The organism is Pseudomonas sp. JV449 (assembly GCF_032424295.1).
GTDB classification, from domain to species: Bacteria; Pseudomonadota; Gammaproteobacteria; order Pseudomonadales; family Pseudomonadaceae; genus Aquipseudomonas; species Aquipseudomonas marginalis.
Genome location: NZ_VYKD01000019.1, coordinates 1 through 110,789 on the forward strand (window position 1 = coordinate 1; position 110,789 = coordinate 110,789).

Consider the following 110,789-nt stretch of genomic DNA (forward strand, 5'->3'; position numbering starts at 1 on the left):
ACGCGCGGCAGATAGGGCTGTTGTGGTGAGCGGGCTTGTCCCGCGCTGGGCTGCGTAGCAGCCCAAGTCCAGAAGAATGCGGTGTATCAGACACTCTGTAGACACTGGTTTTGGGGCTGCTACGCAGCCCAGCGCGGGACAAGCCCGCTCACCACAGGGAGATTTGTCTGGGTCTGAAAAGTTGTGTAGAGACTTATGGACTTCGGGGGCAAGCCTCCTCCCACATTGTTTACACAAGCCCCGCAAGAGGTACCCCCACAGAGGCATATCAACCCCGCCCCAAGCCCTCTACGCTAGCCCATTGCGGAGGCCCAACCATGCTCACCCATCCCCACATCGTGCTCACCCTGCGTCGCCATCACCTGTTCAGCCAGCTCCCGGAAAAAACCTTCCAGGACGTCTGCACTCTGGCCAATCTCAAGCGCCTGCCCGGCCATGCGCCCTTGATGCATCAGGGCGACGCGGCCGAGCGTTTTTTCCTGCTGGTCAGCGGCCAGATCAAGCTGCACCGGGTCACGGGTGAAGGCCAGGAACATCTGGTGGAAGTCATCCAGCCCGGCCAGACCTTTGCCGAAGCGCTGCTGTTCACCCAGGCCAAGGCCTATCCGGTGAGCGCCACCGCGCTCAAGGACAGCGTGCTGGTCAGCATCGAAGGCCAGCACTACCGCCGGGCCCTGGAAGACCAGCCGAAAATCTGCCTGGCGATCCTGGCCAGCATGAGCATCCACCTGCATCAGCGCCTCAAGGACATCGACACCCTGACCCTGGCCAACGCCAGCCGTCGGGTGATCAACTTCCTGTTCCAGGAGCGCGATGCGCTGAGTGGCGAGGTGGTGCTGCAAGTGCCCAAGCGCCTGGTGGCGTCGAAGCTGGGGATCCAGCCGGAGACCTTTTCAAGGATCCTGCACCGGCTGGTGGAAGGCGGGTTGATCGAGGTGCAGCGGCGCACCATTCGAATCCTCTGCGAAGAACAGTTGATGGGCTATCAGGCCGGCTGATCAGTGCCCGCTATGGCCCGCTGACGCCCGCCCCGCCCGCTCCAGATTCCGCCACAACCAAGGCGGCAACACATCCGGGTCCAAACTGTCGATCAGATTCTTCAACCCCAACCCCAATTCCGTATCCCCCTCAATCACCAACCGGCGGCGAAAGAACAGCGTATCCGGATCTTCCTGGCGGCTGGCCAGCAACAGAAACTCCCGCCAATTACCACTGATGCTGACCTGCGCCTCAGCCTTTTGCGCAATCCGCAACCCATCCCGCCCCAGGGTCAGGTACCAGCACAACCCCAGGTCAGGAATACGCAAACACAGCCAACGCCCGCGTAGCAGGTCAAACCCGCCGTCGCGCAGGGGTTCGGCCAGGCAGCGGTTGAGGGCCTGCTGCAAGACCAGGCGCTGTACGCCAAACGGAACACGGCGAATCAATGGCAACAACCGGTCGGCACCCTTGAGCAGCCATGGTTTACGACTCAGCACAGGCCCACCTCCTCAACCCGCAACATGCCCGCCTGGCCGTGCCAGTAGCCGTTGCAGCCTTCGACATACAGCGGCGGCGTAGCGCCCTGGCGTACCTGGTCGTAGGCACGCACCACCTCGACCATGCCCTCGGCCCGTGGGCTCAGGCGCAACAGATCGGCACCGCTGGACACCAGGCCGGGGTAATCGGCCAGCAGGTTGGTAACGTCGGCGGACATGGTCTGGATGCCATTCAAGGTGAACAGCGCCTGCCCTTCCTGGCTGGTCAGTGGCATGCCGTCGGGGTAGTTGATGCAGCAGAACTGGCAATCGTCCTTGGGGCGGTTTTCCGCGCGGGCGGTGAAGCAACGCGCCGAGTAGGCCAGGGGCAAATGGCCGTAGGCGAAGATTTCCACCTCGGGTAACGGCCGGCCCAATTCGCGCACCTGTTCCAGCACGTCGGCGATCAAGCCCTGGGAGCACTCCACCGGCGGCACCCAGCGCTGCATGCCGGCGTCGAGCAGTTGCACCAGGGCTTGACCGTTGTAGAGGTTGAGCGCCGGGCCGCCGACAAAGGGCAATTTGCGTTCGATCAGCATCTGCACCGCGCCCATGTCGTTGGCCTCCACCAGCCACTCGCTGTTGTCGCACAGGCGGCGCAGGCTCGACAGTTCGGAGGCGGCTTCGATCAAGGTCAGGCTCGACAACACGATCTGCGCCGGGCTGCAGGTCTGCAGCTCCCGCCCCAGGCCCAACCAACGGTCCAGGGAAAACGCGCGGCGCTTGGCACACACGGTTTCGCCCAGGTAAATCACGTCCAGGGGCAAGCCGGCCATGTCCGAGTAGAAGCGCCCCAGGTGTTCCTTATCCCAATAAAACAGCACCGGTCCCAGGCTGAGTTTCATCTGTGTCTCCTCACTGCCATGCACGATGGTAGGCGCCGAGTGTGGTCTGGCTGCCTTCGGATAACCCGGCCAGCACCTGGCGCCATTGGTCCTTGACCACAAAGCTGGCCGGTGCGCTGCGGTGGGCGTCGAGCGCGGCGCGCCAGACCCGGGTGACTTGTTCCACATACGCCGGGCTGCGTTGGCGGCCTTCGATCTTGACCGCTTCGACGCCGATGGCGCTGAGCTCCGGCAGCAGGTCGAGGGTGTCGAGGCTGGTGGGTTCTTCGAGGGCATGGAAGCGTTTGCCGCCGACCAGGAAGCGGCCCTTGCACAGGGTCGGGTAACCGGCGGGTTCGTCGGCGGTATAGCGGTCGATCAGTACTTCGCTCAGGCGCGCACTCAAGCCCTCGGCATCTTCGCTCCAGCGCACCGCCTTGGCCGGCGAGCACACGCCGCACAGGTTCGGCGACTCGCCGGTGATATAGGAAGACAGGTGGCAACGCCCCTCGGCCATGATGCACAGGCTGCCAAACCCGAACACTTCGATGGGCACCGGGCTGCTCGCAGCCACCTGCTTGACCTGGGCCAGGGACAGCACACGGGGCAATACCGCGCGGCGAATGCCATAGCGTTCGGCATAGAACTTCAGCGCCGCCGCGTGGGTGGCCGAGCCCTGTACCGACAGGTGCAAGGCCATGTGCGGATGCTGGCGGCTGGCGTAGTCGAGCACGCCGGGGTCGGCGGCGATCAGGGCGTCCACGCCGTGGTCCGCCGCGCGGTCGACGGCGCGTTGCCAGCGCGCCCAGATCTTCGGTTGCGGGTAGGTGTTGACCGCCACGTACAGCTTGCGCTGGTGCTGGCGAATAAAGGCGACGGCACCGTCGAACTGTTTGTCGTCCATGTTCAACCCGGCAAAGTGCCGGGCATTGGTGTCATCGCGAAAACCGACATACACCGCATCGGCGCCTTGACGCACAGCGGCTTTAAGCGCAGGCAGGTTGCCTGCCGGGCAGACCAGTTGCATGGGGGCTCCTCAGAGAAATTCAGCGAAAGACACAAACGGCACCGGTTCATCCTTGAGCACCTGACGCTCACGCTCGACGATCACCAGGCCATCGGCCCAACAGGCGGCGGTGAGCATCGCCGAGCTTTGCTGGGGATGCAGCACGGCGCGCAATTGCCCGTCCTCGCCAGGGCTCAGGCGTGCACGCAGGTACTGGCGGCGCTTGTTGGGCTTGAGCCATTCGAACGCGGCCGGCACCTGGATCGGCACCGGCAGCACCCGCTCCACCCCTTGGGCGCGCAGCAGGAACGGGCGCACCACCACCAGCGCGGTGATCAGCGCCGCCGACGGGTTACCGGGCAGGCCCAGCCACGGCTTGCCCGCCACTTCGCCAAATGCCAGGGGTTTGCCGGGCTGGATCGCCAGGCGCCAGAAGTCCACGCGACCGAGCGCTTCGATGGCCTGCTTGAGATGGTCCTCCTCCCCCACCGACACCCCCGCCGAGGTCAGCAACAGGTCGCATTCGGACGAGGCCAGGGCCAGGGCATCACGGCTGGCGGCCAACTCATCGGCCATCACCCCGTAGTCGTGCACGTCCACGCCCCAGCCACGCAACAACGCGGCCAGGGCATAGCGGTTGCTGTTGTAGATCTGCCCCGGCACCAGCGCCTCGCCCGGATCACGCAACTCGTTGCCGCTGCTGAGCAGGCACACCCGCAACGGGCGATAGACTTTCAACCGAGGGATGCCTGCCGAGGCGAGCAAGCCGATATCCTGGGCGCGCAGGCGCTTGCCGACGGCGATCAGGGTCTGCCCGCGCTGCAGCTCTTCACCCTGCTTGCGCACGTGCTCGCCGAGACGTACCGGCGGGCACCAGATGCGCTGGCCGTACAGGCGGCAACGCTCCTGGGCCACCACCGTGTCAGCGCCAGGCGGTAGCGGCGCACCGGTAAAGATGCGCACGGCCTGCCCGGCCTGCACGCTCACCTTGCTGTGCTGCCCCGCCGCAATGCGCCCGGCGAGCATCAGGTAGCCGCCTTCGGCCGGCACGTCCTCGGCGCGCAGGGCGTAGCCGTCCATGGCGCTGTTGTCGAAACCGGGCAAATCCAGGGGCGAGAACAGCTCTTCAGCGACCACCCGCCCCAGCGCCTGCTCCAGGCCAATCACCTGGGTGCTCGGCGGCGGCGGCGCCTGGGCCAGCAGCGTAGCGATGGCTTCGTCCACCGGCATCAGGTGGCCGCTGTCACACACCGAGACACTCATGAACGCGACTCGCAGGCTTGCAGGGTTTGCTCAGGCTGGGGCTTGAGGTGCGGCACGAAGTTGCACGGGCCGGTGCGGCTGTCCAACTGCCCCGCCAGGATCTGGTCCCAGCCGGTGCGACACGCCCCCGGCGAGCCCGGCATGCAGCACACCAGCACGCCGTTGCTGATGCCGGCCAACGCGCGGGACTGCACGGTGGAAGTGCCGATCTCGGCCAGGGACACCTGGCGGAACAACTCACCGAAGCCTTCGACATGTTTGTCCAGCAACGGCAACACCGCCTGGGGCGTGTTGTCACGGGCGGTGAAACCGGTGCCGCCGGTCATCAGCACCACTTGCACCTCGGGGTCCGCGATCCACAGGGAGACTTGCGCACGAATCTGGTAGATATCGTCGATCACCAGGCCACGGTCGATGAGCACATGCCCGGCACTTTCGAGGCGGTCCACCAGGGTCTGGCCGGAGGTGTCGGTGTCGAGGGTACGGGTGTCACTGATGGTCAGCACGGCGATGTTCAGGGGCACGAAATTGCGTTGTTTCAAATGGGCCATGATCAAGGCTCCAGGCGTCAAGAAAGTTGCCGTCAGCCTGCGCCGCAACGGGCGCAGGGCCTATTCCTCCAAGGAGGTATCTCGTTCAGGGGGCCAGGCGCGTGCGCTGCCAAATGCCCGCGTGCAGGCGGTAGTCAAGACGGTCATGCAGACGGTCGGGCCGGCCCTGCCAGAACTCGATGCGCTGCGGCTGCAGGCGGTAGCCGCCCCAATGCTCGGGGCGTGGCGGTTGCTGCCCGGCGAAACGCTCGGTGACCTCACGCAGGCGGCTTTCCAGCTCGCTGCGATGGCCAAGGGGCTGGCTTTGCGGCGACGCCCAGGCGCCCAACTGGCTGGCGGCCGGGCGCGCATCGAAATAATCGTCCGACAGCTGCGCATCCGCCCGCACCACCGGGCCTTCGATACGCACCTGACGCTCCAGCCCCGGCCAGAAAAACGTCATGGCCGCATGGGGATTGCTCGCCAACTCCTGGCCCTTGGCACTCTGGTAATGGCCGAAAAAGAAAAAACCCTCGGCGCTGAAACCCTTGAGCAGCAAGATGCGGCAATGCGCATGGCCCTGGCTGTCCACGGTGGCCAGCGCCATGCTATTGGCCTCCGCCGGAGGCACCTCGGTTTTGCGCGCCTGATCCAGCCACTGACCGAACAGCACCAGGGGATCGTCCTGCGCCAAGTCATCACGCAAACCATAAAGGGTGTAGTTACGGCGCAATTGCGCAAGAGACAAGGGCATGACACGGTCCTCCAGAAAGTTCGCCACAGTGTGGGAACTACCGCGCCGTTATCCCTTGACCACGATCAACATTCACCCGTGGCATGACGCCGCATGTGATTGCTTGAGGTGTGGGGCTCTACAGAACGGATCGCGTTGTTGCTGTTGCTGTTGCTGTTGCTGTTGCTCTGGCTCTGGCTCTGGCTCTGGCTTTTGATCTTGATCCTAGGCGCCCCGTCAAACACGCTGGCCGAACGCAGGCTTGAATCCGTGGGTAACCCGGCAGGACGCCGGGTTAGCCGTCCTGGGCCAAGGATGGCCCATGACGGCGGCCCACGGATTCAAGCCTGCGTTCGGGCACACCGAGCCTAGGCGAGGTGCCGAGTGTTGGGGCAAGAGCCCTTTTGGTTACTTTTGGGGCTCTTTTCCAAAAGTGACCCGCTGTAAGAGCGGAACCCTAAGTGGCCGTTACCGCAGCAACGGATATGTACTCATTCCAACCCCAGCAAATGGTCGGTCCAGAGGACCCATCGGGAGCAAGTCGAATCGTCGCACCGCCCCTCCCACATTTGATCTCTATACATCAGGTACCTATCAGCCTGCCTGATCAGCGCAACATCAACTTGGCCAGAATCACGATCACGACCATATGCCCCAGGATGCTGCGACGAATCCACGTCGCACGCCTCGGGCTCAAGCGCTGATGGCCCAGCAGGTACGCCAGCCACAGGTAATGGCCGATGATGCTCAGGGCCAGCAAAATTTTCAGGCTCAGCAGCGCCCCGAAATGGCTGGCCCAGGGCACCGCCAACAGCCCGCGATAGTGCCAGGCCAGGCCGATGCCGGCGCCGTACAGCAACACCACCACGCCGTGCAGTACCTGGCGCGAACGCCGTGCAATGGCGTGGTCGGAGGTGAACTGCGCCGACCAGGCCAATTCCTCACGGGCGCTGTGCCAGATCACTACTTCGAAAAACAGCGTGCCGATAAACGCAATCGCCGCCAGCAGATGCACGATCAACAAGGTGGAATAGAGCATGACGTCCCCCTAGCCTGGATGCCCATCGACCCGCGCCTGCCACAGCATCGGGCCATACCGCCACAGGTACAGGCCGAGCCCGAGGGTCCAGCACACCCCCGCCAGCCACAACGCGGCCATCGGCAACAGCAGGACCAGCACCACCCGGCACACACACGCCAGGTTCAGCAGCCCAAAGGCCAGGGTCATCCCTGCGGGCGGCTGCAACGGGCGGCCGGTGTGGCCCAAGCTGACGCGGGCGATCATGGCCAGGATCAGCCCGGCCATGGCGCCGATGGTCAATGCATGCACGGCCAGGCTGGGATTGAGCGGCGCGCCGCAGTGCCACAGCGCCATGCCCAGGCAGGCCACGGCCAGCCAGGCATACGCCAGGTGCAATGACCACAGCAACGGCACGCGCCACAGGCCACGATCATGCCAGCGGACCAGGCGCACCAGGTGCCCCAGCCCGAGTGCGGCGAACAGCAGGCCGATCCACAGGTTGGCGCCCAACGCGGGCCCTGCGGCATACAGCACGGCGATCAGCAGCGAGCCGCCAAGCAATATAAGGTCCAGCCACACCCAGGGTTTGACCGCTTCGACCCGGCCCAAACCGCGCTGGGTGAAAAACGGAATCACCCGTCCGCCGATCAGGCCCATCATCGCCGCCACCAGCCACAGGCCGGTGAGCACCGCCTGGCGTTGCAGGCCGGGGTCATTGCGCAGCAAGCCATACAGCGACAGCGCATCGGCCACGGTCAGCAGCGCCAGCACCAGCACAATCGGGTAATTACGCTTCTGTCTTACCTGCCAGAGGGTCCAGCCCATCACCGCGGCGACGGCCAGGGGAAAGGTCAGCTCCAGCACCGCCAACAGCGGCCAGTGCAGGTTGAACAACCACCCCAGGCGCGCCGCCAGCCACACGCCGGCAAGCAGCGCCAGGGCGTTGCCGCTGATGCCCGGACGGCCGGTCCAGGTCTGCACTGCCGTGAGCAGGAAGCCGGCGATAATCGCCAGGCCAAAGCCGAACAGCAGCTCATGGCGATGCCAGGCCAGCCAGCCGCCCGCCGGCTGCCAGCTGCCGAGGTGACCGCCCAGGGCCAGCAGCCACAGGGGGATTGCCAGCGTCGCCAATACACAGGCGCCGAGGAAGAATGGCCGGAAGGCCAGGCGAAACAACGGGGTAATCGACATGGCCTTGCGCCGATCGAGCACTTGCATGACACGGTCTCCCTTCAGGACTGCGGCAATCTTGCGCCGATACCTGCGCGTTGCCCTTGTCGTAGATCAAGTCGCAAACCCACTTCAACGCTTACGCTTGCGCTCACTGTAGGAGCGAGCTTGCTCGCGAAGAACGTTAACGATGACGCGGGCATCCTGATTAAACGCGGTGTCTGTGGGTTTTTCGCGAGCAAGCTCGCTCCTACAACACCCTTAGCATGCTTTGGAGCCATGATGAAAAACGCCTATGTCCCCCTCGCCTGGTTTGTGATCCTCGGCTCCATGCTGGCCGCCGCCAGCGGGCTTTCGCTGGTGCTGGTGTGAACGCGCCGCTGCTGTTCAAGGAACCGGGCATGGTGCTGCATCGCGTGCACCACCAGATCCTGCGCAGCCATCACCTGTTCGAACCGCTGAACGACGAAGAACTCAACGAGCTGATGGGCAACAGCCAGTTGCTGAGTATCGACAAAGGCGAGCCGCTGTTCCGCCAGGGCGAACCGGCCGATGCGTTTTACTTCGTGATTGCCGGTGCGGTGAAGATCTACCGTTTGACCCCCGACGGCCAGGAGAAGGTCTTCGAAGTGATCGGCGAGCGCCAGACCTTCGCCGAGGCCATGATGCTGATGGACACCCCCAACTACGTGGCCTGCGCCGAAGCGGTGTGCCCCACCCAATTGTACCGTTTGTCCAACGCCACCTACATGCGCCTGCTGCACAGCAACAGCCGCCTGACCTTCGCCCTGCTCGGCACGTTGTGCGTGCGCCTGCACCAGCGGGTCAACGAGATCGAGACCCTGTCGCTGAAAAACGCCACCCACCGCGTGGTGCGCTACCTGCTGACCCAACTGATGCGCCTGCACAGCACCGACGCCACCTTCGAACTGCCCATGGCCAAGCAGTTGATTGCCGGGCATCTGTCGATCCAGCCGGAAACCTTTTCGCGGATTATCCGGCGCCTGATCGATGAAAAGATCATCACCCAGGACGGACGTCAGATCGCCATTCTGGACCGGCTGCGCCTGGAGCAATTCGAGTGAAAACCTGTCTGTACTGCCAGCAGCGCAATGCCGACAAGCATCAGCAGTGCACGGATTGCGGTATGGCCCTGCCCGCCTCGGACGCCGGCATACAGGCCCTTCGCTTGCGGCGTTTCCAGTGGTTCTGCCTGAGCCTGACGCTGTTTTGCATCGCGATGTTCTTCTGGTTGCCGCGCGACTTCTACTGACCCTCGGTCAGTTGCCGGTACAGCTGGGGCAACCGCAGCGGCAGCTGCTCCGGCTGGCGGATCAGGGTGTAGCCATGGGCACCGAACATATAGGGCAAATAATCCCCGGCCTGTCTGTCGATGGTGATGCAGAACGGAATCAGGCCCTGGCGCCGCGCCTCGACCACTGCCTGGCGGGTGTCTTCGACCCCGTAGCGGCCCTCATACAGATCCAGGTCATTGGGTTTGCCATCGGTCAGTAGCAACAACAACTTGCGCCGCTGTTTGCACGCGCCCAGCAACTGGGTGGCCTGGCGAATCGCGGCGCCCATGCGCGTGTAGTACCCCGGTTTGAGGGCCTGGATGCAGCCGCGCGTGCGGTCGTCATAGACTTGCTCGAAGGTCTTGAGCTGGTGCAGGCGCACCTGATGGCGGCGCAGGGACGAGAAGCCATACAACGCAAACGCATCCCCCAGCCCGTCCAGGCTTTCGCCGAACAGCAACAGGCTGTCGCGGATCACGTCGATGACCTTTTGCTCGTCGTTCAAATGCGCGTCGGTGGACATCGACAGGTCCGCCAGCAGCAGGCATGCCAGGTCGCGTCGGGTGTGACGTTGCTCCTGGTACAAGCCGCGTTCGGTGCAGGCGCCGTGTTGGCGTTGCACGTAAAAATCCACCCAGGCTTGCAGGTCCAGCTCCGCGCCCTGGGGTTGCTGGCGCAGCCATTGGCGGTCGGTGCGCAGTTGCTGGAACTGGCGGCGCAGGCGCTGGGCCGGGCCGAGTAATCGGGCTGGTAACGGTTGCGGTGCATCGGCACGTGGCTGCATCCGTTGCAGATTGACGAAACCGGGTTGCAGGCATTGTTGACGGTAATCCCACTCGGGCAGCTTGATGCCCTCGCCGAGGGGGATGTCATCCACTTCGGCGGGAGGCAGGTCGAGGTGCAGCTTCAAGCCGCCACTCTTGCGCACGCGCTGGCGCGACAGGCTCAACTGGTCGAGGTCTTCGGCGACGCGGGCGGCGTCCGGGTCCTCACTGTCGTCGGCCCAGCGATCGAGGTCGACGTGCTCGGTCCAGCTGAACAGGTTTTCCAGGCGCACCACCAGCAGGCCGCCATCACGGCTGTGATCATCCACACGGCAGGCACGTTTGGGCGCGCCCTGCTGCTCCCCGGACGGGGTGGCGAGGTCGTCGCCGTCGTCTTCAAGGTCGAGGGCCTGGGGCGTGTCCAGGTGCAACGGCGGGTAAAGCCATAAGGGCAACGGCCAGGCGGCGCGTTCGCTGCGGGGTAAATGGCGCACGCTGCCGGGCTCGCGCAGGGCCTTGCGCAAGGCTTTTTCCAGGGCAGCTTCAGCGGGGCTCAGGCTGGCCGGGTCGGGGCGCAGCGTAATATGGGCGTCCACCAGGCGCTGGTAACTGGGCAACAGCGCCGGGTAGCGTTGCAGCAGCAGCCAGGTCCAGCGCTGGTTGTCCCGGGCCCAATGGGCCATGGGGCCTGCATGGGCGGCCAGCAGCGCCAGCCAGCGGTACAGCTCCCGGTTCAAGGCGACGGTGGGGTACACCGCCAGGCTCGACGGCAGGCGCAGGCGGTTGCCATCGCAGGAGGCCAGCGGCGCATGCCGGCAGGTGCCGGCGATGCGCATCAACAGGTTGCGGCGCAGCAGCAGGTCGCGTTCGCTGGCGGCTTCGAGGGCGATCCCGCTGGCACCGCCCAAGGCGCGAAACAATACGGCGAGGCTGCGCTGGCGGTCGACCAGCTCGACCCGCGCCGCCGGGAAATCGGCGCTGGCGCGGCGGGTGATAAAGCGGTGCCAGGCACTGCCGACCCATTCTTCCAATTCAAGGGTAAAGGCCATGGGATGGGCTCCAACTGTTTGATATTTGACAGGCACACTGCAGTCAAAATGTGGGAGGGGCGGTGCGACAATTCGACTTGCCCCCGATAGCGCCGGGTCAGTTAAAAAATAAGTGACTGACACTCCCTCATCGGGGGCAAGCCCCACACATTTACCGAGTACACCAGCCCCAACTCCGGTCGGCTCTAAGGCCGCCGCGCTTTGGCTCTTGATCTCAAATCGCCCCGTCAAACACGCTGGCCGAACGCAGGCTTTGGAGCGTGGGTAACCCGGCAGGACGCCGGGTTAGCCGCACTGGGCCATGGATGGCCCATTGCGGCGGCCCACGCTCCAAAGCCTTCGTTCGGGCACACCGAGCCTAGGCGAGGTGCCGAGTGTTGGGGCGAAGCGTTTTTGGTTACTTTTGGCGCTCTTCCAAAAGTGACCCGCTGTAAGAGCGGAACCCTAAGCAGCCGTTACCGCAGCAACGGATATGTACTCACCCCCCAAAAAGCGGTCGGCCCAGAGGCCGCCATCGGGGGCAAGTCGAATCGTCGCACCGCCCCTCCCACATTTGGACCGCGTTACTTCAGTAGACGATCGGCACCGGTGCTCCAGCCATCCGAGCACGTTGCCGGAAGCTGAGCAGGTAGCAGAGCAACCCCATCAGAAAGCCCACCCCACTGACCAACCGCGCCCAGAACAGTCCCTGCAAATGCTCCACCGTGGCCATGAACGGCAAGGCCACCCCGTCCACCTGCCAGCGTTGCAGCCAGACCTGCACGGCCCCGGCGGCGGTGAGGAACAGCGTGATCATCACCATCGACAGCACCATCATCCAGAAGCCCCAGATTTCGAGGGTCTGCGAACGCGCGTCCGGCGCTTCACCGATACCGCGCAGGCGGGGCATGGCGTAGCTGATCAGGGTCATCACGATCATTGCGTAGGCACCGAAGAACGCCAGGTGCCCGTGGGCGGCGGTGAGTTGGGTGCCGTGGGTGTAGAAGTTGACTGGTGCCAGGGTGTGCAGGAACCCCCACACGCCTGCGCCGAAGAACGCCGTGACCGTGGTGCCCTTAGCCCACAACGTCGCCGCGCGATTCGGGTGCTGGCGCCGACGTTGCTTCACCATGGTGAAGGCGAACATCACCATCGCCAGGAACGGCAGCGGCTCCAGGGCCGAGAAGATCGAACCAACCCACAGCCACACCTCAGGCGCACCGATCCAGAAAAAGTGGTGACCGGTGCCGATGATCCCGGTGATCAAGGCCATGGCGATGATCACGTAAAGCCATTTCTCCACCACTTCGCGGTCGACGCCGGTGACCTTGATCAGCACGAAAGCCAGCATCGAGCCCATGATCAGTTCCCACACGCCTTCGACCCACAGATGCACCACCCACCACCAGTAGAACTTGTCACGCGCCAGGTTGCCGGGGTTGTAGAAAGAGAACAGGAAGAACACCGCGAGACCAATCAACCCGGTCATCATCACCATGCTGACGGTGGTCTTGCGGCCCTTGAGCAGGGTCATGCCGATGTTGTACAGAAAGCCCAGGCACACCACGACGATGCCCATTTTGGTAATGGTCGGTTGCTCCAGGAACTCACGACCCATGGTCGGCAGCAGCTCGTTGTGGGTCAGCCTGGCCAGCGCCGCATACGGCACCATCAGGTAGCCGAGGATGGTCAACACCCCGGCGGCGGCGAACACCCAGAACAGGATGATCGCCAGTTTCGGGCTGTGCAGCTCGCGTTCGGCCTCCTCGGGTATCAGGTAGTAAGCCGCGCCCATAAAGCCGAACAGCAGCCACACGATCAGCAGGTTGGTGTGGACCATCCGTGCCACGTTGAAGGGGATCAACGGGAACAGAAAGTCGCCGATGACGTATTGCAGGCCCATGATCAAACCGAACAGCACCTGACCGAGAAACAGGATCAGGGCGAACACAAAGTAGGGTTTGGCCACGGCCTGGGATTGGAATTTCAAGTATGGATTGGCACTGCGCATGGCTCAGCCCTCCTTGTTCGGTGGCCAGTTATTGGTATTGATCTTCGAGCTCCATTTGAGGAACTCGGCCATATCGTCCACCTCCTGGTCACTGAGATTGAATTGCGGCATGGCCCGCCGCCCCGGTACACCCAGGGGCTGCATTTTCATCCAGGCTTGCAGGAACGGCTTGAACCCTTCTTCGCCGCCCCGGCGCTTGAACACATTGCCCAGCTCCGGCGCGAAATAAGCGCCCTCGCCCAGCAAGGTGTGGCAGCCGACGCAGTTGTTGCGCTCCCAGACGCCCTTGCCGCGAACGACGGATTCGCTGAGTTGGTCGACGTTGCTGCGGGCGGGAAAGGTTTGTTCGGTGTGGTAGGTCAGGGCCAGGAAAATCAGGAAGAAGAACACGCTTCCTCCGAAGTAGATATTCCTGGCCATGCCCTTGGTGAAGGTCTCTGACATGGTCGCTTCCTCATTGCTTGGCCAGGGAATGATAGGGAGGTGGGGGGTGGAAACTGCTTGATGGCGATCAAGAATTGTTGATGGTTTTGGTGGGGTATTTTTTTTGGGGGGGGGTTGGGTACATATCCGTTATTAAGGTAACGGCGGCCTATGGTTCCGCTCTTACAGCGGGTCACTTTTGGAAGAGCGCCAAAAGTAACCAAAAACGCTTCGCCCCAACACTCGGCACCTCGCCTAGGCTCGGTGTGCCCGAACGAAGGCTTTGGAGCGTGGGCCGCCGCGATGGGCCATCCTTGGCCCATGACGGCGGCCCACGGATTCAAGCCGGAGTGAGGGTATGCCGAGCCTAGGCGAGGCACCGAGTGTTGGGGCAAGAGCCCTTTGGTTACTTTGGGCTGGGCCGGCATTCCGGCTCTTTTCCAAAGTGACCCGCTGTAAGAGCGGAACCATAGGCCGCCGTTACCGAAAAAACGGATATGTACTCAGCCCAACCAACGCGATCAACACCCCCACCCACCCCACCATCACAAACCGCCACAACCACGGCCCACGCCGCAATTCCATAAACCCATCCACAATCACCCACCCCTTGACCACCGCCAGCAACAACACCCCCCACCACAACCCGGACGCCCCCGTCAGTACAGTGCCAACGCTCAGCACCACCAACATCAGCCAACACAGGATCAGCGTCTGGGAATCCGTCATACCCACCTCAGTGAATCACATAGACCAACGGAAACAGCACCACCCACACCAGATCCACCATGTGCCAATACAGCACCCCGGACTCCAGCCCGCCGACTGACAGCCCGCCGCACCAGCAGCCCAGCGCCAGCCACCCGAGAATCACCATCCCCAGTAGCACATGCAGGAAATGAAACCCCGTGAGTATCCAGTACAAGGTAAAAAACGTGCTGTGCTCCAGGCCCAGTCCGGCAGCGCCCAGGTGGGCGTACTCGGTGAGTTTGATCGCCACATACACCAGCGCCACCAACAACGCCCCCCACAACAAGCAAGCGCCCCGACGCGAGTGTCCCAAACGCACCTGCTGCACCGCCAACGCTGCCAACAAGCCTGCGGTCAGCAGGCTCAAGGTCATCGCCAACCCGGTCGAGGTATCCAGCTGTGCGCGCCCGGCGGCAAACAGCTCGGGCTTGAGCACCTGGGTCACGGCAAACGTGAGGATCAGAAGCGCGAACACCGACAGCTCGGCGAGGATAAAAAACCACATCGCCAGGTCGCCTGGCAGCCGGCGCGGTTCAGGCAAAGTGCACATCCACCACGTCCATCAGCGCGGCGACGGTCTGCGGGTCGTCGCTCAGCGGTTCGGCCAGGCACGCAAGGCAGGCTGCGCGTGGGCTCATGCCGGCGCCGATCAGGCGGGCGGTGAAGATCAGCAGCCGGGTGGAGGCCACCTCCTCCAGGTCATGCTGGTCAAGCCGACGCAACGCCTGGCCCAGGCGCACGACCTGGGCGGCCAGCGCCACATCCACACCGGCCTCGCGGGCGACGATGCGTTCTTCGTCGGCCACCGGCGGGTAGGCAAACCGCATCGCCACGAAGCGCTGGCGGGTGCTGGGTTTCATGCCCTTGAGCAGGTTCTGGTAGCCGGGGTTGTACGACACCACCAGCATGAACGACGACGGCGCCTTGAGCACTTCGCCGGTGCGTTCCAGGAACAGTTCACGGCGTTCATCGGCAATCGGGTGCAGCACCACGGCGGTGTCCTGGCGTGCTTCGACAACTTCGTCGAGGTAGCAGATCCCGCCTTCGCGCACGGCGCGGGTCAGTGGGCCGTCCTGCCACCAGGTGCCGTCGGTGCCGATCAGGTGGCGGCCGAGCAGGTCGGCGGCGCTGAGGTCGTCGTGGCAGGCCACGGTGTACAGCGGCAGGTTCAGGCGATGCGCCATGTGCTGCACGAAGCGCGTCTTGCCACAGCCGGTGGGGCCTTTGATCAGCACCGGCAGATGGTGGCGCCAGGCGTGTTCGAACAGTTGCTGTTCGTTATCCAGCGGTTGGTAGAAGGGCTCGGTCATTACGCGTACTCGCAACGGGTTCGGCCCCCACGCTAAGGGCCCCTGCGACAACCTGGCAAGCACGTACAACGGCAAACTTGATCGCCGTCAAGCGAGCCTTGCGCCACTGCAACATAGTCTTGCCTGGCACTAAGAACCTGCGCTCTACCCCGCCTTCGCCGGGCATCGCAAAGGTCTTGCCTGAGGAGATATGGAATGCTGACTCGCAACAGAAAACCCTGGGTCCTGAGTCTTGCCAGCCTGAGCTGCGCCCTGGCCCTCGCATTGCCCATCAACGCCCATGGCGACGCGCCGACCGGGATGGTGAAAAGCCCCGGCGCGCCGGATATGAGCCAGGCGGAGTTCGACGCCTCCAAGCAGATTTACTTCGAACGCTGCGCAGGCTGCCACGGCGTGTTGCGCAAGGGCGCCACCGGCAAGCCGCTGACCCCGGACATCACCCAGGCCCGTGGCCAGGCGTATCTGGAAGCGCTGATCACCTACGGTTCCCCGGCCGGCATGCCCAACTGGGGCACGTCCAATGCGCTGACCAAGGCGCAGATCACCAGCATGGCCACCTTCATCCAGCACACCGCGCCCACCCCGCCTGAATGGGGCATGGCCGAAACCCTCAAGACCTGGAAAGTGCTGGTCAAGCCCGAAGACCGGCCGAAAAAACAACTGAACACCCTCAACCTGCAAAACCTGTTCTCGGTCACCCTGCGCGACGACGGCAAGATCGCCCTGGTGGACGGTGACACCAAGCAGATCATCAAGCTGATCGACACCGGTTACGCCGTGCATATCTCGCGTATCTCCGCGTCTGGCCGCTACCTGCTGGTGATCGGCCGCGATGCCAAGATCGACATGATCGACCTGTGGCCCCTGGAGCCGACCAAAGTCGCCGAGATCAAGGTGGGTATCGAAGCGCGCTCGGTGGAGACTTCGAAGTTCAAGGGCTATGAAGACAAGTACGCGATTGCCGGCTCCTACTGGCCGCCGCAGTTCACCATCATGGATGGCGAAACCCTGGAGCCCAGGCAGATCGTGTCCACCCGGGGCATGACCGTCGATAAGCAGGAATACCACCCCGAACCCCGCGTGGCGGCGATCATCGCCTCCCACGAGTGGCCGGAGTTCATCGTCAATATCAAGGAAACCGGCAAGGTGATGCTGGTCAATTACCAGGACATCAAGAACCTCACCATCACCACCATCGACGCCGCGCCGTTCCTGCATGACGGCGGCTGGGACAGCACCCACCGCTACTTCATGACCGCCGCGAATAACTCCAACAAGGTCGCGGTGATCGACTCCAAGGAGCGCAAGCTCACCGCGTTGGTAGAGGTCGGCAAGACCCCGCACCCTGGCCGTGGCGCCAACTTCATTCACCCCAAATACGGCCCGGTGTGGGCTACCAGCCACCTGGGCGACGGCGGTATTTCGGTGATCGGCACCGACCCGGTCAAGCACCCGCAATACGCCTGGAAGCAGGTGGAATCCCTCAAGGGCCAGGGCGGCGGTTCGCTGTTTATCAAGACCCACCCCAACTCCCATCACCTGTATGTCGACACCACCCTCAACCCCGACGCCAAGCTCAGCCAGTCGGTGGCGGTGTTCGACATCAACCAGCTGGACAAGGGCTACACCGTGCTGCCGATTGCCGAGTATTCGGGCATCAAGCAAGGCGCGCTGCGGGTGGTGCAACCGGAATACAACAAGGCCGGTGACGAGGTGTGGTTCTCGGTGTGGAACGGCCAGACCGAAGAGTCGGCGCTGGTGGTGATCGATGACAAGACCTTGAAGCTCAAGCAGGTGATCCGCGACAAGCGCCTGATCACGCCGACCGGAAAATTCAACGTCTACAACACCCAACACGACATTTATTGAGCCCCATCAACACGAGGTCACCGAATGAAAAATATTCTCCTCGCACTGCTGGCATCCGCCGCTGCGCTCAGCCTGCAACCGGTGTTGGCACAAGACGGGCCGGGGTTGTTCAACAGCAAACCCTGTGTGGGCTGCCACATGATTGACAGCAAACTGGTGGGGCCGGCCTTGAAGGACGTCGCCGCCAAGAATGCCGGTGTGAAAGACGCAGCCACCACCCTGGCCAGCCACATCAAGAACGGCAGCCAGGGCAACTGGGGGCCGGTGCCGATGCCGCCGAACCAGGTCACCGATGATGAAGCCAAGGTGTTGGCCGATTGGGTCCTGACCTTGAAATAAGCACAAGGAGCACGCCATGCAAGCATCGATGATCGGTACGGCCATGGCGCTGCTCCTGCTGATTCCCGCGCGGGCAGCGGCCACCCCGGACGCTGCCCGCCTTGAACACCTGTTGACCCAGGATTGCGGGGCCTGCCATGGCCTGCACCTCACCGGCGGCCTGGGTCCGGCCCTCACACCGCAAGCCCTCGCCCACCACAGCCGCGACAGCCTGATCGCCACCGTGACCTACGGCCGTCCTGCCCGCGCCATGCCCGGTTGGGGCCCGCTGCTGAGTGCCGGCGATATTGCCTGGCTGGTCGACCGCCTATTGCAAGGAAGCCCCCCACCATGATGCGTCCTACCCTGTTATCCCTGTGCCTGTTGCTGGGTGCCTGCGCCCAACCTGCCTTGCGCGGCAGCGGCGACCTGGGCCTGGTGATCGAACGCGCCAGTGGCAGCGTGCAGATTATCGAGAGCACCGGCATGACCGAACTGGCCCGTATCGAGGGGCTGGGCGACCTGTCCCACGCCTCGGCGGTGTTTTCCCGCGACCAGCGCTATGCCTACGTGTTTGCCCGCGATGGCGGCCTGACCAAGATCGACCTGCTGCGCCAACGCATCGAGCGGCGCATCGTCCAGGGCGGCAACAGCATCGGCGGCGCCATCAGCCAGGATGGGCGCTTGATCGCCGTATCCAATTACGTGCCGGGCGGGGTCAAGGTGTTCGATGCCGAGAACCTGGCACTCATTGCCGACATCCCCTCGACGGAAATGGCCGATGGCAAACGCTCGCGGGTGGTCGGCCTGGTGGATGCGCCCGGGCAGCGCTTTGTGTTCAGCCTGTTCGACACCGGCGAGATCTGGAGCGCCGACTTCAGCCACGGCAACCCGCCGCTCATCACCCGCTTCAAGGACGTCGGCGAGCAACCCTATGACGCGCTGATCACCGCCGACGGCCGCTACTACATGGCCGGGCTGTTCGGTGAAGACGGCATGGCCCAGCTCGACCTGTGGCACCCGGAGCGCGGCGTGGTGCGCGTGCTCAAGGACTATGGCCGGGGCCAGGCCAAGCTGCCGGTGTACAAGATGCCCCACCTGGAGGGCTGGGCCGTCGCCGATGACCAGGCGTTCGTGCCGGCGGTGGGACGCCACCAGGTGCTGGTGATGGACGCGCGCACCTGGCAGCAGACGGCGGCGATCCCGGTGGCCGGGCAGCCGATCTTTGTCACTGCGCGGCCCGACGGGCGCCAGTTGTGGGTCAACTTCGCCTACCCGGACAACGACCGGGTGCAGGTACTCGACACCGAAACCCACCAAGTGGTCGCCGACCTGCGCCCCGGCCCCGGTGTGCTGCACATGGAATTCAGCGGGCGTGGCGAGCAACTGTGGCTGTCGGTGCGCGATGGCGAACAGCTGCAAGTGTGGGACCCGTACCGCCTGACCCTGCTGAAAAGCCTGCCGGCCCAGAGTCCCAGCGGGATTTTCTTCAGCCTGCGCGCGCAAAAAATGGGGTATTGAAATGGACCTTGATTCGCTCAGCCAGCAATTGATCGAACGCTTCCAGCACGGCATGCCGCTGTGCGCCGAGCCCTACCGCGAAATGGCCCAGGTGCTGGGTTGCAGCGCGGCCGAGGTGATGGCCTGCCTGCAACGCCTGGAACTGGCCGGCGCCTTGTCGCGCATCGGCCCGGTGTTCGAACACACCCGCGCCGGCGCCAGCACCCTGGCCGCCCTGGCGGTGCCGATCGAGCGCCTGGAACAAGTGGCGGCGCGGGTCAGCCAGTACCCGGAGGTCAATCACAACTATGCCCGCGAGCACCGTTACAACCTGTGGTTCGTGCTCACCGGTCCCCACCGCCAGCACCTGCAGCAAATCCTCGATGAGCTGGAGCAAGACACCGGCCTCACGCCCCTGGACCTGCCGATGCTCACCGCCTATCGCATCGACCTCGGTTTCCCCCTCGAAGCGGGAGAAGCCCCGCGCGTAGCAGCTGCCGAGCCTTGGCGAGGCTGCGTCAGCGGTGGGTCAGACACACCGCAAACGCAGCCTTGCCAAGGCTCGGCAGCTGCTACGGGAGATTTTTTTGAGGTGGGTAGTTTGGGAGAGCAGCCGTGATCGCGCCACTGAACCACGAGCAGATGCTCGATCTGCGCCAGTGCCTGGAACGCGGTTTGCCCATCGTGCCACGGCCCTACGACGAGCTCGCCGAGCAGATTGGTGCCCACCACGATCAGGTGCTGCAACAGATGCAGCAATGGCACGACCAGGGCCTGTTCCGTCGTGTCGGCCTGGTGCTCAATCACCGCGCCCTGGGCTATGTGGCCAACGCCATGCTGGTGCTGGATGTGCCGGATGCGCTGGTCGATGAAGTCGGTGCGCGCCTGGGCCGCGCGCCCGGCGTGAATCTGTGTTACCAGCGCCCGCGACGCCTGCCGCAGTGGCGCTACAACCTGTTCTGCATGGTGCACGGGCGCGAGCGCGCGGTGGTCGAGACGCAGATCCAGGCGTTGCTGGAGCAGCATCTGCTCAGCGACCTGCCCCACCAACTGCTGTTCAGCACCCGCGCCTTCAAGCAATGCGGCGGGCGTTTCGCGCCGCCGACGTCACAGGTATGGGCCCATGGATGAGCTGGATCGACAATTGATCAACCGCCTGCAACACGGCCTGCCGCTGGTGCGCCAGACCTGGCAACAGGTGGCAGAGGAACTGCACAGCCATCCGAGTGAACTGCTCGACCGCTTGTATGCCCTGCTCGAAGACGGCGTGCTCACGCGCTTCGGCCCGATGTTCGATATCGAGCGTCTCGGCGGCGCTTTCACCCTCGCGGCGCTCGCCGTACCCGAGGCGCGCTTTGACGCGGTCGCCGAGCAGCTCAACGCCCTGCCCCAGGTGGCCCACAACTACCGCCGCGAACACCGCTGGAACATGTGGTTCGTGCTGGCCTGCGCCACCGCGCAGGAGTTGGCCGCCACCCTATCGCACATCGAGGCCCTCACCGGGCTGGCGGTGCTCAATCTGCCGAAGGAGCACACCTACCATGTCGGTCTGTATTTCCCGGTCTGACAACACCCTGGCCCTGCAGCTGGTCGCCCTCACCCAAAGCGGCCTGCCGCTGGTGGAGGACCCGTGGGCCTGGCTCGCCGAGCAGTTGGGCATCAGCGTCGAATCGACCCTCGACCTGCTCAAGCGCCTGCAGGCCGAAGGCGCGATCCGGCGTATCGCCGCCGTGCCCAACCACTACCGCCTGGGCTATCGGCATAACGGCATGACCGTGTGGGACGTGGCCGATGTGCACCTGCCGCGCCTGGGAGAACTGCTCGGCGCCCAGCCGTTTGTCAGCCATTGCTACCGTCGCCCCCGGCGCCCGAACTGGCCCTACAACCTGTTCGCCATGGTGCATGGCCGCAGCCGCGAAGAAATCGACAGCTACCGCGAGCACCTGCGTTTCCTGCTGGGGGATGCCTGCCACGCCGACGAGATGCTGGTGAGCAGCCGCATCCTGAAAAAGACCGGCCTGCGCCTGACGCCGGCGCACTCAAAGGAATAGCCCATGCTGCGAATCAGTCAGTACCTGCGCACCCTCGCCGGCCAATGCCCGCCGCCGCGCACCTCGCCCCCTGGCAGAGAGCGGCCGCCGGTGGTGATCTGGAACCTGCTGCGGCGCTGCAATCTCACCTGCAAGCACTGCTACGCCACCAGCGCCGACAGCGTGTTTCGCGATGAACTCGACACCCCGGCAGCATTGCGGGTGATCGACGATTTGCACGACGCCGGGGTTCGCGTGTTGATCCTGTCCGGGGGCGAGCCGCTGCTGCGCGAAGACCTCTTCGAGCTGAGCGCCTATGCCCGTGACAAGGGTTTTTTCGTCGCGCTGTCGACCAACGGCACGCTGATCGATGAGCACAACATCCAGCAGATCGCCGACGCGCGCTTCGACTATGTGGGCATCAGCATCGACGGCCTGGAGGCGACCCACGATGCGTTTCGCCAACTGCACGGCAGTTTCCAGCGCTCCATGCACGCCATCCGCCTGTGCCGCGAAGCCGGGATTCGCGTGGGCCTGCGCACCACTCTGACCCAGGACAACCATGGGCAGCTCCCGCAGTTGCTGGCGCTGATGCGCACCTATGACGTGCAGAAGTTCTACCTGTCGCACCTCAACTACAGCGGGCGCGGCAAGCGCAGCCGCCAGCTGGATGCGCACCGGCAGATGAGCCGCGAGGCCATGGCGCTGATCTTCCAGCAGGCCTGGAGCGATATTCAACACGGCGTGGACAGCGATTTCGTCAGCGGCAACAACGACGCCGACGCCGTGCTGTTGCTGCAATGGGTGCACCAGCACCTGCCCGAACACTACCCGCAGCTTGAACACCTGCTGCACGGCTGGGGCGGCAATGCCTCGGGCAGCGGCATCGCCAATATCGACAACACCGGCGAGGTGCACCCGGACACCTACTGGTGGCAGCAATCGGTGGGCAATGTGCGCAACACCACCTTCCGCCAACTCTGGCTGGAGCAGCCCGACCCGTTGCTGCTACGCCTGCGCGAACACCCGCGCAGCATTGGCGGACGCTGCGCCGAGTGCCGCTGGCTGGCGATCTGCAACGGCAATACCCGCACCCGCGCCTGGGCCGATGGCGACCTGTGGGGCCCGGACCCCGGTTGCTACTTCAGCGACGCCGAGATCGCGCGCCAGCCGCTCAACCTGATCCCTTGCTCGACTACCCGGTGACACAACCGGGGGCCGCCTACCTGATGATGAACCAAGGACGTCGCATGCACACTTCAACTGCCCACTCCTCCACTGGCCTGCCAGCCAGTCTGCACAGCCCCTTGCACCCCGGCGAAGTCGCGTTGGTGGGCGCCGGCCCCGGTGACCCGCGCCTGCTGACCCTGCGCGCCTGGAGCCTGTTGATGCAGGCCGATGCGGTGGTGTTCGACCGGCTGATCAGCGCTGAATTGCTGGCGCTGATCCCGTTGACCTGCGCCCGTCATTACGTGGGCAAGGCCAGCGGTTGCCACAGCCTGCCCCAGGATCAACTCAATGAACTGCTGGCTGAGTTGGCCGACCAGGGCCAGCGGGTGGTGCGCCTCAAGGGCGGCGACCCGTTTATCTTCGGGCGCGGCGCCGAGGAGCTGGAGTACCTGCTCGCGCGCGGTATCCCGTGCCAGGTGGTGCCGGGCATCACCGCCGCCTCCGGCTGCAGCGCCTATGCCGGTATCCCGCTGACCCACCGCGAGCTGGTCAATTCGTGCCGCTTCGTCACCGGCCACCTGCAACGCGACGGCGCGTTGAAACTGCCATGGGCCAGCCTGGCCGAGCCGAGCCAGACCCTGGTGTTCTACATGGGCCTGTCGAACCTGGCACTGATCGCCGAGCATTTGGTGGCGGCCGGTTTGCCCGCAGATACGCCGGCCGCCCTGATCAGCAACGGTGCGCGCGCCGATCAACAGGTGGCCCGTGGCACCCTGCGCCAGTTGCCCACCCTGGCCGCCGACTGCGAACCCGGCGTACCGACGCTGACGGTGATCGGCCACGTCGTCAACCTGTTTGCCGACGCCGCCCTGCACTTCCCCGCCAGCCTGGCACCGGCCCGTGAAGCGGTGGCGGTATGAAACGCCTGCTGCTGATGCCGCTGCTGTGGGCCACGGCCGCGCACGCTACGCCCGCGCAGGACTACCGCCAGTATTGCGAAAGCTGCCACGGGCTTAATCGCATCGGCGCCACCGGCCCGGCGCTGCTGCCGGAGAGCCTGGGGCGGATCAAGCCGGAGGAAGTGCGCAAGGTCATCGAACACGGCCGGCCCGCCAGCCAGATGGCCGCGTTCAGTGCGCAACTGAGCGCCGCGCAGATGGATGGGCTGGCGCAGTTTCTGCAACAGCCGCCTGACTCACCGGCGACCTGGAACGAGCATGACATCCGCACCAGCCACAGCGTGCTGGCGGACCTGCGCCAATTGCCGAGCACGCCGCAGCATCACGCCGACCCGCTCAACCTGTTTGTGGTGGTGGAATCCGGCGACCATCACATGGATATTCTCGACGGCGACACCTTTGCCGTGCTGGACCGTTTCCCCACCCATTTCGCGGTGCACGGCGGGCCGAAATTCTCCCCGGATGGACGCTTTGTGTACTTCGCCTCGCGGGACGGCTGGATCAGCCAGTACGACCTGCACAACCTCAAGCTGATCGCCGAGATCCGCGTGGGCCTCAACACCCGCAACCTGGCGGTGAGCAAGGATGGGCGCTGGGTGCTGGCGGGCAACTACCTGCCGGGCAACCTGGTGCTGCTGGATGCCCGCGACCTGTCGCTGGTCAAGACCCTGGAAACGGGCTCACGGGTCAGTGCGGTGTACACTGCACCACCGCGCAACAGCTTTATCGTCGCGCTCAAGGACGTGAACGAAGTCTGGGAATTGTCCTATGCCGATGCCCGCCCCAGCTTCGAGCCCCGGCGCATCCAGGCCCAGGACGTGCTCGACGACTTCTCGTTCTCGCCCGACTACCGGCAACTGATCGCCACCTCACGCAAGGCCGGCGGCGGCCAGGTGATCGACCTGGACAGCGGCCGCGTGGTCACCGACGTCCCGCTGTCCGGCATGCCGCACCTGGGTTCGGGGACGTACTGGCAACGCAACGGGCAATGGGTGTTTGCCACGCCGAATATCAGCAAGGGGCAAATCTCGGTGATCGACCTCAAGACCTGGAGCCTGATCAAACAGATTCCCACCCTCGGGCCGGGCTTTTTCATGCGCAGCCATGTGAACTCGCGCTATGTGTGGAGCGACGTGTTTTTCGGGCCGGACAATGATGCGATTCACCTGATCGACAAGCAGACCCTCGAGATCGCCCACACCCTGAGGCCAGTGCCGGGCAAGACGGCAGCCCATGTGGAATTCACCCGGGATGGGCGGTATGTGTTGCTGAGCATCTGGGCCACGGAGGGGGCGCTGATTGTGTATGACAGCCAGACGCTCGAGGAGGTGAAGCGCATTCCCATGAATAAGCCGTCGGGCAAGTACAACGTGGGCAATAAGGTGGAGTTTGCGGAAGGGACATCGCATTGAACACGGGTGACAGGCAGGAAGCAGCCAGGTCATAGAGCGCATGGGCACCGCTGATCCCCTCTGGGAGATGTCGAGCTTCAGCGAGGCTTCGATGACGGCGGCACAGTTGATAGAGGTGCTGGCTGACCCACCGCTATCGGGAGCAAGTCGAATCGTCGCACCGCCCCTCCCACATTTGAATGTTGTTGACAGGTAGAAAACGTCCGGCCGTAGGTCTGATGGGCACCGCTGATCCCCTGTGGGAGATGTCGAGCTTCAGCGAGGCTTCGATGGCGGTGGCAGGGTTGGTAGAGGTGTTGGCTGACACACTGCTATCGGGCTGCGTGGTGGGTCAGACGGTGCGGGAGAATTGGCCTTTGTGGGCGCCGCCCAGGTAGGCGTCGAAGGCCATGGCCACGCTGCGCACCATCAGTTGGCCCTTGGGCAGCAGTTGCAGCGCGTCGTCCCGAACCAGCAATAAGCCGTCCGCCACTTGCTCGTCCAACTGCGTCAACGCTTGGGCAAAATACTCATTGAACCGAATGCCATGGGCCGCTTCCACCTGGGCGACATCGACGCGGCCGTCGCACATCAACCCATTGATCACCTCGCGGCGCAGTACGTCGTCGGGGTTAAGCCGGTAACCGCGTTGCACCGGCAGCATGCCCGCATCGATGCGCGCGTAGTACTGGGACAGTTCCTTGACGCTCTGGCTGTAGCTGTCGCCGACCTTGCCGATGGCCGATACGCCCAGGCCGATCAAGTCGCAATCGGCATGGGTGGAGTAACCCTGGAAGTTACGTTGCAGGCTGCCGTTGACGCGGGCCAGTGCCAACTCATCGTCGGGCAGGGCGAAATGGTCCATGCCGATGTAGACATACCCGGCCTCGGTGAGGCGGCGAATGGTCAGTTCCAGCAGCTCCAGCTTGCGTGCCGGGGGTGGCATGTCTTCGGGGCGGATCATGCGCTGGGCGCGGATCTGGCTTGGCAGGTGCGCGTAGCTGTAGGCGGCCACGCGGTCGGGGCGCAGGGCGATCAGCTTGCTCAGGGTCACGTCGAAGCTGGCCACGGTTTGCAGGGGCAGGCCGTAGATCAGGTCGACACTCACCGACTTGAAGCGCGCCTCGCGGGCCGCCGCCACCAGTTGCAGGATCTGCGCTTCGCTTTGCACGCGATTGACGGCGGCCTGGACGTCGGGGTCGAAGTCCTGCACGCCGAAGCTCAGGCGATTGAAGCCCAGGCGGCGCAGGGTGTTGATGCGCTCAAGGCTGATGGTGCGCGGGTCGACCTCGATGGAAAACTCATGGGCGTCGCTGTCATCCAGGCTGAAGTTGTCCGCCAGGCAGGCCATCAGTTCGGCCAGTTGCGCGTCGTCCAGATACGTCGGGGTGCCGCCGCCCAGGTGCAATTGGGTCAGGCGTCGCGAGCGCTCGAACAGCGCGCCCTGCATCTGGATCTCGCGCTTGAGGTACGCCACATACTCGACGGCGCGATGGGTCTTGCGGGTGATGATCTTGTGGCAGCCGCAGTAGTAGCAAAGGCTCTGGCAGAACGGAATATGGATGTACATCGACAACGCCTTGGGCGCGGCGAGTTGGTGACTGGCGCGCACGGCCTGGTGATAGTCGTCCAGGGCAAACGCGCTGTTGAACTGCGGCGCGGTCGGGTACGAGGTGTAGCGCGGCCCCGGGCGGTCGTATTTGTGCACCAGGGCACGGTCGAACTCAAACGCCGTCATGGTCGATCACCTCGTCGTTGGCGCTGACGGGGGTGGCGAGCACCGCCCGTTCGAACAATGCGCAGATGGCATCCACCTGGGGCAGGCCCGCAGGCAGCAGCCAGATAAACGTAGGCGACAACTCGAGCAGACCGTCGCGGTGCAACGCCTCCAGCAGCGGCCAGAGGTTGGCGAAATAACGTCTGAACACCAGGCCGTAACGGCGCTCCACGGCCTGGATATTCAGTTCCAGGTCACAGGCCAGGCGTTCGGCGACATGCAGGCGCACCGGGTCGGCCGCCTCGCGAAACCAGCCTCGGCACGTGGCCGGTTGACCACTGGCCAGCTGCTCACGGTAGTGCGGCAGAACCGCCGTGTTCTGCGCGCACAATGTATCGATCTGGCTGATGGCGCCCAGGCCGAAGCCGATGTGGTCGCAGTAACCGTGCAGGGTAAAGCCTTCGCAGTTACGGCTGAGGCGACCGCGCTCCTGGGCCTGTTTGAGGTCATCGTCGGCGCGGGCGAACTGGCCCAGGCCGATGTAGTGATACCCGGCGGCGGTGAGGTGTTCAAAGCCGCTGCGGCGCATGACGATCTTATCCGCCGCGCTGCAAAACGCCTGGGGTTGCCGGCCCTGGTAGCGCACCGGTGGCTGGGCGTAATCGAACAGTTGCAGGCGATCCGGCTCCAGGGCAATCAGGCTGGCCAGTTTCAACTCGAAACTGGCCGGCGTCTGCCAGGCATGGCCGTAGCCGAGGTCGATGTTCACCGAGCGAAAGCCAAAGGTGCGCGCCGCATCCACCAGCGATTCGATAGGCGCCGGGTCCTGGTAGCGCGCCTGGCACAGCGGTCCCTCGCGACTGACGTCGGGCACGCCGATGCTGGCATGGTTGAAGCCCTGGTCGCGCAACAGGCCCATGGTGGCCCAGTCGATGTGCCAGGGGTCGAGGTCGATTCGGTAGTCGCCACGGTCGTGGTCGAGAAAGTTGAAGCGGCTGTGCAGGTGTTCCAGCAACGTACACACCTGCTCGATCGTCGGCGTGGTGCCGCGCAGGTGAAAGTGCTCGACCGGTTGGCGCGGGCCGAGCTGGCAGCCGATCAACTGGATTTCCTCGGTGAGGCTGCGCAGGTAGTCGGCGCCGCCGTCAACCGCCGGCCACTGCAGGTTCAACGCCAGGGGCCGCTGGCGCTGGCGACTGTCGCGCAGGGCACGCAACAGGTCGAGGGAACCCACACCGCCATGGAAGCGGCGCGTGTCCGCATCGCAGGCCAGGTCCAGCACGCCCTGGCCCTGACGAAAGCGGGTGGGATGAAGATGGGTGCGCATGGCGGACTCCGGAGCGGGCGGCGGTGGTACATTGTCCGGTGCGACTGGTCGGCGCACCTTGATATGCATCAAGGTCGTTACCAACTGAGGTAAAACATGCCCTTGGCCAGCAACACAATGGCGACCATGTGCGCGAACAGGCTCAGGTGAATAAAGCGGCTATAGCGCGCGCTGACCTTGCCCCAGCGCATCCGCGCCATGGTCACCAGAAAGTGCAGCAATACGCTGGCGGCCAGGATCAACTTGAGGCTCAGCAACGTGCCGAACGAGGACGCCAACGGTGCCGCCAACGCCGGCAGATAACGCAGCCAGACCATGCCGAGCCCGGCGCCGAACAGCACCAGCAACACCCACGGCATCACTACCCGGGCGCGCCGGCCGACGCCCTGCTCCACCAGCACCATCACCCGAATCGGCAAGTGCTGGTGCAGGTGCCCCAGGATCAGCACCTCGAAAAACACCGTGCCGATAAAGATCAGCGCGGCGAACAGGTGGGCCAATAGCAACAGGAGGTAGAGCATGGAGGCCTCGCAGAGGGACCGGCCAGTGAGGACCCTCAGTGTGCGGACTTGCGCAGGCCGTGGCCTTGATGCCGATCAAGCGCGGTTCACGGCAGCGGCAACCAGCGGTTGAATTCGCCCAGGTGCGTCAGCGGGCTCCAGGCAAACTCCCACGCTGGAGCGGGCAGCACCTGTTGTTCGGCAGCCGCGAACCGAGCGTCCTTCCAATCGAACACCTTCGACCCGCGCCACGCCAGGACGATGCCCAGCGCAGGGCTCTGATCGGTACTGATCCAGCGCGCTGCGGCGGCGGCCATGAAGGCCTCGATGGGCTCGTCGCCAATCTGCGCGCGATACGCCGAGCCCAACAGCCAACGACAGACGCTCAAGTGATACGTCCAGTCCTGGGCCGGGCGGTTGCGATAGGCCCAGGTCATGAAGCTGCGAAACAGGTTCAGGCCTTCGGGCGGGTCGAGCTTGAGCAGCGTCGGGCAGATGTCGAACACGGTGTGCCAATACGGCAACAGGCGTGCATCCAGGTGCACAAAGCAGCGGGCATTGCTCGGGTAGTCCGGGCGTGCCGGCTCCGCGCGCGTGCGGCGGGACGCCTGGCTGACCAGGCGGCTGGCGCCTGCAGGCAAGTGATGGTTCATAAAGCGCACTCACAGTCGTGACGATAGAACGCCCCCTGTTCACAGGAGGCCCAGGGCACACGTCAGAATGCGGGGGATGCGCGGGGGTTGGCCGAAGGCCAGGAATAACGCGGCGGCGCCTTGTTGCGCCGCTCATGGGCCGGGCGTGGGGTCTGCCCCAGGCCCAGCAACCAGGCCAGGCCGATCAGGAACACCAGCGCGACGGTCACGGCGTTGCACACCGGGCAGGCAAAGTAGTTCGAGATGTTACTGGAAGACGGGGCGCCCAGCCCTTTGTCGGAAAGTGGCGCCTGTTGGCCGTCCACTCCACAGAACGCGCCACCGATCCCGTTGAGCTGCTGGCCGGTCATCTGGCCATGGCCCAAACCGCACACGAACAGGTTCATCAGCACGCAGAAGTACAGGGTCCAGACGATCAGGGAACGGTCGGGGCGGCTCGATTTCATGGCGGCGACTCTACCACCAGCGGTGCAAAAGGATGAAATCCAGCGTGCCCCTGTGGCAGAACGTCGCAGATTACGCGGGCTGGCCAGGGTTGGTAGACTTGGCGCCCTCCTCGTTTACTCCTATTCAAAGCCCGCCGAGTTGATTTCGCGCAATGCGGGCGTTTCACAGGATGCACCGTTGATGAGTACGTTATTCACCCGCCGCAAGGTCCTCACCGGCATGGGCCTGTTGGGCCTGGGCCTGCTGGCCGGTTGTGACAACAGCCCCAAGTTGAACTTCAAGTACGGCAAGGACTTGAGCGACAAGATCATGGGCCGCACCTTCAAGCTCAAGAACACCGAGGGCGACACCGTCACCCTCAGTTCCTACCGTGGCCTGATGCCGGTGGTGTTCTTCGGTTTCACCCAGTGCCCGGCCGTGTGCCCGACCACGCTGGCCCGCGCCGCCCAGGCCAAGAAACTGATGGGCCGCGACGGCGAGATCATGCAGGTGATCTTTATCACCCTGGACCCGGAACGCGACACGCCGGAGATTCTCGACAAGTACGTCAAGGCCTTCGACCCCAGCTTCGAAGCGCTGTACGGCACCCCGGAAGAAATCGCCGTGGCCGCCAAGGAGTTCGGGATCTTCTATGAAAAGATCCCCGCCGGCGACACCTACACCCTGTCCCACACGGCCACCAGTTTTGTCTTCGACACCCGTGGCAACCTGCGCCTGGGGTTGCAGGCATCCCTTACCGCTAAAGAGTGCGCAGAAGACCTGCTCACCGTCATGGAGGTCTGCTAATGACTGCCGTTCAACACCTCAAGCGCTTCACCCTTGGCCTCACCCTGCTGGGCCTCGCCGCCCACGCCAGTGCCCAGGTGCAAGTCACCGACGCCTGGGTGCGCGCCTCGGTGCCGGGCCAACCGTCCAGCGGGGCATTCATGACCGTGACCGCCGACAGCGACAGCAAGCTGCTCAGCGTGGCCTCGCCGGTGGCCAAGGATGTGCAGATCCATGAGATGAGCATGAAGGACGACGTGATGCGCATGGCCCCCGTGGACTCGGTGGCCCTGCCGACGGGCAAGGCAGTCAAGCTCGACCCGGACGGCTACCACGTGATGCTGATGGGCCTGACCGGCCAGATCAAGGAAGGTGACCAGGTGCCGCTGACCCTGACGGTGCAGGACGCCAAGGGCGAAAAGCAGACCGTTGAGGTCCAGGCCACGGCGCGTGGGCTGGATGGCATGGACCATAGCAAGATGCATTGATGCACCGGATTTTTGTGGTTGTTTCTGTGGCTGTTCCTGTTTTTGTGGCGAGCGGGCTTGCCCCGCGTTGGGCTGCGAAGCGGCCCTGAAGCCTGCCGACGAGGTCTATCTGAAGGAACTTCATGATCTTATTGGGGCTGCTTCGCAGCCCAACGCGGGGCAAGCCCGCTCACCACAACAAGCCCGCTCGCCGCAAAGGTCACTCCTCAATCCACGATAAACAGCTTCGCCCCGACACTCGTCGAGGAACGATGCGCCTCCATATCATTGCCCACCTGGTAACTCATCCCCGCCGTCAGCGTGAACCGACGGCCGTCTTCCAGCTCGGTGTGCAACTCGCCTTCCAGGCACAGCAGCACATGCCCGCGCTTGCACCAATGATCGGCCAGGTAGCCGGGGCTGTAATCGACCCTGCGCACGCGGGTGGTGCCAAAGTGGCAGGTGCGCCATGAGGCACTGCCGCTGACGCCGGGGTGAAGCTCGGGTTCGACGGTGGACCAGTCGGTGATGCCAAACGGGACAGCGGTGAGTTCCATGGTTTGCTCGGTCGTGGGTGGTCGTGACGGGAAGCTATCGGGCTGAGGCTGCATGGGGTAGACACAGATCCCGTGGTTTTATGGGATACAGGCGTGCGTGCTTGTTATCCTGCCGACCTTGCTCCCAAGGACGCGCACTGATGCAGATCGACCCCACCTACATCCTGCTTGAGACCGAGCACTGGCTGCTCAACCATCACCTGGCTTCGAAGCTGCCGGGTTACCTGTTGCTGGGTGCCAAGGCGCCTGTTGATTCCCTGGCCGATATGCCGGATGCAGCGCTGGCCGAACTGGGTGGACTGCTGGCAAAAACCCAGCGAGTCATGGACGCGCAACTCAAGCCCAAGTGGTTGTATATCAGCCGCTATGGGCATATGCCGGGGTTCCCGCTGCACTTTCATTTCATCCCGGTGTATGACTGGGTGGAGGAAGCATTCTGGCGGGATGAGCGCTATCGGCGGTTGCAGGGTTTGGGTTCGCAGGGCCTGGCAAAAACGCTCACCGATGGTGCGGAACTGACGCTGTTTGTGTGGCGGGAGTTTGGTGAGAGCCTGATGCCTCCACCGATCCACGGGCCGTCCGTTACACAAGTGATCGCAACCTTGCGAACCCACTTTTTCCACTGAACAAGCCCACCCGTAGGAGCTGGCTTGCCAGCGAAAATCGTCAACGATGACGCGGCCATTCTGAATAAGCGCATTGCCCTCGGGCTTTTCGCCGGCAAGCCGGCTCCTACAGTCGGTGCGTCAGCGCGGCAGCGGTTTTTTCATCGGAATACACGCCAACCGCAACCCCGACGGCGAGTGATAAATCGCCTGTTCATCGCCCACATAGCCGCACGCGCGATAAAAACTCGCGGCATTCAACGTCGCGTCCAGCACCACCTCTTCAATCGCCAGTTCCCGCGCGACCTGCTCAAGGTGATCCAGCATCGCCTTGCCATACCCGCATCCGGTAAATGCGGGCAACACGAACAGCGCGCCGACTTCGTTGTTGGCCGGGTCGAGCATGCCAGTGGCGATCGGCTCACCGTTCAACCAGCCCAGGTAGAACGGTTTTTCCATCAGCGCGCTGTAGCCGTCCTCGGCCTTGCCACGGGTCCAGAGCGCCATTTGTTCAGCGGTGTAGGCACCGATGCATTGGCTGCGAATGGCTGCGCGGCGGATGTCAAAAGCGGCGTTGGCGTCGGTGGGGGTGGCGCGTTTTATTTCCAGCATGGGTCCTTCCTTCATGGATTTCCGGTGCCCGCCCGGGTGAATGAATAACGGAGGTGAGGGAGCTTGCTCCCGCTTTGGCAGTTTAATCCTATCAAGCACTCAGGCCGAGCAGTCGTTCTGCCAATCGGTTGCACCGTCGCCAATACCGCCCGGATCCTGGTCCAGGACGTGGCGGATGTGTTTACGGTGAGTTGATGTGACTTGAGCAGTGAGGAAACCCGCTTTGGCGGGTTCCACACTGCCTCTTGAACGTCATGGCCCTGACCAACATGCATCGAAAACAGCACCCACCACCAAGCCTGGCGCGGACAAAACTGTGGGAGGGGGCTTGCCCCCTCCCACAATTTCGATCTGTGTTCTGCGCAGAGTCCCAGCGAGGCCGTTATGATGTGGCCTTTCGCTCAACGCCCCAGGAAACGCCCATGCCCGCCCTCACCTTGCGCAACGCCCTCCCCGCCGACGCCGCCCGTTGCTTTGAAATTGAAATCACCGCCTACGAGGGCGACGAAGCCGCGACCCTGGAAAAGATCGCCACGCGCATTGCCCTATACCCGCAAGGTTTTTTGATCCTGGAAGCCGATGGCGAAGTGGCAGGTTTTATCAACAGCGGCTGTGCCCACGAAGTGGTGATGTCGGACGAGGCGTTCAAGGAACTGGTGGGGCATTCGGCCGAGGCGCCGAATGCGGTGATCATGTCGGTGGTGGTCGACCCGGCGCATCAGGGCATGGGGTATTCCAAGGTGCTGATGAGCGAGTTCGTGCAGCGCATGCGCGCCATGGGCAAGCGCACGATTCACCTGATGTGCAAGGAACAGCATGTGCCGTTGTACACCCGCATGGGCTACACCTACATGCAGCCGTCACCCTCGGATCATGGCGGCATGGCCTGGCATGAGATGCTGATGACGCTTTAACCAACGGAGGGTTTCGCAATGACCGCAGCGCTTATTGAAGTCAGCGACCAGGCCAATCCCGACGCCGAGCGTATGCTCGGCAACGGCCTGGCTGCGTTCAACGAAGGTATCGCCGGCTACAACGATCGCCTGCCTCTGACGGTATTGCTCAAAGATCCCGATACCCGGCAGATCGTCGGCGGCATCACCGGCAAAACCACCCTGGGCATGGCTTTTCTCGACCTGTTCCACCTGCCCGAGACCCTGCGCGGCACAGGCCTCGGCAGCCGATTGCTGCACGCCTTTGAGCACGAAGCCCGGCGTCGCGGCTGCGCGAACGCGGTGCTCTATACCCTCAGTTTTCAGGCACCGGGCTTTTATGAAAAGCATGGGTGGGTGCGGTTCGGGGAAGTCCCATGTGAACCGGCAGGCAGCAGTCGCGTGTTTCTGTCCAAGCGGCTGTAACGTCCAAGGCTTTGCCCGACAGCCGCTTGCAGCCTGGCGTCACGCCGAACAACCGCCGATTACCAACTCCCCGACGCCCCGCCACCGCCACTGGAACCACCGCCCCCCGAGGAACTGCTGCTGGAGCTGGAGCCACTGGAGCCCGAACCGGAACCACCGCCCGAACCGGACCCCGAGCCGGAACTGGCGATGCTCTGCACAAACACGATAAACGCCACAAAGGAGGCCACTGGAATCGCCACGATCCAGCCCTGATACCCGTGCCCCAGCAGTGTCGCCGCAGCGACGTAGATGGCCATGACCGCCAGCGCACGCAGGAGGAAAAAGCGCGGGCGCTTTTTCCAGGATGCCCTGATGACGAAGAACAACCCGAGGTACAAGCCCAGCACCAACGCCGCGCCAAACGGCCACACCAGCCAATGGATATAGCTGACCTCCACGAACCGGTTGGCGATCACCACCCCGGCGATGTAGGCCAACAGCCCTATCACGCAGTAGAACGCCGTGCGCGCCAGCCACAAGGCGCCGAAGGTGGCGCCGCCGATCAGGAGGGTCAGCGGCAGTACCAGCAGGTACATCGGCCATTCCCGGCCACCGGCGAATACCGCCAGCAACACGGTGACGGCCGCCGTGGCGATCAGCGCCCCACGCCAGCCCAGCTTGCGCGCGGCGATCAACACGCCACCGATGGCGCCACAGATAAACGCCAGCAACACGGCGATGGCCTCGGGAGCAACCCCCGGCCCTTTCACCTGCGGCAAGTCACCACCGTCCACCAGCACAACCAGGTCATTGACGCCCTGGGTAACGCCTCCCGCATAGTCGCCCTGGCGAAACGCCGGGGTGATGTGCTCTTCGATAATCCGATGGGCCAGCAGGTCGGTCACCGTGCCCTCCAGGCCATAGCCCACCTCGATGCGCACCTTGCGATCGTCCTTGGCCACGACCAGCAGAATGCCGTCGTTGATGTCCTTGCGCCCCAGTTTCCAGGCACGGAACAGTTGGTTGGCGTAGTCCTCGATGCTCGCGCCACGGGTGGTGGGCACCAGCAACACCGCCACCTGCGCGCCTTTGCGCTGCTCAAGGGCGGCGAGCTGGTCTTGCAGACGGGTGGTGGTGGCGGCGTCGAGGGTGTTGGTGAGGTCGATCACCCGCTGGTCGAGGGCCACGCCGATGGGCGACGTCTCGCCCTGGGCGGTGATAAACAGGCCGGCGGACATCAATACCAGCAGACTCAAGACGGATTGCCGCAACCACCGCATCATGTTTGTTACCTGAAGTTTCTTCCTGAAGGCGCCGACTTTACCCTATCGGCGCTATAACGCGTGACCCAAAGCCATCGACTATCTAAACTGCAGCACACCTAGCAATACGCCATAACTTCGAGATCCCCATGGGCCTACTCCAGCGCAACAACGTCAACGTGATGGGTGACGGCCACTCGACCCTGGTGTTTTCCCATGGTTTTGGCTGCAACCAGGCCATGTGGAACTACCTTGCGCCGCAGTTCAAAGAGCGTTTTCGCGTGGTGATGTATGACCTGACGGGCGCAGGCCTGTCCGACCTCAACGCTTTTGACAAAGCCAAGTACAGCGCGCTGGACGGCTATGCCCGCGACTTGAACGAGATCATCGAAGCCTTTGCCGAGGGCCCGGTCATCCTGGTGGGACACTCGGTCAGTGCCATGATCGGCACCCTCGCCGACCGCCTGGCCCCCGGCCGTGTCGCAGCCCATGTAATGATCGGACCGTCGCCACGCTATCTCGATGCCGACGGCTACGTGGGCGGTTTCAAACGCGCCGACATCGACGACCTGCTCGACACCCTCGACAGCAACTACCTCGGCTGGTCCAGCGCCATGGCCCCGGTGATCATGGGAGCCCCCGACCAACCGGCGCTGAGCGACGAGTTGACCGAGAGTTTCTGCCGCACCGAGCCGGAGATCGCCAGGCAGTTCGCGCGCGTGACCTTTATGTCGGACAACCGCCAGGACGTGATCGGCCTGCCCACCCCGGTGCTGATCCTGCAATCGAGTGACGACCTGATCGCCCCGGTGGCCGTGGGTGAATACCTGCACAGCGTGCTGCCCAACAGCACCTATTGCCTGGTGGACAACGTCGGCCATTGCCCGCACATGAGCGCACCGCAGGCCTGCGCGGTGGCCATGGACGCCTTCCTGGTGCCGTGGATGGCCGCACGTGCCGGCTGATCTGTTCGACAGCGCCGCCTGCGCCCTGGCTGTCACCACGGAAGATGGCACGATCCTGCAGGCCAACGCACGCTTCAGCGACGGGCTGGGGTTCAGCATCGCCGAGCTGCAGGGCCGGCGTTTCCAGGACCTGCTGAGCATGGGCGGGAGGATCTTCCACCAGACTCACCTGGCGCCCATGCTGCGCATGCACGGCAGCGTCACCGAGGTGAAGCTGGACCTGCTGCACCGCGATGGCCACAAGCTGACCGTGCTGCTCAACGGCAACAAACGCGAACAGGCCGGCGCCGTGGTGTACGACCTGGCGCTGTTCGGCACCACCGACCGCGACAAGTACGAGCGCGAGCTGCTCAACGCGCGCCACCTGGCCGAAGCGCTGTTGCAGGAAAAAACCGCCACCGAAGTCGCGCTGCAACAAGCCCAGGCCGAACTGAACGAGGCCTACGCCATCGCCCAGCGTCGCGCCCTGTTTGCCGAGCAGATGGTCGCGATTGTCAGCCATGACCTGAAAAACCCGCTCACGGCGATCCGCATGGCCTCGGACTTTCTCAGCCGTGGCGAACGCACACCCAAGGAGCGCCAACTGCTGGGGCATATCGACCAGTCCTCCGAGCGCGCGCAACGCATGATCGCCGACCTGCTGGACTTTACCCAGGCACGGGTCGGCCAGGGCATCACCATCAAGGCGGCGCCGCTGGACCTGCACGAGGTGATCCATCGCGCGGTGGACGAACTGCGCGTGGCGTTCCCCAAGGCAACGCTGGAGCATCACGCACAGGGCCGTGGCGACGCCTGCCTGGATGCCGATCGCGTGCAGCAGATCATCGGCAACCTGGTGGCCAACAGCGTGGCCTATGGCGATCCGCAACAACCGATCACCATCACCTCGCGCCTGGGTGCCGGCGCTTGCGAAGTGGCGGTGCACAACCACGGCACGGCGATTCCGGCAGGTTTGCTGGCCGGGCTGTTCGAGCCCATGACCCGTGGCACCGACCAGGGCAGCGACGTGCGCAGTGTGGGCCTGGGCCTGTATATCGTGCGGGAGTTGGCCAAGGTCCATGGCGGCGATGTGGCGGTGAGTTCCTGTGCCACGGCCGGCACCACCTTCACGGTGACGTTTCAGAACAGGTAGGCGCTGCCCTGCATGATCGGCTCCACACTGCCCGTCAACACCACACCGCCCTGCCCGTCCCAGTGCACCGTGACCGTACCGCCGTCGCACTGCACCTGCACCGTGGCATCCAGCAAGCCACGGCGAATGCCATTGACCACCGCGCCGCAACAGCACGAACCGGAACCCAGCGGCACGCCGCCGCCACGCTCCCAGATGCGCAGGCGGATATGCCCACGGTCGAGCACCTGCACGAAATGCACATTGGTCCTGGCCGGGAACAGCGGGTGAATTTCCAGCGCCGGGCCGACGGCGGCCGGATCGATGGCGTTGATGTCGGCCACAAAAAACGTGCAATGGGGGTTGCCCATGCTGCACGCCGCCGGGTTGCCCGGCAGCGGTAACGTAACCGTATCCATGGCCTCGGCCAGCGGCACGGCCGCCCAGTCCAGGGACGGCGCGCCCATGTTGACCGACACTTGACGATCCGCTACCCGCACGCAGGTCAGCAGGCCCCGGTCGGTGCGCAGCACAACCGAATCGCTGCGGGTTTCATGCATCAAACGGTCGGCCACCCCACGCGTGGCGCTGCCACAGGTTTGCAGCGGCGTGCCGTTGGGGTTCCAGAACTTGATGCGCGCAGCGGCGTCTTCGCAGTCGAGCACCACGGCCAGTTGATTGAAGCCAATGCCGGTGTGGCGATTGCCAAGGCGACGGGCGACCTCGGGGGTAACAGGGTCGTCCAGGCCACGGCGGTCGATGATGATGAAGTCGTCGCCGTGGGCGTGCATTTTTGTGAACGGCAAGGTCATGGGCTGTCCTGGGGTCGACCGGTGGGGGAACTGGAGGATACCCTGAACCGACCCAAGCTTATCGAGAGTCAAGCATGCTTATCGTCTTCAGCGGCCTGCCCGGCACCGGCAAAACCACGATTGCCCGCGAGTTGGCGCGCCAGACCGGTGCGGTTTACCTGCGCATCGATGTCATCGAACAGGCGATTCGCGACGCTGGCGTATTGGCGGGTGATGTCGGTGCCAGCGGTTACGGCGTGGCGAATGCGCTGGCGCTGAGTAACTTGCAGTTGGGCCATAGGGTCGTCGCCGATTGCGTGAACCCGGTCAAGGAGAGTCGGGCAGCCTGGACAGCGACGGCCGCGACGGCAGACGTGGCGCTGGTCAATATTCAGGTGGTGTGTACAGACGCACAGGAACACCGGCGCCGGGTGGAAACCCGTAGGGGCGACATTCCTGGGTTGACGCCGCCGACTTGGCAGTCGGTATCGGCGCATGAATATGAGCGTTGGGACCAACCCGTGTTGACCCTGGACACGGCCTCCGTGACAGCTACCGAGGCCGTCGCGTCAATCGTTGCCCACACGGCAATGCCCTAGAGCACACTCCCCATCGCCTTCATCAACACCAAGTCCCGCCCATAAATATCCGGCGCATACACCAGGTCACCCTGGCCGTCGACCTGCACCGTCCAGTAGCCCAACAGCACCGGCACCGGGGTGGCCAGCCGGAATTCATGGGTCACGCCGGTGGCCAGCAGTTCATCGGTGCGCGCGCGTTCGGCCGGGCTGACCAGCAGGTCGCGCAGCAGCAGCGGTTGTTCGACCCGCACGCAACCGGAGCTGAACGCCCGCGGGCCCTTGGTGAACAGCGGTTGGCTGGGGGTGTCGTGCAGGTACACCGAGTACGGGTTGGGAAAGCGCATCACGATCTTGCCCAGTGGGTTGCGCGGGCCCGCTTCCTGGCGCAGGAGGATATTGCCGGGGCGCGCCCAGTCGATATTTTCCGGCGCCAGCGGGTGGCCTTCGGCGTCGAGCACTTGCAGGTTCTGCTGGCGCAGGTACTCGGGGTTGAGGCGGATGGCCGGGAGTTTGTCCTCGCGCATGATGGTGGGCGGGATGGTCCAGGTGGGGTTGAGGGTCAACCGGGTGATGCGTGACTTGAGCAGCGGCGTCTGGCGTTCGGCGCGGCCCACTTGCAGGCGGGTCTGCCACACCGGGATGCCGCTCTGGTACACGCTCAGTTGCGCGGCGGCGACGTTGACCAGTACGCCTTCGGGCTCCAGGTCCTGGGCCAGCCAGCGGAAACGCTCGAGGTTGATGCGCAGTTGTTCGCGGCGCATGGCCGGGCTGATATTGAGTTCGGCCACGGTGCCGGCACCGATCACGCCGTCCGATTGCAGGGAGTGGCTGAGCTGGAAGGCCTTCACCGCGGTGACCAGTTCCGGACCGTATTGTTTGCCCGCGCCCTTGGGCTCGACAGACAGGTAGCCACCGCTGTGGAGCCGACGGGCCAGTTCCGGGACACGCGGGTCGTCCATGCCGGGACGCAATAACGGGCCGCTGCCGACCGGATCCCAATGGGGCAAGGGTTGCAGGCGGACCGTGGAATAGGCGTTGCGCAGGCTGCGGTACAGGTCGGCGCTGGGGCGCGCCTGGTCAAAGGCTTGCGCCATGTTTTGCAGGCCGAGGGCAGCGAGGGCCAGCACTTCGGTGTCGGGGTCGCGGGTGGGCGGCTGCGAATGCCACAGCGGTTCGAAGCGCGATTGCTGCAGGCGCCCGTAATGCAGATCCTGCAGGGCTTGCAGGTAGTGCTGGCTGATGTCGATGTCGCTGCACAGCACATTGGCCGTGGCATCCGCCGCAGGCAGACTATAGTGGGTGGGGTCCAGCCCGTCATCGGCGAGCAGCTGCAATTGGGCGTGCAGTGCCTCGCGGCGATCGTTGGCGGACCACAGCGGCCCATTCCCCTGCTGCTGGTAGAACGCTTGCAGGCGCAATTGGGCGGCGTCTATCTGCGCGGCAAGGCCGGGGCAGACACCCGGCAGTTGCGCCAGTGCCTGTTGCAGCGGGGCCAGTTCGACCGGCGCCGGCGTGGTGACCGGCAATGGCTCGACCGGCAGCACGTCGGCTGTGGCGACCAATGGTGCAACGAGCAGGCAAATGCTCAAGTAACATGCGTGTTTTTTGAACAATAGCTTTGCTCCAATCCACAGTGGGGGGATGTACTGTAGATGCTGACTTTTATGTGCCGCCTCGGTTTGGTCACCGTGGGCCTGGCTTTACTGAGCACTATTACGCTCGCCGCCAATGGCAACCCTCCTTCCTTGTATAGCAGCCTGGCGCGCTCGGCTCCAGAACTCAATCCCACGGTACTGAAAAGCGCCCTGAACGCCGTGCAATGCGCCGTCAATAATGGCGAGGAACGCTCCGAGCGCCTGGCCGTGATTGACTATTCCCAACCTTCAACCGCCCGTCGGCTGTGGATCTTCGACCTGCGCAAGAAAACCCTGGTGCTGCGCGACCTGGTGGCCCACGGCGCAAAGTCCGGGGAAAACTTCGCCACCCAATTCTCCAACCTGGAAGGCAGCCATCAATCCAGCCTGGGCCTGTTCCGCACCCAGGAAAGCTACCTGGGCACCCATGGCTACTCGCTGCGCATGGACGGCCTGGAGCCGGGGTTCAATGACCAGGCCCGCGACCGCGCCATCGTGATTCACGCCGCCAACTACGTCAGCCCCTTGTGGAGCAAGCGCGAAGGCCGCATCGGCCGCAGCCAGGGTTGTCCGGCCGTGCGCCCGCAGGTGGCGCGCCAGGTGGTGGACAAGCTCAAGGATGGGCAGTTCATGTTTTCGTGGTACCCCGACCAACGCTGGTTGAAGTCCTCGACGTACCTCAATTGCAAACCCCAGCAGGTGGCGAGTAGTCGTACAATCCGTGGCGGTTAGCCTGTCCCCACAGATAAAAGAGAGCTTCGCATGCTTCTACATCAATCGACCTGGATCGAGATCGGGCAGTTCCTGGAACGCAGCCGCACGGTGGTGATCCCCATCGGCTCCAACGAACAACACGGCCCCACCGGCCTGCTGGGCACCGACTGGATGTGCCCGGAAATCATCGCCCATGAGGCGCAAAAGAACGCCGACATCCTCATCGGCCCGACCTTCAATATCGGCATGGCCCAGCACCACCTGGGTTTCCCTGGCACCATTTCCCTGCGCCCTTCCACCTTTATCGCTGCGATTGGCGACTGGGTGCGCTCGCTGGCCGGGCATGGTTTCGACAAGATCCTGTTTCTGAACGGTCACGGCGGCAATATCGCCACGATTGAAGCGGCGTTTTCCGAGCTGTACGCCGAGGCGAGCTTTGGCCGTCGCCCTGCCGGGTTTGCGTTGAAGCTGGTGAACTGGTGGGACTTGGAAGGCGTCACTGACCTGGCGCACCGCCAATTCCCGGTGGGCCATGGCAGCCATGCGACGCCTTCGGAAATCGCGGTGACGCAGTGGGCGTACCCGGACGCGATCAAGTCGGCCGACTACTCCCCGCAGATCGCCAACACCGGGCCGATCCGTGAAGCCCTGGACTTCCGCGCCCGCTTCCCCGACGGGCGCATGGGCTCGGACCCGGCGCTGGCGACGGTGGAGAAAGGTGGGGAGTTGGTGGCGCTGGCGGCTCAAGGGCTGGTGAAAACGGTTAACAGCTTCAGCAATGAAGCCAGACCTTAGGCCTTATGCAGATTCAAATGTGGGAGGGGGCTTGCCCCAAATGCCAGTCAGTTAAGGAGGAACACTGTAACTGTGGTGAGCGGGCTTGCCCGCGTTGGGACCCGAAGCGGCCCTAAAACCCGCAACCCGGTTCAGCCTGGAAGAATGCAGTGACTGTATTGGGGCCGCTTCGCGCCCCAGCGCGGGGCAAGCCCGCTCACTACGACGGGCTTGTTTACCACCATCAGCGTTGTTTCATGCGGTCGATGACCACCGCCAGCAGCAGGATCGAACCGCTGTGGTGAGCGGGCTTGCCCCCTCCCACATCGGTTATCTGCAGTCCTGCGCCACCTGTTCAAGCCGCGACGGCGTAATGGTCGACGCCAGCGGCTTGCGCTCATACAAAAACACCTTGCCGCCGTCCCCCGCCTTGTAGACCTCCAGCACGTCATCGGCGGCAATCTTGCTGGTCAACACCAGCTTGGCGTGGCGCGAGTTCTGGGTCACCGTCGACGTGATGCCGTGCTTTTCCAGCTTGGGAAGCAGGCATTGCACATAGTCATCCGGGCTCTTGCCGGTTTGCAGGGTCAAGGTCGGATTATTGGGAGCGGAAACACAACCGGCCAGCAACAGGGCCGCGACCGGTACGAAAAAAGAGCGCATGAAAAAATCCTGAGTCTAAAAATAAAGGTTCACATCAACCCGCGCGAACCAGCGCCTTGAGCGAGGCATCGAACTGCTTCAACGCATCGAGCTGCACATCCCGCTGCTGTTCGATCCGCGCGGCAATCTCCGGTGCGGCCTTGTCGTGCACCCACACCGAGGGCACCTGCCTGTGCACCGAGCCTTCGGCCTTGGCGATGTATTGCAGGTTCGCGTCATAAAACCGTGCGATAAAACGCGCTTCGACCTGATCGTTGCGCTGGGTCAGCAATTGGTTATGGGTATCGAGCATCACCACCACATCGGGGCGAGCCTGCACCAGGGCATCCAGGTTGTCGTAGACCGTCACCGACAAAAAGGTTCCCTGCAGCGAGCTCATCAACCAATCAATGGCCAGTTCCGGGTCGGAGCTGTTGACGAACGCCTCGCGGATACCTGCGTCAAGGGCATCCCTGGCGCCGTTCAAGGCCATGTCGTGGTAGCGTTCAAGGTAGCTGAGGTTGTCGCGGGTGTTATCGCTTAACAACACCCCCACCGATTGCGCATGCTGCAGGGAGTCTACGCTACCGACGATAGGTAGCAAATGGCCTGCACGCAATTCATCAGCGATCGCTGCGTTGTTGACGATCACAGTGCCCAGCATCAGCATCATTAAACCCAGCTGAATCAACGTCCTCATCGCGCATTTCCTTGAACAGCGTCTCGATGCAGGCGATTTTGCGCTTTTCCTGAAAAAACAGAACTTGCGTTGCATGATGGTGACTATTATCTGAACCGATAGTGCTCACATAAAACCTATAAGGACCACGCCATGAAGCCTCACCAGAAAACCTTCGATCGCATCCGCGAAGCCGTCTTGCCGGAGTTTCGCGAGCGGGTCGCCGATTACCTGGTCGAGTATGAACAGGTACTGCTGGATGAGGCGTCGGAGGCCGACCAGGTGCACGCCAGTGCCCAGCAGTTGCGCGGCTACCTGCGTGGTTTGAACACCACGCGGGTGCTGGGCATGGCCGATTGGGAAGACCTGGACCGGCGCGTCATGCAAATGACGACCAGCGCTACAGCGCAGGACGTTGCAGGTTGACCCACGCCTGCACGGACGGCCGGCGCCACTGGCGCTGCGCATAAGCCAGCAACTCGGCAGGTACGCTGTCGCCGTTGAGAATCAGGCGATTGAGCATCACCGCCAGGTCCACGTCAGCAATGCACCACTCACCGAACAAGTACGAAGGGTTGCCCGCCAACAGCACCTGCGCCGCACTGATCAAGCGCCGGGCTGCCCCTTGGGCGTCGGCTGACAACGGCGGCATTTTCTGCCCATAAAACACCACCAGGGTCGAACGCTCCTGGCGAATCGGCAGCAAATCACTGCGCAACCACGCCTGCACCTGTCGTGCCCTCGCCCGCTGTTTGGGATCGGCCGGGTACACGGCTGTCTCGGGGTAGGCCTGGTCCAGGTATTCGGTAATCGCGGAGGATTCCGACAAGGCAAAATCGCCTTCCACCAGGGTCGGCACGCGCTGGGTCACGGATAGCTGGGCAAAGTCGGCTGTCTGGTTTTGCGCGGTGTCCAGGTCCAGGGTGACCAGGTCGAAGGCCAGGCCTTTTTCCCGCAGGGTGACGAACACCGACATCGCGTACGGGCTGGTGTAGAGCGAATCAACGTAGAGGCGCAACGGGGGCTGGTTCATAACGGGGCTCCTTGGGTGAAGCCCTACGCTACGAGATGCGCGCCGAGAAAGACAATGCGCGGTTTTTATGGGGGCATTCCCGGGCGGAATAGCGGGTTAACCGGCAAACCCGCCCTTGTCCAGAAAGGCGCGCTCTTCATCCGTGGTGACCCTGGCCAGCACCGCATTGCGATGGGGAAAACGCCCGAAGCGCTCGATGATCTGCGCGTGTTCCTTGGCCCAGCGGTAAGTGTTGGCGTCCAGTGGCTGGTTGAGGGCCAGGGAGCGTTGCTGGTCCCTTGGGTCTTCCGAGTGTTCGAACGGCAAATAACAGAACGCGCGCAATGCCGGCTCCACCTGCTGGTCGAGCCCGGCGTCCACCATGCGCGCGGCATACAGACGCGCGAGCGGGTCGGTGGCGAACATGTGCGCAGTGCCGCGAAAGGCGTTGCGTGGGTATTGGTCGAGCAGGATCAACAAGGCCAAGGCGCCTTCGGCCGAATCCAGCCAGCTTTCCAGCTCGCGCCGGGCGGCTTGCAGGTGGGTGGCGTGGAAGGTGTCGCGGAAGGTGGCGTCGAACCCATCGTCCTTGGCGAACCAGCGCTTGGGGCCGGCGTGCTGCCAGAAGTCGATGACGGTTTGAGGGGTGCTCATGCTCAGGGGCTCCGGGTATGGGTTTACTGAAGGTATCAGAAGCGGGATCAATGGAGGGCAACGCGTCGATTAATGTTATAGGATAACGCCAATTTTCCGCCCTGCCCTGTGATCCCGCCCATGACCGATGCCGTTCCCCTGCGCCAACGCCTGCTCTCCATCGACGCCCTGCGCGGCCTGGTGATCCTGTTCATGCTGCTCGACCACGTACGCGAGACCTTCCTGCTGCATCGCCAGGTCAGCGACCCGATGAGCATCGACAGCACCGAGCCCGCGTTGTTTATCAGCCGCACCCTCGCCCACCTGTGCGCGCCGGTGTTTGTGTTGCTCACGGGCTTATCCGCGTTTTTATACGGCCAGAAATACCAGGGCCGCCGCGATGTGTCGGCGTTCCTGTTCAAGCGCGGGTTGTTCCTGGTGGTGCTGGAGTTCACCCTGGTCAACTTCGCCTGGACCTTCCAGTTGCCGCCCAGCGTGATCTATCTGCAGGTGATCTGGGCGATTGGCATCAGCATGCTCGCCCTCGCCGCCCTGGTGTGGTTGCCGCGCCCGCTGTTGATCGTGCTGGCGCTGGTGATCATCGGCGGGCACAACCTGCTGGATGGCCTGCACTTCGACCCAGGCTCGGCGCTGCATATTCCGTGGACGATCCTGCATGAACGCAGTTGGATTGACGTGTCCGACACCCTGCGCCTGCGCACGACCTACCCGGTACTGCCGTGGATCGGCGTGATTGCCCTGGGTTACGGCCTGGGACCGTGGTTTGCCAATGCCACGCGGCCTGCCGTGCGCCAGCGGTATTTGCTGCTCGGCGGCTTGGGTGCGTTGCTGGGGTTTGTGCTGTTGCGTGAGCTCAATGGCTACGGCGAGAAACCCTGGCAGGCGTATGACAACGGCGTGCAGACGCTGATGAGCTTTTTCAACGTCACCAAGTACCCGCCTTCGCTGCTGTTCCTGGCGTTGACCCTGGGCATTGGACTGTTACTGTTGCTGGCGTTTGAACGCGCGGGGCATCGACGCTGGATCGGCGTGTTGGCGGTGTTTGGATCCGTGCCGATGTTCTTTTACCTGTTGCACCTTTATGTGCTGAAAGTGCTGTATGTCGCCTGTGTCGCGCTGCTTGGCCTGAACCAGGGCAACTACTTTGGCTTCGACAGCATGGGCGCGGTGTGGCTGATGGCGCTAGTATTACCCCTGGCGCTCTACCCGCCGGTGCGCTGGTTCGCCGGGCTCAAGGCGCGGCGGCGCGACCTGGCCTGGCTCAAATACCTCTAATCTGACACAGATCCAAATGTGGGAGCTCGCCCATACTCATCGTGGCATAGGTATCTACACAATTTTCAGAGACTGGCGAGTTCCCCCTGTGGCGAGCGGGCTTGTCCCGCGTTGGGCCGCGTAGCGGCCCCAAAACAGCCGCTATGGAGTTTCTGATATACCGCATTCTGCTTTACTGGGGCTGCTGCGCGGCCCAGCGCGGGGCAAGCCCGCTCACCACAGCAAGCCCCCTCCCACATTTTTTACGATATCAAGCCAACTCAGCGCGTAGCTGGCGAGCTGCAGTGACCATATGAATCAACGCCGCCTCCGTCTCCGGCCACCCCCGCGTCTTCAACCCGCAATCCGGGTTCACCCACAGGCGCTCGGCAGGAATCCGTTTCGCCGCCTTGCGCAACAGGTTGGCCATTTCCGAGGCATCCGGCACCCGTGGCGAGTGGATGTCGTAGACGCCTGGGCCAATGTCATTGGGGTAGGCAAAGGCTTCGAACGCGTCCAGCAACTCCATGTCCGAGCGCGAGGTCTCGATGGTGATCACGTCGGCATCCATGGCGGCGATGGACTCGATCACATCGTTGAACTCGCTGTAGCACATGTGCGTGTGGATCTGGGTTTCATCGCGCACGCCCGAGGCGCACAGGCGGAACACTTCGGTGGCCCAGTCCAGGTAGCCTTGCCACTGCGCCTGGCGCAACGGCAGGCCTTCGCGGAACGCGGCTTCGTCGATCTGCACGATCTGGATGCCGGCAGCTTCCAGGTCGACCACTTCGTCGCGAATCGCCAGGGCCAGTTGGCGGGCCTGCACTTCGCGGCTCACGTCTTCGCGCGGGAACGACCACATCAGCATGGTCACAGGGCCGGTCAGCATGCCCTTCATCACCTTGCGGGTCAGGCCTTGGGCGTAGCCGATCCACTCCACCGTCATCGCCTTCGGGCGGCTCAGGTCGCCGAAGATCACTGCCGGCTTCACGCAACGCGAACCGTAGCTCTGCACCCAGCCGAAGCGGGTGAACACATAGCCGTCCAACTGCTCGGCGAAGTACTCGACCATGTCGTTGCGCTCGGCTTCCCCGTGCACCAGCACATCCAGACCGAGGTTTTCCTGCACCTCGACGGCGTGACGAATCTCGCTGTGCATGGCTTCGACGTATTCGGCCTGGCTCAACTTGCCCTGTTTGTAGGACTGCCGCGCCAGGCGGATCGATGCGGTCTGCGGGAACGAACCGATGGTGGTGGTCGGAAACAGCGGCAGGTTCAGGCCCGCACGTTGTTTCTCGATACGCTGGGTAAACGGCGACTGGCGCTGGCTGTCCTGGCGGGTAATCGCCGCCACCCGCGCCTGTACCGCAGGCTTGTGGATACGCGGCGAGACCGCGCGGGCCGCCTGCACCGCGCGGCTTTCGGCCAGGGCAGCAAGGACGTTGGGCGCTTCAGGCTGGTTAACCGCTTGCGCCAGCACCGCCACTTCAGCGCATTTTTGCACGGCGAATGCCAGCCAGCTTTTCAGCTCGGCATCCAACTGGTCTTCACGGCCCAGGTCCACCGGGCTGTGCAGCAGCGAGCAGGATGGCGCCACCCACAGGCGATCACCGAGTTTTTCATGGGCGTGCTGCAAGATGGCCAGGGCGTTTTCCAGGTCGCAGCGCCACACATTGCGGCCGTTGACCACACCCAGGGACAGCACCTTGTACGCCGGCAGGCGGTCAAGGATGGTCGGGTACTGCTCCGGCGCGCGCACCAGGTCGATGTGCAGGCCATCCACTGGCAGGTTCGCGGCCAGGCCGAGGTTCTCTTCCAGGCCACCGAAGTAGGTCGCCACCAGCTTTTTCAGCGGGTCGCGCTGGATCAGGTTGTAGGCACGCTCGAACGCGTTCTTCCATTCCTGCGGCAGGTCGAGGACCAGGATCGGCTCGTCGATCTGCACCCATTCCACGCCGAGGTCGGCCAGGCGCTGGAAGATCTGGCCGTACAACGGCAGCAGGCGCTCAAGCAGGTCGAGCTTGTCGAAATCACCCCCCTTGGCCTTGCCCAGCCACAGGTAGGTCAGCGGGCCGATCACCACCGGCTTGACGGTGTGGCCCAGGTCGAGGGCTTCCTGCACCTCTTCGAACAACTGCTCCCAACCCAGGTGAAATTGCTGGTCGACGCTGAATTCAGGCACCAGGTAGTGGTAGTTGGTATCGAACCACTTGGTCATTTCCTGGGCGTGGGCACCGCCGCAGCAGCTGTCGCTGACACCCCGGGCCATGCCGAACAACGTGTGCAGGGTGGCGTTGCCGTCGGCTGGACGGAAACGCTCGGGGATCACACCGAACATCAGCGAGTGGGTCAGCACCTGGTCGTACCAGGCGAAATCACCGGCGGGCAGCAACTCGATACCGGCCTGTTTCTGCAGATCCCAGTGGGCCTTGCGCAGTTCACGGCCGACGGCCCGCAGGCCGGCTTCGTCGAGTTCGCCCTTCCAGAACGCTTCCTGCGCTTTTTTCAGTTCACGATCGCGTCCAATGCGCGGAAATCCGAGGGAATGAGCGACTGCCATGACAAAAAACTCCAATCTGTTGAGATGGGAGCCATTGTCGGCAGTCAATCATAGTGAGACAAACTCATTTTATTTTATACGAACACAAATTTAATTCATGATCAGCCGGTGCAACCCCGCCCTTTTCACAGTGGCGCATTGGGTGATGTCTGAATGGGGATCAGCTCAGGCTCGCGAAGAAGGGACGTGTCCGTTGTAAAGGTTCCACCAACGAGGCGGTACCGGAGGCCGGGGGATGGGATAGAGCTCGCGCGCAAATTGCTTGTCGCCTTCTGACAACTCATTCCCCTCCTCGACACGATGCCCGCTGTTTAGATAGGTCTCTGGAATGCTGTAGTGCATGATGGAGGCTTGATCATAGGCGGAGCTGACAACATCCCGCGAATCGACTGGGGCAAAGTTTTCATCAACCGAGCCAGGCTGATTTGTCGCTGCGTAAATTGTGCGAATCCGGTCAAAATCCAGGTCGAGTGTATTGTCCGGGTGCTGATGCTCATGGACTAAACCCAATGCATGGCCGAACTCATGTAATACCGTGCCAGCGTTGAATTCATTAAACCCGCCCTTGAAGCCGATTTCCATCGTAGGCTCACCAGCGCCCACGGTTTGTTTGCCTGCCGTGCCGAAATAGGAATACCCACCGCTGACGTCATTATCTGCCTTGATTCTGATATCGCCATCGAGCTCTTTGGTGAACTCCAGTTTCAGGTTGATATACGGCGCCCATTTGTTGATGTTGTCCTTGGTGAATTTTTCCTGTTCCTTGGTCATCCCCATCAGAGAAATCCTGACCGTCGAAAACTGTGGCCACAACGCAGCCTTTAGGGCCACCCCACGCTTGCTCCTGGATAAAAGCGGTGCGTCGACGGGCTGTTTCTGGCCAGTGTCATCATTCGGCTGGGCGTAGGAAGGCGGTATAAATGGCTGAATATTAATTCCTGTCATCACAATCTTGATCTCCGTGGTTGTCCGGCTTTTTGCCACAATGAACAATTGGTGCAGAGAGCGCCAACGGTTCCGCGTGAAGTACAACCGCCCATTTCAACCACTCATCTCAGGGCGCAATCACGTGCAGGTAAAACGCGTAAAACATGAAATACGCACACCCCAACAGCGCCAGCCCCCTGCTGAGCACGGCGCGCTCGACCGCAGCGCTGTTGGCGGTGCAACTGCACGAGCGCCAGCTGGAAGTGTCTTTGTTGAGCAAAGCACCGATCATGCGCAAGGGCGACCTGGACGCACCGGATATCCTCACGCTGATGGAACTGCGTACGCAATCACGCGCCGAATATGCCTGGATGGGCATCGCCGACGCCGATGGCCAAGTGCGCCAGGCCGTCAACGGGCTGCTGGTCAATCAATCGGTGCAGCATGGTTCCAGGCCGGCCTGCGCGGTGAGTACACCGGCGATCCCCACGAGGCAGTGCTGCTGGCCAAACTGCTGCCGTAACGCAAAAAGACGCCCTCCCCGATATCGAGGCCTTGATTGTCGACTTCGATGGCAAGGTGCTTTACCCCGAAGCCCTCGCGGGTGAACAGATACCCGCAGACAAGCTGCTCACGTCGGCCGGCTGGTTCTCCGGCAACGGCTACGTCACGGCCTCCGTCGCCGTGCCAAGCCCGTCCAACGCCAGGATGAACTGGTACATCATGGTGCGCCAGCCGTTGGACGTAGCCCTGCAACCGGCGCGCAGCCTGCTGTACAAATTGCTCGTGCTCGGCCTGCTCGCGGCGATCACTTTTGTAGTGGCCGCGTATTACCTCGCCTCCTCCCTCAGCCGTCCCATCGAGCGCCTGGCAAAGTCCGCCAAACAGGTGCAGGACCATCAGCCCGGCGCGGTCTTCCCCCAGGAACACCCGGTGCTGGAGATTGCCCAACTGGGACAATCGCTCACCGGCATGACGCAATCGCTGCTTGCCAAGGAACGTGAACTGCAAGACGCCAACGCCTCCCTGGAAGCCACCGTGGCGCAACGCACCGCCGACCTCACCCAGGCCAACGCCGACCTGCTCAAGCTGGCCACCCACGACGCCCTCACCGGCGTGTTCAACCGGCGCCGCTTCGACGAAAAACTCGCCGAGAACAGCCTGCTGTTCCAACGTACCGGCCGCACCTTCGCCCTGCTGCTGATCGACGCCGACTATTTCAAGCGCGTCAACGATACCTACGGCCATGCCATCGGTGACGATGTGCTGTGCCAACTGGCAGCCCTGATAGAAAACACCACGCGCGCCACCGACTTCGTTGCCCGTTATGGCGGAGAAGAATTCGCCGTGCTGCTGCCGGAAGTCGAAGCGCCGGACAGCCCTGACGTGGTCGCCGAAAAGATCCGTGTGGCTGTCGAGGCGGCAGTGTTCCCAAGCGTGGGTCGCCTGACCGTGAGTATCGGCGTGGGCGTGGCCGAGCCTTCTGACCGCGACTCCCTGGCATTGCTCAAGCGCGCGGACATGCGCTTGTATGAGGCCAAGGGCGCGGGCAGGAATCGGGTGGCGTGAGCAAGCCCCCCTGTAGGAGCGAGCTTGCTCGCGAAGAACCCAAGGACACCGCTGGCATTCTGAACAGGCGCGTTATCGTTGACGTTTTTCGCGAGCAAGCTCGCTCCTACAAAGATGAGGGGCTCAGCGGTACTACATCAACGGAATCGAATAACTCACAAACACCCGATTCTGGTCCTGGTCCCGCGCCACTTCACTGCGTGACACGCCGTTACGCCAGCCGAAGCCGACGTTCTTGAATGTGCCGCTCTGCACCACGTAATCCAACGAGATGTCCCGCTCCCACTCGCTGGCGTCGTTGCCGCTGGTGGTGAGGATGTGCTCGCCCTTGAGGTACATCACCGAGGCCTTCAGGCCGGGTACACCCAGCGACGCGAAGTCGTAGGCGTACTGGGCAAAGGCGGTGCGTTCGCCGGCCTGGATGAAGGTCTGCACGGTACGGTCGGTGTAGAGGTACAGGCTGGCACCGCCCTCGCCTTTGTTCACCAGGCCGCCCTGGTTGAGTTGGGCGAAGTTGCTGTCGTCCGAGACTTGCTGGTAACCGGCAGTGATCGCGTGCGGGCCCAGGGAGTAGATGAACGCGGCGCTCCAGGTGTTGTTGTCGATTTCACCGTTACCGTTCTTGGTATAGCCGCCCAGCTTGTAGCCCTCGGCACGGCCGGCGGCGCTGCTGTTTTTACCGTCGGAGCTGGTCTTGAAGTAGCGCAGGTCGGTTTTCAATGAGCCGTATTCGCCCAACGGCAATACGTGGATCAACCCGGCGAAGTGTTGTTGGTAATAGTCTTCGAGGTTGGCGTAGTAGTACTGGACCATCAGGTCCTTGGTCAGCTGGTAGTCCGCACCGGCGTAGGTAAATTTATTGCTTTCCTGGGTACCGCCCGCCGCTGCCAGGCCACTGCGGTCGCTGGAACCGCGACCGGTGGTGTGCTCAAGCTGGCCGCCGACCAGGGTCAGGTTGTCGATGTCCTTGCTGGTGACCTGCCCGCCTTCGAACGACTGCGGCAACAGGCGGCCGTCGTTGCTCACCAGGATCGGCAGGTTCGGGCGCAGGTAGCCGTAGCGCGCTTCGGTCTTGGCAAAGCGTGCCTTGGCCGTCGCGCCACCACGGGCCCAGTTATCCGTGGCCTTGCCGTCTTCGGTGGGGATCATCGAGCTGCCGACATGGCGCGCGGCGCTGCTGTCGAGGGTCACGCCGAGCATGCCGATGGCGTCCAGGCCAAAGCCGACGGTGCCGTCGGTAAAGCCCGACTGGTAGTTGAGGATAAAGGCCTGGCCCCACTCTTCGGTCTTCGACGGTGCCGCCGTGCCGTCGCGGTTGTCGTTATTGAAGTAGAAGTTACGCATGCTCAAGTTGGCTTTGCTGTCGCTCAAAAAGTCAGCAGACGCCAAGGGGCTCAGGGCAATGCCCAGGCCGCCGGTCAATACACTTAATACATTCAACGTGGCTTTCATCAGGACGAACTCCGGCGCGGAACCCAGGTTCCGGGCGCAAAAAATGGGCAGCAGGATGCCGTCGGCCAAATGTGAAGTTGGCCGCGGCGTTAACGGTTATTCAGTTGCTTAGTTGTTAGCGAGTTGAGTGAAGTGAAACCTCCGTAAACCTCAGTCAATCAATCCATGAGCGTCATAAAACGGGTACGGCCCCGGGTAATCCCCGAACACGCCGTTGTGGCTGATCAGGCCCTGTTGCGCATCCCAGCGATGCAACAGATACCCCGCCGGCTCCAGGTTGAAATGCGCGGGCGCGGCGTCCTGCAGGTCCAGCACAATCTGATGGGAAGTACCGGGGCACACACAACTCAAGCTGCCGCCAAAGCGTCGTTGCATCGGTCGGTGCAGGTGCCCGCACAGCAGGCGTTCCACTTGCGGGTGGCGAGACACAACTGCTTCCAGCGCCGCAGCGTTGATAAAGGGTTCGCGGTCCATATGGCCGATGCCGCTGATAAACGGTGGATGGTGCAGGATCAGCAACGTCGGCACGTCCGGGCGTCGTGCCAGTTGCGCGTCCAACCAGTGCAATTGGCTGTCCAGTAGCTGGCCGCCGTGCCCACCCGGGATAGTCGAGTCCAGGCCGATCAAACGCAGCGGATGCTCGTCCACCACCCAGTCCAACGGGCCCTCTGCCGACAACGGCAAATAGGCGTGATCACGGAATGCCTCGAGCAACGGACCGCGTGTGTCGTGGTTGCCGGGCACCAGGTAGCACGGCATGTGCAGGCGCGCGAGTTCGGGGTGCAGCACGGCGTATTCATCGGCGCGGCCGAAGTCCACCAGGTCACCGCTGACCACCACGATATCGGGCCGTGGGTGGCTGGCGTTCAAATGGTCGACGGCACGGCGCAGCGCGCCCAGGGTATCGACCACCCCATACGTCAGGCGCTGGCCGGCTTTAAGGTGCAGGTCGCTGATTTGCGCAACAAGAAACGGACGATTCACAAGCAAACTCTCACGCATTCAGGGTGAACAACATGTGCGGCGCAATCGCCAGGGCAATCGGCGCGCCGACGGCGTACAGGTGGTTGTCGCTGCTGTCCACCAGCAGCGGTTGCGGGCCGCCCACGTCCACCAACAGGCGGCTTTGCGCGCCCTGGAAAAACTGCGCCAATAGATGGCCGTGCAAGTGCCCTTCGCTCTCCATCACCCGCAAGTGTTCGGGGCGGCAGTACACCGTGTTGGGCACGTCGACGGCCTGCCACGGCAACTCGCCGCCGCAGACTTTCAGGCCATGGGCTGTTCGCGAGGTGACGGCAAAGGCATTGAGGTTGCCGACAAAACCGGCGACGAAGGCATTCGCCGGCTTTTGGTAGATCTCCCGTGGGCTGGCCAGTTGCGCGACGCGGCCGTGCTCCATCACCAGGATACGATCGCCCAGGGCCATGGCTTCGCCCTGGTCGTGGGTGACAAATACCGAGGTGATACCGAGGCCGCGCAGCAGTTCATTCAGCTCGCTGCGCAGGCGCTCGCGCAATTGCGCATCCAGGGCGGCCAGCGGTTCATCCAGCAACAGCACTTTAGGGCGCGGCGCCAGGGCACGGGCCAGGGCCACCCGTTGACGTTGGCCACCGGACAATTCGTGGATGCTGCGCTTGCCATGCTGTTGCAGGCCGACCAGCTCCAGCAGTTCCTCGCAGCGCTTGTTCCGCGCAAGCGGCGCCATGCCGCGAATCTTCAAGCCGTAGACGATATTGCCGGCCACATCGAGGTTGGGAAACAGCGCGTAGTTCTGGAACACCATGCCCACGTCGCGGCGCTCGATGGGCAGGCGGGTGACGTCGTCGATACCGAAAAAAACCTGGCCTACATCCGGGCGTTCCAGGCCGGCAATCAGGCGCAAGGTGGTGGTCTTGCCGCAGCCGGACGGGCCGAGGATCGCCAGGGTCTCACCGCCTTCGACGGTCAGGTTCAGGTCATGCACAGCCACGGTGCCGTCGGCGAATGCCTTGCGACAGCCTTGCAGGCGGATAGTGATAGCGGTCATCGACGCTCTCCACGGGACAAACGAGCGCTGATGGCCTGCAACGCAATCAGCAGCGGCACGATCATCAGCAAAAAGATAAGGGTATAGGCGCTGGCGATTTCCAGGCGCGCCGAGGCGTAGCTGTCGGCCAGGCCCACGGGCAATGTCTTGGTCATCGGCGTGTGGAGCATCCAGGTCAGGTTGAATTCCCCCAACGACAAGGTCACCACCATCAGCACGCCCGCCAGAATCCCCGCCCGGCAGTTGGGCACCACCACGCTGAAAAAGCGCCTGATCGGCCCGGCGCCCAGACTGGCCGCCGCCTCTTCCAGCACCGGCAGTTGCTGGCGTTGCATCACCGCCATCACCGGACGTACCAGGAACGGCAAGGTGAACAACACATGGCCGACCAGGATGAACAGCCAACTGCTGCGAAACGTGCCGAACTGGCCATAGGTGAGCAGCAACGCCAGCGCACTGGCCAGCCCCGGCATCGCCACGGGCAGCACCATCAGCTCTTCGAAGGCACGGCTGAAGCGGTTGTTCATGCGCACCAGCGCATAGGCCGCCGGCACGCCGATCACGCAGACACACACCGCGCACGCCAGGGCCAATTGCAACGACAGCCATACGGTGGGCGAATAGGCCTGCCATACCTGGATCAGCCAGTCGAACGTCAGGCCGCTGGACAGGCCGACGAAGAAATTGCGCGTCAACCCGGCCAGCAACGACATCAGCACCGGCACCAGCATGAACGCGCACACCAGCAGGGTGAACAGCAGTTGCATCACAAACAGCGATGAGCGTTTCACAAGACCGTCCCCGCATTTTTCACCAGGCGTCGCGTGAGCAACAGCACCGCCCAGGTCACCGCGCCGAGCACCACCGACAACGCGGCGGCGACGGCAAAATTGGCGTAGTTGGTGAATACATTGTAGATCGCCACCGGGGTTACATTCAGGCGCGTGCCCAAGGTGAACGCGGTGCCGAACGCGCCCATGGACGTGGCGAAGCAGATCGCACCGCAGGACGCCAACGCCGGCGCCAGGCCCGGCACGATCACGTCGCAGACCACCCGCCAGTGCCCTGCTCCCAGCGAATGCGCGACTTCTTCCAGGCTGCGGTCGAGGCTTTCGCACGCGGCCATCACCGTGAGGATCACCCGCGGAATCGAGAAGTACAGGTAGCCGACAAACAGCCCGGCCAGCGAGTAGGCAAAGATCCAGCGCTCACCGGCCAATTGCAGGCCCAGGGACGCCAGCAACCCCTGGCGTCCGGCCAGCAGGATCACCAGGAAGCCCACCACCACCCCCGGAAACGCCAGGGGAAACGTGAGCAACGCCACCAACGCCGAGCGCCCGAAAAACTGCTGGCGCGCGAGGAACACCCCACTGATGCCACCGATCAACAACGCGGTGAACGTCACCACGATCGCCAGCACGCAGGTCTGCGCCAGGCTGCCCAGGTACTGCGCGCTGCTGAGCACCTGCCAATAGCCGCTGCCGTGGCTGTCGCGGCTGTCGGCGCCGAGCAGCATCAAGTGCGCCAGCGGCAACAGCCAGAACGCGAACAGCACCGCAAAGGCCGGGGCCAGCGCCCAGGCCGCTTGTTTTGCCGATGCAGCCACTTACTTGACCTCGTTCAGGTAACGGGCGGCGAAGGCTTCCTGCACAGCGGCCATTTTCTGATAGTCCACCACACCGGCGCGGGCGTAATCGCTGTCGGGCAGGAACTGCGCGGCGACGTCGGCCGGCATGTTCACTGGGCGTACCGGGCGCAAGTACGCCTTGGCCCAGAGGGCCTGGCCTTGGTCCGACAATACGAAGTCCAGCACCTTCTCGCCATTGGCGCGGTGCGGTGCGTTGGCCACCAGGCTCATCACATAGGGCACGCTGATGCTGCCTTCCTTGGGGATCACGAAGGCGACATTGGCGTTGTCCTTATAGCGGGCGCGGTAGGCGTTGAAGTCGTAGTCCACCAGGATCGGCAACTCGCCGGACAGTACCCGCGCATAGGCGGTCTGCTTGGGCACGATGGGGGCGTTTTTCGCCAGTTTCTGGAAGTAGTCGATGGCCGGGGCGAAGTTGTCCAGGTCGCCGCCCATTGCGCGGTTGATCGCCACGGCAGAGACGTAACCGACGAAGGCGCTGGACGGGTCCAGGTAGCCGACCATGCCTTTATATTCAGGCTTGAGCAGGTCGGCCCAGCTTTGCGGCACCGGCAGGCCACCCAATGCCTCGACGTTGACCATGATGCCCAGGGTGCCGGAGTGGATCGCAAACCACTGGCCGGCGGGGTCTTTCAACCCGGCGGGGATCTGTTCCCAGCCCTTGGGCTTATAACCCTCGACCACGCCGGCCTTTTGCGCCTGCAAGCCGAAGGTCACGCCGTAGTAGACCACGTCGGCGACGGGCGCGGCCTTTTCGGCCACCAGTTGCGCCAGGGACTGGCCGGAGTTCTTGTTGTCCAGCGGCACCTGCACACCGGTGCTGGCGGCGATGGCCTTGAGCTGGGTGCCCCAGTCGGCCCAGTCCGGCGGGCAGTTGTAGCAAATCGCGGTGTCGGCGGCCTGGGCCAGGCTGGCCACACCGCAGAGCAGCACGGTGGCCAGGGTTTTACTGAATGCGCGCATCAAGGGACTCCTCAAAGGGTTGGGTACTTTCGCCCGGCCGGATATGGCAAGGCAGGCAATGGGAAATGGGATCGTTGCCGGCGATCTGCGCCAGCAGTTGGTCAATCACCGTGCTGGCCAGCAGCGCGATGGGCTGTACCACGCTGCACAGGGTCGGGTGCATCTGGGTGCCGAGGGCGATGCCGTCAAAGCCCATCACCGACAGTTGCCCAGGTACATTCCAGGCGTTGCGGCGCAGCTCGGCGATCAGGCTGATAGCCAGGAAATCGTTGGAACACACCAGCGCGCTGGGGGCGTCGGGGCCGTTGAGGTACGGCTGGATGGCAGCGAATTCAGCCTGGGTATGGGCGGGCATTTCGATCACCGCGCGGTTTTTGAGACCGTATGCCTTCATCGCGTCGCAGTAACCGGCATAGCGCAGGCGTGCGCGGTCGGACTGCAAGGCGGGGCCGGCGACCATGCTGATGCGTCGATGACCGGCCTCCAGCAGGTAACGCGTGGCCAAGGCCATGCCGGCGCGGTTGTCCACCGACACGGCGCTGTAGTTGGGGTTGCTCGGTTGGTGATAGGCCAGCACGAACGGCGTCCGTTCGGTATTCAGGCTGCTGAGCACGCTGTTGCTTTCGGCATCGGTGACCGTCAGCACCAGGCCATCGACGCGCTGGCGCAGCAGTTCTTCCACTACGATGCACTCGCGCTCGCTGCTGTAGTCGGTGGTCGCCAGCACCAGGCTGTAGCCACGCAAACGTGCGGCACGCTCCATGGCCTGGAACTGTTCGGCGAACACCGGGTTGAGCAGGTTGGGCACCACCACGCCGATCAACTGGGTCGTTTGCAGGCGCAGTTGGCGGCCGAGCAGGTTGGGCCGAAACCCCAACTCCCGGGCAGCGGCGAACACCTGCTCACGGGTCGCCGGGCGCACCTGGTCGGGAGAGGCAAAGGTGCGGGCGGCGGTCGCGCGGGATACGCCGGCCAGTCGCGCTACGTCTTTCAGGTCAGTCATGTTCACTCGCTTGAGATCGATCTCATTGGCGAGGACAGTAACGGGGGAATGTGGCAGGAAGGTGGTGGGGAGATGACGGTTTGATGGCAGTGCAACAAAGTCACATAGGCCAAAATGTGGGAGGGGGCTTGAACCCGATAGTGGTGTGTCAGGCACCCTATTGGCGGGCTGATCCACCGCTATCGGGAGCAAGCCCCCTCCCACACCGGGCCGGTGCATATCCTTAGATAGTCATACTCCGGGGCTATGCTTGAAAAACCGGCGTGCAAAATCCGCCCACTAACCTTTCGATTCGATCCAAGTGCGGGCACAATGCGTGTCCTTTTTTGGCAGGCACCGCCGCAGGCTCTCAAAAATGATCAAAACGCCGTACTACCTCATCGATAAACAGAAGCTTCTGGTCAACATGCAGAAGATTGCTTACGTGCGCGAGCAGTCCGGCGCCAAGGCCCTGCTGGCGCTCAAGTGCTTTGCCACCTGGTCGGTGTTCGACCTGATGCAGGAATACATGGACGGCACTACCTCGTCGTCGCTGTATGAGTTGAAGCTCGGTCGCCAGAAGTTCGAAGGTGAGGCGCACGCCTACAGCGTGGCCTGGGCCGATGATGAAATCGAAGAGATGCTCGATAACTGCGACAAGATCATCTTCAACTCCATCAGCCAGCTGCAGCGTTTTGCCGAACGCAGCGAAGGCAAGACCCGCGGCCTGCGCGTCAACCCGCAGGTGAGCAGCTCCGACTACCTGCTGGCCGACCCGGCGCGTCCGTTCAGCCGCCTGGGCGAATGGGACCCGGTGAAGATCGAAGGCGTGATCGAGCAGATCTCCGGCTTCATGTTCCACAACAACTGCGAGAACGGCGATTTCAACCTGTTCGACCAGATGCTGAACACCATCGAAGAACGCTTCGGCGCGCTGCTGCAAAAGGTCAACTGGGTCAGCCTCGGCGGCGGCATCCACTTCACCGGTGAAGGCTATGCCATCGACGCCTTCTGCCAGCGCCTCAAGGCGTTCTCGCAGAAGTACGACGTGCAGGTCTACCTGGAACCCGGCGAAGCGGCGATCACCAACAGCGCCTCCCTGGAAGTCACCGTGCTCGACACCCTCTACAACGGCAAAAACCTCGCCGTCGTGGACAGCTCCATCGAAGCCCACCTGCTGGACCTGTTGATCTATCGCCTCAACGCCAAGCTGGCGCCGAGCGAGGGTGAACACACCTACATGGTGTGCGGCAAATCCTGCCTGGCCGGGGACATCTTCGGCGAGTATCAATTTGATCGTCCGCTGGCCATCGGCGATCGGCTGTCGTTCATCGACACCGCGGGCTACACCATGGTCAAGAAAAATTGGTTCAACGGCCTGAAAATGCCGTCCATCGTAGTGAAACAACTCGACGGTACAGTCGAAGTGGTTCGTGAATTTGGTTACGACGACTACCTGTCCAGCCTTTCGTAAGCTGGCGGATATAGGAGAAATAAAGCAATTGAAAAAGAACGTTCTTATCATTGGTGCAGGAGGTGTCGCCAAGGTGGTGGCCCACAAGTGCGCGCAGCACAACGACGAACTCGGTCGTATTGCTATCGCGTCGCGCAACATCTCCAAATGCCAGGCCATCATCGACAGCGTCAAGGCCAAGGGTAGCCTCAAGGTTCCCGCCGACATCCAGGCCTTCGCGCTGAACGCCCTGGACGTGGAAGCGACCAAGGCCCTGATCCGCGAGACCGAATCGCAGATCGTCATCAACGTGGGTTCCGCGTTCCTCAACATGTCGGTACTGCGTGCCTGCATCGACACGGGCGTTGCGTACCTCGACACCGCCATCCACGAAGAGCCGGGCAAGGTCTGCGAGACCCCGCCGTGGTACGGCAACTACGAATGGAACCACCTGGAAGAGTGCAAACAGAAGAACATCACCGCCATCCTTGGCGTGGGCTTCGACCCGGGTGTCGTCAACGCGTATGCCGCGCTGGCGCAGCAACAGCATTTCGACCGCATTGATTCGATCGACATCCTCGACGTCAATGCCGGCTCCCATGGCAAATACTTCGCCACCAATTTCGATCCGGAAATCAACTTCCGCGAATTCACCGGGCAGGTGTGGAGCTGGCAGAACAGCCAGTGGACCAGCAACACCATGTTCGAAGTCAAACGCACCGACGACCTGCCGGTCGTGGGTTCGCAGAACCTCTACCTCACCGGCCACGATGAAGTGCACTCGCTGTCGAAAAACCTCGACGTGCCCAACGTGCGGTTCTGGATGAGCTTCGGCGAACACTACATCAACGTGTTCACCGTGCTGAAAAACCTCGGCCTGCTCTCCGAGAAGCCGGTCACCACCGCCGAAGGCCTGGAAGTGGTGCCGTTGAAAGTGGTCAAGGCCGTGCTGCCCGACCCGTCTTCGCTTGCCCCGGGCTACACCGGCAAGACCTGCATCGGCGACCTGGTCAAAGGCACCAAGGATGGCCAGCCACGCGAGATGTTCATCTACAACGTGGCGTGCCACGAAGAAGCCTTTGCCGAGACGGACAGCCAGGGCATCTCCTACACCGCAGGCGTTCCACCGGTAGCCGCAGCGCTGCTGGTCGCCCGGGGCGAGTGGGATGTGAAACACATGGCCAACGTCGAGGAACTGCCGGCTGAGCCGTTTCTCAAGGCGCTGGACGTGATGGGCCTGCCGACTCGCATCAAGGACGAGCACGGTGATCGGGCCTGGGATGCGATTGCCTGACAGGCGATAGCTGACCGAACAAAAAAATGCGCCCTCAGGGGCGCATTTTTTGTTTGGGGTAGGTAGCGATTACAAACCAATAAAGATCCAAATGTGGGAGGGGGCTTTTGTGGTGAGCGGGCTTGCCCCGCGCTGGGCTGCGAAGCGGCCCCAAAACCGGCCAATGGGTTATGACTGAAAAAACGCGGTGCCTGGATTGGGGCTGCTTCGCAGCCCAGCGCGGGGCAAGCCCGCTCACCACAGAGTTATGTATAAGCCTTTAAGAGTTGTGTAGATACTCATGCCCGATGAGGCCGTGTCAGTTGATGCATCTTGGCTGACACACTGCTATCAGGGGCAAGCCCCTCCCACAGGGATAGCACTTCGCCCCAGACTCTCAGAGTTTTCCCACGACTGTTTCAGGTTGTCGATCGGAACGCGGCTGACTAACCTCTCCGCCGTCGCTGTCAATTCAGCGACCGGATTTGACCGTCCGGCCTTGTTAACGAACTGCTACGCCCTGCACCTATCCCAGGCGTTTTTTTTGTGCCTGAGGTATCGTGTCGCGGCAGTTGTGCGCGGGATACTTTCGGGTATGCCGGGTTCGTTGACAACCGGTCGGTCAACCCGCGTACAGCTGCCACCCTCTTCGTTTGACCGCGAACGCTGGCGGCTCCACTTGTCGACGGAGTTCCACCATGATCAAAGACACCCCAAATCCTCCAGATAAACTCTTCACCGTGCGCCCCGACCTGGGCACGGAAACCCTGCTGGTCAACGCCTCCCAGGATCTATCCTCCATCACCGACATCGCCACGCACCTGGCCTTTGAAATCGACGGTGCGCAACGCAATGTGGCGTTGGGCATCTGCCGAATGCTGGAAGGTGTGCAACTGTTGGTAGACAAAGCACTGGATGACGCCCATCCAGCGGCATGACACCCAGATCATCGTTCCCACGCGCGTGGGAACGATCTCAAAACACCGACCACCCAATCCGCTCACTCAACAACTCCAACGCCTTGATCCCCGCCAGCGAGTTGCCCGCCGCGTTCAATTCCGGCGACCACACGCACACCGTAAACTGCCCCGGCACCACCGCGACAATGCCGCCGCCCACACCGCTCTTGCCCGGCAAGCCCACACGGTAGGCAAAGTTGCCCGCCTCGTCATACAGTCCGCTGGTAGCCATGATCGAGTTGACTTGCTTGGTCTGCCGCGCGGTGAGGATCTGTTCGCCGCTGTGGGCACTGGTGCCCTCGTTGGCGAGGAAGCTGAACGCCTTGGCCAGGTCCAGGCAGCTCATCTGCAGGGCGCAGTAGTTGAAGTAGCTGTGCAGCACCGCGTCCACATCGTTGTGGAAGTTGCCGAAGGACTTCATCAGGTAGGCCATGGCCGCATTGCGTGCGCCGTGCTGGGCTTCGGAGTCGGCGACCACGCTGTTGACCAGGATCTGCGGGTTGCCCGACAGGCGCCGCACGAAGTCGCGCATCGACAGGATCGGCACGGCAAAGCGTGATTGGTTGATGTCGCAGATCACCAGCGCGCCGGCATTGATGAAGGGGTTACGCGGGCGGCCGCGTTCGAATTCCAGTTGCACCAACGAATTGAACGGTTGCCCCGAAGGCTCGTGGCCCAGGCGCTCCCAGATGGTTTCACCACCGTGGTCGATGGCCTGCACCAGGCTGAACACCTTGGAAATGCTCTGCACCGAGAACAGCGTATCGGCGTCACCGGCGCGATAGGCCGAGCCGTCATTGCCGTATACCGCGATGCCCAGTTGGTTGGCCGGTACATCGGCCAGCGCGGGAATGTAGTCGGCGACTTTGCCGAGGCCGATCAGGGGGCGCACTTCGTCGAGGATCGACTCCAGCAGCGCCTGCATGTCTTGTCCTGTCATCTGTCTTTGAATCAGTGGAAAGCGGGGTGCGGAGGATACCTGAAACACGCAGGCCAGGTGGCGTACTACATAACGTGAAGGCCCTCCTCGTCCCGGCAATACATAAGGGACTCGTACTGAAACGATATCAAGAAACAGGCCTCACACCTCGCAGTCAGTTGCTCAACCAGGTGCCTGACGTCAGCCAATGGATCAGCGTCCTCCGGCGCAGGCCCCTTGATGCGCAGATAACCACGAACGGCCACCGGAAATGCCAGATCGCTCGGGCCTTGCGCCCGAATATCAGGATCATCCACTTCATAGCAGCCGCTCAGAAAAAGACCTGAATGAAAGTGCGCCACCACCGAGTGTTCATTCTGTTCCAGTTCAGCAACGCCCACCGCGTTCACGGCGTCAGCCAGATGGACCAGGGACATTCGCTTATCAGCCTCAAGATGAATATCAAGCCCCATGGAGCGCAGCCTCCAACCGTGTGTACAAGCGTAATCCCTCAGTCTCGTCAGCGTTCGCGTCGAGAAACACCAGGTCCTCGCAAAGCCCCGACGGCAACGAAATACCCACCACAAAATCACGCCCTGTTGCGCCAGCCAGGGCTTTGGCAAACACGACCAATTGGTCAATTTGAGATTGGCTGACACGAGATAAAGGAAGGTTGAGCCCGATAAACCAGTCATTCAGATCATCAGGCGCCAGGTCGGGTGTACGCTCGTGCTGGTGATTCACAAACACGGCGCAATATTGCGCCCAATCGCTGACCAATGCGCGAAAGGCGTCGGCCAATACCGGTTCGATTGCTTGGTTGTCAGATCCATCGACGTAACAATAAAGCGTGTGCATGGTGCGCATCCTGGTCCGCGGGCGGGCAATTCTAGCGCGAACGCGGTGAACACCTCGATTCAATGCGCCCTGAAGCCCCACACAATCTCTACCACCCGCTCGGCCACCACCAGATAAACCAGGATCAGCAACAGCTGCAATGCCAGGTGATAACGCAGCTTGGCCAGCCGGCGAATGCCATCGCTGACGTTCAACAGCATCAGCACTGTCGACAGAAGGATCAGCCCCCACCCTGCCACGCTGGAGGCAAACACCCCGATAAACAGGTCCTGCTGCCCTACGAGGGTATTGGTGCCCGCCGCAAACAACAGCGCGCACACCAGCAGGTTTTTGACGTTGTCGAAAATTTGCGTGCTCAGGTCGTTTTCCAGCAGGGCCACATACCGCTTCCATAACGTGCGCATGAGTCATTACCGGGTGGGGATCGCTTGTCAATCAAAGTAGTCCATATGCCCGTACACTGCACCGTTGCGCTTACTCCACGAGGACTTTGCATGAAATTGATGATTGGCCTGGCCGCTGTACTGCTGGTATCGGCCTGTACCACGACCCCACCCGCCCAGGACGCTGCGGCGTCCACCTGCCTGGCAGGCGGCGGTACCATGAAGCAAGTCGGCAAGCTGCAGAGCTGGAAATGCATCACCCCGTACAAGGATGCGGGCAAGGCATGTACCGATTCGAGCCAGTGTGAAGGCGATTGCCAGACCAGCGTCACCACCCAGTCCGGCAACGGTCCGGTGACCGGCGCGTGCCAAGTGGATAACGGCCACTTCGGCTGCTCGGCGACGGTGGAGAAAGGCAAGCTGGGCCGAGCGAACTGCGTGGACTGAGCCATACCACCAACCCATGTGGGAGCGGGCCCGCGGCCAGACCCGCTCGCACATTTTTTGCTCCACTTTACCCTTCAAAAATGCGCCACATCCGACACCCGCTCATCCAGCACATCCCGCGCCAGTGCCCAGGCCTGGTCCTTGGATTCCACCACCAGCAACGGGTAGCCCCAGGCCTTGCTGAACATCACCGCGAACGGCTTGAGTGCCAGGCGTTTGGCGGCGCTGGGCTCAACTTGGATCATGCCTTTGACGAACATGCGCAGCGCCTGTTTGTTTTTCTTCATCCAGATCGACGCCTGCTTACGCTCTTCGTGGGAGTGCTCATGGTTGTTTTCATCCACGGATTTTTCGTGCAGCAACATAAAGGCCTGCTCCCTCGCCAATAGCCCTTCAAAGGCCAGGAAAGCATCCTGCGGCCCACCTTCGCTGGGCGCATCGAAGACGATTTTCACCACAGGGAACGTTGTACTGTCGAGTCGCATGGCAAAGCTCCTTAATGAGAGTGGATCTCAATATAAAGCTCGAACCCCTGGACGGCATTGCACAGAATAGCCAGACTGTTTCGCAATCCGGCCAACTTGCGACCCGCGCCATGAAGCACCACCGTCTTGATCTGCTCGACCCGTTGATGGCCAAGGACGCCGACCTGTTCCCCCGCGCCGTGGTGGCCGTGGGCGCCACCAGCACGTCGGACACCTGGGAACATGCCCAGCACGCGCACCGCAAGGGCCAGTTGATGTACACCCTGCGCGGGGTCATCCACTGTGAAATCGAAGCGGGGATCTGGATCGTGCCGCCCCAGTGTGCACTGTGGATTCCTGGCGGCACGCCACATTCGGCACGCGGGTCAGGCGAAGCGGAGGTGTATTGCCTGTTGATCGAGCCCGACGCCGCCCACGCCCTGCCCCCAAAATGCTGCACCCTGGCCGTGTCCGGGTTGCTGCATGAGCTGATCAGCAAGGCCGTCAGCTTCCCGCAATTCTATGACGAGGCCGGCGCCCAAGGCCGCTTGATCAACACCTTGCTGGATGAACTGGCCGCCGCACCGATCGAAGCCCTGCACCTGCCCATGCCCCAGGACGCCCGCTTGCGCCGCCTGGCCAACAGCCTGCTGGCCGACCCGACCGACAAAGCCACCCTCGGTCAATGGGCCGTGCGCATCGGCATGAGCGAGCGCAGCATGACGCGCCTGTTGTTGGAGGAACTGGGCTTGAGTTTCGGCCGCTGGCGCCGGCAGTTGCATGTAATCCTGTCCCTGCAACGGCTGGCCAAGGGTGAAAGTGTGCAACGGGTGGCCCTGGACCTGGGTTATGAAAACGCCAGCGGCTTCATCACCATGTTCCGCAAGGCGGTGGGCCAGCCGCCCGCGCGTTACCTGGCGGACCGTGCCGGTGTGTCAAGTGCGACCACCCAGGCCATTGCGCTGAAAGACGCCCACTGACTACCAGTTTTCGCCCAACCCCAGCAGGCCCAGTATCTGCCGCCGCAGGTCCACCAGGTAAGGATCATCCCGGTGCCGTGGATAGGGCCTATCGATGCTCAACTGTGCCTGGATCTTCGCCGGGCGGTCGCTGAACACAATCACCCGGTTAGCCAGCAGCAAGGCTTCTTCCACATCGTGGGTCACCAGCAACGCCGTGTAGCCCTGGCGCTGCCACAGGTCGATCAGCTCTTTTTGCATGGTGATGCGGGTCAGGGAGTCGAGCTTGCCCAAGGGTTCGTCGAGGATCAGCAACCGCGGCTGATTGACCAGTGCACGGGCCAACGCCACCCGCTGGGCCATGCCGCCGGACAATTGCCGGGGATAAGCGCGTGCGAACGGGCCGAGGCCGACCTTGTGCAGGGCCTCATCGACCTTGGCCGAATGGGTCTTGAGCAGGCCTTGGGCTTCGAGGCCGAGGGCGACGTTGTCCCACACCCGGCGCCATGGGTACAGGGTCGGGTCCTGGAACACCACCACGCGGCTCGGGTCCGGCCCGGTGATGGGTTCGCCATCGGCCAACAGCCGTCCGGCGTCCGCCGGTTCCAGCCCCGCCACCAGGCGCAGCAAGGTGGACTTGCCGCAGCCCGAAGGCCCGAGTAAAGCCACAAACTCTCCCGGCGCCACGTCCAGGGACACCCGCTCCAACACCGGCAAATGCCGTCCGTCCAGCGCAAAACCATGGCTGAGGTTTTCTATGCGCAGCGCCAATCCTTCCGAAGCCGATACCGCGTGTGCCAGGGCTACCATTTCATCGCTCCTTTCTGCCAGGCCAGCAACCGATCACGCACCAGGAACAACCCGGTGATCAACCCCGAACAGGCCAGCGCCATGATCAGCAGTGCGGCGTACATGTTCGCGTAGGCGGCCCAGCCCTGGGCCCATTGCAGGTACCAGCCGATGCCGGATTTGACCCCCATCATTTCCGCCACCACCAAGGTTGAGAATGAGGCGCCCAGGCCCATGAACAGGCCGACGAAGACGTGGGGCAGCGCGGCGGGAATCGCTACTTTGAAAATCAGAAAGCCCGGCCGGGCGCCGAGGGTGCGCGCCACGTCGTAATAGGCTTTATCGACGCTGGCCACGCCGGACCAGGTGAGCACCGTGACCGGAAACCAGGTGGCCAGGGCGATCAAAAACACGCTCGCACTCCAACTGCTGGGAAACAGGAAAAAACACAGCGGCAACAACGCCGTCGATGGCACCGGGCCGAGGATGCGCAGCACCGGGTGCAGCCAGTAGCCGATACGCGTGGACCAGCCAATGGCGACGCCGGCGACAAACCCGGTGGCCGCGCCCAGCGCCACCCCCGAGCCCAGCAGCAGCGCCGAATGCAGCAGGCTGTCGGCCAGGCGTGCGTAGTCTTCGATATACACCGCGAGCAAGGCTTGGGGGGGTGCGAAGAACGGCACCGGCAACAGCGCAAGCTTGGCGGTGAGCAATTCCCAGAGGCCCAGCAGCACCGGCAAGGCGATCAGCCAGGGTGCGGCCGTGCGCAAGCGCAGCGCGAGTTTCGACAACCTTCGGCCCAGCAGGCTCAGCACAATGAACAACGCTGCCGCGCCAACGCACAGGTTGGCCAAGCCTTGGGTCATCGGCCAATTGCGCACCGCGTTGGGCCAGTAACTGATCAGCAGCGCGACGGCCACCCAGGCCGTCACCACCGCCGCGCCTTGCCACCCGAGCTTGAGCGCCACAGGCGGGTTGAGGACGGTTGCGTCAGTTGAAGACATCGGCAGTGATCTCCTTGGCAAACGCTATCGGGTCGGTGCCTTTGCTGATCACTTCCACGGTTTTCAGGTCGGTGACGTAGGTGGTGATCTCCTGGGTCAGCGCCGCGCCGACCGCGTGGTGGCCGTGGGTGTGGTCGTGGAGGATCGCCTGGACTTCTTCGGTGGAGGTGTTCAGTGCGTAGGCCTGGAAGCCTTTGGCGACGTCCTCCGGGTGCTGCACGGAATAGTCATGGGCCTCCAGGATCGCCTGGGTCAGCGCCGCGACCACGCGCTTGTCTTCACGCACCAATTTGCCGGTGACGCCGACCACGCAGCAACTGAGGTTGGCGTATTCCTCCACCAGGTTGGTGGACAACTCCCGCGCCACGCCGGACTTGATCAGGCGGTACATGAACGGGTCACTGCCGCTCACTGCCTGCACTTCGCCACGCTCCAGCGCCGTGCCGAGCAGGTCGGCCGGGTACAGGCGCCACTCCACATCGCGCACCGGGTCGACGCCGTGTTTTTTCAGCAGGATCGAAAAGAAATTGCGGTCCGGGCTGGCCATGTCGGTGACGCCGATGGCCTTGCCCTTGAGGTCTTCCAGCTTGCTCACGCCGCCGTTGGCGGCACTGAGCAACCGCAGGCAACCGCCATGGGTGCCGGCGGTGAGCTTCACGTCAAAGCCCTGCTCCAGGGCCTTGAGCCAGCGCAGCGCCATGCCCACGCCTGCGTCGGCCTTGCCGGTGGCGATGGCTTCCAGCAAGACCTCGGTGGAGTTGCCGAAGTTGACCAGTTCCACGTCCAGGTTGTGCTTGGTGAAGAAGCCCTGCCCATGGGCGATCACCACCGGCGCCAGGCACACCGCGTTGAGGTTGACTGCCAGTTTGAGTTTGCGCGGTGCGTCGAGGCGGATGAACTCACCGGTGCCGGCAGGCTCCTGGGCGGTAGTGTGGCCGGCGTGTGCGTCGGCGGAAAAACCCAGGCGCGGCAGCGACAGGCTGGCCAGGGTGAGGCCGGCCAGACCCAGCAGGCGGCGACGGGTCAGGTGATCAAAAGCAGCCATGCGAACTATCCCTATTTAATGGATCAGCCCACTCCAAAGAAGGGCCGAAAGCGTCAAAAAAACCATTTTTATTATATTAATGACTGACTTTTATGAAAGAACCATATAATTCTATGGTTATGCCTGATGGGCAGGAAGCGGATGAAAGCGCCCTAAGCTCAGATCGAAAGAGTATTTATCGAATGGTTTTTAGATCATTAAGCTTGGGCATATTTCGTTGAAAATCGAGCCCACCATGCCCCTTCGTCGTCCCCTCGCCGCTGTATTAGGATTGCTGGCTTTTTCCGTCGCTGTCAGTGCGCAAGCCCAGGAAACCGTGCGCATCGGTTACCAGAAATCCTCCACGCTGATCACCCTGCTCAAGACCCAGGGCACCCTGGAGAAAGCCCTCAAGGCCGACAACATCGATGTGAGCTGGCATGAGTTCCCCAGCGGCCTGCCGCTGCTGGAAGCGCTGAACGTCGGCAACGTGGACATCAGCGCCGACGTGGCTGACACCGTGCCGATCTTCGCCCAGGCTGCCCAGGCCAAACTCACCTACTTTGCCCAGGAAGCGCCCTCGCCTTCGGCCCAGGCCATCGTGGTGCGCAAGGACTCGCCGATCCAACAATTGGCAGACTTGAAGGGCAAGAAGATCGCGGTGACCAAGGCCGCCGGCACCCACTACCTGTTGATTGCCGCGTTGGCCAAGGCCGGCCTGGCGTTCTCGGATATCGAGCCGGCTTACCTGTCGCCGGCCGATGGCCGCGCGGCGTTCGAGAACAACAAGGTGGACGCCTGGGTCACCTGGGAACCCTTCCTCACCAGCGTGCAGCGGCAACTGCCGACGCGCACCCTGGCGGATGGTGCTGGGCTGGCGAGCTACAAGCGCTATTACCTGACCGGCACGCCGTACGCCAAGGCGCACCCGGAAGTGTTGAAGGTGGTGTATGGGGAATTGGAAAAGACCGGCAAGTGGGTGAAAGCCCATCCGCAAGAAGCAGCGAAAGTGCTCGGCCCGCTGTGGGGCAACCTGGATGTGGCCACGGTGGAAGCGGCGAACGCGCACCGCAGTTATCAGGTGCAGCAAGTGACGGTGGATCAGTTGGGTGAGCAGCAGAAAATTGCCGATGCGTTCTTCAAGGCGGGGTTATTGCCCAAGGCGGTGGATGCCAAGGACGTGCAGACCTGGCGGCCTTGAAGGCGGGTGTGATCTCAATGTGGGAGGGGCGGTGCGACGATTCGACAAGCCCGCTCACCACAACAGCCCTATCTGCCGGACGTTCAGTGTTGAGTCAACGTTATGTAGATCCCTATGCTCATCGGCGGCAAGCCCCTCCCACAGTTGGTTTGCATATGCGGTTAGAGGAGTGTTCGGGCTAGAGCCTTTTTCCACTCTGAGTAACGCTCCGCCATCGCCGGATCCTCCTGCGGCTCAAAGCGCTCGCGCTGGCGCTCCAACTGCCCCAGCGCCGCATCACTCGCCCACACCCCCAACGCCCGTCCCGCCAGGTGCGCGGCGCCCAATGCCGAAACCTCCGGCGACAGGCTGCGCACCACCGGGCGTTGCAGCAGGTTGGCGAGGAACTGCATCAGCCAGCGGTTGCGCGTGGCGCCGCCATCCACCCACAGTTCCTTGAGCGGGCTGCCGATGTCTTGCTGCATGGCCTCGAACACATCGCGAATCTGATAGCCGATGGATTCCAGCGCCGCGCGCAGGATGTGCGCGCCGGACGTGGCTTCGGTCAGCCCGCAGATCAGTCCACGGGCGTCGGCCTTCCAGTGCGGTGCGCCGAGGCCGGACAGCGCCGGGACAAAATACACGCCGCCGTTATCCGGCAATTGCGCGGCCTGTTCGGTCAGCGCATCCAGGGATTCTCCCGCCACCAGCTTCGACGCCCACTGCACGGCAGCGCCGGTATGGACGATATTGCCTTCCATGCCGAAAGTAGGTTGGCTGCCATCGTGCCAGGCCAGGGTGGTCGACAGGCCATGGGTGGAGGCAATCGGCCCGCCCATGGGCGTCATCAAGGACGAACCAGTGCCGAGGGTGGCCTTGACCAGCCCCGGCGCGAAACCGCCCTGCCCGTACAGCGCCGCATGGGAGTCGCCGATCATCGACATCACCGGGATGCCGGCGGGCAAGCCGCCCAACGCGACGGTTTCGGCGAAGAAACCGGCGCTCGGCCGGATCGGCGCCAACGCCGCAGCCGGAATGCCGAACAGCGCCAACAGCTCAGGATCCCAGGCGCAGGTGTGCAGGTTGAACAGTTGGGTACGTGCGGCGTTGGAATAGTCGGTGGCGAACACCTGGCCGCCGCTGAGTTGCCACAACAGCCAGCTGTCGACGGTGCCCAGCCAGATATCGCCTGCAGCAGCGCGGGCGTGACCATCCTCAAGGTGATCGAGAATCCAGCGGAACTTGCCCGCCGAGAACATCGGGTCCAACGCCAGCCCGGTCTTTTCCAGGATCAGCGCTTCATGGCCCTGCTCATGCAGGTGCGTGCACAACGCCGTAGAGCGTCGGCACTGCCAACTGATGCACGGCGACAATGGCTCACCGGTATGCCTATCCCAAGCCACCACCGATTCACGCTGGTTGCTGATGGCCAACGCAGTGATCGGACGGTCCACCTGGGCTAGGCATTCTTCAATCGCAGCCAACGTGTTTTGCCAGATCAGCAGCGGGTCCTGCTCGGAAAACCCGGCCTGGGGATGGCTGATGCTCAAGGGTCGCGAACCGCGCGCAATCACCTGGCCAAGTTCGTTGACCAGCACCGCCTTGGCGTTGCTGGTGCCTTCATCTATCGCCAGGATCAGCGGGGTATTGTTATTCATTGAATTCACCGCAACCGAGTGGCAGCCGCCACGATCCCAGCCGCGTCGATGTTATGCAAGGCGCGGGTCGGTTCGCGGGCACCGGCGGCGGCGTACTCGCCATCGCCGATACCCAGGCGGATCAGGGCAATGCCCAACCCGGCTTCGGCCAGCACTTCGGCGACCAGGCTGCCGACGCCGCCATTGATGTTGTGTTCCTCCACACTGATGACCGCGCGGGTGCCGCTCAAAGCGCTGAGCAACACATCACGCTGCAAGGGCCGGATCGACGACAGGTTGATCACCTGCGCCTGGATGCCCTGCTCCGCCAGCAATGCCGCTGCATCCACCGCTTCATGCACCACCGAGCCCAGGGCCACGATGCTCACATCGGCGCCCTGGCGCAGGATGTCGACCTGACCGGGCACAAACTGATAATCGGCGCCGTGCACGTCGGGCAAGGCTTTGCCGTCGAGGCGGATATACACCGGGCCGTGGTAGCGCAGCGCGTAATCGACGATCTGCCGGCACTCGACGGCATCGGCGGGGGCGAAGATCTGCACATTGCCAAACCCGCGCATCACCGAAATATCGTCGAGGCTGTGGTGGGTGCTGGCAAGCGGGCCATAACTGGTGCCGGCATTCAGGCCGAACATCTTCACGTTGGCCTGGTTGTAGCAGACGTCCACCTTGATCTGCTCATTGGCCCGCGAGATCAGGAACGGCGCCGCATTGCAGGTGGCGGCGATCTTGCCGCCCAGGGCCAGGCCCGCCGCGACGCTGACCAGGGATTGCTCGGCAATGCCCACATTGATCAGCCGCTCGGGAAACCGCTGGGCAAACGGGCCGATCTTGGCCGTGGAGGTGGAGTCGCTGACCACCGGCACTACGTCCAGCCCGGCATCCACGGCAGCGATAAACGCTTGCACCATGACGCTCGCCAAATGTTCACTCGCCATGGTTCAACTCCTCCAGTGCTGCGTTGATTTCATCACCCTTGGGCACGCGGTGGTGCCATTCGGGGCGGGCTTCGATAAACGACACGCCCTTGCCTTTAATGGTGTGGGCGATCAGCACCTGGGGCGCGCCGGTCTTGGTCTGCATGCTTTCCAGGGCTTCGATCAATTGGCCGACATCGTTACCGTCGCACTCGCTGACGCGGAAGCCAAAGGCCGCCCATTTCACGTCCAGTGGGTCCAGCGGCATGATCTCGGCGGTCAAACCGGCAAGCTGCAGCTTGTTCTTGTCGACGATCACAAACAGGTTATCCAGGCCGTACTTGGCCGCCGCCATCGCCGCTTCCCAGTTGGAGCCTTCGGCCAGTTCGCCGTCACCGGTGAGCACGTAGATGCGCTTGTTGCTGCCGGACATCTTCGCCGCGAGGGCCAGCCCGACCGCCACCGGCAAACCGTGGCCGAGGGCGCCGGTGTTCAGTTCGATGCCGGGGGTTTTCTGGCGTACCGGGTGGCCGGGCAGGTGCGAGTTGAAGTGCTGGTAGGTGGGCAGCCACTCGGTGGGGATGTAGCCCGCCTGCGCCAGGCAGCAGTACAAACCGCCCACGCCGTGGCCCTTGCTCTGGATATAAATATCGCGCTCGGGGTCTTCGGTGCGTTCCGGGCCGGTGTTGAGGACGCGGAAATACAGGGTGGCGAGGATGTCGGTTTCGGAAAGATCCGCCCCGGTGTGCCCGCCGGCCGGTGAGTCGGCGTTCAGGCGGATCACATGGCGACGAATCAGGCGGGCCTGTTCCTTGATCTGGTGGGCGTCGTACTGGAAGGCATTCATGCAGCGGCTCCTTTGAGGCTGACCACGCGGGGTGAAAGTGTCCAAGGCTGTCTTTGAATATTTATTCAGCAGTGACAATATATTTCTATTTAGACGCCGATCCTCCGGCAGGTCAAGTGAGCGAACCGCCGAAAAATCAAATAAAACTCGGAAATCCCCCTCGGACAAACGGCCAAAATCCCACGCCGGCTCCTCTAGACCGTGGCTTTGCGCCGGGCAAAAACACCGTTTCAGCGGCAGGCAAGAAAAATTAAGCGCTTGACTTTGACACGGTGTCACTGGAATCTGAATTAACAGTCAGGCACGCATAAATATTCAAGAAGCCTGAAGCACTCCAAAAAAAATAACTCAGGAGAACACTGTGGACGCCAAAGCTATTGTCCAGCACCCGGCCGAACTCAAGCCGCCACCTCGCCCACGTATTGTCAAACTGCTGCCCAGTAATATCGGCGGCCCGTTGATCGGGCTGGTGCTGCTGGTGCTGGTCTTCTCCTTCAGTTCCGAATTCTTCTTCTCGTTGCGCAATGGCCTGAACATCCTCGATCAGGTCACGGTGCTGGGCATCCTGGCGATCGGCATGACGGCGGTGATCGTGATCGGCGGCATCGACCTGTCGGTCGGCTCGGTGCTGGCCTTCTCGATGATGATGCTCGGCTGGCTGTATCAGGATCAGGCGGTGCCCCTGGGCTTTGCGATTCCGATCTCGATTGCCAGCGGCATGCTCGCCGGGCTGGTCTCCGGCGCGTTGATCACCTACGCCAAGCTGCCACCCTTTATTGCCACGCTGACCATGATGTCGGTGGCCCGTGGCCTGGCGAATATCCTCACCGAAGGCCGGCAGATCGTCGGCTATCCGGACTGGTTCACCAGCCTGGCGACGGTGCGTCACTTCGGTTTCCTCTCGGCCACCGTGGGCCTGTTCCTGGTGATGCTGGTGGTGGCCTGGGTGTTCCTGCGCTTTCGTGCCGGCGGCCGCAACCTCTACGCCATGGGCGGCAGCCCGGAAGTGGCGCGGCTGTCGGGCATCAAGGTGCGGGCGATTACCCTCTGGGTGTACGCCATCAGCGGTGCGCTGGCCGGCATCGCCGCCGTGACCCTGGCCGCGCGCCTGGACTCCTCGCAACCGAGCGCCGGGCTGAGCCTGGAGCTGGACGCCATCGCCGCCGTGGTGATTGGCGGCGCAAGCCTCAGTGGCGGCGTCGGCAGCATCGGCGGCACCCTGGTGGGCGTACTGATCATTGGCGTATTGCGCAATGGCCTCAACCTGCTGGGGGTTTCGCCCTTTATTCAACAAGTGGTGATCGGCGTGGTCATCGCCCTCGCCGTCACCATCGACACCCTGCGACGCCGCTCCAGCACTGCCCGTTAAACCTGTTCGACAGTTGACACCCTCCAACAATAAAACCAGGAGTCACCGACATGTTCAGCCCCAAGAAACTGCTGTTGGCCACCGCTCTCGCCGCCGCCACCCTCACCGTTGCTGGCACCACCTGGGCCAAGGATTTGACCATCGGCCTGGCCGTGGCCAACCTGCAGGCCGACTTCTTCAACCAGATCAAGCAATCGGTGGAAGCCGAAGGCAAAGCCAAGGGGGTCAAGGTGATCACCGTGGACGCCCAGGGCAACTCCTCCACCCAGGTCAGCCAGATTGAAGACCTGATCACCCGCCAGATCGACGTGCTGATCTACATCCCGGCCGGTGCCACCGCCGCCGGTGTGCCGGTGAAAGCCGCCAAGGCTGCGGGCATCCCGGTGATCGCCGTGGACCGCAACGCCCCCGACGCACCGGGCGACACCTTTATCGCCAGCGACAGCGTGGCCGGCGCCAAGACCCTGGCCGAGTACGTGGGCAAGATCACCGACGGCAAGGGCCGCATCGCGATCCTGCAAGGCCAGATCGGTACCACCCCCGAGAATGATCGCGCCAAAGGCTTTGAAGAGGGCCTGAAAGCCTTCCCGGACCTCAAGGTCGTCGCCCAGCAACCAGCTGAATGGGCCCAGGACAAAGGCTTCGCCGTGGCCCAGGACCTGCTCCAGCGTGACCCGAACATCACCGTGTTCTTCGGCCGAGCCGATGCCATGGCCTTGGGCGCTGCCCAGGCGGTGAAAGTCGGCAACCTCGATCACAAGGTGGTCGTGGTCGGTTTCGACGGTGACGTGGCCGGGCTCAAGGCCGTGCAAAGCGGTGTGCTGAACGCGACCATGACCCAGCAGACGCAGAAAATGGGGCGCCTGGCCGTGGCCTCGGCCATCGACCTCAAAGCCGGCAAGACCCTGCCCAAGGAGCAGTTGTTGCCCACCGTGCTGACCACTAAAGAAAACGTCGCGCCGTTCCTGCAACAGCACCCGTAAGCCTTGGAGGTCGTCATGCAAGCAGCAGCCGTTGACACCGCTCGATCAGACGCGGTGCTGTGCCTGCGCAATATCAGCAAGGCCTACGGGCCGGTGCAGGTGTTGTCGCAGGTCAACGTGGACATTCGCCCCGGTGAAGTACTGGCCCTGCTCGGTGAGAACGGCGCGGGCAAGTCGACCTTGTCGTCGATCATCGCCGGGCTGGTGCAACCGGAAGCCGGGGGCAGCATGACCTGGCTCGGCGCGCCCTACGCCCCCGCTTCACCGGGGGCTGCGCTGGGCGCCGGGATCGGCCTGATCCACCAGGAAATCCGCCTGCTGCCGCAACTGTCGATTGCCGAGAACATCTTCGTCGGCCGCCTGCCCATGCGCCGTGGGCGGGTGGACCGCGAGTACATGGAGGCCCAGGCGCAGATCCAGTTAGAGCGCCTGGGGCTCAAGGTGCCGGCCTCGCGCAAGGTCGAAGGCCTGAGCGTGGCGGCCCAGCAACTGGTGGAAATCGCCAAGGCGCTGACACTGAAGGCCAGCCTGTTGATCCTCGATGAACCCACCGCCGCATTGGGTGGCGAGGAAACCGAGCTGCTGTTCAAGCAGGTGGAACGGCTGAAGGCCGAGGGTGTGTCGTTTATCTATATCAGCCACCGCCTGGAAGAGATCGCACGCATCGCCGACCGCGTGCTGGTGCTGCGCGACGGTCGCCAGATCGCCCTGCATGCCACGGCCCAGGTGCCGGTGCGGGAGTTGGTGGAGCAGATGGTCGGGCGCAGCCTGGAGCGGATCTTTCCTGCGTTGCAGGCGCCCCAGGAGCAGGTGATGTTGCAGGTCAAGGAGTTGAGCTGCCGTGAGTTTGCCTTGCACGGCATCGACTTCAGCGTGCGTGCCGGCGAGGTATTCGGCATTGCCGGGGTGGTCGGCGCCGGGCGAACCGAGCTGGTGCGTACCATTGCCGGCGCGGCCCAGGATATTCGCGGCCATATGGTGCTGGATGGCGAGGTCCGCCAGTTGCGCTCGCCCTTCGAGGCGATCCAGGCCGGCGTGGTGCTGGTGCCCGAAGACCGCAAGCAGCAAGGCGTGGTGGTGGAGCATCGCATCGAAGACAACCTGATTTATGGCAACACCGACCTGCTGGATAAACGCGGCTGGGTGTTCCCTGCCCCACTGCGCGAATTCGCGCGCACGGCGGTGGCGCGACTGGGGGTCAAAGGTGCGCCGCAGTCGCGGATTTCCAGCTTGTCCGGCGGTAACCAGCAGAAGGTGATCATTGCAAAGTGGCTGGCGCGCAACCCCAAGGTGTTCATCCTCGATGAACCCACACGCGGCATCGACGTGGGCGCGCGGGCGGCGATTTATGAAGTGATCGCGGACCTGGCGGCCAAGGGCATGGCGGTGATTGTGGTCAGTTCCGACCTGGATGAAGTGCTGGGCTTGTCCCATCGGGTGATGGTGATGAGCCGAGGGCGGCAGATGGGGATTCTGGAGCGTGGCGAGGCCACTCCGGTTGCGGTCATGGAAATGGCCACCGCATAACCAAAGACCTACAAAGATCCAAATGTGGGAGGGGGCTTGCCCTAATGCCAGTCAGTTAAGCGTACATCGGCCTCTGTAGGAGCAAGCTTGCTCGCGAAAAACGTCAATGATAACGCGTGCTTCCTGAATGTACGCGGCGCCTGTGGGTTCTTCGCGAGCAAGCTCGCTCCTACAAAAAACCTTGGGGCAAGCCTCCTTCCACAGGGGTTCCACTGTGATTTCAAAAATTGGAGTTATTCATGCAGCTTTTTAGTCTTCAAGGCCAAGTGGCCTTTGTTACCGGCGCCGGCAGCGGCATTGGCCAGGCTATCGCCGTCGGGCTCGCCGAAGCGGGCGCGGATGTAGCCTGCTTTGATCTTCCGGGCAGCCCCGGCATCGCCAGCACGGTAGAACGCATCCAGGCCCTGGGCCGGCGCGCCCTGGCCCTCAGCGGCACCGTCACCGAGCGAGCTGCCCTGGATGCAGCGGTCGCGCACACCGAGCATGAGCTCGGCCCGCTCAGCGTGGCCGTCAACTGCGCCGGCATCGCCAATGCCCAGGCCGCCGAAGACCTGGAGCTGCAACGCTGGCAAACCACCCTGGACATCAACCTCACCGGCATTTTCCTCAGTTGCCAGGCCCAGGCCGCGGTGATGTTGCCGCGTGGCAAAGGCGCCATCGTCAATATCGCCTCCATGTCCGGCAGCATCGTCAACCGCGGCCTGTTGCAGGCGCACTACAACACCTCCAAGGCCGGGGTGATCCACCTGAGCAAAAGCCTGGCGATGGAATGGGCCGACAAAGGCCTGCGCGTCAACTGCATCAGCCCCGGCTACACCGCCACGCCGATGAACTCACGCCCGGAAGTCGCCGACCAGGTGAAGATCTTTGAACAGACCACGCCCATGGGCCGCATGGCCAGCGTGGACGAAATGGTCGGCCCGGCGATTTTCCTGGTCAGCCAGGCCTCGTCTTTCTGCACCGGTGTCGACCTGCTGGTCGATGGTGGTTTTGTCTGCTGGTAAGGAGTTTTGTCATGTCGCAACGTTTCAGCGGTAAAACCATCGTGATCACCGGCGCCTGCCGTGGCATCGGTGCCGGCATTGCCGAGCGCTTCGCCCAGGAAGGCGCCAACCTGGTGCTGGCCTCCAACGACCTGGAGCGCGTGACATTCACCGCCGACCAACTGGCCCGGGAATACAAGGTCGACACCCTGGCCCTGGGCATCGACGTGACCCGCGAAGAAGACATCGAAACCCTCTACCGCGAGGGTCACGCGCGCTTCGGCAGCATCGACGTGTCAGTGCAGAACGCCGGCATCATCACCATCGACCACTACGACAAGATGCCCCGCGCCGACTTCGACAAGGTGCTGCAGGTCAACACCACCGGCGTGTGGCTGGGCTGCCGGGAGGCGGCCAAGTACATGGTCAAGCAAGGCAGCGGGCGCTTGATCAACACCTCGTCCGGCCAGGGCCGCCAGGGGTTTATCTACACCCCGCACTACGCCGCCAGCAAAATGGGCGTGATCGGCATTACCCAGAGCCTGGCACTGGAACTGGCGCGGCATAACATCACGGTCAACGCGTTTTGCCCCGGCATCATCGAAAGCGAGATGTGGGACTACAACGACCGCGTGTGGGGCGAGATCCTCAGCACCGACGAAAAACGCTACGCCAAGGGCGAGTTGATGGCCGAATGGGTCAGGAACATCCCCCTGCGCCGGGCCGGCAAGCCCTCGGATGTCGCCGGCCTGGTGGCGTTCCTGGCCTCGGATGACGCGGCCTACCTGACCGGCCAGGCGATCAATATCGACGGCGGCCTGATCATGTCGTAAGGGTTTGGTATCCTCACCCGCATTGATGTCATCACTGAGGCCTTCATGAGCCAGATCGAAGAACAGCGCCTGATCACCAAGATCGCGAGCCTCTATTACGAAGACGGGCTCAAGCAGTCCGAGATTTCCGCCCAGCTGGACCTGTCCCAATCCTTTATCAGCCGTGCCCTGCGCCGGGCGCTGCAGGAAGGCGTGGTGAAGATCAGCGTGATGCGCCTGCAAGGCCTGCACCTGGAGCTGGAAAACCAATTGCAACGCCGCTACGACGTGCGCCAGGTGATCGTGGTGGAAGCCACCGAGCCCGGCAACGATGAAAGCATCAAGCAAGCCATCGGCTCGGCGGCTGCCCACTACCTGGAGACCAGCCTGTCGCCCCAGGACCATATCGGCATTTCGTCGTGGAGCAGCACCATTCGCGCCATGGTCGGCCACTTGCATGCCCAGCCGGGCAAACAAGGCGCCCAGGAAGTCGTACAACTGTTGGGCGGCGTCGGCCACAAAGGCGCGTTTGAAGCCACCCTGCTCACCCAGCGCCTGGCCACCCTACTCAACTGCCCGGCGTTCCTGCTGCCGTCGCAAAGCATCGAGCAATCGGTGGAAAGCAAACAGCGCATCGTGCAGATGGAAGAGGTCAAGGAAGTGCTGCAACGCTTTGACAGCATCACCCTGGCGATCGTCGGCATCGGCGACCTGGAACCCTCACAGTTGCTACGCAACAGTGGCAACTACTACACCGAGGACATGCTGCGCCTGCTGGCCGAGCGCGGTGCCGTCGGCGATATCTGCCTGCGCTACTTCGATGCCCAGGGCAAGCCGGTGCTGGAGGAAGATGAAGAATTCGTGGTCTCGGTGGCGCTGCCCAAGTTGCGCAGTATCCACCGCGTGCTCGGCCTGGCCGGCGGGCTGAACAAGGTCCAGGCCATTCGTGGCGCGCTCAAGGGCGGCTACCTGGATATCCTGATCACCGACCTGGACACCGCACAGGCCCTCAACCAATAACCTTTTTTGGAGATTGCCGCTCATGACGTCCAAACTCGAACAACTCAAGCAATTCACCACCGTGGTCTGCGACACCGGCGACCTCGAAGCCATCAGCCGCCTGCGCCCGGTGGACGCCACCACCAACCCGTCGCTGCTGCTCAAGGCCGCCGCGATCCCGGAATACGCCGAGCTGCTGCGCAATGCCGTCAACCTGGCCAAGGGCGACGTCGGCCTGGCCTGCGACCACTTCGCGGTGTCCGTCGGTGCCGGCATTTTGAAGGTTATCCCCGGGCGTATTTCCACCGAAGTCGACGCGCGCCTGTCCTTCGATGAAGACGCGCTGTGGGCCAAGGCCAACCAGTTGATCGCCCTGTACGACCAGGCCGGTATCAGCCGCGACCGCGTGCTGATCAAACTCGCCTCCACCTGGGAAGGCATCCGCACGGCCGAACGCCTGGAAAAAGCCGGCATCCAGACCAACCTCACCCTGCTGTTCTCGTTCGCCCAGGCCCAGGCCTGCGCCGATGCCGGGGTGTTCCTGATCTCACCGTTCGTGGGCCGCATCTACGACTGGTACCGCAAGAACACCGGCCTGGACTACACCGGCGCTGATGACCCAGGCGTGCAATCGGTGACGCGCATCTACAACTACTACAAGGCCAACCAGATCAACACCGTGGTGATGGGCGCGAGCTTCCGCACCCTCAGCCAGATCGAACAGCTGGCGGGGTGCGATCGCCTGACCATCAGCCCGGAGCTGCTGCAGAAGCTCGACGAAGACCAGGGCACGCTGGCGCGCAAATTGGTGCCGGTGACCGAAGGTGAAGCACGCCAGCCAATGAACGAAGCGCAGTTCCGCTGGGCGTCGAACGAAGATGCGATGGCCACGGAGAAGCTGGCGGAAGGGATTCGACAGTTTGCGCGGGATCAGGAAAAACTCGAGGCGGTGTTGTCGGCGCTATGACCCCCGTCCAGCCGCTCGGCCAGTCGCGCACCTTGGTGTTCCTGGCCTACCCGCAAATGGGCCTGCTCGACCTGACCGGTGCCCAGACCGTGTTCTGGGCTGCCACCAAGGCCATGGTCGAGCGTGGCCTGCCGGGCTATGTGGTGCACACCGCCAGCCTGGCGGGCGGCTTGATGCCAACGGCCGAAGGATTGAGCGTCGACACCCTGCCATTGGCGCAATTTGACCCCGCCGCCCTGGACACCTTGATCGTACCCGGCGCCCCCGCCATTCAACAGGCGCTGGCCGCCAACACCGACCTGGTGGACTGGCTGCGTCACGCCTCCACTCGGGCCCGGCGCACGGCCTCGGTGTGCAGCGGCACCTTCCTGCTGGCCCAGGCCGGCTTGCTCCAGGGCCGGCGTGCTGCCACGCACTGGGCGATGTGCGACATGCTCAAGCGCGGGTTCCCCAGCATCGATGTGGACATGGACGCGATCTTTGTCCAGCAAGGCAATGTGTGGACGTCGGCAGGCGTGAGTGCCGGCATCGACCTTGCGCTGGCGTTGGTAGAGGCCGATTGCGGGCGTCACGTCGCCCTGCAAGTGGCACGGGAACTGGTGGTGTTTCTCAAAAGGCCTGGCGGCCAGGCCCAGTTCAGCCAACTGCTGCAAGCCCAGACCGACGACACTGCCGGTTTCGATGCGTTGCACCTGTGGATCGCCGACAACCTCAGCGACCGCGAGCTTACGGTGGAGCGCCTGGCGGAACAAAGCCGCATGAGCCCGCGCAACTTCGCCCGGGTCTACAAGCAAAAAACCGGGCGCACCCCGGCCAAGGCCATCGAGTTGTTTCGCGTGGAGGCGGCACGGCGCCTGCTGGAAGACTCCCAGCGCAACATCGACCAGGTGGCGCACCTGTGTGGCTTTGGCGATGAAGAACGCATGCGCTACACCTTCCATCGCCACCTTGCGATTTCCCCTCGCGACTACCGCGCACGCTTTTCCCGCTGACGGCAGGCCGCTTGGCAGTTATTCAGGGTTTTCTGTCCTACCCGCCAAACCGCGGCGCTCTTAGAGTAGGCCGGTAACGCATTGCGCCTTGAGCAATCGTATCGACCTGGTCCCTGGAGCATCCCCATGAAGCAGCACATCCTTATCATCGGCGCCGGGTTCAGCGGTGTCTGGAGCGCCTTGAGCGCCGCGCGCCTGCTGGATAAACATGATCGCCATGACGTGCAGATCAGCGTCCTGGCCCCACAGCCGGCGCTACGTATTCGCCCACGTTTCTACGAGGCCGACGTGCATGCCATGCAGGCACCGCTGGGCCCCTTGTTTGCGGCAGTCGGCGTGGACTTCATCGAGGGCGCCGCCGACCGCATCGATGAACACGGCAAGCAGGTGACCTACCGCAACGCAGCAGGCATCCCCACCACCCTCAAGTACGACCGCCTGGTGCTGGCCGCCGGCAGTCGTCTCAATCGCCCGCAGATGGAAGGCCTCCAGCACGTGTTCGATGTGGACCAGATCGAAGACGCCACGCGCCTCGAAGCCCATATCAAGGGTTTGAAAAACCTGCCCGACAGCCCGGCACGCAACACCGTGGTGGTGGCCGGCGGCGGGTTTACCGGGATCGAGACCGCCACCGAAATGCCGGCACGCCTGCGCGCAGCACTGGGTGACGACGCCACTATCCGTGTGATCGTGGTGGACCGTGGCCCGCAGATCGGGGCATCCATGGGCGATGGCATTCGCCCGTCCATCGTCGAAGCCAGCCAACACCTGGGCCTCGAATGGCGATTGAACACCTCCGTGGCCGCGATGGATGCCGGCGGCGTGACCCTGGCCGATGGGCAGCGCATCGAGTCCAGCACCGTGATCTGGACCATCGGCTTTCGCGCCAACCCGCTGACCGAACAGGTCAGCGGCACCCTTGACCCCCAGGGCCGCCTGCATGTGGACGGCAACCTCAAGGTGAAGGGCCAGGCCGATGTCTTTGCCGCCGGTGATGTGGCCTACGCCGCCACCGACGACCTCGGTCACTTCGCCGGCATGTCCTGCCAGCACGCCATCGCCCTGGGCCGCTACGCCGGCAACAACGTCGCCGCCGACCTGATCGGCGTGGCCCCGATGACCTACAGCCAGCCCAAATACGTCACCTGCCTCGACCTCGGGGCCTGGGGCGCGGTGTACACCGAGGGCTGGGATCGTCAACTCAAGCTGGTGGGCCAGGAAGCCAAGGAGCTCAAGCAGCAGATCAACACGGTGTGGATCTACCCGCCAGCCGCAGAACGGGCCACCGCCCTGGCGGCGGCTGACCCGCTGATTCCGGTGGCCTGACGCCCCACACCCGGTGCCCGCCAGCCCACTGTTTGCTGGCGAGCATAAATGCCAGGAGCGATCAGGCTCGCTCCTGCCTCAGCTTTGCGCGACACCCGTCCCAAACTTGCGAATCGCCAGGCAATACCCGATCAATGCCAGCGCCGCCAGCAACCCGCCCGCCAGGCCGACCCAGGCGAAGCCGAAGTGGCTGCCGACCCAGCTGCCCATCAGGGCGCCGCCGCCGATGCCGATGTTGTAGATGCCGGAGAACATCGCCATGGCCACGTCGGTGGCGTCCGGGGCCAGCACCAGCACCTTCGATTGCATGGCGAGGCCGAAGCCCATGATCGCCATGCCCCAGAACACGCTGAGGATCACCAGGTACGACTCGGCACCGCTCAACGGCAGCATCAGCGCCAGGCACGCGGCCAGGATAAACACCGCGCCGACCACGAACAGGTGGGGGTTGAAGCGGTGCACCAGGCTGAACAACAGCGAACCGATGATGCCCGCGCCGCCGAACACCAGCAGGATCAGGGTCACCGCGCTGCCGCTCATGCCGGCCACGCCTTCGACGAAGGGTTCGATGTAGCTGTAGGCTGTGAATTGCGCGGTCACGGTCATGGCGGTGAGCACATACAACGCCACCAGCGCCGGACGCTTGAACAGCAGTGGCAGGCTACGCAGGGAACCGGAGTTCTGGCTCGGCAGCAAGGGCAAGGTGCGCGCCAGCCAGAACACCAGGGCGGCGGCGAACGCGCCGATCACCAGGAACGTGGTGCGCCAACCCATGGCTTCGCCGAGCAGACGCCCCAGGGGAATACCCAGCACCATCGCCAGGGACGTACCGGTGGCGAGCAGTCCGAGGGCTTGCACCTGCTTGCCTTCCGGCGCCAGGCGCACCGCCAGGGACGCGGTGATCGACCAGAACAGTGCATGGGACAAGGCAATGCCGACGCGACTGACCATCAACAGGCCGAAGCTGGTGGCGACGCTGGACAAGATGTGGCTGGCGATAAACAGGCAGAACAGCACGATCAGCAGCTTGCGTCGCTCGACGTTACGCGTCAGCAGCATCACCGGCAGCGAGGTCAGGGACACGATCCAGGCATAAATGGTGAGCATCAGGCCGACGCTGGACACGGGCATGTCGAAGCTGGCGCCAATGGCGCTGAGCAGCCCGACGGGGACGAATTCAGTGGTATTGAACACAAACGCGGCCAACGCGAGGGCGATGACCGGTTGCCAGTTGGCTTGGGGGGTTGCGGCTGAAATGCTCATTTACAGGTCGTCGTACTCGGTTTCCGCGCGGGTCAAGGCGGCCCAATGCCAGCCCTTGAGCAGCGCGGAAAAATAGTAACACGGACCTTCAAGGATCCACCTGTGCCATCAGTTCCGGGATTGACTCCGGCCGCTTGGCATAACGCTGCGCCAACGCCGCACAGACCATCAACTGGATCTGGTGAAACAGCATCAACGGCAAAATCAGCACGCCCATGCTCGCCCCGGCGAACAGCACCTGGGCCATCGGCACGCCAGTGGCCAGGCTTTTCTTCGAACCGCAGAACAGGATGGTGATGCGGTCTTCCTGGTTAAAACCAAAGGCCTTGCCCAGCACGGTGGACGCCACCAGCACCAAGGCCAGCAACACGCAGCAGGCCACCACCAGGCCGCCCAGTTCCCACAGCGGGATCTGGTGCCAGATGCCTTCGTTGACCGCTTCGCTGAACGCGCCGTACACCACCAGCAGGATCGAACCCTGGTCGACGAACTTCAGCCAGGCTTTATTGCGCCCCACCCACGCGCCAATCCAGCGGCGGGCGATCTGCCCGGCGATAAACGGCAGCAGCAGTTGCACGCTGATTTTCAGGATCGCATCGACGGTGGAGCTGCCCTCGCCGTGCACATTGAGCAACAGCGTCACCAGCAACGGCGTGAGGAAGATGCCGAACAGGCTGGAGGCCGCCGCGCTGCAGATCGCCGCCGGGATATTGCCCCGTGCCAGCGAAGTAAAGGCAATCGCCGATTGCACCGTGGCCGGCAAGGCGCAGAGATAAAGCATGCCCATGTACAGGTCTTTGCCGATCAGCGGCGACAACACCGGTTTGAGCGCCAGGCCCAACAGCGGGAACAGCACAAAGGTCAGGCTGAACACCAGCAGGTGCAGACGCCAGTGGCCCGCGCCGGCGACGATGGCCTGGCGCGACAGCTTGGCGCCGTGCAAAAAGAACAACAGCGCGATGGCCAGGTTGGTGACCCAGCCGAAGGCCACGGCGGTCTGGCCGCTGGCGGGCAGCAGGGAGGCGAGGATCACCGTGGCGATCAAGGTCAGGGTGAAGTTGTCGGGCAGAAAACGGGGGCGAGTCATAAGCGAATCTTCCGGGGGTTGCCAAGAGCGTCATGGCGACTCTAACGTAACGCCTTGTTACCGACTAACGCCAATGAGCCAGTAAATGCCGCCTAAAGGACATGCCAATACCGTACGTCGCAGTGTGCCTGGGCTTTCCAGCCTGCCACGGCCGGTGTATGGGCGCACCGAATCGCTGCCCAACCGTGCGCTGACCCGCCGGCACAGCCACCCATGGGTGCAATTGTCCTACGCCATTTCCGGGGTGCTGGAGATCCAGACCAGCGCCGGCCGCTTCGTCGCACCGCCCCAGCGGGCGGTGTGGATCCCGGCGGGCATGCCGCATCGGGTGTACAGCTCGCCCCATACCGAGATGCGCAGCCTGTACCTTGATTGCAGCGTCACCGCCTGGGCCGCAGAGCGCTGCCAGGTGCTGGAGGTAAGCAGCCTGCTGCGCGAGTTGATCCGCAGTTTCAGCGAGCTGCCGGTGGAATATGCCGAGGATGGCCCGGATGGGCGCTTGGCCCAGGTGGTGCTGGACCAGTTAGCGGCAGCGCCCCAGGTGGACCTGATGCTGCCCTTGCCGCTGGACCCGCGCCTGCGGCAAATCTATCGCAGCCTGAACCTGCACCCGGAACAGCAGACCACCCTGGGGCACTGGAGCCAGAAGCTAGGGGTGAGTGAGAAGACGCTGAGCCGGTTGTTCTTGCGTGACACCGGCCTGACGTTTCGGGCCTGGCGCCAGCGTTTAAGGTTACTGAGCGCCCTGCCCGCCCTGGAGCAAGGCGAGCGGGTGACGGATGTGGCGTTGAACTGTGGCTATGAGTCCACCTCGGCGTTTATCAACGCGTTTCGGCAGCAGTTCGATGCCACGCCGGGTGAGTTCTTCCGCTGACACTTCAAACGCTGAACGTGCCACAGTTACAGTGTTCCTCCTTAACTGACCGGTATTAGGGCAAGCCCCCTCCCACAAAGTTGAGCGTATTTCCAATGGGGATCGACGTTCAGCTGCCGTTACCGCCATGAGCCTCTTCGAAAAAGTAGTCCTTCCAGCTCGCCGCCTTGTTTTTCAGTACGCCCAATTCCTGCAATTTCTCGGCATAGATATAGGTACGCTGCGGCACGATAGTGAAATCGATTTCCGGGTCCTGGACGATTTTTTCCACCAGGTCCAACGGCAGCTTGGACTGTTCTACGCGGATGTACGCCTTGGCCGCTGCGGGTTTGTCGGCCTTGATGATCTGCTCGGCTTCGGCCAGCGCGGCGTAGAACGCCTGGTAGGTCTTGGGGTTTTCGTCGTGGAATTTCTGTGTGGTGTACAGCACGTTGAACGTCGCCGGACCGCCAAGGATGTCGTAGGAACTGAGCACCTTGTGCACATTGGGGTTCAACAGTTCCTGGTACTGGAACGGCGGGCTGGAGAAGTGCGCGTTGATCTCCGAACCACCGGCAATCAACGCGGCGGTGGCATCGGGGTGGGCCAGGCTGATGGAGATGTCATCGAACTTCTTGTAGTTGGCATCGCCGAACTGCCTGGCGGTTTCAATCTGTAAGGTCCGCGACTGGAAACCCACCCCAGCAGCGGGCACGGCGATGCGGTCTTTCTCGGTGAAGTCCTTGAGAGTCTTTACCTTGGGGTTGTTGGTCAACAGGTAGTTGGGCATCGAACCCAAGGAGGCGATGGCCTTGACGTTCTGCTTGCCCTTGGTGCGGTCCCACAGGGTGAGCATCGGCGGCACACCGGCGGACACCACATCCAGAGCGCCGGCCAGCAGCGATTCGTTCATGGCGGTGGCGCCGGAAATGCTGTTCCATTCCACCTGGATGTTCAGGCCCTGGGCCTTGCCGTGTTTTTCGATCAGGTGCTGGTCGCGCACCACATCGAGGATCAGGTAGCCGATGCCGAATTGCTGGGCGATGCTGATCTTGCCTTCGGCCTGGGCACCAGGGCTGAGCAAGACGCTGGCGGCGGCGAGGGACGCGGCCAAGAGAGTCAGGGAGGAACGCTTGAACGTCATGGGGAATCTGCCGCGTTTTCGAGAAGGTGATGGAGCGTAGCCGCGGTTTTTTAGACAGCAAAAGAATATCTGGGTCTATTGTTATGCAAATACCCCTAAAACGGCGCGCGGCTGGTATCGTGCCGCGCTTTGAAAAAACTGCCGCACACTGTGAGGAACTGCACGTTGAACACTGACGAAAAAATGACCGGGGACCTGTTCGAGGTGGATAAGCGCCTGTCACTCAAACCCGTGGTGGACTTCAACAGCTACCTGCGCAGCGCTTTCGGCGACGGCCCGTGCACCTGCATTCGTTGCACCGCCAGCGGCGGTGACGAAACCGGCTACGCGTTCCAACACACCTTCAGCTTCGACGGCAAACCAACCCAGCGCCGCTTTGCCTCCACGGCGGGCAGTGATGTGTTGATGGCGCTGAAAAAGGCCTGGTTGTCCTTCACCAAGGCTGAGTTGCCTTCGAATGGCGCGCTGGCGCTGGAGACGGTGAAGGAATTTGTCGAACCGCAGTTGCACAAGCGCCTGGTGCCGCTGTTTCTGGCCAGTGGTTTGGCCAAGGATGTCGACGGCGAGTTGCACCTGCAGCCACAAGCCACGGCCTGACGCCTTCTCCCTGAATCAAATCGTCGCGTAGCAGCTGTCGAGCCCAAGCGAGGCTGCGTCGGCCGCGACTAGAACCTGAATCGGCAGCGCGCCTGACGCAGCCTCGCTTGCGCTCGGCAGCTGCTACGGGGGATAGATGAGCGTCAGCGCAAACGGGTGACGGTGAGCGCCACCACGGCGATCCGCTCCACACGCTCATAGCCGGGCTTTTCCAGCTCTTCGCCGAACACATCGGGGTCAAGTTCGCGGTAGGTCCACCCAAAGGCATCGCTGCCCAGCAACGGCGTGACGGCGGCCAGGAACGGGTCTTCCCCGGCGACAATCGCCACGCCGGTGTAGAGCACCAGGCTGCCGCCCAGGGCCAGGCGCCCAACGGCCTCGCCGGTGATGCGCACCGACAGTTGCTCGCCCAGTGCCCCGCCGCCATGCCGGTAGGCACGCTGGCGGTCGTCGTTCATATAGGGCGGGTTGGCGACGATCAGGTCGAACGTGCCTTCGACGCTGCCCAGTACATCGCTGTGGTACGCGGTGACGTTCGCCAGCCCGGCCAGCTCGGCATTCACTGCCGTCAGGCGCAAGGCGCGCGGGTTGATGTCCACCGCCAGCACCTCGGCGTCAGACCGCGCCCGGGCGACCACCAACGCGCCCACACCGGCGCCGCAGCCGATGTCCACGGCGCGTTTGATCGGCTCGACGCGCTGTTGCAGATGGGCTTCGATCAGTTGGGCAAACCGATAGCTGTCAGGCCCGAAAAACACCGCGTCCGCTTGGATGGTGGGGTATGCCGAGTGGGCAAACAGCAGGTCGTCCAGGCTCGACCAACGCACCGCACTGCGCCACAGCGCCTCGTGTTTTTCGACCACATCGGCCTGCTGCAGCTCCTCTCGAAACGCCTCCGGCAACAGCTCGCGGTCAAACGGCAGCGACCAGCCGAAGACATCCCGCAGGTCCTTCGCCAGCGGCGCCCCCTGGCGCTGGAAAAACCGTTCATGGGTCAAGGGCGTTGGCGTGATGAAGCGGTAGCCATTTTCCTTCAACCCCCGGCCCAGGTTCAGCAGGGCGCGGTCGGCGAGTTGTTGTGCAGACATGGATGATTTCCTTAGCGCAGGCGCGCACGCAGTTGGATAAAGCGGCGAGTGGCATACAACCCGGCGGGCGTGCAGTGACGCCGCGCCGACAGCCACGGGATCAGCGCATTGAGCTGCTGCTCATCGGGCAGGTTCCACAGCGAATCCACCAGCGCCTGGGTGTCCGGGTCGGACGGGCGATGCTGCTCGCGGGAGAAGCGGCTGCCGCGTCCGGGCCGCACGGGCGCCACACGTTGAGCGCTGATCCAATCACCCGCGATCCAATCGCGCAGCAGCTGTTTCTCATAGCCGCTGAACACGCCAAACATCGCCGCGCCCGCACCTTCGATCAACTGCCAGAAGCGGCTCTCGGCCGGATCCTGGTTGCGCTTGATCCAGCCCTTGTCTTCCAGGGCCTGGAGAAAGGCGCCGATCTGCCCCGGCCGCGCCAGCCATTGGTTGACGGTCTTGCCTTCGAAGCGGCAGTAATCCGAATGCATGTGCTGGCCGAACGTGCGCTTGCGTTCAAGCATGGCGACCACTTCGTCATTCAGGTTGAAGTCGTGGATAACCGCGCAGGTCCCTGGGCCGAGGTCATTCAGGCGGTACCCCTCGGCCACGCGGCGATAGAAGTCCTCCCTGCCCTCCCCCAGCGGCAGCAGGTTCAACACCGACTGCGCGGCCTTGCAGGCGTGGCCGCTGCTGGCATTGTCGATGGTGACGTGGAGGGTGAAGTAATACGGGTCGATGCCCAGTTCGCTCAGCTCATACGCGGTGATCAGCAGGTGCAACGGCAACTGCTCATAACCGAGGTTGAAACCGATGATCTCCGGCAGGAAGTCGTCGGCGCACAGGCCCAGCGCCAGTTGCAGGGCGCCTTGCAGGTAATGGTCGTCCTCAAGGCCGGCGTCGCTGTCGGCATCATGCTAGCTGAGTAATTTGCGGTAGATCACCACATGATTCTGCGCCGCTTCGCCGTCACCCAGCTCTTCGAGATAGGTGGTGAGCAGGCCGTCGAAGCGCGGGTCGTGCCAATAGCGCAGCAGGCCATTGAGCCAGGCACCGTCGACCTGTTTGGTCGGTGCCACGCGCTGCAGGAAATACAGCGCATGGGCCTTGTTCTGGAAATAACGACGTGGCCGGCCTTGCTGGCGTTGCTCCAGGTAATCGGCATAGGCCTGGGCCACGTCGGCGCAGCGCTGTTCGATCCAGGCCGGCAGTTGTTCGGGCATCTGCGGCAACTCACTGGGCGCGTCGCGCACCTGCGCCAAGTGCGTGCGTAGAAACTCCCGCGCAACCTCTTCAGCGCCAGGGGTTTCGCCATACAGGTGTTGGTACGACCACTGATACTGACCCGGTTGGGTGATGGAGGCCGGCTGGCCCGACAGCGCTGTGAGAAGCGTCATGATGGCAGTTTCCGCAAAGTCCGATCCAACCAGGCCTCCCGACAAGGAGGCCCCGCAAGCGCGCTCAACAGCACACGCGTCTAAAATGCAGAGCCTGCGGGCATGGGGAAAATTCAATCGGGGTTGTGCGGCTGCGGATCAGTGGTCGTCAGTAGCCCACGCCGCGGATTCTGGCGCAGCGCAAAAGCCGGCGCGCGACGTCACTTATACAAGATCGCCTGATGGATATCCTCCAGCGCCATGATGCGCTGGGCGGCATTCAGCTTGATGGCCTCCTTGGGCATGCCGAACACCACGCAACTGGCCTCGTCCTGGGCCACCGTGGCGGCGCCGGCCTCGAGCATCTCCTTGAGCCCGCGCGCGCCGTCGTCGCCCATGCCGGTCATGATGATGCCGGTGGCGTTCCTGCCGGCGAACTTGGCCACCGAGCGAAACAGCACATCCACGGATGGCCGGTGCCGGTTGACCAAGGGCCCATCAATGACCTGGGCGTGATAATAGGCGCCGCTGCGAGTCACCATCAGGTGCTTGCCACCCGGCGCGATCAGGGCCAGGCCCGGCAGAATGCGGTCGTTGTTGCGCGCTTCGCGCACCTCGATCTCGCATACGCTGTTGAGGCGCTCGGCAAACGAGGCGGTGAACTTTTCCGGCATGTGCTGCACGATCACCATGCCTGGGCACACCCTCGGCAGTGCCGTCAGAACCGCCTCCAACGCTTGGGTACCGCCGGTGGACGTGCCGATGGCGACGATACGCTCGGTGGTCTGTGCCATGGCATGGCCATTGGCGGCAGGCAGGATCGCATCTGCGGTGAGCTTGCTGGCCGGGGCCAGTGCCGGCGCCGGGCTGGCGCTGCGCTTGCCCAGGTTCCTGACGTTGGAGTTCGCTGCGGCGCGGATCGCGGCCACCAGCTCGGCCGCCGACTCGATCAGGAAATTCTTCAACCCGGTAGTGGGCTTGGTGATGATTTCCACCGCGCCCGCCGACAGCGCCTGCAGGGAGGTTTCCGCGCCTTTCTGGGTCAGCGAGGAACAGATCACCACCGGCGTCGGCCGTTCGCTCATGATTTTCTTGAGAAAGGTGATGCCGTCCATGCGCGGCATTTCCACGTCCAGCACGATCACATCCGGCCATTCCCGGGCGAGTTTGTCCATGGCGAAAATCGGGTCGGAGGCGGCGCCCATGACATGGATATCCGGCGTATCGCTGAGAATCGCCAGCAGTACCTGGCGCACCACGGCCGAATCATCGACCAGCAGCACACTGATTTTTTTGGTAGGCATCTTGTTGAATTGTTCCCATTGGTTGGTGCCGGACCCAGACGTTGCCGTTCCACAGGTCGAACATGATCGTGCGGTAACCGGTACTACCCATGTCCTGGGCCGTCAGGTGCAGGTGATAGCGCTCGGCCAGGGCCAGTGCCGCGCGAATATTCAGGCTGGCCACGTCCTGCGTCGGCAGGCGGCACAGCTGGGGAAACATCTTGCCGCCGCCGAACAATTTGACCTGGTAATCCTGTGCATGCGTGCCATTGATCTCGGCGTGGCGCAGCAGCAGCTCCAGGGCTTCGTCGGCATATCGGCCGTCCAGGGGCTGACGGTCGCGCACGCGCCCCGGCAGCATGAAGTGACACATGCCGCCAATCAGCCGTTGCGGGTGCCAAAAGGTGATCGCCACGCAAGAGCCGAGCAAGGTGCGCAGGCGCGTCGGCCGCGTCGCAAAGCTGACTTGGCCAGGCGCCAATACCACTTCGGCCGTACCGACGGGCTTTTTCATGGCTTGCGGTAAATCGACGGAGCCACCAGTTTCAAGGTGTCATTGACACCGTGGAGGCTTTCCGAGTGACTGATGATCAGGTAACCGCCCGGCTTGAGCAGCGGCAACAGGCGCGCGACCACCTGGCTCTTGGTCTGCTGGTCGAAATAAATCATCACGTTGCGCAGGAAAATCACCTCGAACTCACCCAGGGCCGGCAGCGCTTCGTTAAGGTTGACCTGGACAAAATTGACGCGGCTACGCAAGGCCTTGTCGATCAGCAAGGTGCCCTCCTGGCGACCAATGCCCTTGAGGCAGTACTTGGCCAGCAGCGGTTGGGGCAATGTCTCGGTGCGTTCCAGGGAGTAATGGCCGGTGCGCGCCTTGGCCAGCACTTGGGAGCTGATGTCCGAGCCGACCACTTCCCAGGGCGTGCTGCCGAGGCTTTCGGCCAGGGTCATCGCCAGGCTGTAGGGTTCTTCACCGGAGGAGCTGGCCGCGCTCCACACGCGAAACACCTTGCCCGGCGCGGCCCGGGGCAGCACGTGCTGACGCAGGAAGTCGAAGTGCTTGGGCTCGCGAAAAAAATAGGTTTCGTTGGTGGTCAGCAAATCCAGCGCAACCTGCAGTTCGCCCTTGCGCTGGTCATTCATGATCAGCTTGAAATACTCACCATAGCTGTGCAGCTCATAGTGCTTGAGGCGCTTGAACAGGCGCCCGGCCACCAGGGCTTTCTTGGTCGGCGACAGGTTGATGCCCGCCGCGCGGTAGAGCCAGGTCTGGAACTGACCGAATTCATGGTCATCGATGGACACGGTGTCTGCCATGGTCGGGTCTCAACGCGGGTCGAAGTCGAGGGCCGGCGCCTGGCCGGCCTCGGCGAGGCTGGACATCTCATCGATGGACAGCACCTTGCTCACCTCCAGCACGATCACGAACTTGCCGTCGACCTTGGCCATGCCGCTGATGAAATCGGCGCGAATTCGTGCGCCGAAGTTGGGTGGCGGCTCGATCTGCGTCGCCGGAATCTCCCGCACCGCAGACACCGTATCGACCAGCAGCCCGATGTCCTGGGCCTGGCCATCTTCGGTACTCGCCTCGATGATGATCACGCAGGAGCGCCGGGTGATCGCCGAGTTGGCCCGGCCAAAGCGCGCCGACAGGTCGACCACCGGCACCACCGCGCCGCGCAGGTTGATCACTCCGCGTACGAACGCGGGCATCATCGGCACCACGGTCAGGCTGCCGTATTCGATAATTTCCTTGATCCCCAGAATGCCGATGGCGAACATTTCACCGCCGAGCATGAAGGTCAGATACTGCGCATCCTCATCGACCGCTGCTGCGGTCTGCCGAGTCGTCATTGCTGCACCCATGTCACTCTCCCTAGTAGGCCCGTATTGATCGTGGGATCAGAAGCGGGTGAAATCCGCTTCGTCCGGGGCACTGGCCATGGTGTAGGCGAACGCCTTGCGCTGCGCCGGTGGTTTCGGCTGTGGCGCCTGACGGTTGGGCTTGCTGCCCGGGCTGTCCACGCTGTTGCTTTGAACTGCGGCCTTGGGCGCTGAATCCAGCACGAAAAAGCTCATGGCCTGTTGCAGTTGCTCGGCCTGGCTGCTCATTTCTTCCGCCGTGGCCGCCAGTTCCTCGCTGCTCGAGGCATTTTGCTGGGTTACCTGGTTGAGCTGGGTCATCGCAGTGTTGATCTGCGCGACACCGGCGGCCTGTTCCTCGGACGCGGCGCTGATTTCCTGCACAAGGTCGGACGTCTTGTTGATGGAGGGCACCATTTCGTCGAGCAACTTGCCGGCCTTCTCGGCCATGTCCACGCTGCTGGAGGACAGTTCACCGATTTCCTGGGCGGCAACCTGGCTGCGTTCGGCCAACTTGCGCACTTCGGCGGCCACCACGGCGAATCCCTTGCCGTGCTCGCCGGCCCGAGCGGCCTCGATGGCGGCGTTGAGCGCGAGCAGATTGGTCTGGTAGGCGATGTCATCGATGATGCTGATGCGCTGGGCGATTTTCTTCATCGCCACCACGGTCTGCTGCACCGATTCGCCGCCCTCGGTGGCTTCCTTGGCGGCCTTGCTGGCCATGCCATCGGTGACCTTGGCGTTTTCGGTGTTCTGGTTGATGCTGGCACTCATCTGCTCGACCGACGCACTGGTTTCCTCGACGCTGGCGGCCTGTTCACTGGTGGCCTGGCTCATCGATTGCGCGGTGGCGCTGACTTCCTCGGAGGCGCTGGCCAGGTTGTCGGCGGCGTTACGCACTTCGCCGATAATATGGGCGAGCTTGCCGACCATGTTGCGCATGGCGTTGAGCACCATGCCGGTTTCATCCTTCCCGCCCGGCTCGATGTGCGCGTTGAGGTTGCCTTCGGCCAATTGCTCGGCGGCGCTCGCGGCCTGGCGCAATGGGCGGGAAATGATCCGCGCGATGAACATCGCCAGGCCCAGGCCGATCAACAGGGCCGCGACCAGTACCGCGATGATCGACACCCGCGCGCTTTCATACAGCGCCGAGCCCTTGTCACCTGCGGCCGTTGCGCCGGCATCATTGAGCTCGACCATTTTCTGCAGACGGGCCGTCACCTCATCGAAATGCCCCTTGGATTCTCCCCTGAGCAAACCGCGCGCCTGGGCTTCCTGGTTCTGGCGGGAAAATTCAAGCAACAGCTTGCTGGATGCCAGGTAGGCGTCCCAAGCGCTTTTCACACTGGCCAGGAGTTGCCTATCTTCATCGTTCGACAGCAACTGCTCGTAGTTGACCATGCGGGTTTCGAACTGTTGACGCGCATCAGCGGCCTCGCGTTCGGCCTGGGCCTTTTCCTCGGCAATCTCGGTGCCGATGTGGCGGTTCTCTTTCAAGCGATAGTTGGCGGCAAAAAAACGCATGCCTGCCGCGGCACGCATGGAGGGCATCCAGTTGCCCTTGATGTCCTGGGCGGCCTGGTTGACGGCACCGAGCTGGAGGATGGCGAAGCCGCCCATGGCCCCAGTGAGCGCCAGGACCACCAGGAATGAACAGATCAACTTGGTGGAAATCTTAAGATCGTAGAACCATTTCATCGGGGAACCTCCATGGAATTGCAAATGCGTCAGCGAGCGACGGCCGGTGGCGACTGAGGCGCCTGGGCCGTGCGGGCTTCCAGTTGTACGATTTGGTTGAGCAGTACCGGTACATCCAGGATCAGGGCCACCGCGCCGCTGCCCAATATGGTCGAGCCGCTGATGCCACGCAGTGCACCGAACAACTTGCCCAGGGGTTTGATCACGGTCTGGAACTCGCCGAGCAGGTCATCCACCACCAGCCCGGCCTTATGCTCGGCGTAACGCACCACCACCACATTCTGGCGTCGGGTCGCGGGGCCTTCGTGGCTGAAGTGGTCGCGCAGGTGCACCAACGGCAACACCTCGCCACGCAGGTCCAGATAACCCGTGTCGCGACTGGACTGGCGCTGCTGTTCATCCAGCTCGATACACTCCTGGACCATGTCCAGGGGAATCACGTAGGTGGATTGGTCGATGCCGACCAGGAACCCATTGATGATCGCCAGGGTCAGCGGCAAGCGAATGCGCACCACGGTGCCCTGGCCGGGACGGCTGTCGAGGTCGACGGTGCCGCGCAACAGGGTGATATTGCGCTTGACCACGTCCATGCCGACGCCGCGCCCGGACAGGTTGGTCACCGCCTCGGCGGTGGAGAACCCCGCCTCGAAGATCAGGTTGTAGATCTCCTGGTCGTTGAGCACCGCACCGCTGGCCACCAGCCCGCGTTCCTGGGCCTTTTGCAGGATGCGTTCGCGGTTGAGGCCGGCGCCGTCGTCGGCGATCTCAATGACGATGCTCCCCGAGTCGTGGTAGGCATTGAGGCTCAGATGCCCCTTGGCCGACTTGCCGGCCGCACGCCGCGCATCGGCGCTTTCGATGCCGTGGTCCATGGCGTTGCGCAACAGGTGCATCAGCGGGTCGCCGATCTTCTCGACCACGGTCTTGTCCAGTTCGGTTTCCGCGCCGCTGATGCTCAGTTCGATGTCCTTGCCCAGTTCCTGGCTGATATCGCGCACCACGCGGCGGAAGCGGTTGAATGTGTCGCCGATGGGGATCATGCGCAAATGCAGGGCGCCATCGAGGATCTCTTCCACCAGCCCCGATACCGTCGAGGAGGCCTCGTGCAACGGGTCGTTGTTACAGGACCGGGCCAGCAGGCTCGCGCCGGCGCTGGCGATGACCAGTTCGCCAACCAGATTGATCAACTCGTCGAGCTTGTCAGCGTTGACGCGCACGTAATTGCCGTCGCGGGTTTTCGCCTCGCTGGCTGCCGGACGCTGGGGTGCGGCGGTCACAAGGCCCGGCTCGAGCGGCGTGACCAACTCGCCAGCAATGGCCGCTGTGCTGTCGGGCGCTTCGTCGACGGCACTGATGTGCACTTCACAGTCGTCACGCACAAAGTCGAACACTTCGTTGAGGGTGGCGTGGCTGGCCATCGAGCGCAGGTCGATCTCGAAACCCAGGTAGCAGCTTTCCGGGTCCCAGCTGTCCATGGGCGGGATGCTGTCGGTCAGGGTGGCGACCTGTATCAACTGCCCCAAGGTCTCGAGGTAGCGCAGAAATGACAGCGGGTCCATGCCATTACGGAACACATCCGTGCCGAAGCGCAGGGAAATATGCCAAAGCACTTCGACCGCCACGTCGTCGGTCACCTCGGCGGTTTCGACGCTGGCAACGGCGGTTCGCATCGGCTGGTAGGCACTCAGCGCCTCGCGCAATGCCTCGCCGCGCTCCAGAGCGGCAGGCGTCGGCACCTCACCGCGGTTGGCGACCACTTCGACCAGTTCGAGCATGTGGTCGCCGCACTTGAGCAGCAGCGCGATCAAGGCGGCGTCCACCGCCACACTGCCTTCGCGCAGGCGGTCAAGCACGTCTTCGACGATATGCGTGAACCCCACGATCGACGCCAGGCCGAAAAGGCCCGCCGAACCCTTGATGGTGTGCGCGGCGCGGAAAATCGCGCCGATGGCATCCTGGTCGCCGGGCTCGCTTTCCAATTGCAGCAGGGATTGCTCCATGGCCTGCAACAGCTCGCGAGCCTCTACGATGAATGTCTGCTGTGCCTGATCGAGATTAATGCTCACCGTGACTTTCCTTGTCGATCAAAAACATGGGAAGCGCTGACTATGAGGCCGCGCTGCGACACAGTTGGAGCGCCTGCGTGACCGCCTGGCTCTGGCCGGTCACGCTCAAGGCTATGCCGGCATTACTGGCCTCTCGTCGGATAACCGCGAGCAACTGCAAGCCGGCGCCATCCATCTCTGTGACCTGCGACAGGTCCAGCTCCAGGCGTGGCGCCGCGCCCATCTGCGGCAGCAGCGCCGCCGCCAGTTCCGCTACGGTGTAGATCGTAAGCTCGCCGTCAATGCGCACCTGGGCAGTGTCGTCGAGTGTTTCAGTGGTAATCGGCATGAGAGCCTCCCTGGCGCCGGGATCAAGGCAGGATCAGTTTAGACACAGCTGCCAACATCTGCGCAGGCTGGAACGGCTTGACCACCCAGGCCTTGGCGCCGGCGGCCTGGCCCTCGGCCTTCTTCGACTCCTGGGACTCGGTGGTGAGCATGATGATCGGGGTGAACTTGTAGTTAGCCAGCTTCTTGACCTCCTTGACGAAGGTGATGCCGTCCATGTTGGGCATGTTCACGTCGCTGATGATCAGGTGCACTTTCTGCCCGGTCAGCTTGCCCAGGGCATCCTTGCCGTCGCTGGCCTCGATGACGTCGTAACCGGCGCTTTTCAAGGCTATGCCGACCACTTGCCGCACGCTGCTGGAGTCGTCGACCACTAATACACTCTTCGCCATGATGTGCTCCTAAAAGAAGGTGATGTCTTGAGAATTCTGCTGGACGGCCGCCTCTCCATGGTGCAGGCGCCGTTGCTCGTCGGTGGCATAGGTGGCTTCCATGCGCGCCAACCATTGGCGGGCGTCGACGGCCACCGGCTGGTCCGGGGCCTGGCTGGCCTGCAGGAGGTGCTCATGCAGGGCGTGCATGTTGTCGCGCACGTGGCTGAGGATCTGGCTGACCCGGTCCTGGAATTGCAGGTTGACCAGCACTTCGGTCATCTCATCCCGGATGCCGTAGCTTTCCTGCTTGAGCAGGTCGGCGGATTCGGCCAGGCGCCCGGTGATGTTCTGGAAGCGTTCGAGCACTACTTGAATACTGTTTTCGGACTCGGCCACCGAATGGCTGTCCTGGTCGGCACTGCTGGACGCGGCCTGGACCAATTGCGTAATGGCGTTGTTGATGATGTCGACCTTGGCCGACATCTGCTGGCCGGTTTCACTGGATTTGCTCGACAGGCTGCGCACCGCGTCGGCCACCACCGCAAAACCGCGCCCGGCCTCACCGGCACGCGCCGCCTCGATGGCGGCGTTGAGGGCCAGCAGGTTGGTTTGCGCGGCAATCGCCGCCACATCGGCGGCCATGGTCCGCAGTTCGCCGGTATAGGCGGTCAGGCTGCGGACCTGGGCCAGGGTCTGGTCACGGCTGGTTTGGGTGGCCTTGAGCGAATTGATCACCTGGCTCAGCTCGCTGTCACTGCGTGCCAGCACCTCAAGCGCGCCGTCGGCGGCCTGCCCGTCCAGTTCACCGGCCGCGTGCTGCGAGGCTTGTACCGTCTCCTGCAATCGTGCGGCGATCCCGGTGAAACGGTTGGCCAGGCTCACGATCGCTTCTTCGGTCTGATGGCGCGAGCTTTCCACCTGCTTGGCCCAGATGGGCATGGCGCCCAGCAATACCTCGTCGAGTTGGGCACGAGAGGCCATGCCGTCGTGCACCGCGTGCGCATCTGACTGTTCCGCCAGTGCAAGCGCTTGCAGCATTGCGTTGCGCTGCGAACTCGCGCTCCAGGCACAGGCACCGAGGCCGATCAGCACCAGTACCGTGCAGGCCAGCAGATTGGCCGACGAGGTTGATTGCACGAGTATCCACAACACGGCGGGCACGACCGGGATCAAAGCGAACCAGCGAAAACGTGGATAAACGGGAAGAGGCAGGCGGCTGGATTGGCGCTGGGGCATGAGTTCGATCCTTGAACGTTGTTGCGGATGTAAGTGACATAGTTGTTATCTGCGCTGTAACTTGCAACTTGAGGTGACTTAGGTGCCTTCCGTCTGGTTTATGAACCGTGGGTGACAGATCGGTCAGTTCTGGGTCCTTGTTCCTGAAGGATCAGCGGTGGTTTACCGAACAGGGGTTTGTCGCAAGCGCTGGCGAGCGAGTCTGTCTTTCAGGCTGAGAAATCTCTTTGTGGTGAGGGGGCTTGGTTCCGTGGCGGCCTCTGGGCCGACCATGTCGTTGGGTTTGACCGAGTACATATCCGTTGCTGCGGTCACGGCCACTTAGGGTTCCGCTCTTACAGCGGGTCACTTTTGGAAAGAGCCCAAAAGTAACCAAAAGGCTCTCGCCCCACCACTCGGTACCTCGCCTAGGCTCGGTATGCCCGAACGCAGGCTTGAATCCGTGGGCCGCCGTCATGGGCCATCCCTGGCCCAGGACGGCTAACCCGGCGTCCTGCCGGGTTACCCACGGATTCAAGCCTGCGTTCGGCCAGCGTGGTTAACGGGGCGCCTAGGATCAAAAGCCAGAGCAAAAGCAGAGCAAAAGCAGGCTGAGGTCTGCCTGCTGGATGGAGATCCAAATGTGGGAGGGGGCTTGCCCCCGATGAGCATGGGTATCTACACAACTTCCAGTGAATACGGAATCTATGGCAATTAGGCTTCTGTGGTGAGCGGGCTTGCCCCGCGCTGGGCTGCGAAGCAGCCCCAAAACCTTCACCTCGATTGATTCTGGCACTCTGCGGTGACCTTATTGGGGCCGCTTCGCAGCCCAGCGCGGGGCAAGCCCGCTCACCACAGAGTTATGTGTGTTACTTTTGGGTCTTTCCAAAAGTGACCCGCTGTAAGAGCGGAACCATAGGCAGCCGTGACCGCAGCAACGGATATGTACTCGGTCAACTCCAACGACATGGTCGGCCCGAAGGCCGCCACGAAAGTAAGCTGCCCATACTCAGGATTGCCTGACCACCGCGCGTCATCGGTCACAGAGCTGCGCCTTCATGTTTGCACCAAAACAAAACGGCACCTGGGTGCCGTTTTGTGTTCCACGCCCCGGCACGTTTACTTACGCGCTGCCTCCCACTGCTTGAGCAGGTCGCCGTAGGCCACGGTCTCGCCTTTCGGTTTCTCGTTGGCCAGTTTCGGTTTCGGCGCGCCCGGCTGGTCGAACCAGTATTGCGCGTCACGCTCAGGGTTCATTTTCGGGCCGCACACCGGTTGCACCTTGGAGCGCTCCAGGCGCGTCATGATCGCGTCCTGCTCCTTGGCCAGGTTGTCGAGGGCCTGTTGCGGGGTTTTCTCGCCGCTGGCGGCGGCGGCGATGTTGCTCCACCACAGTTGCGCCAGACGTGGGTAGTCCGGCACGTTGGTACCGGTCGGGGTCCACTCGACCCGCGCCGGGCTGCGGTAGAACTCCACCAGGCCACCGAGTTTCGGCGCCATGTCGGTCATGGCCTGGGAGTTGATATCGGACTCACGAATCGGCGTCAGGCCGACGATGGTTTTCTTCAGGGACACGGTTTTCGAGGTGACGAACTGCGCGTACAACCAGGCCGCGAGTTTCTGTTTCTCCGGGGTGGACTTGAGGAAGGTCCAGGAACCCACGTCCTGGTACCCCTTCTTCATGCCTTTTTCCCAATACGGTCCGACCGGCGACGGCGCCATGCGCCATTTCGGCGTGCCGTCGGCGTTCACCACCGGCAGGCCCGGCTTGGTCATGTCGGCGGTAAACGCGGTGTACCAGAATATCTGCTGGGCGATGTTGCCCTGGGACGGCACCGGGCCGGATTCGGAGAAGGTCATGCCCGCCGCTTCCGGGGGGGCGTAGGCTTTCATCCAGTCCACGTATTTCTGCGTGGCGAACACCGCCGCCGGGCCGTTGGTGTCGCCGCCACGGGTGACGCTGGAGCCCACCGGGTGGCAGTCCTCCACGCGGATGCCCCACTCGTCCACCGGCAAGCCGTTGGGCAGGCCCTTGTCGCCGCCACCGGCCATGGAGAACCAGGCATCGGTGAAGCGCCAGCCCAGGGACGGGTCTTTCTTGCCGTAGTCCATGTGCCCATAGATGCGCTTGCCGTCGATTTCCTTGACGTCTTCGCTGAAGAATTTGGCGATGTCTTCATAGGCCGACCAGTTCACCGGCACGCCGAGGTCATAGCCGTATTTTTCCTTGAACTTGGCTTTCAGCTCCGGACGCTCGAACCAGTCGGCGCGGAACCAGTAGAGGTTGGCAAACTGCTGGTCGGGCAGCTGGTAGATCTTGCCGTCCGGCGCGGTGGTGAAGGAGATGCCGATAAAGTCCTTGATATCCAGGGTTGGCGAGGTAAAGGCCTTGCCTTCGTTGGCCATCAGGTCGGTGATGGATTCGGTCTTGCCATAGCGAAAGTGCGTACCGATCAAGTCGGAATCGTTGACCCAGCCGTCATAGATATTCTTGTCGGACTGCATCTGGGTTTGCAGTTTCTCCACCACGTCGCCTTCCTGCAGCAGGTCGTGAGTCAGCTTGATGCCGGTGATTTCGCTGAAGGCCTTGGCCAGCACCTTGGATTCGTACTCGTGGGTGGTGAGGGTTTCCGACACCACGTTGATCTTCATCCCACGGAACGGTTCCGAGGCTTTGATAAACCACTTCAACTCCTCCAACTGCTGGTCGGCCGTGAGGGTCGACGGCTTGAACTCGCTGCCGATCCATTTCTTCGCCGCATCTTCATACGCATCAGCCCAGGCCGAAGCGCTCAAACCGCTGAGGGCCAGTACGGCGGCCAATGAAATGCTATGTCGCAGCTTATTGTTTTTATTCAACATAGAGACCTCCTGGTTAATTTCAAAAAGGACTACAAACGCCACAACCCTCTGTAGGAGCGAGCTTGTTCGCGAAAAACCCGAGGACACCGCGTACATCCAGAATGCCCGCGTTATCGTTGGCGATTTTCGCGAGCAAGCTCGCTCCTACAAGGTGTCGGGGCACTAGCCCCAACGCATCACACTCAACAGCCATACCAGGGAGAGCGCGGACGCTACCCAGATGCTCCAGTCGGTAACGCCGATCACCAGCAAATGCAGGTAGGCGCTGCCGAGAAGACCGATAAACAAGCGATCACCACGGGTGGTGCTGATCGGCAGGACGCCGCGCCGCGGAATGCTCGGCGAGCGCAGCTCCCAGGTGGTCATGCCCGCCAGAATCAGGGCAATGCCGCCAAAGAACAGTGCAGTGGGGGTGGTCCAGGCCATCCATTCCATCATCGACTCCTCAGACCCGGCCCAGGGCAAAGCCCTTGGCCACATGGTTGCGAACAAACCAGATCACCAGCATGCCGGGCAGGATGGTCAACACCCCCGCCGCTGCCAGCACCCCCCAATCGATACCCGACGCCGACACCGTGCGGGTCATCACCGCGGCGATGGGCTTGGCGTTGACCGAGGTCAGGGTGCGCGCCAGCAGCAGCTCGACCCAGGAAAACATGAAGCAGAAAAACGCGGTCACACCGATGCCGGAGCCGATCAACGGGATAAAAATCTTCACGAAGAACTTGGGAAAACTATAGCCGTCGATGTAGGCGGTTTCGTCGATTTCCTTGGGCACCCCCGACATGAAGCCCTCCAGGATCCACACCGCCAGCGGTACGTTGAACAGGCAGTGGGCCAAGGCCACGGCGATGTGCGTGTCGAACAGGCCGATGGACGAATACAGCTGGAAAAACGGCAGCAGGAACACCGCGGGTGGCGCCATGCGGTTGGTCAGCAGCCAGAAGAACAGGTGCTTGTCACCCAGGAAGCGGTAGCGCGAGAAGGCATAGGCTGCCGGCAACGCCACGCTCAGGGAAATCACCGTGTTCAGGCTCACGTAGTACAGCGAGTTGAGGTAACCGGTGTACCAGCTGGGGTCGGTGAAGATCACCTTGTAGTTGGCCAGGGTGAAATCCTGCGGAAACAGGGTCAGCCCGCCGAGGATTTCGGTGTTGCTCTTGAAGGACATGTTCAGCAGCCAGTAGATCGGCACCAGCAGGAACAGGATGTAGATCAGCAGCGGAATAACCTTGCGCTTGCTCATGTTGGCGGCCTCAGCGGTTGGCGTCGGAGTGGGTCATGGCGGTGTAGAACAGCCAGGACACCAACAGGATGATCAGGAAGTACACCAGGGAAAACGCCGCCGCCGGGCCCAGGTCGAATTGGCCTACGGCCATCTGGGTCAGCGTCTGACTGAGGAACGTCGTGGCATTCCCCGGCCCGCCCCCCGTGAGGACGAAGGGCTCGGTGTAGATCATGAAACTGTCCATGAAGCGCAGCATCACCGCGATCAGCAGCACGCTTTTCATCTTCGGCAACTGGATATGCCGGAACACCGCCCACGCCGAAGCCCGATCGATACGTGCGGCCTGGTAGTACACATCCGGGATCGCTCGCAGCCCGGAATAACACAGCAGCGCCACCAGTGAGGTCCAGTGCCACACATCCATCACCAGCACGGTGACCCAGGCGTCCATGGTGTTGGCCGCATAGTTGTAGCTGATGCCCAGGGCGTTGAGGCTGTAGCCCAGCAGACCGATATCGGCACGGCCGAAAATCTGCCAGATGGTGCCCACCACGTTCCACGGAATCAGCAACGGAATGGCCAGGATGATCAGCACCAGCGACGACCAGCGGCCCTTGGTCGGCATGGTCAGGGCGATGGCGATACCCAGGGGGATTTCGATCAGCAGCACGCAAGCCGAATAGATGAACTGGCGCAGCAGCGAGTCATGCAGGCGTGGGTCGAGCAGCACCTGCTTGTACCAGTCGGCGCCGACGAAGTAGCGGCTGGACTGGTCGAAGATGTCCTGCACCGAATAGTTGACCACCGTCATCATCGGGATCACCGCACTGAACGCCACCAGCAGGAACACCGGCAACACCAGCCACCAGGCCTTGTTGTTCTGCACCTTGTTCATGGCTGCACCTCCAGCAGGTAGTCGTCGGCATACACCATCAGCCACTGCGCGGGAAAGCTGATGGACGCTCTGCCCTCGGGCACCGGTTTGTCTTCGGCCAGGCGCACTTTGAGGGTGGCGCCGTCGAGGTTGAGGGTCATGATCTTGTAGGTGCCGAGGTCTTCGAGGTGAGTGACATCGGCCTGCAGGGCGTCAGGGTTGTACTCGTCCCACACGTGAATGAATTCCGGGCGGATCCCCACCTGCAGCGTCTTGTAGTCGCTGCCGGCAATGCGTTGCTGCAAGGCCTCGGATAACGGCAGAAGCGTACCGGCAAAGCGCACACCGCCGGCCTCGGCCTGCACTTCGATCAGATTCATCCCAGGGCTACCGATGAAATAGCCGACAAAGGTGTGGCTGGGCCGTTCGAACAACTCACGGGGCGTGCCGAACTGCACGATCTGCCCGCCGTACATCACCGCGATCTTGTCGGCGAAAGTCGAGGCCTCAAGCTGGTCATGGGTGACGTAGACCATGGTGATATTGAACTGCTCATGGATCTGCTTGAGCTTGCGCCGCAGCTTCCACTTCAGGTGCGGGTCGATCACCGTCAGCGGTTCGTCAAAGAGGATGGCCGACACGTCATCCCGCACCAGGCCACGGCCCATGGAGACTTTCTGTTTTTCGTCGGCGGTGAGGTTGCGGGCTTTTTTGCTCAGCAGGTTTTGCAGGTCGAGGACTTCGGCAATTTCCTGCACCTTGCTGTGAATTTTCGCCTCGGCCATGCCTTGGTTTCGCAGGGGAAAGGCCAGGTTATCGAACACGGTCATGGTGTCGTACACCACCGGGAACTGGAACACCTGGGCGATGTTGCGTTTTTCCGGGGTGAGGTCATTGACCACTTTGCTATCGAACAGCACCTGCCCTTCGGACGGGCTCAGCAGGCCGGAGATGATATTGAGCAACGTCGACTTGCCGCAGCCCGACGGCCCGAGCAAGGCGTAGGCACCGCCCTGCTCCCACACGTGGTTCATTGCCCGGATGGCGTAGTCCTCAGGGCCGCTCGGCGTGGGACTGTAGCTGTGCGCCAGGTTCTGCAAATGGATCTCGGCCATCAGGCAACCCTCGCGACGCGGCGCCCGGGGGCCTGGACCAAACGGCCCTGGCCATCGAACACAAACAGTTTATGGGTGGGGATGTACACGCGGATCGGCGCGTCGACGTCGTACTCATGCACCCCCGGCAGGTGCAGCACCAGCAGGAAGTGCTCGCTGCGCACATGCAGGAAGGTTTCCGAACCGCTGATCTCGGCGACTTCCACGGTCACCGCCAGCTCGAGGTCGTCGTCGTTGCTCGGCACCAGGCTGATATGGCTGGGGCGCACACCAAAGCGGAATTCGCCTTCGCCGATGGGACGCAGGTCAACGTTCAGCGGGAAGTGCACGAAATTGGCGAAGCTCACCTCGTTACCGCTGATACGCCCCGGCATCAGGTTGATCGGCGGCTCGGAAAACAGCTCGGCGGCCAACACGGTCTGTGGCTGGTGATACACCTCGGCGGCCTTGCCGCTCTGGATCACCCGGCCCTCGTGAAGAATGGTGGTGGTGCCGCCCAGGGCCAGGGCCTCGTTGGGCTCGGTGGTGGCGTAGATGGCAATGGTATGCCGCGCCTTGAACAGCTCGCGCATTTCCTGACGCAGCTCTTCGCGCAGTTTGTAGTCCAGGTTCACCAGTGGCTCGTCGAACAGGATCAGTTCGGCGTCTTTCACCAACGCGCGGGCCATGGCCGTGCGTTGCTGCTGGCCACCGGACAACTCCAACGGGTGGCGTTGCAGGAATTTCTCGATGCGCAGCATCCGCGCGGTTTCCAGCACCTTGCTCTGGATCAGCTCGTTGGACACACCGGCCTGGCGCAACGGCGAGGCGATGTTTTCGAACACGGTCATGGTCGGGTAGTTGATGAACTGCTGATACACCATCGACACGTTGCGCAGGCGCACCGGTTTGTGGGTGACATCCACGCCGTTCATCAGGATGCGCCCGCTGTCGGGCTTGTCCAGGCCCGCCATCAGGCGCATCAGGCTGGTCTTGCCGGACAGGGTGCGACCAAGCAAGACGTTGAAGGAGCCGGCTTCGAAGCGCAGGTTGGCGTCGTCGATCCAGGTTTGGCCTTCGACGACGCGGGAGACATGTTCCAGGGTCAATGACATGACACGACCTTTTTATTATTGGAATGAATCTGGCCAGTCGTCAGAGCGAGTTTCATGCCAAAAACGGCAGGTGCTTGATCCGCAAGGAAATGGGTGAAACGGGATGTTCAGGAGCGAACAGAAATGAACAGGTCTGGCTGAACAACTGAACAATCCGGGGGTTGACAATGAACAGTTATGAACAACACTCTTTGAACCCGATTGACGTGGTTGCATCCGTTGATTGTGCAAGACCCCAAAACAATAAAAAGAAGGTCGCCCCATGGCCGAACCCCTGGCTCACGACACCCTTATCCAGGAATCCTGGCGCCGTTGCCGCGCCTTCGGCCTGGACCACCAGAGCACGCCCAGCTTCGATCAACTGCCCGCCGAGGGCATCAGCCAATTGCTGGAAAGCCAGCATTCCCTGGTGCAGACCACGCACCAGGAAGTCCTGCCCTACTACGAAAACATCCTGAGCAATTCCAACTGCCTGATCATGCTGGCCGACAACCAGGGCCAGGTGCTGACCAGTTGGGGCACTCAGCGCTTTATCGAGCCCAAGCTGGCCCGAGGGTTCAGCGCCGGCGCCAGCTGGATGGAGCGTTCCAGCGGCACCAATGCCATCGGCACCGCACTGGCCTGTGCCCAGGCGGTGCATATCGAACATGACGAACACTTCCTCAAGGCCAACCGCTTCATGACCGGCTCGGCAGCACCGATCTTCGATGCCCAGCGCGAAATCATCGCGGTGCTGGATGTCTCCAGTGACAGCTACCTGCCGCCCTCCCACACCCTGGGCATGGTCAAGATGATGAGCCAGACCGTGGAGAATCGGCTGATCCTCAACCTGTTTCGCGGTGAGCATTTCCAACTGACCTTCAACACCGGCCTGAGCAACCTCGACAGCCAATGGGCGGGCCTGCTGATCTTTGACGAGAGCGGCCAGGTGCTCTCGGCCAACCGCCGGGCCGACAACCTGTTGGGCATCAGCCTGTCGCGGGTGATGATCGACAGTTTGTTCAAGGTGTCGCTGCTGGAGTTGCTCAATCAACCGGAGGGTCTGCCCTTTTCGTTGCAGGCGGCGGGACGCAATCGCTTCCAGTGCCTGCTGAAGCGACCGAAGCAGATGCCGGTGCAGGCCCGCGTGTTCAGCGAACCCGTTGCGCCAAAGCCCGCCGCGATTGGTTTGAAGACCCTGCACTTTGGCGATGTGCGCGTGGAAAAAGCCGTGCGCCAGGCCGAGCGCCTGCTGGAGAAGGACATCCCGCTGCTGATCCACGGAGAAACCGGCGTGGGCAAGGAAGTCTTCGTCAAGGCCCTGCACCAGGCCAGTTCCCGCAGCCAGCAGGCGTTTATCGCGGTGAACTGTGCGGCGATTCCCGCCGAGCTGGTGGAATCGGAACTGTTCGGCTACGAAAAAGGCGCGTTCACCGGCGCCAACCAGAAAGGCAGCATTGGCCTGATCCGCAAGGCCGACAAGGGCACGCTGTTCCTCGATGAAATCGGCGATATGCCGCTGCCGACGCAAGCGCGCCTGTTGCGGGTATTGCAGGAGCGTTGTGTGCAGCCGGTGGGCAGCAGCGAGTTGTTCCCGGTGGATTTGCGCATCATCTCGGCCACTAACCGGGCCTTGCGCGAGCAGGTCCAGGCCGGGCGCTTTCGCGAGGACTTGTACTACCGCATCGGCGGCCTGACCCTTGAATTGCCACCGCTACGCGAGCGCAGCGACAAACGGGCGCTGTTCCAGCAACTGTGGCAGCAACACCGGGAGCCAGGCCAGTGGGCCGGGCTCAGCGCCGAGGTGCTGGCACTGTTCGAACAGCACCCGTGGCCCGGCAACCTGCGCCAGGTGAGCAGCGTGCTGCAGGTGGCGCTGGCGATGGCCGAGGAACAGCCGATCCGCCCGGAGCATCTGCCGGACGATTTTTTTGTCGATTTGAACGTGACGGCGCCACTGCCCGCCAGTGAACACCTGGATGCCCGCATCGACCTGACCCAGCGCTTGAAGGCCGCTGGCGGGAATATTTCCCACCTGGCGCGGGAGCTGGGGGTGAGCCGCAACACCCTGTACAAGCGCCTGCGCCAGAACGAACGCTAGCGCGGCTTGACCACCACCAGCAGGTCGGTGAAGTACTCCACCTGGATCGGCAGGTTATCCGCCAGGGTCGACAGCGCCGCCGCCGTGTCATCCAGTTTGAACACCCCCGTCACCCGCAGGTTCTGCAAGGCCTGGGGGTCGAAGCGCAGCAGGCCGTGGCGGTAGCTGGCCAGGGTTTGCAGCACTTCGCTCAGGGGTTGGTCGTTGACCTTGAGCAGGCCACGGGTCCAGGCGTCCGGGTCGGTGTCGTCGGTGGCCTGGGGCGATTGGGCGCGACCATGGTCGAGGATCGAACGCTGGCCGGCAGTGACCTTGACCCCTTCGCTGCTGTCCCCTTTGACCGCCACGGTGGACTCGATCACCGTCACCACCGTCGTGCCGTCTGGCGCGCGCTTGACCAAATAACGCGTGCCCAGTGCCGTCGCCGTGCCTTGGTCGGTACGCACCACGAAGGGCCGCGTCGCATCCTTGGCCACGTCGACCCAGAGCTCGCCTTGCAGCAGTTCGATCACCCGTTGGTGGCCGTCGAATTTCACGTCCACCGCCGAGTTGCTGTTGAGTTGCAACTGGCTGCCGTCTTCAAGGACGATCTGGCGCCGCTCGCCCACGTCGGTGCGCTGGTCGGCCATCCACACCGGCAGGTGCGTAAGGCCCAGCCAGCCGCAGAGTAATACGCCGAGCACGCCCATCGCCTGGGCACCGCGCGCGCGACGCGGGGCAAATGCGCGGTTCAGGGCCACGCGTGCGGGTTGTGCAGGCAAGGCGTCGAGGCTTCCCCACAGCGCGCGCATGCGGTCGATGGCGACGGCGTGACGAGGGTCTGCCTGGCACCAGGCGTTGAAGGCCTGACGCTCGGCGTCGCTGACCTCTTCGTCGTGCAGGCGGGTCAGCCAATTCGCCGCTTGCTGGATGATCTGTTCGGAACTCATGCCAGCGGGTCTGCCGCGTGCAGGCTGTGGTAGCAGTGCACCAGGGCGCTGGAGATGTAGTTTTTGACAGTGCTGGCGGACACCTCCAGGCGCGTGGCGATTTCGCTGTAGGTCAGCCCGTCGAGGCGACTCAACAGGAAGGCTTCGCGAGCCTTGGCGGGCAAGCCGGCAAGCATTTCGGCGATGCGTTCCAGGGCTTGCAGGGCGATATGGATCGCGGCCGGGTCGGGCATGCCGGCATCCTCGCTCTGGATCACCAGGGCTTCCATGTAGGCTTTTTCAATGCGTCGACGCCGGGCGCCATCGATCAGCAGGCGCCCCGCCGTGGTGGCCAGGAAGGCCCTGGGTTCCTGGATATTTTGCGGCTCGGCCAGCATCAGCACACGGATGAAGGCATCGTGGGCCAGGTCGGCGGCGTGCTGGGAACACCCCAGTTTTCTGCGCAGCCAGCCTTGCAACCAGCCGTGGTGCTCGCGGTACATCGCCGTAAGGGTCTGCTGACGCACTGAATCGCCCAGCGCGGCCGGAATGTCATGCATGCGCAAAAGAGTCTCAAATGGGAAGAGTTACCAATTGCGCAAACAATGCCAGTAAAACGATAGTGGGGCAAGGGGCGCACAAGCCCCCTCCCACAGTTTGATCTCCATGCAGCAGGTAACTGTGTGTCCTCTTAGCGCCAGCTCCATGAGACACCGGTGTAGATCCCGCGGCCATCGGCCGGGGTTGAGCGTGCGACATCCAGGCCCTTGTCGTCGTAGCCCGGCGTGACGGTGTTGGCGTAGCGGCGGTTGGTGAGGTTGCGCAGGTCGACCCAGGCTTGCCAGTCCTGCTTGGGTGCGTCGTAGCCGAGGGTCGCGCCCAGAAGGGTGTAGGACGCGGCGTAATAGGAATTGGCGTAATCCACCGCCACCCGCGAGGAATGCTCGGTATTGAGGCTGGTGTAGAAGCCCGTCGGGTGGCCGTAGCGCAGTTGCGCCTGATAGTAGTGCTGGGGGATGCCCGGCAAGCGGTTGCCGCCGAAACGGTCGTCGTCGCGGTAGTGGAAGTCGCTGAAGGTATAGGCCTGGCGCAGGTCGAGCTTACCGCTGCGGCCGCCGTCCCACAGCGGGCTGAGCAGGCCCAGCTCCACGCCCTGATGCACGGTGGGGCTGGCATTGGATTCGGCGACGATGGCATTGCTGGTCGAGGTCTGGGCCCGGGTTTCCACGGTGAGCAGTT

General features: G+C 62.9%; 113 protein-coding genes and 3 pseudogenes (1 of these 116 running past the window's edge). 45 read left to right on the plus strand and 71 right to left on the minus strand.

The genetic code is table 11. From position 1 onward, the window contains the following. Positions 1–317: 317 nt before the first annotated feature. Entirely contained in the window at positions 318–998 is a 681-nt protein-coding gene (locus F6S08_RS17465; protein ID WP_065924648.1) for a Crp/Fnr family transcriptional regulator, read from the plus strand. Here the strand turns inward: F6S08_RS17465 and F6S08_RS17470 are convergent, their stop codons facing one another. The 8 genes from F6S08_RS17470 to F6S08_RS17505 form a co-directional block, all read right to left on the minus strand. After that, positions 999–1,478 (minus strand): SCP2 domain-containing protein, encoded by a 480-nt coding sequence (locus F6S08_RS17470; RefSeq protein WP_065924647.1) that lies wholly within the window; start codon positions 1,476–1,478, stop codon positions 999–1,001. It abuts the gene before it with no gap. Next, the gene (locus tag F6S08_RS17475; RefSeq protein WP_315872043.1) at positions 1,472–2,362 is read right to left on the minus strand and encodes a U32 family peptidase; all 891 of its coding nucleotides are present in this window, start codon (positions 2,360–2,362) and stop codon (positions 1,472–1,474) included. The genes F6S08_RS17470 and F6S08_RS17475 overlap by 7 nt, the downstream gene beginning before the upstream one ends. Before the next feature lie 10 nt (positions 2,363–2,372). Further along, positions 2,373–3,368 (minus strand): peptidase U32 family protein, encoded by a 996-nt coding sequence (locus tag F6S08_RS17480; RefSeq protein ID WP_065948136.1) that lies wholly within the window; start codon positions 3,366–3,368, stop codon positions 2,373–2,375. A gap of 9 nt (positions 3,369–3,377) precedes the next feature. Beyond that, complete coding sequence (gene glp, locus F6S08_RS17485) at positions 3,378–4,610, minus strand: gephyrin-like molybdotransferase Glp (RefSeq protein ID WP_315872044.1); 1,233 nt, start codon at positions 4,608–4,610, stop codon at positions 3,378–3,380. Continuing rightward, positions 4,607–5,161 (minus strand): molybdenum cofactor biosynthesis protein B, encoded by a 555-nt coding sequence (moaB, locus tag F6S08_RS17490; protein ID WP_065924644.1) that lies wholly within the window; start codon positions 5,159–5,161, stop codon positions 4,607–4,609. Before moaB ends, glp begins: the two co-directional genes overlap by 4 nt. A gap of 85 nt (positions 5,162–5,246) precedes the next feature. Then, positions 5,247–5,894, minus strand: coding sequence for a pyridoxamine 5'-phosphate oxidase (pdxH, locus tag F6S08_RS17495; protein WP_074847062.1), 648 nt, complete (start codon positions 5,892–5,894; stop codon positions 5,247–5,249). A 586-nt stretch (positions 5,895–6,480) separates the two neighbouring features. Further along, positions 6,481–6,912, minus strand: coding sequence for a hypothetical protein (locus F6S08_RS17500; RefSeq protein ID WP_074847063.1), 432 nt, complete (start codon positions 6,910–6,912; stop codon positions 6,481–6,483). 9 nt (positions 6,913–6,921) lie between these two features. Then, positions 6,922–8,112: an NnrS family protein gene (locus F6S08_RS17505; protein ID WP_065924641.1), complete on the minus strand. Its 1,191-nt coding sequence runs from the start codon at positions 8,110–8,112 to the stop codon at positions 6,922–6,924. A gap of 353 nt (positions 8,113–8,465) precedes the next feature. Here F6S08_RS17505 and F6S08_RS17510 point away from each other — a divergent pair, with 353 nt between their 5' ends. Both F6S08_RS17510 and F6S08_RS17515 read left to right on the plus strand, forming a co-directional pair. Beyond that, entirely contained in the window at positions 8,466–9,149 is a 684-nt protein-coding gene (locus F6S08_RS17510; protein ID WP_053134436.1) for a Crp/Fnr family transcriptional regulator, read from the plus strand. Beyond that, entirely contained in the window at positions 9,146–9,337 is a 192-nt protein-coding gene (locus F6S08_RS17515; RefSeq protein ID WP_065924640.1) for a protein DnrP, read from the plus strand. The genes F6S08_RS17510 and F6S08_RS17515 overlap by 4 nt, the downstream gene beginning before the upstream one ends. Here F6S08_RS17515 and F6S08_RS17520 read toward each other — a convergent pair. The 6 genes from F6S08_RS17520 to F6S08_RS17545 form a co-directional block, all read right to left on the minus strand. Next, a complete protein-coding gene (locus F6S08_RS17520; RefSeq protein WP_065924639.1) occupies positions 9,331–11,172 on the minus strand; it encodes a nitric oxide reductase activation protein NorD in 1,842 nt (613 codons plus the stop codon). The two genes, F6S08_RS17515 and F6S08_RS17520, sit on opposite strands and share 7 nt — an antisense overlap. 568 nt (positions 11,173–11,740) lie before the next feature. Next, positions 11,741–13,162, minus strand: coding sequence for a cbb3-type cytochrome c oxidase subunit I (locus F6S08_RS17525; RefSeq protein WP_137212226.1), 1,422 nt, complete (start codon positions 13,160–13,162; stop codon positions 11,741–11,743). A 3-nt stretch (positions 13,163–13,165) separates the two neighbouring features. Further along, positions 13,166–13,606, minus strand: coding sequence for a c-type cytochrome (locus F6S08_RS17530; RefSeq protein ID WP_065924637.1), 441 nt, complete (start codon positions 13,604–13,606; stop codon positions 13,166–13,168). A 459-nt stretch (positions 13,607–14,065) separates the two neighbouring features. Beyond that, the gene (locus tag F6S08_RS17535) at positions 14,066–14,314 is read right to left on the minus strand and encodes a cytochrome C oxidase subunit IV family protein (protein ID WP_315872045.1); all 249 of its coding nucleotides are present in this window, start codon (positions 14,312–14,314) and stop codon (positions 14,066–14,068) included. Positions 14,315–14,321: 7 nt separating this feature from the next. Further along, complete coding sequence (locus F6S08_RS17540) at positions 14,322–14,885, minus strand: cytochrome c oxidase subunit 3 (RefSeq protein ID WP_315872046.1); 564 nt, start codon at positions 14,883–14,885, stop codon at positions 14,322–14,324. Continuing rightward, positions 14,869–15,645, minus strand: coding sequence for a CbbQ/NirQ/NorQ/GpvN family protein (locus tag F6S08_RS17545; protein WP_315872047.1), 777 nt, complete (start codon positions 15,643–15,645; stop codon positions 14,869–14,871). The genes F6S08_RS17540 and F6S08_RS17545 overlap by 17 nt, the downstream gene beginning before the upstream one ends. Positions 15,646–15,945: 300 nt before the next feature. Between F6S08_RS17545 and nirS the strand changes: the two genes are divergently transcribed. The 11 genes and pseudogenes from nirS to F6S08_RS17600 all read left to right on the plus strand — a co-directional run bounded on the left by nirS (position 15,946) and on the right by F6S08_RS17600 (position 24,903). Beyond that, a complete protein-coding gene (gene nirS, locus F6S08_RS17550) occupies positions 15,946–17,514 on the plus strand; it encodes a nitrite reductase (protein ID WP_235865625.1) in 1,569 nt (522 codons plus the stop codon). A 24-nt stretch (positions 17,515–17,538) separates the two neighbouring features. Next, on the plus strand, positions 17,539–17,853 hold the full coding sequence (locus F6S08_RS17555) for a c-type cytochrome (RefSeq protein ID WP_065924632.1): 315 nt from the start codon (positions 17,539–17,541) through the stop codon (positions 17,851–17,853). A 16-nt stretch (positions 17,854–17,869) separates the two neighbouring features. Next, positions 17,870–18,187, plus strand: coding sequence for a c-type cytochrome (locus tag F6S08_RS17560; RefSeq protein WP_027607199.1), 318 nt, complete (start codon positions 17,870–17,872; stop codon positions 18,185–18,187). Beyond that, on the plus strand, positions 18,184–19,353 hold the full coding sequence (locus F6S08_RS17565) for a cytochrome D1 domain-containing protein (protein WP_315872048.1): 1,170 nt from the start codon (positions 18,184–18,186) through the stop codon (positions 19,351–19,353). The genes F6S08_RS17560 and F6S08_RS17565 overlap by 4 nt, the downstream gene beginning before the upstream one ends. A 1-nt stretch (position 19,354) precedes the next feature. Then, a pseudogene (locus tag F6S08_RS17570) lies at positions 19,355–19,804 on the plus strand (Lrp/AsnC family transcriptional regulator); the annotation flags it as partial. 143 nt (positions 19,805–19,947) lie between these two features. Continuing rightward, entirely contained in the window at positions 19,948–20,463 is a 516-nt protein-coding gene (locus F6S08_RS17575; RefSeq protein WP_315872049.1) for an AsnC family protein, read from the plus strand. Next, positions 20,456–20,899, plus strand: a complete 444-nt coding sequence (locus F6S08_RS17580) for an Lrp/AsnC family transcriptional regulator (RefSeq protein WP_065924629.1) — start codon at positions 20,456–20,458, stop codon at positions 20,897–20,899. The genes F6S08_RS17575 and F6S08_RS17580 overlap by 8 nt, the downstream gene beginning before the upstream one ends. Continuing rightward, positions 20,874–21,383 (plus strand): Lrp/AsnC family transcriptional regulator, encoded by a 510-nt coding sequence (locus F6S08_RS17585; protein ID WP_065948125.1) that lies wholly within the window; start codon positions 20,874–20,876, stop codon positions 21,381–21,383. The genes F6S08_RS17580 and F6S08_RS17585 overlap by 26 nt, the downstream gene beginning before the upstream one ends. 3 nt (positions 21,384–21,386) lie before the next feature. Next, positions 21,387–22,568 (plus strand): heme d1 biosynthesis radical SAM protein NirJ, encoded by a 1,182-nt coding sequence (gene nirJ / locus F6S08_RS17590; RefSeq protein WP_065924627.1) that lies wholly within the window; start codon positions 21,387–21,389, stop codon positions 22,566–22,568. A 44-nt stretch (positions 22,569–22,612) separates the two neighbouring features. Beyond that, the gene (gene cobA / locus F6S08_RS17595) at positions 22,613–23,452 is read left to right on the plus strand and encodes a uroporphyrinogen-III C-methyltransferase (RefSeq protein ID WP_065924626.1); all 840 of its coding nucleotides are present in this window, start codon (positions 22,613–22,615) and stop codon (positions 23,450–23,452) included. Further along, the gene (locus F6S08_RS17600; protein WP_315872050.1) at positions 23,449–24,903 is read left to right on the plus strand and encodes a cytochrome D1 domain-containing protein; all 1,455 of its coding nucleotides are present in this window, start codon (positions 23,449–23,451) and stop codon (positions 24,901–24,903) included. The genes cobA and F6S08_RS17600 overlap by 4 nt, the downstream gene beginning before the upstream one ends. Before the next feature lie 331 nt (positions 24,904–25,234). On the opposite strand, the gene hemN is transcribed toward F6S08_RS17600, so the two are convergent. From hemN to F6S08_RS17625, 5 genes are all read right to left on the minus strand, one after another. Beyond that, complete coding sequence (gene hemN, locus F6S08_RS17605; RefSeq protein WP_065948121.1) at positions 25,235–26,620, minus strand: oxygen-independent coproporphyrinogen III oxidase; 1,386 nt, start codon at positions 26,618–26,620, stop codon at positions 25,235–25,237. Then, complete coding sequence (locus F6S08_RS17610; protein ID WP_315872051.1) at positions 26,607–27,926, minus strand: coproporphyrinogen III oxidase; 1,320 nt, start codon at positions 27,924–27,926, stop codon at positions 26,607–26,609. Before F6S08_RS17610 ends, hemN begins: the two co-directional genes overlap by 14 nt. Positions 27,927–28,003: 77 nt before the next feature. Then, positions 28,004–28,447, minus strand: coding sequence for a CopD family copper resistance protein (locus F6S08_RS17615; protein ID WP_065948120.1), 444 nt, complete (start codon positions 28,445–28,447; stop codon positions 28,004–28,006). Positions 28,448–28,533: 86 nt separating this feature from the next. Next, positions 28,534–29,079, minus strand: coding sequence for a putative natural product biosynthesis protein (locus tag F6S08_RS17620; protein WP_074847074.1), 546 nt, complete (start codon positions 29,077–29,079; stop codon positions 28,534–28,536). Positions 29,080–29,141: 62 nt separating this feature from the next. Continuing rightward, entirely contained in the window at positions 29,142–29,525 is a 384-nt protein-coding gene (locus F6S08_RS17625; protein ID WP_074847075.1) for a DUF2946 domain-containing protein, read from the minus strand. A 181-nt stretch (positions 29,526–29,706) separates the two neighbouring features. Here F6S08_RS17625 and F6S08_RS17630 point away from each other — a divergent pair, with 181 nt between their 5' ends. Further along, positions 29,707–30,312, plus strand: a complete 606-nt coding sequence (locus F6S08_RS17630; RefSeq protein WP_024074981.1) for an SCO family protein — start codon at positions 29,707–29,709, stop codon at positions 30,310–30,312. Beyond that, positions 30,312–30,779 (plus strand): copper chaperone PCu(A)C, encoded by a 468-nt coding sequence (locus F6S08_RS17635; RefSeq protein ID WP_074847076.1) that lies wholly within the window; start codon positions 30,312–30,314, stop codon positions 30,777–30,779. The genes F6S08_RS17630 and F6S08_RS17635 overlap by 1 nt, the downstream gene beginning before the upstream one ends. Positions 30,780–30,985: 206 nt before the next feature. Here the strand turns inward: F6S08_RS17635 and F6S08_RS17640 are convergent, their stop codons facing one another. Further along, positions 30,986–31,315, minus strand: coding sequence for a DHCW motif cupin fold protein (locus F6S08_RS17640; RefSeq protein ID WP_315872052.1), 330 nt, complete (start codon positions 31,313–31,315; stop codon positions 30,986–30,988). 140 nt (positions 31,316–31,455) lie between these two features. On the opposite strand from F6S08_RS17640, the gene F6S08_RS17645 reads away from it, so the two are divergent. Beyond that, a complete protein-coding gene (locus tag F6S08_RS17645; protein ID WP_065924617.1) occupies positions 31,456–31,941 on the plus strand; it encodes an HIT family protein in 486 nt (161 codons plus the stop codon). Positions 31,942–32,061: 120 nt separating this feature from the next. Here F6S08_RS17645 and F6S08_RS17650 read toward each other — a convergent pair whose 3' ends face one another. Further along, entirely contained in the window at positions 32,062–32,532 is a 471-nt protein-coding gene (locus F6S08_RS17650) for a GNAT family N-acetyltransferase (protein WP_065924616.1), read from the minus strand. Between the two features lie 422 nt (positions 32,533–32,954). Between F6S08_RS17650 and F6S08_RS17655 the strand changes: the two genes are divergently transcribed. Both F6S08_RS17655 and F6S08_RS17660 read left to right on the plus strand, forming a co-directional pair. Beyond that, a complete protein-coding gene (locus F6S08_RS17655) occupies positions 32,955–33,446 on the plus strand; it encodes a GNAT family N-acetyltransferase (RefSeq protein WP_315872053.1) in 492 nt (163 codons plus the stop codon). Positions 33,447–33,464: 18 nt separating this feature from the next. Beyond that, complete coding sequence (locus F6S08_RS17660; protein ID WP_065924614.1) at positions 33,465–33,890, plus strand: GNAT family N-acetyltransferase; 426 nt, start codon at positions 33,465–33,467, stop codon at positions 33,888–33,890. Positions 33,891–33,949: 59 nt separating this feature from the next. Here the strand turns inward: F6S08_RS17660 and F6S08_RS17665 are convergent, their stop codons facing one another. After that, entirely contained in the window at positions 33,950–35,155 is a 1,206-nt protein-coding gene (locus F6S08_RS17665) for a YgcG family protein (protein ID WP_315872054.1), read from the minus strand. 128 nt (positions 35,156–35,283) lie between these two features. On the opposite strand from F6S08_RS17665, the gene F6S08_RS17670 reads away from it, so the two are divergent. Both F6S08_RS17670 and F6S08_RS17675 read left to right on the plus strand, forming a co-directional pair. Then, a complete protein-coding gene (locus F6S08_RS17670; protein WP_315872055.1) occupies positions 35,284–36,099 on the plus strand; it encodes an alpha/beta hydrolase in 816 nt (271 codons plus the stop codon). Continuing rightward, the gene (locus tag F6S08_RS17675; protein ID WP_315872056.1) at positions 36,089–37,231 is read left to right on the plus strand and encodes a PAS domain-containing sensor histidine kinase; all 1,143 of its coding nucleotides are present in this window, start codon (positions 36,089–36,091) and stop codon (positions 37,229–37,231) included. The genes F6S08_RS17670 and F6S08_RS17675 overlap by 11 nt, the downstream gene beginning before the upstream one ends. Here the strand turns inward: F6S08_RS17675 and dapF are convergent. Beyond that, complete coding sequence (gene dapF, locus F6S08_RS17680) at positions 37,219–38,022, minus strand: diaminopimelate epimerase (RefSeq protein ID WP_092357356.1); 804 nt, start codon at positions 38,020–38,022, stop codon at positions 37,219–37,221. The genes F6S08_RS17675 and dapF overlap by 13 nt on opposite strands. A 74-nt stretch (positions 38,023–38,096) precedes the next feature. On the opposite strand from dapF, the gene F6S08_RS17685 reads away from it, so the two are divergent. Next, positions 38,097–38,600 carry an AAA family ATPase gene (locus F6S08_RS17685; RefSeq protein ID WP_065948107.1) on the plus strand — a complete coding sequence of 168 codons (504 nt, stop codon included), beginning with the start codon at positions 38,097–38,099 and terminating at the stop codon, positions 38,598–38,600. On the opposite strand, the gene F6S08_RS17690 is transcribed toward F6S08_RS17685, so the two are convergent. Beyond that, positions 38,597–40,195, minus strand: coding sequence for a murein L,D-transpeptidase (locus F6S08_RS17690; protein WP_315872057.1), 1,599 nt, complete (start codon positions 40,193–40,195; stop codon positions 38,597–38,599). The genes F6S08_RS17685 and F6S08_RS17690 overlap by 4 nt on opposite strands. Before the next feature lie 39 nt (positions 40,196–40,234). Between F6S08_RS17690 and F6S08_RS17695 the strand changes: the two genes are divergently transcribed. Together F6S08_RS17695 and F6S08_RS17700 are read left to right on the plus strand one after the other, a co-directional pair. Beyond that, positions 40,235–40,948: a murein L,D-transpeptidase catalytic domain family protein gene (locus tag F6S08_RS17695; RefSeq protein ID WP_074847086.1), complete on the plus strand. Its 714-nt coding sequence runs from the start codon at positions 40,235–40,237 to the stop codon at positions 40,946–40,948. A 30-nt stretch (positions 40,949–40,978) separates the two neighbouring features. Next, on the plus strand, positions 40,979–41,725 hold the full coding sequence (locus F6S08_RS17700) for a creatininase family protein (protein ID WP_027607227.1): 747 nt from the start codon (positions 40,979–40,981) through the stop codon (positions 41,723–41,725). A gap of 309 nt (positions 41,726–42,034) precedes the next feature. Here the strand turns inward: F6S08_RS17700 and F6S08_RS17705 are convergent, their stop codons facing one another. Both F6S08_RS17705 and F6S08_RS17710 read right to left on the minus strand, forming a co-directional pair. Further along, complete coding sequence (locus F6S08_RS17705; protein WP_027607228.1) at positions 42,035–42,367, minus strand: hypothetical protein; 333 nt, start codon at positions 42,365–42,367, stop codon at positions 42,035–42,037. A gap of 34 nt (positions 42,368–42,401) precedes the next feature. Then, positions 42,402–43,046: an ATPase gene (locus F6S08_RS17710; protein ID WP_065924605.1), complete on the minus strand. Its 645-nt coding sequence runs from the start codon at positions 43,044–43,046 to the stop codon at positions 42,402–42,404. A 132-nt stretch (positions 43,047–43,178) separates the two neighbouring features. Here F6S08_RS17710 and F6S08_RS17715 point away from each other — a divergent pair, with 132 nt between their 5' ends. Continuing rightward, the gene (locus tag F6S08_RS17715) at positions 43,179–43,451 is read left to right on the plus strand and encodes a hypothetical protein (RefSeq protein WP_065924604.1); all 273 of its coding nucleotides are present in this window, start codon (positions 43,179–43,181) and stop codon (positions 43,449–43,451) included. Here the strand turns inward: F6S08_RS17715 and yfcF are convergent. Further along, positions 43,426–44,058: a glutathione transferase gene (gene yfcF, locus F6S08_RS17720; protein WP_315872058.1), complete on the minus strand. Its 633-nt coding sequence runs from the start codon at positions 44,056–44,058 to the stop codon at positions 43,426–43,428. The two genes, F6S08_RS17715 and yfcF, sit on opposite strands and share 26 nt — an antisense overlap. A gap of 96 nt (positions 44,059–44,154) precedes the next feature. Further along, a complete protein-coding gene (locus F6S08_RS17725; protein WP_137212212.1) occupies positions 44,155–44,691 on the minus strand; it encodes a DUF924 family protein in 537 nt (178 codons plus the stop codon). 120 nt (positions 44,692–44,811) lie between these two features. Here F6S08_RS17725 and F6S08_RS17730 point away from each other — a divergent pair, with 120 nt between their 5' ends. Next, the gene (locus F6S08_RS17730) at positions 44,812–45,966 is read left to right on the plus strand and encodes a DUF1624 domain-containing protein (RefSeq protein WP_315872059.1); all 1,155 of its coding nucleotides are present in this window, start codon (positions 44,812–44,814) and stop codon (positions 45,964–45,966) included. Positions 45,967–46,216: 250 nt separating this feature from the next. Here F6S08_RS17730 and metE read toward each other — a convergent pair whose 3' ends face one another. Together metE and F6S08_RS17740 are read right to left on the minus strand one after the other, a co-directional pair. Continuing rightward, positions 46,217–48,505, minus strand: a complete 2,289-nt coding sequence (gene metE / locus F6S08_RS17735; RefSeq protein WP_315872060.1) for a 5-methyltetrahydropteroyltriglutamate--homocysteine S-methyltransferase — start codon at positions 48,503–48,505, stop codon at positions 46,217–46,219. A gap of 165 nt (positions 48,506–48,670) precedes the next feature. Further along, on the minus strand, positions 48,671–49,450 hold the full coding sequence (locus tag F6S08_RS17740; RefSeq protein ID WP_315872061.1) for a M12 family metallopeptidase: 780 nt from the start codon (positions 49,448–49,450) through the stop codon (positions 48,671–48,673). 167 nt (positions 49,451–49,617) lie between these two features. Between F6S08_RS17740 and F6S08_RS17745 the strand changes: the two are divergent. After that, a pseudogene (locus F6S08_RS17745) lies at positions 49,618–51,001 on the plus strand (GGDEF domain-containing protein); the annotation flags it as partial. 132 nt (positions 51,002–51,133) lie between these two features. On the opposite strand, the gene F6S08_RS17750 reads toward F6S08_RS17745, so the two are convergent. The 7 genes from F6S08_RS17750 to F6S08_RS17780 all read right to left on the minus strand — a co-directional run bounded on the left by F6S08_RS17750 (position 51,134) and on the right by F6S08_RS17780 (position 58,093). Further along, entirely contained in the window at positions 51,134–52,453 is a 1,320-nt protein-coding gene (locus F6S08_RS17750; protein ID WP_141606675.1) for an OprD family porin, read from the minus strand. Positions 52,454–52,603: 150 nt separating this feature from the next. Beyond that, entirely contained in the window at positions 52,604–53,437 is an 834-nt protein-coding gene (locus tag F6S08_RS17755) for a phosphodiesterase (protein ID WP_065924658.1), read from the minus strand. Between the two features lie 10 nt (positions 53,438–53,447). Further along, complete coding sequence (locus F6S08_RS17760; RefSeq protein ID WP_315872062.1) at positions 53,448–54,479, minus strand: ABC transporter ATP-binding protein; 1,032 nt, start codon at positions 54,477–54,479, stop codon at positions 53,448–53,450. After that, positions 54,476–55,270 (minus strand): ABC transporter permease, encoded by a 795-nt coding sequence (locus F6S08_RS17765; protein ID WP_065948102.1) that lies wholly within the window; start codon positions 55,268–55,270, stop codon positions 54,476–54,478. The genes F6S08_RS17760 and F6S08_RS17765 overlap by 4 nt, the downstream gene beginning before the upstream one ends. Then, positions 55,267–56,085 (minus strand): ABC transporter permease, encoded by an 819-nt coding sequence (locus tag F6S08_RS17770; protein WP_315872063.1) that lies wholly within the window; start codon positions 56,083–56,085, stop codon positions 55,267–55,269. Before F6S08_RS17770 ends, F6S08_RS17765 begins: the two co-directional genes overlap by 4 nt. Continuing rightward, positions 56,086–57,090: an ABC transporter substrate-binding protein gene (locus F6S08_RS17775; protein WP_065924596.1), complete on the minus strand. Its 1,005-nt coding sequence runs from the start codon at positions 57,088–57,090 to the stop codon at positions 56,086–56,088. It lies immediately after the preceding gene. Further along, positions 57,074–58,093 carry a LacI family DNA-binding transcriptional regulator gene (locus F6S08_RS17780; protein ID WP_137212206.1) on the minus strand — a complete coding sequence of 340 codons (1,020 nt, stop codon included), beginning with the start codon at positions 58,091–58,093 and terminating at the stop codon, positions 57,074–57,076. The genes F6S08_RS17775 and F6S08_RS17780 overlap by 17 nt, the downstream gene beginning before the upstream one ends. Positions 58,094–58,448: 355 nt before the next feature. Between F6S08_RS17780 and F6S08_RS17785 the strand changes: the two genes are divergently transcribed. The 3 genes from F6S08_RS17785 (at position 58,449) to F6S08_RS17795 (ending at position 61,736) form a co-directional block, all read left to right on the plus strand. Continuing rightward, positions 58,449–59,546 (plus strand): carboxynorspermidine decarboxylase, encoded by a 1,098-nt coding sequence (locus F6S08_RS17785; protein ID WP_315872064.1) that lies wholly within the window; start codon positions 58,449–58,451, stop codon positions 59,544–59,546. 28 nt (positions 59,547–59,574) lie between these two features. Next, positions 59,575–60,819: a saccharopine dehydrogenase family protein gene (locus tag F6S08_RS17790; RefSeq protein ID WP_137212205.1), complete on the plus strand. Its 1,245-nt coding sequence runs from the start codon at positions 59,575–59,577 to the stop codon at positions 60,817–60,819. Between the two features lie 677 nt (positions 60,820–61,496). After that, a complete protein-coding gene (locus F6S08_RS17795) occupies positions 61,497–61,736 on the plus strand; it encodes a DUF6124 family protein (protein ID WP_065948099.1) in 240 nt (79 codons plus the stop codon). A 37-nt stretch (positions 61,737–61,773) separates the two neighbouring features. Here the strand turns inward: F6S08_RS17795 and glsB are convergent, their stop codons facing one another. The 4 genes from glsB to F6S08_RS17815 form a co-directional block, all read right to left on the minus strand. Beyond that, positions 61,774–62,682, minus strand: coding sequence for a glutaminase B (gene glsB / locus F6S08_RS17800; protein ID WP_027607252.1), 909 nt, complete (start codon positions 62,680–62,682; stop codon positions 61,774–61,776). Positions 62,683–62,762: 80 nt separating this feature from the next. Beyond that, positions 62,763–63,149: a hypothetical protein gene (locus F6S08_RS17805; protein WP_065924593.1), complete on the minus strand. Its 387-nt coding sequence runs from the start codon at positions 63,147–63,149 to the stop codon at positions 62,763–62,765. Next, positions 63,139–63,534 carry a hypothetical protein gene (locus tag F6S08_RS17810; RefSeq protein WP_083244848.1) on the minus strand — a complete coding sequence of 132 codons (396 nt, stop codon included), beginning with the start codon at positions 63,532–63,534 and terminating at the stop codon, positions 63,139–63,141. Before F6S08_RS17810 ends, F6S08_RS17805 begins: the two co-directional genes overlap by 11 nt. A 59-nt stretch (positions 63,535–63,593) precedes the next feature. After that, positions 63,594–63,938 (minus strand): hypothetical protein, encoded by a 345-nt coding sequence (locus tag F6S08_RS17815; protein WP_053134342.1) that lies wholly within the window; start codon positions 63,936–63,938, stop codon positions 63,594–63,596. A 90-nt stretch (positions 63,939–64,028) separates the two neighbouring features. Here F6S08_RS17815 and F6S08_RS17820 point away from each other — a divergent pair, with 90 nt between their 5' ends. Next, entirely contained in the window at positions 64,029–64,364 is a 336-nt protein-coding gene (locus F6S08_RS17820; RefSeq protein WP_065924591.1) for a hypothetical protein, read from the plus strand. Between the two features lie 74 nt (positions 64,365–64,438). Here F6S08_RS17820 and F6S08_RS17825 read toward each other — a convergent pair whose 3' ends face one another. Further along, the gene (locus tag F6S08_RS17825) at positions 64,439–64,849 is read right to left on the minus strand and encodes a hypothetical protein (protein ID WP_065948095.1); all 411 of its coding nucleotides are present in this window, start codon (positions 64,847–64,849) and stop codon (positions 64,439–64,441) included. 110 nt (positions 64,850–64,959) lie between these two features. Here F6S08_RS17825 and F6S08_RS17830 point away from each other — a divergent pair, with 110 nt between their 5' ends. Further along, on the plus strand, positions 64,960–65,808 hold the full coding sequence (locus F6S08_RS17830; RefSeq protein ID WP_315872218.1) for a helix-turn-helix transcriptional regulator: 849 nt from the start codon (positions 64,960–64,962) through the stop codon (positions 65,806–65,808). Here the strand turns inward: F6S08_RS17830 and F6S08_RS17835 are convergent, their stop codons facing one another. The 3 genes from F6S08_RS17835 to F6S08_RS17845 are packed head-to-tail and all read right to left on the minus strand — an operon-like array spanning position 65,809 to position 68,625. Next, positions 65,809–66,597 (minus strand): ABC transporter ATP-binding protein, encoded by a 789-nt coding sequence (locus F6S08_RS17835; RefSeq protein ID WP_137212201.1) that lies wholly within the window; start codon positions 66,595–66,597, stop codon positions 65,809–65,811. Continuing rightward, entirely contained in the window at positions 66,591–67,580 is a 990-nt protein-coding gene (locus F6S08_RS17840) for an ABC transporter permease (protein ID WP_137212200.1), read from the minus strand. Before F6S08_RS17840 ends, F6S08_RS17835 begins: the two co-directional genes overlap by 7 nt. Further along, a complete protein-coding gene (locus F6S08_RS17845; RefSeq protein ID WP_065948092.1) occupies positions 67,567–68,625 on the minus strand; it encodes an ABC transporter substrate-binding protein in 1,059 nt (352 codons plus the stop codon). Before F6S08_RS17845 ends, F6S08_RS17840 begins: the two co-directional genes overlap by 14 nt. A gap of 235 nt (positions 68,626–68,860) precedes the next feature. Here F6S08_RS17845 and F6S08_RS17850 point away from each other — a divergent pair, with 235 nt between their 5' ends. Next, the gene (locus F6S08_RS17850) at positions 68,861–69,805 is read left to right on the plus strand and encodes an aliphatic sulfonate ABC transporter substrate-binding protein (RefSeq protein ID WP_315872065.1); all 945 of its coding nucleotides are present in this window, start codon (positions 68,861–68,863) and stop codon (positions 69,803–69,805) included. A gap of 161 nt (positions 69,806–69,966) precedes the next feature. Here F6S08_RS17850 and F6S08_RS17855 read toward each other — a convergent pair whose 3' ends face one another. The 3 genes from F6S08_RS17855 to F6S08_RS17865 are packed head-to-tail and all read right to left on the minus strand — an operon-like array spanning position 69,967 to position 73,206. Next, the gene (locus F6S08_RS17855; RefSeq protein WP_315872066.1) at positions 69,967–71,442 is read right to left on the minus strand and encodes an FGGY-family carbohydrate kinase; all 1,476 of its coding nucleotides are present in this window, start codon (positions 71,440–71,442) and stop codon (positions 69,967–69,969) included. Between the two features lie 5 nt (positions 71,443–71,447). Beyond that, a complete protein-coding gene (locus F6S08_RS17860) occupies positions 71,448–72,380 on the minus strand; it encodes a transketolase family protein (RefSeq protein WP_065948089.1) in 933 nt (310 codons plus the stop codon). Next, on the minus strand, positions 72,370–73,206 hold the full coding sequence (locus F6S08_RS17865; RefSeq protein ID WP_065948088.1) for a transketolase: 837 nt from the start codon (positions 73,204–73,206) through the stop codon (positions 72,370–72,372). The genes F6S08_RS17860 and F6S08_RS17865 overlap by 11 nt, the downstream gene beginning before the upstream one ends. A gap of 361 nt (positions 73,207–73,567) precedes the next feature. On the opposite strand from F6S08_RS17865, the gene F6S08_RS17870 reads away from it, so the two are divergent. The 9 genes from F6S08_RS17870 (at position 73,568) to F6S08_RS17910 (ending at position 83,164) form a co-directional block, all read left to right on the plus strand. Further along, the gene (locus F6S08_RS17870) at positions 73,568–74,575 is read left to right on the plus strand and encodes an ABC transporter permease (protein ID WP_027607262.1); all 1,008 of its coding nucleotides are present in this window, start codon (positions 73,568–73,570) and stop codon (positions 74,573–74,575) included. Between the two features lie 50 nt (positions 74,576–74,625). Continuing rightward, a complete protein-coding gene (locus tag F6S08_RS17875) occupies positions 74,626–75,558 on the plus strand; it encodes a sugar ABC transporter substrate-binding protein (RefSeq protein ID WP_065924581.1) in 933 nt (310 codons plus the stop codon). Positions 75,559–75,573: 15 nt separating this feature from the next. Beyond that, positions 75,574–77,085 carry a sugar ABC transporter ATP-binding protein gene (locus tag F6S08_RS17880; RefSeq protein WP_315872067.1) on the plus strand — a complete coding sequence of 504 codons (1,512 nt, stop codon included), beginning with the start codon at positions 75,574–75,576 and terminating at the stop codon, positions 77,083–77,085. Positions 77,086–77,324: 239 nt separating this feature from the next. Then, entirely contained in the window at positions 77,325–78,089 is a 765-nt protein-coding gene (locus F6S08_RS17885; protein ID WP_065924579.1) for an SDR family oxidoreductase, read from the plus strand. Between the two features lie 11 nt (positions 78,090–78,100). Continuing rightward, the gene (locus F6S08_RS17890) at positions 78,101–78,901 is read left to right on the plus strand and encodes an SDR family oxidoreductase (protein ID WP_065924578.1); all 801 of its coding nucleotides are present in this window, start codon (positions 78,101–78,103) and stop codon (positions 78,899–78,901) included. Positions 78,902–78,946: 45 nt separating this feature from the next. After that, the gene (locus F6S08_RS17895) at positions 78,947–79,900 is read left to right on the plus strand and encodes a sugar-binding transcriptional regulator (RefSeq protein WP_065924577.1); all 954 of its coding nucleotides are present in this window, start codon (positions 78,947–78,949) and stop codon (positions 79,898–79,900) included. Between the two features lie 22 nt (positions 79,901–79,922). Beyond that, complete coding sequence (tal, locus tag F6S08_RS17900; protein WP_065924576.1) at positions 79,923–80,846, plus strand: transaldolase; 924 nt, start codon at positions 79,923–79,925, stop codon at positions 80,844–80,846. Continuing rightward, positions 80,843–81,838: a GlxA family transcriptional regulator gene (locus tag F6S08_RS17905; RefSeq protein WP_074847094.1), complete on the plus strand. Its 996-nt coding sequence runs from the start codon at positions 80,843–80,845 to the stop codon at positions 81,836–81,838. The genes tal and F6S08_RS17905 overlap by 4 nt, the downstream gene beginning before the upstream one ends. Before the next feature lie 126 nt (positions 81,839–81,964). Further along, complete coding sequence (locus F6S08_RS17910) at positions 81,965–83,164, plus strand: NAD(P)/FAD-dependent oxidoreductase (protein ID WP_315872068.1); 1,200 nt, start codon at positions 81,965–81,967, stop codon at positions 83,162–83,164. A 78-nt stretch (positions 83,165–83,242) separates the two neighbouring features. Here F6S08_RS17910 and F6S08_RS17915 read toward each other — a convergent pair whose 3' ends face one another. Together F6S08_RS17915 and F6S08_RS17920 are read right to left on the minus strand one after the other, a co-directional pair. Further along, a complete protein-coding gene (locus F6S08_RS17915) occupies positions 83,243–84,427 on the minus strand; it encodes a sugar transporter (RefSeq protein WP_065924573.1) in 1,185 nt (394 codons plus the stop codon). An 88-nt stretch (positions 84,428–84,515) separates the two neighbouring features. Next, positions 84,516–85,514, minus strand: a complete 999-nt coding sequence (locus F6S08_RS17920) for a bile acid:sodium symporter family protein (protein ID WP_065924572.1) — start codon at positions 85,512–85,514, stop codon at positions 84,516–84,518. A gap of 85 nt (positions 85,515–85,599) precedes the next feature. Between F6S08_RS17920 and F6S08_RS17925 the strand changes: the two genes are divergently transcribed. Continuing rightward, the gene (locus F6S08_RS17925; RefSeq protein WP_074847098.1) at positions 85,600–86,388 is read left to right on the plus strand and encodes an AraC family transcriptional regulator; all 789 of its coding nucleotides are present in this window, start codon (positions 85,600–85,602) and stop codon (positions 86,386–86,388) included. Positions 86,389–86,497: 109 nt separating this feature from the next. Here the strand turns inward: F6S08_RS17925 and F6S08_RS17930 are convergent, their stop codons facing one another. Continuing rightward, positions 86,498–87,511: an ABC transporter substrate-binding protein gene (locus tag F6S08_RS17930; RefSeq protein WP_315872069.1), complete on the minus strand. Its 1,014-nt coding sequence runs from the start codon at positions 87,509–87,511 to the stop codon at positions 86,498–86,500. A gap of 165 nt (positions 87,512–87,676) precedes the next feature. On the opposite strand from F6S08_RS17930, the gene F6S08_RS17935 reads away from it, so the two are divergent. Then, the gene (locus F6S08_RS17935; RefSeq protein WP_074847099.1) at positions 87,677–88,108 is read left to right on the plus strand and encodes a hypothetical protein; all 432 of its coding nucleotides are present in this window, start codon (positions 87,677–87,679) and stop codon (positions 88,106–88,108) included. A 143-nt stretch (positions 88,109–88,251) separates the two neighbouring features. On the opposite strand, the gene F6S08_RS17940 is transcribed toward F6S08_RS17935, so the two are convergent. From F6S08_RS17940 to F6S08_RS18020, 17 genes and pseudogenes are all read right to left on the minus strand, one after another. Next, complete coding sequence (locus F6S08_RS17940; protein WP_315872070.1) at positions 88,252–89,196, minus strand: class I SAM-dependent methyltransferase; 945 nt, start codon at positions 89,194–89,196, stop codon at positions 88,252–88,254. Between the two features lie 11 nt (positions 89,197–89,207). After that, positions 89,208–90,581: pseudogene (locus tag F6S08_RS17945) on the minus strand (iron-containing redox enzyme family protein). Positions 90,582–90,781: 200 nt separating this feature from the next. Beyond that, a complete protein-coding gene (locus F6S08_RS17950) occupies positions 90,782–91,864 on the minus strand; it encodes a chemotaxis response regulator protein-glutamate methylesterase (RefSeq protein WP_065948072.1) in 1,083 nt (360 codons plus the stop codon). After that, complete coding sequence (gene cheD / locus F6S08_RS17955; RefSeq protein WP_315872071.1) at positions 91,827–92,357, minus strand: chemoreceptor glutamine deamidase CheD; 531 nt, start codon at positions 92,355–92,357, stop codon at positions 91,827–91,829. The genes F6S08_RS17950 and cheD overlap by 38 nt, the downstream gene beginning before the upstream one ends. After that, complete coding sequence (locus tag F6S08_RS17960) at positions 92,354–93,163, minus strand: CheR family methyltransferase (protein WP_065924564.1); 810 nt, start codon at positions 93,161–93,163, stop codon at positions 92,354–92,356. The genes cheD and F6S08_RS17960 overlap by 4 nt, the downstream gene beginning before the upstream one ends. A gap of 9 nt (positions 93,164–93,172) precedes the next feature. After that, on the minus strand, positions 93,173–93,712 hold the full coding sequence (locus F6S08_RS17965) for a chemotaxis protein CheW (RefSeq protein ID WP_315872072.1): 540 nt from the start codon (positions 93,710–93,712) through the stop codon (positions 93,173–93,175). Between the two features lie 36 nt (positions 93,713–93,748). Beyond that, entirely contained in the window at positions 93,749–95,407 is a 1,659-nt protein-coding gene (locus tag F6S08_RS17970) for a methyl-accepting chemotaxis protein (RefSeq protein WP_065948070.1), read from the minus strand. Positions 95,408–95,436: 29 nt separating this feature from the next. After that, positions 95,437–97,473, minus strand: coding sequence for a chemotaxis protein CheA (locus tag F6S08_RS17975; RefSeq protein ID WP_315872073.1), 2,037 nt, complete (start codon positions 97,471–97,473; stop codon positions 95,437–95,439). A 40-nt stretch (positions 97,474–97,513) separates the two neighbouring features. Next, positions 97,514–97,801 (minus strand): lipid asymmetry maintenance protein MlaB, encoded by a 288-nt coding sequence (locus tag F6S08_RS17980; RefSeq protein WP_074847102.1) that lies wholly within the window; start codon positions 97,799–97,801, stop codon positions 97,514–97,516. Between the two features lie 22 nt (positions 97,802–97,823). Then, complete coding sequence (locus F6S08_RS17985) at positions 97,824–98,192, minus strand: response regulator (RefSeq protein ID WP_027607294.1); 369 nt, start codon at positions 98,190–98,192, stop codon at positions 97,824–97,826. A 9-nt stretch (positions 98,193–98,201) separates the two neighbouring features. Then, positions 98,202–99,410, minus strand: a complete 1,209-nt coding sequence (locus tag F6S08_RS17990) for a methyl-accepting chemotaxis protein (RefSeq protein WP_137212188.1) — start codon at positions 99,408–99,410, stop codon at positions 98,202–98,204. 1,098 nt (positions 99,411–100,508) lie between these two features. Further along, a complete protein-coding gene (locus F6S08_RS17995) occupies positions 100,509–102,251 on the minus strand; it encodes an ABC transporter substrate-binding protein (protein ID WP_065927121.1) in 1,743 nt (580 codons plus the stop codon). A gap of 162 nt (positions 102,252–102,413) precedes the next feature. Further along, a complete protein-coding gene (locus F6S08_RS18000; RefSeq protein ID WP_027607297.1) occupies positions 102,414–102,686 on the minus strand; it encodes a DUF2160 domain-containing protein in 273 nt (90 codons plus the stop codon). 10 nt (positions 102,687–102,696) lie between these two features. Beyond that, on the minus strand, positions 102,697–103,497 hold the full coding sequence (locus F6S08_RS18005) for a carbohydrate ABC transporter permease (protein ID WP_003174634.1): 801 nt from the start codon (positions 103,495–103,497) through the stop codon (positions 102,697–102,699). 10 nt (positions 103,498–103,507) lie between these two features. After that, the gene (locus tag F6S08_RS18010; RefSeq protein WP_025858174.1) at positions 103,508–104,374 is read right to left on the minus strand and encodes a carbohydrate ABC transporter permease; all 867 of its coding nucleotides are present in this window, start codon (positions 104,372–104,374) and stop codon (positions 103,508–103,510) included. Beyond that, positions 104,371–105,468 carry an ABC transporter ATP-binding protein gene (locus tag F6S08_RS18015; protein ID WP_065927119.1) on the minus strand — a complete coding sequence of 366 codons (1,098 nt, stop codon included), beginning with the start codon at positions 105,466–105,468 and terminating at the stop codon, positions 104,371–104,373. The genes F6S08_RS18010 and F6S08_RS18015 overlap by 4 nt, the downstream gene beginning before the upstream one ends. Further along, positions 105,468–106,562, minus strand: coding sequence for an ABC transporter ATP-binding protein (locus tag F6S08_RS18020; protein WP_027607299.1), 1,095 nt, complete (start codon positions 106,560–106,562; stop codon positions 105,468–105,470). Before F6S08_RS18020 ends, F6S08_RS18015 begins: the two co-directional genes overlap by 1 nt. A gap of 262 nt (positions 106,563–106,824) precedes the next feature. On the opposite strand from F6S08_RS18020, the gene F6S08_RS18025 reads away from it, so the two are divergent. After that, on the plus strand, positions 106,825–108,642 hold the full coding sequence (locus F6S08_RS18025) for a sigma-54-dependent Fis family transcriptional regulator (protein WP_137212186.1): 1,818 nt from the start codon (positions 106,825–106,827) through the stop codon (positions 108,640–108,642). Here the strand turns inward: F6S08_RS18025 and F6S08_RS18030 are convergent. The 3 genes from F6S08_RS18030 to F6S08_RS18040 form a co-directional block, all read right to left on the minus strand. Next, complete coding sequence (locus F6S08_RS18030) at positions 108,639–109,571, minus strand: FecR family protein (RefSeq protein ID WP_315872074.1); 933 nt, start codon at positions 109,569–109,571, stop codon at positions 108,639–108,641. The two genes, F6S08_RS18025 and F6S08_RS18030, sit on opposite strands and share 4 nt — an antisense overlap. Next, complete coding sequence (locus F6S08_RS18035; protein WP_315872075.1) at positions 109,568–110,110, minus strand: sigma-70 family RNA polymerase sigma factor; 543 nt, start codon at positions 110,108–110,110, stop codon at positions 109,568–109,570. The genes F6S08_RS18030 and F6S08_RS18035 overlap by 4 nt, the downstream gene beginning before the upstream one ends. Positions 110,111–110,241: 131 nt before the next feature. Next, positions 110,242–110,789, minus strand: the final stretch of a protein-coding gene (locus F6S08_RS18040) for a TonB-dependent receptor family protein (RefSeq protein WP_315872076.1). It continues 1,570 nt past the right edge of the window; only the last 548 of its 2,118 coding nucleotides appear in the window; the start codon falls outside the window, past its right edge — the gene reads right to left on this strand; the stop codon is at positions 110,242–110,244.

What these genes read in the sequence shown, in the direction of transcription:
- F6S08_RS17890 (WP_065924578.1), top strand. Translation starts at nt 78,101, where the DNA reads ATGTCGCAACGTTTCAGCGGTAAAACCATCGTGATCACCGGCGCCTGC.
- metE (WP_315872060.1), bottom strand. Translation starts at nt 48,505, where the DNA reads ATGGCAGTCGCTCATTCCCTCGGATTTCCGCGCATTGGACGCGATCGT.
- F6S08_RS17895 (WP_065924577.1), top strand. Translation starts at nt 78,947, where the DNA reads ATGAGCCAGATCGAAGAACAGCGCCTGATCACCAAGATCGCGAGCCTC.
- F6S08_RS17990 (WP_137212188.1), bottom strand. Translation starts at nt 99,410, where the DNA reads ATGCCCCAGCGCCAATCCAGCCGCCTGCCTCTTCCCGTTTATCCACGT.
- nirJ (WP_065924627.1), top strand. Translation starts at nt 21,387, where the DNA reads ATGCTGCGAATCAGTCAGTACCTGCGCACCCTCGCCGGCCAATGCCCG.
- F6S08_RS18005 (WP_003174634.1), bottom strand. Translation starts at nt 103,497, where the DNA reads ATGAGCAAGCGCAAGGTTATTCCGCTGCTGATCTACATCCTGTTCCTG.
- F6S08_RS17625 (WP_074847075.1), bottom strand. Translation starts at nt 29,525, where the DNA reads ATGAAATCGAGCCGCCCCGACCGTTCCCTGATCGTCTGGACCCTGTAC.
- F6S08_RS17565 (WP_315872048.1), top strand. Translation starts at nt 18,184, where the DNA reads ATGATGCGTCCTACCCTGTTATCCCTGTGCCTGTTGCTGGGTGCCTGC.
- F6S08_RS17580 (WP_065924629.1), top strand. Translation starts at nt 20,456, where the DNA reads ATGGATGAGCTGGATCGACAATTGATCAACCGCCTGCAACACGGCCTG.
- F6S08_RS17520 (WP_065924639.1), bottom strand. Translation starts at nt 11,172, where the DNA reads ATGGCCTTTACCCTTGAATTGGAAGAATGGGTCGGCAGTGCCTGGCAC.
- hemN (WP_065948121.1), bottom strand. Translation starts at nt 26,620, where the DNA reads ATGACGGCGTTTGAGTTCGACCGTGCCCTGGTGCACAAATACGACCGC.
- F6S08_RS17960 (WP_065924564.1), bottom strand. Translation starts at nt 93,163, where the DNA reads ATGGCAGACACCGTGTCCATCGATGACCATGAATTCGGTCAGTTCCAG.
- F6S08_RS17820 (WP_065924591.1), top strand. Translation starts at nt 64,029, where the DNA reads ATGAAATTGATGATTGGCCTGGCCGCTGTACTGCTGGTATCGGCCTGT.
- F6S08_RS17995 (WP_065927121.1), bottom strand. Translation starts at nt 102,251, where the DNA reads ATGTTGAATAAAAACAATAAGCTGCGACATAGCATTTCATTGGCCGCC.
- F6S08_RS18025 (WP_137212186.1), top strand. Translation starts at nt 106,825, where the DNA reads ATGGCCGAACCCCTGGCTCACGACACCCTTATCCAGGAATCCTGGCGC.
- F6S08_RS17805 (WP_065924593.1), bottom strand. Translation starts at nt 63,149, where the DNA reads ATGGGGCTTGATATTCATCTTGAGGCTGATAAGCGAATGTCCCTGGTC.
- F6S08_RS17865 (WP_065948088.1), bottom strand. Translation starts at nt 73,206, where the DNA reads ATGAATGCCTTCCAGTACGACGCCCACCAGATCAAGGAACAGGCCCGC.
- glsB (WP_027607252.1), bottom strand. Translation starts at nt 62,682, where the DNA reads ATGCAGGCGCTGCTGGAGTCGATCCTCGACGAAGTGCGCCCCCTGATC.
- F6S08_RS17775 (WP_065924596.1), bottom strand. Translation starts at nt 57,090, where the DNA reads ATGCGCGCATTCAGTAAAACCCTGGCCACCGTGCTGCTCTGCGGTGTG.
- F6S08_RS17465 (WP_065924648.1), top strand. Translation starts at nt 318, where the DNA reads ATGCTCACCCATCCCCACATCGTGCTCACCCTGCGTCGCCATCACCTG.
- F6S08_RS17815 (WP_053134342.1), bottom strand. Translation starts at nt 63,938, where the DNA reads ATGCGCACGTTATGGAAGCGGTATGTGGCCCTGCTGGAAAACGACCTG.
- F6S08_RS18000 (WP_027607297.1), bottom strand. Translation starts at nt 102,686, where the DNA reads ATGGAATGGATGGCCTGGACCACCCCCACTGCACTGTTCTTTGGCGGC.
- F6S08_RS17630 (WP_024074981.1), top strand. Translation starts at nt 29,707, where the DNA reads ATGAGTACGTTATTCACCCGCCGCAAGGTCCTCACCGGCATGGGCCTG.
- F6S08_RS17560 (WP_027607199.1), top strand. Translation starts at nt 17,870, where the DNA reads ATGCAAGCATCGATGATCGGTACGGCCATGGCGCTGCTCCTGCTGATT.
- F6S08_RS17505 (WP_065924641.1), bottom strand. Translation starts at nt 8,112, where the DNA reads ATGCAAGTGCTCGATCGGCGCAAGGCCATGTCGATTACCCCGTTGTTT.
- F6S08_RS17925 (WP_074847098.1), top strand. Translation starts at nt 85,600, where the DNA reads ATGCCGCCTAAAGGACATGCCAATACCGTACGTCGCAGTGTGCCTGGG.
- F6S08_RS18020 (WP_027607299.1), bottom strand. Translation starts at nt 106,562, where the DNA reads ATGTCATTGACCCTGGAACATGTCTCCCGCGTCGTCGAAGGCCAAACC.
- F6S08_RS17710 (WP_065924605.1), bottom strand. Translation starts at nt 43,046, where the DNA reads ATGAGGACGTTGATTCAGCTGGGTTTAATGATGCTGATGCTGGGCACT.
- F6S08_RS17785 (WP_315872064.1), top strand. Translation starts at nt 58,449, where the DNA reads ATGATCAAAACGCCGTACTACCTCATCGATAAACAGAAGCTTCTGGTC.
- F6S08_RS17555 (WP_065924632.1), top strand. Translation starts at nt 17,539, where the DNA reads ATGAAAAATATTCTCCTCGCACTGCTGGCATCCGCCGCTGCGCTCAGC.
- F6S08_RS17610 (WP_315872051.1), bottom strand. Translation starts at nt 27,926, where the DNA reads ATGCGCACCCATCTTCATCCCACCCGCTTTCGTCAGGGCCAGGGCGTG.
- F6S08_RS17845 (WP_065948092.1), bottom strand. Translation starts at nt 68,625, where the DNA reads ATGGCTGCTTTTGATCACCTGACCCGTCGCCGCCTGCTGGGTCTGGCC.
- F6S08_RS17615 (WP_065948120.1), bottom strand. Translation starts at nt 28,447, where the DNA reads ATGCTCTACCTCCTGTTGCTATTGGCCCACCTGTTCGCCGCGCTGATC.
- F6S08_RS17980 (WP_074847102.1), bottom strand. Translation starts at nt 97,801, where the DNA reads ATGCCGATTACCACTGAAACACTCGACGACACTGCCCAGGTGCGCATT.
- F6S08_RS17585 (WP_065948125.1), top strand. Translation starts at nt 20,874, where the DNA reads ATGTCGGTCTGTATTTCCCGGTCTGACAACACCCTGGCCCTGCAGCTG.
- F6S08_RS17740 (WP_315872061.1), bottom strand. Translation starts at nt 49,450, where the DNA reads ATGACAGGAATTAATATTCAGCCATTTATACCGCCTTCCTACGCCCAG.
- F6S08_RS17860 (WP_065948089.1), bottom strand. Translation starts at nt 72,380, where the DNA reads ATGGCGAGTGAACATTTGGCGAGCGTCATGGTGCAAGCGTTTATCGCT.
- F6S08_RS17500 (WP_074847063.1), bottom strand. Translation starts at nt 6,912, where the DNA reads ATGCTCTATTCCACCTTGTTGATCGTGCATCTGCTGGCGGCGATTGCG.
- F6S08_RS17950 (WP_065948072.1), bottom strand. Translation starts at nt 91,864, where the DNA reads ATGCCTACCAAAAAAATCAGTGTGCTGCTGGTCGATGATTCGGCCGTG.
- F6S08_RS17985 (WP_027607294.1), bottom strand. Translation starts at nt 98,192, where the DNA reads ATGGCGAAGAGTGTATTAGTGGTCGACGACTCCAGCAGCGTGCGGCAA.
- moaB (WP_065924644.1), bottom strand. Translation starts at nt 5,161, where the DNA reads ATGGCCCATTTGAAACAACGCAATTTCGTGCCCCTGAACATCGCCGTG.
- F6S08_RS17910 (WP_315872068.1), top strand. Translation starts at nt 81,965, where the DNA reads ATGAAGCAGCACATCCTTATCATCGGCGCCGGGTTCAGCGGTGTCTGG.
- F6S08_RS18030 (WP_315872074.1), bottom strand. Translation starts at nt 109,571, where the DNA reads ATGAGTTCCGAACAGATCATCCAGCAAGCGGCGAATTGGCTGACCCGC.
- F6S08_RS17705 (WP_027607228.1), bottom strand. Translation starts at nt 42,367, where the DNA reads ATGCGCTCTTTTTTCGTACCGGTCGCGGCCCTGTTGCTGGCCGGTTGT.
- F6S08_RS17600 (WP_315872050.1), top strand. Translation starts at nt 23,449, where the DNA reads ATGAAACGCCTGCTGCTGATGCCGCTGCTGTGGGCCACGGCCGCGCAC.
- F6S08_RS17525 (WP_137212226.1), bottom strand. Translation starts at nt 13,162, where the DNA reads ATGCGCAGTGCCAATCCATACTTGAAATTCCAATCCCAGGCCGTGGCC.
- F6S08_RS17795 (WP_065948099.1), top strand. Translation starts at nt 61,497, where the DNA reads ATGATCAAAGACACCCCAAATCCTCCAGATAAACTCTTCACCGTGCGC.
- F6S08_RS17640 (WP_315872052.1), bottom strand. Translation starts at nt 31,315, where the DNA reads ATGGAACTCACCGCTGTCCCGTTTGGCATCACCGACTGGTCCACCGTC.
- F6S08_RS17930 (WP_315872069.1), bottom strand. Translation starts at nt 87,511, where the DNA reads ATGACGTTCAAGCGTTCCTCCCTGACTCTCTTGGCCGCGTCCCTCGCC.
- F6S08_RS17650 (WP_065924616.1), bottom strand. Translation starts at nt 32,532, where the DNA reads ATGCTGGAAATAAAACGCGCCACCCCCACCGACGCCAACGCCGCTTTT.
- yfcF (WP_315872058.1), bottom strand. Translation starts at nt 44,058, where the DNA reads ATGAACCAGCCCCCGTTGCGCCTCTACGTTGATTCGCTCTACACCAGC.
- F6S08_RS17970 (WP_065948070.1), bottom strand. Translation starts at nt 95,407, where the DNA reads ATGAAATGGTTCTACGATCTTAAGATTTCCACCAAGTTGATCTGTTCA.
- F6S08_RS17620 (WP_074847074.1), bottom strand. Translation starts at nt 29,079, where the DNA reads ATGAACCATCACTTGCCTGCAGGCGCCAGCCGCCTGGTCAGCCAGGCG.
- pdxH (WP_074847062.1), bottom strand. Translation starts at nt 5,894, where the DNA reads ATGCCCTTGTCTCTTGCGCAATTGCGCCGTAACTACACCCTTTATGGT.
- F6S08_RS17725 (WP_137212212.1), bottom strand. Translation starts at nt 44,691, where the DNA reads ATGAGCACCCCTCAAACCGTCATCGACTTCTGGCAGCACGCCGGCCCC.
- F6S08_RS17875 (WP_065924581.1), top strand. Translation starts at nt 74,626, where the DNA reads ATGTTCAGCCCCAAGAAACTGCTGTTGGCCACCGCTCTCGCCGCCGCC.
- F6S08_RS17915 (WP_065924573.1), bottom strand. Translation starts at nt 84,427, where the DNA reads ATGAGCATTTCAGCCGCAACCCCCCAAGCCAACTGGCAACCGGTCATC.
- F6S08_RS17885 (WP_065924579.1), top strand. Translation starts at nt 77,325, where the DNA reads ATGCAGCTTTTTAGTCTTCAAGGCCAAGTGGCCTTTGTTACCGGCGCC.
- F6S08_RS17545 (WP_315872047.1), bottom strand. Translation starts at nt 15,645, where the DNA reads ATGACCGAGCCCTTCTACCAACCGCTGGATAACGAACAGCAACTGTTC.
- F6S08_RS17905 (WP_074847094.1), top strand. Translation starts at nt 80,843, where the DNA reads ATGACCCCCGTCCAGCCGCTCGGCCAGTCGCGCACCTTGGTGTTCCTG.
- F6S08_RS17760 (WP_315872062.1), bottom strand. Translation starts at nt 54,479, where the DNA reads ATGACCGCTATCACTATCCGCCTGCAAGGCTGTCGCAAGGCATTCGCC.
- nirS (WP_235865625.1), top strand. Translation starts at nt 15,946, where the DNA reads ATGGTGAAAAGCCCCGGCGCGCCGGATATGAGCCAGGCGGAGTTCGAC.
- F6S08_RS17665 (WP_315872054.1), bottom strand. Translation starts at nt 35,155, where the DNA reads ATGATGCGGTGGTTGCGGCAATCCGTCTTGAGTCTGCTGGTATTGATG.
- F6S08_RS17750 (WP_141606675.1), bottom strand. Translation starts at nt 52,453, where the DNA reads ATGAAAGCCACGTTGAATGTATTAAGTGTATTGACCGGCGGCCTGGGC.
- F6S08_RS17855 (WP_315872066.1), bottom strand. Translation starts at nt 71,442, where the DNA reads ATGAATAACAATACCCCGCTGATCCTGGCGATAGATGAAGGCACCAGC.
- F6S08_RS17655 (WP_315872053.1), top strand. Translation starts at nt 32,955, where the DNA reads ATGCCCGCCCTCACCTTGCGCAACGCCCTCCCCGCCGACGCCGCCCGT.
- F6S08_RS17715 (WP_065924604.1), top strand. Translation starts at nt 43,179, where the DNA reads ATGAAGCCTCACCAGAAAACCTTCGATCGCATCCGCGAAGCCGTCTTG.
- F6S08_RS17730 (WP_315872059.1), top strand. Translation starts at nt 44,812, where the DNA reads ATGACCGATGCCGTTCCCCTGCGCCAACGCCTGCTCTCCATCGACGCC.
- F6S08_RS18035 (WP_315872075.1), bottom strand. Translation starts at nt 110,110, where the DNA reads ATGCATGACATTCCGGCCGCGCTGGGCGATTCAGTGCGTCAGCAGACC.
- tal (WP_065924576.1), top strand. Translation starts at nt 79,923, where the DNA reads ATGACGTCCAAACTCGAACAACTCAAGCAATTCACCACCGTGGTCTGC.
- F6S08_RS17540 (WP_315872046.1), bottom strand. Translation starts at nt 14,885, where the DNA reads ATGTGCACTTTGCCTGAACCGCGCCGGCTGCCAGGCGACCTGGCGATG.
- cheD (WP_315872071.1), bottom strand. Translation starts at nt 92,357, where the DNA reads ATGAAAAAGCCCGTCGGTACGGCCGAAGTGGTATTGGCGCCTGGCCAA.
- F6S08_RS17530 (WP_065924637.1), bottom strand. Translation starts at nt 13,606, where the DNA reads ATGTCAGAGACCTTCACCAAGGGCATGGCCAGGAATATCTACTTCGGA.
- F6S08_RS17635 (WP_074847076.1), top strand. Translation starts at nt 30,312, where the DNA reads ATGACTGCCGTTCAACACCTCAAGCGCTTCACCCTTGGCCTCACCCTG.
- F6S08_RS17830 (WP_315872218.1), top strand. Translation starts at nt 64,960, where the DNA reads ATGAAGCACCACCGTCTTGATCTGCTCGACCCGTTGATGGCCAAGGAC.
- F6S08_RS17835 (WP_137212201.1), bottom strand. Translation starts at nt 66,597, where the DNA reads ATGGTAGCCCTGGCACACGCGGTATCGGCTTCGGAAGGATTGGCGCTG.
- F6S08_RS17880 (WP_315872067.1), top strand. Translation starts at nt 75,574, where the DNA reads ATGCAAGCAGCAGCCGTTGACACCGCTCGATCAGACGCGGTGCTGTGC.
- F6S08_RS17940 (WP_315872070.1), bottom strand. Translation starts at nt 89,196, where the DNA reads ATGTCTGCACAACAACTCGCCGACCGCGCCCTGCTGAACCTGGGCCGG.
- F6S08_RS17840 (WP_137212200.1), bottom strand. Translation starts at nt 67,580, where the DNA reads ATGTCTTCAACTGACGCAACCGTCCTCAACCCGCCTGTGGCGCTCAAG.
- F6S08_RS17810 (WP_083244848.1), bottom strand. Translation starts at nt 63,534, where the DNA reads ATGCACACGCTTTATTGTTACGTCGATGGATCTGACAACCAAGCAATC.
- F6S08_RS17535 (WP_315872045.1), bottom strand. Translation starts at nt 14,314, where the DNA reads ATGACGGATTCCCAGACGCTGATCCTGTGTTGGCTGATGTTGGTGGTG.
- F6S08_RS17700 (WP_027607227.1), top strand. Translation starts at nt 40,979, where the DNA reads ATGCTTCTACATCAATCGACCTGGATCGAGATCGGGCAGTTCCTGGAA.
- F6S08_RS17645 (WP_065924617.1), top strand. Translation starts at nt 31,456, where the DNA reads ATGCAGATCGACCCCACCTACATCCTGCTTGAGACCGAGCACTGGCTG.
- F6S08_RS17660 (WP_065924614.1), top strand. Translation starts at nt 33,465, where the DNA reads ATGACCGCAGCGCTTATTGAAGTCAGCGACCAGGCCAATCCCGACGCC.
- dapF (WP_092357356.1), bottom strand. Translation starts at nt 38,022, where the DNA reads ATGACCTTGCCGTTCACAAAAATGCACGCCCACGGCGACGACTTCATC.
- F6S08_RS17685 (WP_065948107.1), top strand. Translation starts at nt 38,097, where the DNA reads ATGCTTATCGTCTTCAGCGGCCTGCCCGGCACCGGCAAAACCACGATT.
- F6S08_RS17850 (WP_315872065.1), top strand. Translation starts at nt 68,861, where the DNA reads ATGCCCCTTCGTCGTCCCCTCGCCGCTGTATTAGGATTGCTGGCTTTT.
- F6S08_RS18010 (WP_025858174.1), bottom strand. Translation starts at nt 104,374, where the DNA reads ATGAACAAGGTGCAGAACAACAAGGCCTGGTGGCTGGTGTTGCCGGTG.
- F6S08_RS17695 (WP_074847086.1), top strand. Translation starts at nt 40,235, where the DNA reads ATGCTGACTTTTATGTGCCGCCTCGGTTTGGTCACCGTGGGCCTGGCT.
- F6S08_RS17670 (WP_315872055.1), top strand. Translation starts at nt 35,284, where the DNA reads ATGGGCCTACTCCAGCGCAACAACGTCAACGTGATGGGTGACGGCCAC.
- glp (WP_315872044.1), bottom strand. Translation starts at nt 4,610, where the DNA reads ATGAGTGTCTCGGTGTGTGACAGCGGCCACCTGATGCCGGTGGACGAA.
- F6S08_RS17510 (WP_053134436.1), top strand. Translation starts at nt 8,466, where the DNA reads ATGGTGCTGCATCGCGTGCACCACCAGATCCTGCGCAGCCATCACCTG.
- F6S08_RS17475 (WP_315872043.1), bottom strand. Translation starts at nt 2,362, where the DNA reads ATGAAACTCAGCCTGGGACCGGTGCTGTTTTATTGGGATAAGGAACAC.
- F6S08_RS17780 (WP_137212206.1), bottom strand. Translation starts at nt 58,093, where the DNA reads ATGACTGACCTGAAAGACGTAGCGCGACTGGCCGGCGTATCCCGCGCG.
- cobA (WP_065924626.1), top strand. Translation starts at nt 22,613, where the DNA reads ATGCACACTTCAACTGCCCACTCCTCCACTGGCCTGCCAGCCAGTCTG.
- F6S08_RS18015 (WP_065927119.1), bottom strand. Translation starts at nt 105,468, where the DNA reads ATGGCCGAGATCCATTTGCAGAACCTGGCGCACAGCTACAGTCCCACG.
- F6S08_RS17965 (WP_315872072.1), bottom strand. Translation starts at nt 93,712, where the DNA reads ATGGGTGCAGCAATGACGACTCGGCAGACCGCAGCAGCGGTCGATGAG.
- F6S08_RS17480 (WP_065948136.1), bottom strand. Translation starts at nt 3,368, where the DNA reads ATGCAACTGGTCTGCCCGGCAGGCAACCTGCCTGCGCTTAAAGCCGCT.
- F6S08_RS17920 (WP_065924572.1), bottom strand. Translation starts at nt 85,514, where the DNA reads ATGACTCGCCCCCGTTTTCTGCCCGACAACTTCACCCTGACCTTGATC.
- F6S08_RS17825 (WP_065948095.1), bottom strand. Translation starts at nt 64,849, where the DNA reads ATGCGACTCGACAGTACAACGTTCCCTGTGGTGAAAATCGTCTTCGAT.